Below are 115343 nucleotides of genomic sequence, written 5' to 3' on the forward strand. Positions count from 1 at the left end.
ACCTTTCACCGCGCCGAGCGTCAGCCCGGACACCAGCCAACGCTGAACCAGAGCTGCCAGTACCAGCGGCGGCAATGCGATCAGCGTCGCCGCGGCCATCAGGGCGCCCCATTGCGTCGAGCCTTCGCCGATGAAATTGAATGCAGCCGCGATCAGCGTCTTGGTGTCGCCATTGGAAAGCACCAGCGCAAACAGGAAGTAGTTCCACGAGAATACGAAGGCCAGTATGGCCGAGACGGCGATGCCGGACGCCACCAGCGGCAGCGCGATGCGCCAGAGGATGCGGGTGACGCTGCATCCATCGACCTGCGCCGCCTCGAACACGCTGCGCGGGATGCCGTCAAACGACGGCAGCAAGACCCAGATCACGATCGGAAGCGTGATCACCGCGTGGCTGAGGATCAGCGCCGTGTACGACCCGATCATGCCGACCTGCCGGAACATGACATACCACGGCAGCAGGAACAGCGTTCCCGGTGCCATGCGCGCCGCGAGCGTCAGGATCGCCGGCCACGAAATACGCGTCCAGGAGACGGCGAACGCGGCCGGAATTCCGAACAGGAGCCCAAGCGCGGTCGAGCCGACGGTGACGATCAGGCTGTTGAGGGCATAGCTCAGGAACGGCGTCGTCTTGGTCAGCTCGACATAATTGTCCAGCGTCGGCGTGAAGATCAGTGTCGGCGGATAGGCCGTCACCTCGAAGGACGGCTTGAAGGAGGCCAGCACCATCCAGACCGTTGGCGTCATGATGATAACGCCGGCCAGCACGAGCTGCACCAGGTTGAGCCAGCGTATCCAGCGGTCGGTGTTGACTGCGTCGGTCATGAGATCACCACGCCACCGCGCCGCGCAGGCGGTTGAAGGCGAGCACGGCGCCGAACACGATCGCGGTCAGCGTCAGCATCAACGCGCTGGCGTAGCCGATGTTGAAGAATTCGAAGCCGACCCGGAAGCCGTAGATATTGAGCGTATTCGAGGCGTTGCCGGGCCCGCCCTGGGTCGTGATGTAGATGATGTCGAAGAAGCGCAGGAGATCGACGCTGCGCAGGATGGCTGCAGTGACGATGGTCGGCAGCAGCAGCGGCAGCGTGATGCGCTGGAAGGTCTTGAACGCAGATGCGCCATCGATCTGCGCGGCCTCGTAGACGCTCGGCGGCAGAGATTGCAGGCCGCCGAGCACGATCAGGGCGACGTACGGCGTCCACTGCCAGCTATCGATCAGCGCGACCGTCGGAATGACCCATGTCGGCGAGGCCAGCCAGTCCGACGGCGGCAGGCCGAACGATTGCAGGATGTAGTTGGCCGCGCCCAGCGACGGATCGAGGATCACAAGCCACATCATGCCGGCGACCACCGGCGGCATCATGAACGGCGAGATGAACAGCGATCGCACGATCCCAGGAAGGCGCTTGGCATGAAACAGCACCAACGCAAGCCAGACGCCGAAGACGAGTTGCAGCACCAGCGAGAGCACGAACAGCGCAATGGTGATCCACAACCCATGCCAGAACTCGACGTCGGACATCAGCTTCGTGTAATTGGCAAGGTCGGCAAAGGACTGCTTGCCGGTCGAAGAGAAGGTCTGGAAGCCGAGCCAGATCGTATAGACGACCGGAAATGCGATCATCGCGACCGTGAAGATCACGGCCGGCGCCGAGAGCGCCGCCATTTCCAGCTTCTGCCGGTCCTGCGTGAGTGTCGCAGCCGTGTCAGACATGTATTCCTGTCCTCGATCGAGTTAGGTGCCGGCCGGCGCGAAACCAGCCGGCACCGGGCGGTCAGTTCAGCGCGATCAGCGCGTCCAGCGCCTTGTCGGCGTCCGCGCAAGCCTGATCGACGGTCTTTTGCTTCAGGATCAAATCCTGCACCGCCTGACCAATGAACTCGCGCGATTGGGGATTGGCGACGATGGGATAGCCGACTTCGGACGAGCCCTTGGTGGCGAGCACGTCGAGTGCGGCCTGCCATTCCTTGCGCACTGGCTCCTCGTCGATCCACTTGCGATATTCGGGGTCCTTGGCGACGGACGGACGCGGCGGGGCAATACCCTGTAGGGCCATCTTCTTCTGCACCTCGGGGCTCGTTGCCCACTGCACGAAGTACCAGGCCGCATCAGGCTGCTTGCTGTGTGAGGACACCGCCATGCCCCAGCCGATCGTGGTCGGCACCTGGCCGGCCTCGCCGGCCGGGAACGGCAACAGGCCGGTGTCCTTCAGGCGCGCGCCGCCTTCCATCACCGTGCGCAGTTCATTGGAGGATTCGAACGCCATCGCCGCGCGGCCGCCGCGATACAGCGCCGAAATCTGCTGGAAGCTGTAGTTGACGACGCCGGGCGGTCCGAAGTCACGCAGCAGCCGGCTATAGGTGTCGAGCGCCTCCTTGCCCTTGGTCGAGCACAGGCTCGACTTGCCGCTCGCGATATACGCGCCGCCGATATTGTGCAGCATGTTGCTGAAGGTGTAGGCGATCGCAGGCTTGAGGCCACGCGAGACGAACGGCGTCACCGTGCTGTCGCAAGTCTTGATCTTCTCGGCGGCAGCCTCGACGTCCTTGATGGTCTTCGGCGCCTCGAGGCCGCACTTCTTGAAGATATCGGTGCGGTAATAGAAAATCGGGCCCTCGATGTTCATCGGCATGCTGGTCAGCTTGCCGCCGAACGTCGCGGCCTTCAGCAGGGCCTGGCTCAACCCCGCCGGATCGTAGTCCTTGGCGACCTCGTTCTTGGCCATCGCGGTGAGATCGCCGTACCAGCCGGCAGCGGCGAACTGCTCGCCTTCGCGCGAGGGCAGCGTCATGAACACATCGACCTCGTCGCTGTTCGCATTCATGACGGTGACCAGACGCTGGCGCATCTGCTGTTCCTGATAGCCGTCGACCTTCAGGGTCATGCCGGTCAGCTTCTCGAAATCGGCCTTATAGGTGAGCAGCGCCTGCGAAACCGGATTGTTGTTGGCGAGAAAGGTGACGGTCTTGCCCTTGAACTTCATCCAGTCGAATTCGGCCGCGCGCGCCTGCGCGCTCACGGCGGCAATCGCAAGAACGGGCAACGCGACGCTCGTCGCGAGCATCCTGGCCTTCATCGAACTCTCCTCCCGCTGGCCGCTTTATGCTGTCGGCGCTTTCTGAAAACGGTTACATCCTAAGCGCCATCTCACCTCTGTCAAGCGATAGACAATCTATCTTTTGTGCGGCAATATTGCAGATATTCTTCTTGCCGCGTTCACGATCCGGTATTGTAACGTTACATCATGAATCGACCGCCCGCCAAATTGACGAAGCAAGGCATCCGCGCCGTCGCGGCACGAGCCGGCGTGTCGACGGCATCGGTCTCGCGTGCGCTCAACAATCCCGATGCAGTGAGCCCGTCCCTGCGCGCACGCATTGCGCAGGCAATCGAAGCCGTCGGTTACATCCCGCATGCGCCGGCCCGCATTCTGTCATCGCGGCGATCGCGTACGCTTGGCGCGATCGTGCCGACGATCGACAACACGATGTTCGCGCGCGGCATCGCCTCACTGCAAAGATACCTGTCCTCGGTGGGCTACATGCTGTTTCTCACCACGAGCGGATACGATCTCGACGTCGAGCTGCAACAGGCCCGCAACTTGATCGGCCGCGGCGTCGATGGCCTCGTGCTGCGGGGCGACTGCCATCACGAGGGGTTGCGCAAGCTACTCGCGGACAATGCGGTGCCTTTCATCAATGTCGGGATCTATCAGCCCGACCGGCCCTACCCTTGCGTCGGCACGAACAACGAGGCCGCTGCCCATCGGGCGGCCGGGCATGTCATCGAGCTCGGCCATCGCCGGATCGGAATCGTTTCCGCCCTCCAGCGCAACAACGACCGCGCCGGCGCCCGCGTCGCCGGCTTTCGCCGCGCGCTCGCGGAGAACGGCCTGGAGCTGCCTCCGGAATGGCATGTCGAGGTGCCCTATACCTTGGACGACGCGCGCGAGGCGGCCCGCCATCTCCTCAACCTCAAGAATCGCCCGACGGCAGTGGTCTGCGGCAACGACGTCATTGCCTACGGCGTCCTGTTGGAAGCGGAGCGCAGCGGCTTTTCGGTGCCGCGTGATCTGTCGGTCGTCGGCTTCGACGACCTCGACTGGAGCCGCCATTTGCGACCGAGCCTGACGACGATCCACGTCCCGACCGACGAGACCTGGCAGCGTGCCGGAGAATATCTGGTGCGCAGCCTCGCCGGTGAGCAGACCATCATGCATCGTGAGATCGACTTCTCGCTGGTGGTCCGGGAATCGACGGCTCCGCCTCCCGCAATCCTGAAGTGAGATCCTCCGATGAGTACCAGCTTTTCTCTCACCTCCGGTTTTCATGCCGTCGTGATCGGCGGCGCCGGCGACATCGGCGCCGCGATCAGCAACCAGTTCTGCGACCTCGGGGCGACGGTGACCGCCACAGGCGTCAATGACGCCGATCTCGCACGCTCCCTGCTCAAGCCGCGCGCCGGACTTGCGCTCACGACTGTCGATGTCACGAGCGATCAAGCCGTCGCGTCACTCGCCGGGCGGCACGAACGCGTCGATGCGCTGATCAATTGCGCCGGCATCCTGGCACGGGACAAGGAATACGAAATCGAGACCTTCATGAAAGTGCTCGACGTCAATCTCACGGGCACTTTCCGAACCTGCATGGCGTTCCGCCCGCAGCTGGCGAAGATGAAGGGCTCGATCGTCAACATCGCCTCGATGAATGCAACCCTGGCCCTGCCGCGGATTCCGGCCTATTGCGCCAGCAAGGGCGGCGTCGTGATGCTGACCAAGGCGCTGGCCCTGGCGTGGGCCGAAGACGGCATCCGCGTCAACGCCGTCGCGCCCGGTTATGTCGAAACCGCGATCAATGCCGCCGGCCGTACCGACCGCGCCCATTATGAACGCATCGCCGACCGCACCGCGTTCAAGCGCTGGGGCCAGCCCGAGGACATCGCCGGTGCCGTCGCCTTTCTCTGCATGCCAGCCTCGCAATACGCGACCGGAACGGTGGTCGCGGTGGATGGCGGGTTTCTTGCGGGCTAGCGGCAGCTGTCACACGTTCGCAAGATGGCGCGGCTGCAGGTGCAGCCGCGCCATCTAGCTCAGCGGAAGTTGCCCTTGGTCTCGGGGATCACGACCGCGCCGATCAAATAGATCACGAACACGCCGACTGCAAAGTAAGCCAGCGACATCGGAATCTGTGCGGGGCTGCCGCTCACCAGCGAGACGAAGGTCGGCATCATTCCGCCCAGCGCAAAGCCGATATTCCAGGACAGGCCGGTGCCGCTGGCGCGAAGCGCCGTGGGGAACCGTTCGTTCAGGAAGATCAGCACCGGCGCATAACCGGCATTGCCGATGAAGGCGATGGCAAGCGCATAGAGCGTAATCTGCGTGGTGTCCTTGGTCGTGGCAAGATTCAGATAGCACAGCGGCAACAGCACCGCCGCCAGGACCCCGATCAGCAGGAACGTCTTCTTGCGGCCGATGAGATCGCTCAGCGCGCCGACCAGCACCGCGGCGAAGAACGCCGAGACGCTGGCGCCCATCAGGATCAGCGAGGAGGTCTGGTTCGGAACCGCGTTGATGACTTTCAGGAAGCTCGGCAGGTACCCCGAGGTCAGATAATAACCGGCGCCGCCGCCGAAGGTAATGAGCAGGTTGATCAGCAGGACGCCGCGATACTCGCGGGACAATACGTCCTTGACCGGCGCCTTCGAGACCTTTGCCTGCTTATTGCCCTGCTGGCGCTTGAGCTCCTTGAAGTACGGGGACTCTTCGAGGTTCCGGAAGATGAACCAGCCGAGCAGAGAGCTCAGCAGCCCTGAGAAGAACATGAAGCGCCAGCCCCACACGGCAAAGGCATCTCCGGGGAATACCGAGGACGTGATCAGGAAGATGAAGGACGCCAGCAGCGCGCCAATGCCGGCGCCGCCGCCGCCGACCAGGCCCGACATCGCCCCGCGCCAATGCGGCGGCACCGATTCCGTGCCGATCGTGTGGGTCGAGGCCACGACACCACCGACGAACACGCCTTGCACCAGGCGCAGGATCAGGAACACGATGGGAGCGATCACGCCGACCTGCGCGATGGTCGGCAGCAGGCCGAACGCGGCCGTGCTGATGCCGACGCCGATGATGGCGATCAGCATGGCCTGCTTGCGGCCGTGCACGTCGGCGTAGTGCCCGAACACCGCCGAACCGAGCGGCCGCATCAGCAGCGTAACGGCGAACGAACCGTAGACCGCGGCGAGCGACAGCGCCGCATTGCTCGACGGAAAGAACAGCGCGCCGACCACCGGCGCTACATAGAGCAGAATGAACAAGTCGAACAGGTCGAGTGCCCATCCGAGCACTGACGCGATGATCGCATTGACCATCTGGTTGTTATCCGTCGATGCCCGTGCACCGGCCACCGGCATATCCATCTCAGCCATCTTGTTTTACCCTCCCCGTTTGAATAGGGCCGCGGTCCGCGCCATTGCGAACCGCGGCAGCTTGTTGCGTCGCGTATCAACGGCCGACGAATTTCGGCGGACGCTTGGCGTTGAAGGCCTCGACGCCTTCCTTGAAGTCTTCCGACTGTCGCAGGCGGCTGTAGCAGTGCCCCTCGAGCTCGATGGCGATCGCGAGCGTCGAATCCTCGGTGTCGTTGAGCAGCTTCTTGGCGGTACGCTGCGCCAGCGGCGAGAAGCTGCGGAGCTCGTCGACAAGCTTGTCGGTCGCCTTCTCCAGTTCGGAATCGGGCACGCATTCGGTGGCGATGCCCCACTCCATCGCCTGCTTCGCCGAGATGCGCTTGGAGCGCATCACGATGTCCTTGGTGCGAGTGATGCCGACCATCTTCTGCAGCCGCGCCGACCCGCCGGAACCCGGGATCTGGCCGAGCTTCTGCTCGGGCAGCGCGTACTGCGTGGTCTCCGAGGCGATACGGAAGTCGCAAGCCAGCGACAGCTCGAAGCCAACGCCGAAACAATAGCCGCGATTGGCGACGATAACAGGCTTGGCGCAACGCGCCGGCGCGGCGATGTTCCAGGCGAGCTTGGAGACGTGCTCGGGGCTCGCTTCCATGAAGCCTCCGATGTTCCCGCCGCTCGAGAAATGCTCGCCCTCCCCGCGCAGCACGATGATGCGCACGCGCGGATCCTCGTCCAGAGTCTCGAAGGTCAGCCGGAGCTGGTCGCGCTGCGGCATCGCCACGACGTTGTAGGGCGGGCGTCCCAGGATGATGTCCGCGCGCTCATGCGCCTCATCGATCTCGACCTTGAACCCGTCGAGCTTGGCAAGCCGAGGATCGGCAAACGTATAGGGTGACGGCATTTTCGCTTCCTTCTGTTGATGCGTGACGATCAAGCGGCGTCCGATGGCGACCGACGCTCGGTCTCGTATTCTCCGGCGACGAGCAGGCGCCGCAGCAGCTTGCCGACCGGCGATTTTGGAATCGCGTCGACGAAGACGTAACGGCGCGGCCGCTTGAAGTTGGCGAGGCCCGAGGTGCGGCAAAACTGCTCCAGCTCGCTCTCGGAAACGTTGCGATTGCGCTTGACGAAGGCGGCGACGACCTTGCCCCATTTTTCGTCGGCGACACCGACCACGGCGACCTCGTCGACCCCGGGATGCAGCGACAGGCAGCTCTCGATCTCGACCGGAGAGACGTTCTCGCCGCCGGTGATGATCATGTCGTCGACGCGGCCCGTGACGAACAGGTCGCCATCGGGATCGACGAAGCCGGTATCGCCGGTGAAATACCAGCCTTCGCGCAACGATTTGGCGTCGGCCTCGGGGCGGCGCCAGTAGCCCTCAAAGGCTTCGTCGCCCGCGAGCGTGGCGATGATCTCGCCCTCCTCGCCGACCGCGGCAAGCTCCGCGACCGAACGCGCGCCGATGCGCACGACCTTGACGTGCTGGTTCAGCCCGGCCTTACCGGCGGAGCCGGGTTTTGCCGTAGCGTTCTGATCGATCGTGAAAGTGTAGATCTCGGAGCTGCCGTAATGATTGACGAACAGCTCCGGCCTGAAGGCCTCGTCCAGCTTCTTCAGCAGGCCGTCCGTCATCGAGGCGCCGGCAAAGCCGAGCTTGCGCACGCTGGAGACGTCGGTCCGGTCGAAGGCCTCGTGATGGACGAGATCGTGATAGAGCGTCGGCACCAGATAGAGATTGGTGATCCCTTCCCGCTGGATCAGCTCCAGCGCCTGGCGGCTGTCATAGCGCGGCAGGCAGATGAAGCTGCCGCCGATCAGCGACATCGCGAGCAACGAGCGGACGCCCATGGTGTGGTAGAGCGGCATCACGCCGAGCGTGCGCTCGCCGCGGCCGTAGAGATTTTGCGCGACATGGGCGATCGCCGCGGCACGCTCGGCGCGATGACGCCGCGGCACGCCCTTTGGCCGCGAGGTCGTGCCCGATGTGTAGAGCATGATCGACCAGGCATCAGAGCCGACGCACGGCTCGGCATCGGGCGCGCTGCCCCCGATCAGATCGGCGAAGCCGACCGCCTCGCCTGTGCCCGGATCGACCGACACGCGTAGCAGCCGGCCGGCGAGAGCCGAACCCTGCACCGCCTCAGCAGAAACATCCTGGTAGAAAACTGCGCGGCCCTCCGCGTTCTCGATGCAGAAGTCCAGCTCGTCGGCCTTGGCGCGCCAGTTGATCGGGGTGATTACGAGTCCTGCGAACTGGCAGGCCCAATGCAGCGTCGCGGCCTCCCAGCGGTTTTGCAGCAGCGTGACGACGTGGTCGCCGGGCTTGAGGCCCAGGCGGCCGAAGGATGCGACCAAAGCAGAGATCTTGTCGTACCATTGCAGGTAGGTCAGGCGGAGATCGCCGTCGACCAGCCCGATGGCGCGCGGATCGCGCGCGGCGCTGGCCATGAAGCTGCTGGCGAGATCAAGCATCTGACGTCTCTTTTTTCCATGAAGCGAGCTGGGCGGCGGCTTCGAGGGCCGCCTGGACGATCGGCGTGTAGCCCGTGCAGCGGCACAGATGCCCGCTGAGAAGATCGCGAATCTCCGCCTCGGTCGGCGCCGGGTTCCTGGCGAGATAATGATCGAGCGACATCAGGATGCCGGCCGTGCAGAAGCCGCACTGGAGCGCGTGGTGACGGCGGAAGGCCTGTTGCAGCACGCCGAGGCGATCGGCCGCGGGTGCAAGCCCTTCAACCGTCTTGATCTCGGAGCCGTCGACCTGCGCTGCAAGGGTGAGGCAGGAACGGGTCAGCATGCCGTCGACGACGACCGTGCAGGCGCCGCAGACGCCGTGCTCGCAGCCGACATGGGTGCCGGTGGCGCCCAGCTGGTGCCGCAGGAAATCAGACAGCAGCGTCCGAGGCTCGGCTTCCCCCGCGACGGGTTCGCCATTCAGCGAGACGTGGATGGGATGGCGGGCGTCGGATCTGAGACGGGTCATCGCAGAACCTCGCCGATCAGATCGCGGCCGATCATGCGCACGAGGTCGCGGCGATAGCGCGCGGTGGCATGAATGTCGTCGCGCGCACCGAGCTCGTAGGCTAACGCGTTGAGGGCATCGTCGAGCGCGCTGCCCTCGAGTCGCGGCCAGTCCCGCGCGGTCGGGACGTCCGCAACGCCACCGACCGCGAGGCGGACGCCGGATGGCGTCTTCATCGCGGCGCAGGCCACGATGGCAAAATCGCCGTGCCGGCGCGCGACCTCGCGGAACGCGAAGCGAGATCCATTGATGACCGGGAGCGAGATGCCCTCGATCAGCTCGTCGTCGTTGCGCGCCGTCAGCATCATGCCGGCGAAGAAATCTCTGGCCGTGACGCGGCGACGACGCCTGGCACTGCGCAAAAGCACCTCGCCGCCGAGCGCGACCAGCGCGAGCGGCATCTCGGCGCTGGGATCGGCATGCGCGAGCGAGCCGCAGATGGTGCCGCGGCTGCGGGTCTGCATGTGACCGACGCAGGGCAGCGCCAGCGCCACCAGCGGCAATGCCTCGGCCAGATCCGGCCAGGCCAGCAGATCGGCCTGGCGCACGCCGGCACCGATGACGACGGCATCGGATTTCCGCTCGATCTTGTGGAGCTCCCGGATCCGCATGATGTCGATCAGAAGCTTCGGCTTGGCGAGGCGCATATTGAGCATCGCCATCAGCGACTGTCCGCCGGCGAGCACACGGGCATCGCCGCCTTGTTGCGCCAGCCCGTCGAGGACCTCGCCGACGGCTTCGGCGCGGAGATAGTCGAATGCGGGCGGCTTCATCGGCGCCCCCCAAACCGGCCGGCGAATTTCGCCAGCGGGGCGAACAGCGAGAAGGCGCCCGAGGCGCCACCACCGCCGGCCTTGCGGGCCAGCGCTGCGAAGAACTGGCCGATGATCACCCGCGTCGCGCCGTCGAGCAGACGGCCGCCGATGCTTGCGATCTTGCCACCGATCGCGGCGTCATAGCTGTAGGTCAACTTCGTCCCGCCGCTGCCGTCGGGCGCGAGCGTGACGCGCCCCTCAGCGCTCCCGAAGCCGAGCGCGCCGGTGGCGCCGCCGCGCAAGGTGACCGCGCCCGGCGGATCGAGATCGAACAGCTCCACGTCGGCGCGATAGCGCCCGGTGACGGGGCCAATGCCGAGGGTGACGTCGGCGCGGAAATGCGTGTCGGTGATCTTGTCGACGCGCCGGCAGCCGGGAATGACCGATTGGAGCGTGGCGGGATCGAGCAGCATGGCCCAGACCTGCTCGGGCGTCCCCTTCACCGAGGCCTGCCCTTCGCCGCGAAGCCGCCGATCTGCATCGCGCGCAGGCGCCGCGGCCACGCCCCCCGCGGGAGGTGGCGGTTCGGCGCCGCGCACCAGCTCGGCAAGCCGCGCGGGCACCAGAGGCAGCGCGATGTCGGCAACTCCGAGCGCATCCGCGACCGCATTGGCGAGGCAGACCGGCGTCGACATGCAATTGCCCTCGCCGACGCCCTTTGCTCCGAGTGGAGTAAATGGCGACGGCGTCTCCATGTGGAAGATCTCGGGCTCGGGCACCTCGGTGGTGGTCGGCAGCAGATAGTCGGCCAGCGTTCCCGTCAGGAAACTGCCGTCCTCGGCATAGGCATATTCCTCGTAGAGCGCGGCACCGAGCGCCTGGGCGAAGCCGCCACGGATCTGGCCATTGACCATGCCGGGATGCAGGATGGTGCCGCAATCGTGCATGGTGACGTAGCGGTCGATCCGCGTCTGCAGGGTAATGCGGTCGATCTCGACGCCGCAGAAGTCGAAGATGAAGCCATGGCACAGCGAGGAGTTGATGCGGTCGTCCTCGCCGGGCGGCGTCAGCTCCGGCGGCGTCCAGAACACAGTCTCGCGGATGGACTGGCCGGCATCGTCAGGCAGCGAGCCCGGCGACCAATGGCTGAGCGCGGCGACACGCGAGAACGCGATCCGGTTTTCCGGATTGTGCCTGGAGGCAACGAAGCCCTTAGCAAAAACGATGTCCGCGGCTTCGACGTTCAACTGGCTGGCGGCGATGCGGGCGAGACGGCCGGCAATGCGCTCGGCTGCCAGTTTTGCCGTGCCGGCGACCGCGGCGGCGAAGCGGCTGGCATAATTTCCCGACGCGATCGACCAGGCATCCTTGGCGGTATCGATCTCGGTGTTGACGCGGATGTCCTTCGGCTCCAGGCCGAAGACGTCGGCGACCACCTGCGACAGCACGGTGCGATGGCCCTGCCCCTGCGGCACTGAAGCGACATGAACGGTGACGCTGCCGACTGGATCGAGGCCGACGGTCGCTGTCGCCTGCGCGCCGTTCTTCGGCCCGGCCTTGCGGCGCTCGGCCGCGGTCAGCACCGTTGTGATGTAGCCCATATTGGAGACGCTGGGCTCGACCACCGCCGTGAAGCCGATGCCGTAAAGCCGCCCCTCCGCCCGCGCCGCGTCGCGCCGCGCCTTCAATTCCGCCAGCCTGCCCTGCTCGACCGCGCGCGCGATCGCGTCCTGGTAATTGCCGGAATCGAGCAATGCGCCGGTCGCTGTACGATAGGGAAAAGCACCCGCCTCGATCAGATTGCGCTTGATGACATCGAGCGGATCGAGACCGAGCCCGATCGCGATCCGCTGCACCAGGCGTTCCAGCGCGAAATAGACCTGCGGCCCGCCGAAGCCGCGGTTGAGGCCGGTCGGTGTCTTGTTGGTGACGACGACGCGGTTGCGGATTCTGACGTGGTTGATGTCGTAGGCCCCCGTCATGTTGCCGTGCATGCGGTAGAGCGTGGCCGGCTCGGGTGCGCGCAGATGCGCGCCGCAATCCTCGACCTGGTCCCAGTCGAGCGCGAGAATCTTGCCGTCGGCCGCAACCGCCGCGGCCAATGTCGTCGCGCGGTTGGTCGCTGACACCGACGCGGTGAGATGCTCGAGCCGGTCCTCGATCCACTTCACCGGCCGCCCCGTGACGCGCGCCGCAGCCGCGATCAGAACGATGTACGGAAACACACCCTGCTTGACACCAAAGCTGCCGCCGGAATCCGGCGGCGTGCGCAGCCGCAGCCGATTGCCCGGCACTTTCAGTGCACGCGCAATCACGGTGTGGATGCTGAAGGGCCCCTGAAAATTCGCGAGAACCTCAAAGGCGTCCTCGCCGGCATCATGCGAGGCAACGACACCATAAGTCTCGATCGGTGTGCAGGAGTTGCGGGGATAGCGGATGTCGATGGAGAAGCGGTGCGGCGCATCCGCAAACGCCTTTTCAGGATCGCCGTAGCGAAACGCGCGGTCGCTGGCGAGATTGCCGGGAAAACCGTCGTGCAGGACCGGCGCACCCGGTGCCATCGCTCCGAGCGGATCGACTGTAGCCGCTCGAGGGCGATACTCGACATTGATGAGTTCGGCCGCATCTTCGGCGCGGGCACGATCAGTCGCCACGATCACGGCGACCGGTTCGCCGACATAGCGCACACGCTCGACTGCGATCGGCCAGCACTCGACCGGCGCCTTCACGCCGACGACGAGACTAGTGGTGACCGCCTTGATCTGCTCGCCAGTCAGGAGCGCTGCAACGCCCGGCAGCCGCCTGGCCGCTTCGGCGTCGATCGAAATAATATCGGCGTGGGCGTGCGGCGAGCGCAGGATCGTCGCATGCAGCGTGCCGGGCTGGACGCCGAGGTCGTCGATGAAACGGCCGCGGCCGCTGAGCAGCGCGGCATCCTCGACGCGCTCGATTGAACGCCCGACCCACGGCTTGTCACCGCTCTGATCAACCGAATTTGCGGACTTAACCGCAGCCTGCACCATGTCCCGGCATACCTCCCGACGCGTTCTCTGACGCGACGGCGACGTTTGTCAGGACAGGAGGCGCGAGGGCCATACCGCCCGCTCTCACGACTTACCAAATCGTCTCATTCGAGAGCGTGCAGCGCAATATCAGCCCGCAAGGATCAACCCGCGAGGCGGGAGACGTTGCGAAACTCGCGCGGGCTGACGCCGGCATGATCGCGGAAGAAGCGCGTGAAATGTGCCGGCTCCGGAAAACCAAAGCGCTCGCTGAGCTCGCCGAGCGCTGTGTCCTCGCGCATCACCGCGTCGAGCGCGCGCTCCATGCGGACGACGTTGAGGTAAAGCTTCGGCGAAACGCCGAGCGAGGTCTCGAACAGGCGGAAGAACTGCGCGCGCGACAGGCCCGCGCCCTTCACGAACTGGTCGACGTTGGCATAGGAATCGTTCACGCGCATCGCGTCCATCGCGCGGCGGATCCGCCAGTCGCAGCTCACCGCGCCCATGCCGCGGATCGAGGTCGGAAAGCTGCGCCAGGGCGTGAAACGCTCGATCACCGCAATCATGAGGTCAGAAAGGGTCTGCTCGTGGGTTCGCACCGCGTCGGGATTCGCCATCATTTCGGCCGCAAGATGCAGCGTGAGCTGGCGAATGCGCGGCGAGACTTCGCCCGAGGGACGCTCGAAAAAGCCCGGCGCGCCGCTCGCGGCCCATCCGCGCCGGAACTCCTTCAGCCACTCCGGCTCGATATAGAGCGCCATGATGAGCGTGCGCGGGCGATTGACGTCATGCACATAGGCATGCGGCTTCCAGCCGTCGACCAGAACGGCGGCCGTGTCCGTGAGCGGCGTGACCTGGTCGCCGACCAGGAACTGGGTGTCGGAGCCCTCGACCTTGAGCAGGACGTGGCAGTGATGATGGGCGTGGCGGACCAGCGAACGATCCATGTCGAGCAGAGCGACCCTGCCGAAAGCGCCATGAGCGATGCGCAGGGCCGTCGACATAAGTTTCTTCCTCCCGGCGTTGCGCCGCAAAATGGTTGCCTTGCTGGTGCGGCACTATAGGCCGCCCTTGCTACATATTCCAACGGCGCAAACGGACGCAAGCCGCTTCCGGCGGTAACCCGCTCACATCCGCGCCTCCGCAAGAAGGCGCGCGACCGCAGCGCCCGGATCGGCCTGCAAGGCTGCCGTCAGGTCGACGTCCTCCTCGCCCTTGACGCGGATGCGCTTGAAGGCGAGCTCGGACGCGCTGACCGGCGCTGTCGCATCGAGGCCCATCTTGGCGCCGATACCGTCATCCGTGGTCGGATCGAGTTTCGAGCCGAGCGCGCCGGCGACGACCATGAGATCGCGGTCGGCCTGGAAGCGCGTCGCCACCGCCCATTCGATCTCCTCGGAGGAAGAGATATCGACGTCCTTGTCGACCACAACCACCTGCTTGATGTCGTAATGCGCGCCGAAAGCGCACATCATGACGTTCTTCGGCTCGCCCTCATTGGTCTTGTCCATCTTGATCGCGAGATGATAGCGGCAGGTGCCGCCGCGCGTGAGGCGAACATCCAGCACGGTCGGGAAGCTGCGGCGCAGATGCTGGAGCAGCGTCGCTTCGCGCGGCACGCCGCCGAGTATCAGGTGCTCGAAACCGCCGCCGACGATGGTGTGGAAGATCGGCTTGGCGCGATGCGTGATGGCATCGACTTCGATCACCTCGCGATTGGCGCGCGGGCCGTAATATTGCGGGAATTCACCGAACGGGCCCTCCGGCTCGCGCACGCCTTGCAGGATCCGTCCTTCAATCACGATCTCCGCATGGGCGGGAACGCGAACCGAAATGGTGCGACATTTGACGACGTCCACGGGCGAGCCGAGCAGCGCGCCCGCAATCGCCATCTCGTCCTCGTCCAGCGCGGCAATCGCCTGCGAAGCCAGCAGCAGCGCCGGATGCGCGCCGATGACGATGGCGATCTCCAGTGCCTGGCCCAGTTCTTCCGCGATGCGATAGTAAGAGAACGTGTGCCGCGGCAGCAGCAGAACGCCGATACGATTCTTGCTGCTGACCTGACAACGGTGAATCGAAACGTTCTGAACGCCGGTCTTCGGATTGCGCGCGATCAACAGGCCGGCCGTGATATAGGGACCGCTATCGCGTTCATTGTGCTTCGGCACCGGAAGTTGTCGGAGCAGGTCGACGTCGTCGTGAACGACCTCCTGCACTGGACCGTCCGGAACCTCGCGGGTCGGCAGTGGATTGCTTGCGGCGGCAAGGAATCGCGGCAGCAACTGGTCCTCGGTGACGCCGATGGAATCGGCGACCCAGTCACGACCGGCAAACAGGTTGGCGATGACGGGAATCTCGTGCCCATCGGGACGCGGGAACAGCACCGCGCTGTCGCGCTCCAGCCGCTTCGCGATGGCGGCGAGCTCATCGATCAGCGCAATACCCTCGCGGGCAATCGCGAGCTTGCCGCGCTCGGCGAGGTAAGCGAGCCAGGCACGCAGATCGGCCGGTGCGTTCGTGCTCTTCGCCGAATTTTGCCTCGCCGAATTTTGCATTCGCATATGACGTATCTCTCCTCGGGCGTTCGGGTCAGGGCGCGATCTTGCGCAGCGACGGCGAGCGGCGCTTGAGCGCTTCGTCCTCGCCCCAGCGGCGCACCACGCCGATATCGATATCGAAGAGGTCGAGCACCCGGCCGACGGTGTGCTCGACCATGTCTTCGAGATTCTCGGGTTTTGCGTAGAAGGCGGGCACAGGTGGCGCGATGATCGCGCCCATCTCTGATAGCGCCGTCATCGTCCTGAGATGCCCGGTGTGCAGCGGGGTCTCGCGCACCATCAGCACCAGGCGCCGGCGCTCCTTGAGCACAACATCGGCGGCGCGGGTCAAAAGCGTCGTGGTGACGCCCGAGGCGATCTCGGACATCGAGCGCATCGAGCACGGCGCCACAATCATGCCCGCGGTACGGAACGAGCCGCTCGAGATTGCCGAAGCCATGTCGTCGATCGCATGGCTGACATTGGCGAGCTCCCTCACCTCCGCGATCTTCAGGTCGGTCTCGTAGGCAAAGGTCTGCTCGGCCGTCTTCGACATCACCAGGTGAGTCTCGACGCCGGCATTGCGCAGGAGTTGCAGCAGGCGCACGCCATAGGTGACGCCCGAGGCGCCGGAAATGCCGATGATCATCCGCGTGGGCGCTGCGTGCTGCATATGTCTGATTTCGCTCCCGTGGCCACGTACCCTCGAGGTCTCGTAGCCGGTCGCAAAACTAGGCAATCTCGGCCATCACAACAAATAATGATTGATTATATCATTCATCATCGAAGATGATGGCCCGCGAACGAGTTGGCGAACGAAGGACTGGCCCCGTGGAACTCAGGCAGATGCAGTATTTCCTGTGCCTGGCCGATGAAAAGAACGTCACGCGGGCCGCGCGCCGGCTCAACATCGTGCAGCCGGCGCTCAGCATGCAGATCGCCAAGCTCGAGGCCGAGCTCGGCCAAAGGCTGTTCGACCGCAGCGTCCAGGGCATGACGCTGACCAGCGCCGGCGAGGCGCTGGTGCGGCTGACGGCGCCGATCGTGCGCGATGCGGAGTATGCGCGCCAGGAGATGGCCCAGATCGGCGGGCGGATTTCAGGCCGCGTCGCGGTAGGCCTCATCACCTCCGTTGCGCAGAGCACGATGGCGAGCTCGTCAGCGACTGTCGCGCGCCGCTATCCCGAGATCATCCTCTCCGCGTGCGAAGGCTACACCGAGACGCTGGTCGACTGGGTCAACAGCGGCCAACTCGATTTCGCGCTGATCAACGTGCCGCGCCGAAGGACGCCGCTCGCCGCGCATCACATCATGGACGAGGAGATGGTGTTCGCCTGCCGCAAGGACGGCCCGATCCGGCCGCCGGCCAAGCTGCGCTTCGACCACATCGCGAATTTCGATCTGGTGCTACCCTCGAAGCGCCACGGCCTGCGGCTGATCCTGGACGAGCGCGCCGCAGCCCTCGGCATCGACCTGCGGCCGCGCCTGGAGCTCGACACCCTGCCCGCCCTCTGCGACGTGATCGCGACCACCGATTTCGCGACCGTGCTGCCGACCATCGCGCTCCGGCAGTCGCTGGCAAGCGGGACCATTCGAGCCCACCGTTTCGACGCGCAACGGATCGTTCGCTCCATCGCCTGGGTGCATCACCCGCGGCGAGCGGTCTCGGTTGCGGCCAAGGCCGTGCTGGACGTCATCAGCCACGATCTGGCGCAGGCCGCGGCGGTGGCAAAGCAGTTGGCTGAACCTGGCTCCGGCGGCGCAGCCTCGTCATCCCGCAAACAACGTCGCAAGACCGGGAAGACGATTTCCTGAATCCCGAACGCTCATTTGGACAAGATGTCGCGCCTCTTTGCAAAATGAGACGGGTTGGTAAGTTTCGAGACGAGCCGGCATGACGGTCACGTCAAGCCGCTAACTACGGTCCAGGCGCAGAAAATCGCGGCCTGGCGCTCCTCCGGACAACTCCTGTCACGGACGCTCCCAAGGCTCGCAGAACAAGACGCGGTCGGGAGATTCAGTCCGAGATGGCAAGGTTCGGTCACAGCAGGATCGCGGACGACACAGCGCCGCACGTTGAAGGATTTCACCCTGACCGCAGGTCTTTGCTCTCGCTCGGCCTGGGCGCGGCTCTCTCCGCCACCGGGCTGCGTCCCGCGCAAGCCCAAGACTACCCCGCGCGTCCGATCCAGGTGCTCGTGCCCTTCGCCGGCGGCAGCGCCAGCGACGTCATCACGCGCATCCTGCTCAACCGCATGTCGACGTCACTGGGGCAGGCCTTCGTAGTCGACAACCGCCCTGGCGCCGGCGGCAATATCGGTACCGCGGCCGCTGCACATGCCGCCCCGGACGGCTACACGTTGCTGATGAGCACCTCCGGCCCACTGGCCGCGAACCGATCATTGTACAAGGAGCTGCCCTACGATCCGCTGAAGGATTTCGCCCCGATCGGACTGTTCGCCACGTTGCCGAATGTCATCGTAATCAATTCGAGGCTGCCGCCGAAATCCCTGCACGAGCTGATCGAGTACACCAAGGCCCGCCCCCGGGAGCTGAACTACGGGACGGTCGGAGTCGGCTCGTCGCAGCACCTCGCGGCTGCCTATTTCGAGCAGCTCACGGGCACCGAGATCACCCACGTTCCTTACCGCAACATCGCTGCTTACACGCCGGACTTCATCGCGGGCCAGGTCCCGCTCGGCTTCCAGCTCTTGCCGAATGTCATCGGTCTGATCAGGAGCGGCGATGCGCGTCCGCTCGCGGTCGCCAGCGACAAGCGCATGACGGCGCTGCCGGACGTGCCGACCGCGGCCGAGGCTGGCCTGAAGGATTACGAGAGCGCGGCGTGGCTTGCCCTGCTCGCGCCCGCGGGCACCGGCACCGCCGTTATCGACAAGCTCTATGCCGCCATGATCGAAGCCATGAACGATCCGAAGGTGCGCACCCTCCTGGTGGAGCAGGGCGCCGAGCCCCTGGTGATGGCCCCCCAAGGTCTGAAGGATTTCATGACCGCGGAAACCACAAAATTGGCCGGGATCATCAAGAAGATCGGCATCGAGCCGATGTGACTGCCAGCTTTTGGGTAATCAGCCTCTTCCGCGTGATCCGCCACCCGCGCCCTGCTCACCCAAGCCTCGCTCGCCGACCGGCTCGCGCATGGCTCAACGCAGCGGCGCTGGCGGTATGAGCTCGCGTTACGGCAGATTGTCCCGCAGAAAAATGTCGATGCGGATGCGTTCTTGGTCGGGGCTGATTGGCTCGCCCGAACAGTGCGCGAGCAGAACGCGTGCCGCAGAGCGCGCCTCGTGCCCGGGATCCTGATTGATCACGGCATCGAGCGTGCCGCGAACCAGGAAACGCCGTGTGTATTGGGTCAGCTCATGGGTGATCCAGACCACCTCGCGAGCGCGGCCCGAGGCCTCGAGCGCATCGGCGATGCCGCGGTTTCCGGCGCCGCAGCAGTATATGCCGCGAAGATCGGCATGGCGCGCGAGCAGCGCGGCCGTAAGCTCCCGCGTGCGATCGCTGTCGTCGCGGCCCTCGATGACCGGTAGCTGGGGCAGGTTCGGATACTCGCTGGACAGGATTTGGTGGAAACCGAACTGCCGTTCAGTGTGATCGCGCAGCGACAGCGACCCCGCGATCACCGCGACCGTCCCCTCGCGCCCAGCAAGGAAGCGCCCCATCAGCGTTGCGGCGGTGCGGCCTGCGGCCGGATTGTCGATGCCGACATAATGCAGGCGGCGCGAGCTTGGCGCGTCCGACACGAGGGTCACCACGGCGACCCCGCGTCCGACGAGCTCGTCGATCGCGGCCCGAACCCTGGGATGATCGAGCGCGATGACGGCGACGCCCTGGTAGGCCGGCGACAGGGTTTCCAGCGCGCCGGCGAGCACATCCGGATCGAACACGTCGACACGGAGAATGTCGATGAAGCCGCGCTGGCCGGCGAGCCAGTCCGCGGTGCGCTGGACCTGCTCGCTCAGATTGGTCATGAAGCTGTTGCTGCCGGTCGGCAGCACGAAGGCGAAGCGGAACGTCTGCCCGCGGGCGAGCCGCGCGGCCGCGACGTCGGCGCGATAGCCGAGTTTTGCCACCGCGGCCTCGACACGCGCAACGGTCTTGGCGCGCACGCCCTCGCGCCGGTTGACGACGCGATCGACGGTCGCAAGCGAAACGCCGGCCGCACGTGCGACGTCCTCGAGCGTGGCACGAATCGCCGGCTGCGTCGCCCCTCCCGTCATTCGCGCGCCGCCCACAGCATGCCGCGGGTCATCAGTGTCCGGATCTCCGGCACGTCGAGCTCGTAGGCACGGTGGCCGAGCGAGGAATAGAACACCCTGCCCGCGCCGTAGCGCTTCTTCCAGACCACGGGCACCACCACGCCCTCGATCCACGGCGCGTGCTCGCCGGTGAAGGTCGTCGTCGCCAGCACCTCGTTGGCGGGGTCGACATGCATGTAATATTGCTCGGAACGATGTTCGAAACTGTTCAGGCCCTTCATGATGGGGTCATCCGGCTTCGTCAAGTCGACCTTGTAGTCGATGATGTTGCCGGGATGGGCCACCCACTGCCCGCCGCACATGAATTGGTAGTCGACGGAATCGCGGAACGCATCGCACATGCCGCCATGATGGCCGGCGAGCCCGACGCCGCTCCGCACTGCGGCGCAGAGATTGAGCGCTTCCGCCTTCTCGATCTTCGACATCGTGTAGATCGGGATGATCAGCGACATGTCGTGGATCGCAGGATCGGCGAATGCCGCCGTCGTCGTCTCGATCCGCACCTCGAAGCCTTCCGCTCTCAGCCAGCCGCGAATCATCGAGGCGCAGAGATCCGGATCGTGTCCCGGCCAGCCGCCCCATACAATCATTGCCTTGCGCATGGTCATTCCCTCAATCGATCTGACCCGTTTCACGTCCCGCCGGCAGCATCGCCGGCCGCTCGACGCTGCTCTCGATCTTGACGCGCCGCCCTTCATCGGCGGAGGTCTGGAACGCCTCCATCACCTCTAGCACGTGAAACGCAAGCGCACCGCTGGCGCGGTGCGGACGGTTGTTCAGGATCGCGGATGCCATGTCGGCGACCCCAATGGAGCGGAACTCACCCTCGACATGGCCGTGCGTCAACGGCATCGTTTCCCATTCGCCGCCGGTCCTGGCGAGGTGCACCTCGCCGCCGAAACGGTTCGGGTCCGGCACCTGCATGCTGCCCTTGTCGCCATAGATCTCGATCGGCGCATGCCGGTGCTTCGGTACATCGAAGCTCATCGCGATCGAGATGACTGCTCCGCTCTCGAATTCAAGCGTACCCGCGACATGGGTCGAAACCTCGACCGGGATCAGCGTGCCGTTCATCGGCTGGCTGGTGACCAAGCGCTCCGATTTCGGCCTCGCGGTCGAGCCCATCACGCTAGCGACCGGGCCGAGCAACTGCACGAGATCGGTGATGTAGTACGGCCCCATGTCGAGCATCGGCCCGCCGCCGCGCAAGTAATAGAAGCCCGGCGCCGGGTGCCAGCGCTCATGGCCGGGGCAGCCGAAGAAGGCGCTGCCCGCCACCGGCGTGCCGATCGCGCCGTCGTCGATCAGCTTGCGGGCGGTCTGGTGCCCGCCTCCGAGGAAAGTGTCGGGCGCGCAGCCGACGCGCAGGTTCTTCTGTGCGGCGAGATCGATCACCTTGCGGGCTTCGGCGGCGTTGATGCCGAGCGGCTTCTCGGAATGGACATGCTTTCCGGCATTCAGCACCGCCAGACTGACGTCGGTGTGGGCCAGCGGCACCGTGAGATTGACGACGACCTCGACGTCATCGCGTCTGAGCAATTGATCGACCCGCATCGCCGGCAGCCCGAAAGCGGCACCCTGCCGCTCCGCGACTTCACTGCGCATATCGGCGAGCGCCCTGACCTCCATGACCGGGAAGCGTTGCGCCGCCTTGAGATAGGCGGTGCTGATGACACCGCAGCCGATGATTCCAATTCCGACTTTTCTCATTGTGGTCTCCGTAAGGTCCGTTCATCCCTTGACCGCACCTGCCGTGAGGCCGGCAACGATGTGCTTCTGCGCCAGAAGGAAGAGAATGATCGTCGGCAGGATGGTCAACGTGATGAAGGCCAGGATCAGGTGCCATTCGGACGAATACTCGCCCTGATAGACCATGATGCCGAGCGGCCAGGGGTAGAGCGCATCCGTGTTGAGCATCACCAGCGGCAACAGATAGGCGTTCCAGCTATTGACAAAGGTGATGGTCCCGACGGTCGCCAGGATCGGCCGCGACAGCGGCAACGTCACATAGCGGAAGAACTTGATGTAGCTGCAGCCGTCGACCAGCGCAGCCTCGAGCAGTTCATAGGGAATGTCCTTGAAGAAACGCCGGAGCAGCAGCACGCTCATCGCGAGGCTGAAGGCCACCTGCGGCAACGCAACGCCGAAATAGGTATCGAGCAGCCCGAGATCGCGCACCTTGATGAACAACGGAAGCACCGCGGTCGCCGCCGGAAACAGCAGGCCGAGCGTGAGATAGCTCAGCAGCATCGAGCTGCCGTAGAACCTGACATGGGCAAAGGTGAACGCCGCCATCGAGGCCGTGATCAGGGTCAACACCACCGCGAGCGACGATATGATCAGCGAATTGCGCAGGAGCTGCCAGTAGCGCGCGGAGAACAGGATGTCGGAATAATTCTGCCACTCCCAGTGACGCGGCAAACCGAACGGGTTGACACGCAATTCGCCGAGCGATTTGAAGCCGCCGAGCAACGTCGCGAGCAGCGGCACCAGCACGAAGATGGCCACGATGGCGAGGAACACCGCCTTGAACAGCACGGCGGGATCGACCGGCGTACGAGAGATCTTCGCACTACTCATCGCGCATGAACCAACGCTTGTAGGTAAAGGCAAATGTCACGCAGATCGCGAACAGGATGACGCCGATGGCGCTGCCATAGCCGACCCGCATGCGAGAGATGCCGTTGTTGTAGAGGAAGCTCACCATCGTGTTCGAGGAGTCCGCAGGCCCCCCGCGTGTCAGCGGCATGACGAGGTCGAACAGCTGCAGCGAGCCGACAATGGCGAAAAACACCGAGAGGCGAATCGTCGGATAGAGCAAGGGAATGACGACATGGCGCAGGGCTTGCAGCCGCGTCGCACCGTCGATGCGCGCCGCCTCGATCAGGCTCTTGTCGAGGCTCTGGAGCGCCGCGATGAACAGCATCATGTGGAAGCCAAAATACTTCCACACGATCACGATCAGCACGGCCAGCATCGACGTGTCGGTCGAGGCCAGCAGGTGCGGCGGCTCGGCGCCGAAACTGCGCCAGATCGAGGCGACGAGGCCGTAGTCACCGTCATAGACGAAGCTGAAGATCAGCCCGGTCGCGATCTCGGCCAGGATATAGGGCATGAAGAACAGCATGCGCAGCGCCACCGACCCGCGAAAGCGTTCGGCGAGCATCAAGGCCAGCGTCAGCGCGAGCGGCAGCTGGACCGCGAGCGAGACCGCAATAATCAGCCCATTGTTGCGCAGCGCGAGCCAGAAGGCGCGCGTCTCCAGCACGAAGCGGTAATTGTCGAAGCCGATCCAGTTGGTCGGCCTGCCGAACCCGTTCCAGTTGAAGGCCGAATACCAGGCGGCCTCGCCGATCGGCAGCACCACGAACAGCGTGAACAATAACAGCGCCGGCGGCAGGAACAGGATCAGGACCGTGAAGCGGCCGTCCCAGGCCGGGCCGCGGACCGCGAGCGAAGAGAACGGTGTCTCCGCAACGCCTATCGCGGGCGAATTCGCGATACGCCGCGCCACCGTCAGTTGCCCTGCTTCCACGCCGCCTCGATCGCCTTCGCCGCATTCTGCGGGCTCATGCTGCCACCGGCGATCTCCGCGGTGACGTCGTTGACGACGCGGCCGACCGACGGACCAAGGCTCTGATCATAGAAGTTCTGGTGGTAGTTCGACTTCGCCAGATTGGTCGCGATCAGCTTCATGAAGGCATTGTTGAGACCAGCGTCCGCGCCCTGCACCACCGGGATGATGAAGTTACCCGCCGCAAGTCGCGTCTGCACGTCCTTCGAGACGAAGTACTTCAGGAAATCGACCGCCTCCTTCGGCGAGCCTTTCGTGACCAGCCAGCCGGTGATGCCGCCGAGCGTGTCGGTGGGCGCGCCCTTGCCGCCTGATACCACCGGGAAGTCGAACCAGCAGATCTTGTCTTCGCTCAATCCGACCTTGTCGGCGGCGAGAGCGCGCTGCAAATGATAGACCGTGCTGATCGCGAGCGTCATCGCCGCCTTGCCGTCGCCGAAATAGCCGACGGCCTGCGGATTCTTGAAACCAAGGAAGCCATTCTGAAACGGCTGGAGATCGACGAGTTGCTTGAACAGCTCGCCGGACTTCTGGAAGGTCTCGCCGGCGAAGCCGCTGTCCTCGCCGCGCAATGCAGCGTCGAATGCCGGCTTGCCGCCGATGCGCACCGCAAGATGGGTCCAGTAGAAGTGCAACGGCCATTTGTCGGCGCCGCCGACCACGATCGGGGTCACGCCGGCGGCCTTCAGCGTCTTCACCGCCGCAAGCAGATCGTCCCAGCTCTTGATCCCGGCAGGATCGACTTTCGCCTTGGCCATCAGCTCCTTGTTGCAGAGGAAGCCGACCTGCGACAGCGCGGTCGGCAGACCATAAACGCGGCCGTTAGCGGTGAACGCGGCGAGCGCGGCCGGGGTGAGACTGTCGCTGTATCCCTTCACCTGTTCGGTGATGTCGTCGAGAACGCCTGCCTCGATCTGGGTCTTCAGGACGCCGCCGGCCCAGCTGTAGATGATGTTCGGCCGGTCCTTGGATTGCAGGATGGTCGGCAGCTTGGCCTTGTAGGCTTCGTTCTCGAGAAACTGCATCTCGACCTTGACGCCAGGATGGGAGGCCTCATAGGCGCGCGCGACCTCCTCCCAGATTTTCACCTGGGCCGGATTTGCCTCGATGTGCAGCCACTTTACGATCGTGTCGGCTGCGGCGGCGTCGGCCAAAAGCATGCATGCGGCAGCGGCGAGTCCCAGCTTCCTGAGCAGTCTCATCACATCTCCTCCCGACCGGATCTTATTCTTTGCCGCGATCCTGCTCCCGATTTTTGAGGTACGCAACTAAAATTCTGATCTACGCACCTCACGCGGGACGTGGCTGAAGCCTGCGGATGGGCTGCATGGCAACCGTGCTTCGTTCAGGCTTAGCTGGCGAGCCCCTCGGGGCCTGAGCGTCAACCTTCTGAACTCGTCGTATCGATCGACGGCAAATTCCGAAGCGCTGCCGCCGACGAAAACGGAATGCGCCAGAGATATCCATGCCTGCGGCGAACGAGGCGTGATCGCTGGATCTCAGCCGCTCGCGGCCGGCAAGCCCGGCGTCTGCTGCGGCATGCCGGCGCGGTCGACGAGCACATCCGTGAGTCCCGCCCCCAGCCACATGCCGCCGAGCACGAGCCAGGCGGTGAGTGCGAATACGGAGGCACCGGTCACGCCAGCGCCGACCGCGCAGCCGCCGGCGAGCATCGCACCGAACCCCATCAGCACCGCGCCGAACAGGTAGCGCCGCATGCCGAGCCCGTCCGAGAACCCCTCGAGCTTCAGTTCATGTGCACGCGCCGCGGCCAGAAACGAGCCGAGGAATACGCCGGGAACGATGCCGAGGTCGAAGCCGAGCCGGAGCTGCGCGCTGTTGAGCACCAGCATCAGCAACTCGGCCGAAGGCCCGCTGAAGGTGAGGCTCTTCAGCGTCACCGGCGCGAAGGAAGCCTGCGACAGCTGGTAGGTGAAGAGCCAGCCGGCGACGACGGCCGTTCCGGTTGCGAGCGCGGCAAGGATCAGCCGGCGCGGCAACCGGCTGCGAAAGGCGAAGGCCAGCCCGGCAATCAGCCACAAACCTCCGAATGCTAGCTTCTCGGGCGTGCCGGCACCGAACATGGCCATGATGTCGCGCGACGGACCGCCATCGACCAGCCACAGGTTGGTCACCCATTCACGGGCGGGCGACAGCAGGCCGCGATAGGAGGCTTGCGCGGTCACGGCAAACACCAGCCCCGACAACAAGGCCCGGAGGTTTCCGTTCGCCGAGAGCACCAGCAGCCGGCTGGCGCAACCCCGCGCCAGGATCATCCCGCAACCGAACATCACGCCGCCGAGGAGAGCGCCGGAGATACTGCCCTGCTGCGCGAGCTGGCGCGCCTCGGATATTTCGAGCCAGCCGAGCGCGACAAAACCTTGCGTGCCGACCAGCGCCGCGGCAAAGGTCAGCAGCCAGACCGCAAGGCGCGGGCCGCCCTCGCCGCGGGAGAATTCGACCGCCGCGGCACGCAGGCAGAAGCGGCTGCGCTGCGCGAAGAACCCGAACAGACCTCCGACCACGAGGCCGCCGAACCATGACAGCGAATCTTCACCCAAGAGATCGATGATCAGCGTCAGCACGTCCGCCTCGGTTGGTCCTGCGAGCATGCAATTCTAGCGATCGCGTCGTCGCGTCCCATGAGCCAGATCAAGGCTCGACGTCTCAGGATGCCGGAGCGGAGCGGCCTCATGGCCGTAGATAAGCATATCCCTGCTGTTGCAGCTCGACGAGCCGCACCACGCCGCCCTTCTCGGCCACCACGAAGCCGGGCGTGAGATCGTCCAGCTTGACGCCCTGCGCCTTCATCGTATTGGCGCAGGCATCGAAGCCGACGCCGGCATCGACGAGCTTCGTCATCATCGCAACGGTGTGGTCCTGCGCCGCCAGCGCGTGGAAAGCACGCAGCGCCGGCCCGTGCACGACCAGCCTGATGTCGGCCTTGCCGGATCCGCCAACGCCGTCGACATGGTTCTGCAGATTGCCCAGAACGAAGACGACACGATCGGCATCGGCGAGATGATAGACGACGCGCTGCCGCGCGGGCGTTTCCGTCGCCGCGGACGCCTGGCGCACCGCGAACGCACCAAATAGCCCGGCAAGGCTCGCGCGAAGCATGGATCGACGCTGCATGGTCCCCCTCCTATCGTGCCTGCTTGATGAACTCGGCGATTCGATCGGCGACGTCTTCCGCGAACAGGTCGCGGAAGAAATGATCGGCATCCTCGATCTTGTCGAGTTGCACTCTGCCCCCGCTCGAACCGGCAAGCGAATTGAAGGCCCCTGCTACATCGGGCACAACGCTATCCTTGGTGGCGGCGAGCACCAGCACCGGCAGCTTCACGCGCGCTACGAGCGCGGCCGTGTCCTGGCCGGCATCGGGACCGTAGAATGACGCAAAGGTCCGCGCGGTAACCACGGCATTGCGGCAATAGACGAAGCCCGGCACGTCCATCCACTCCCCGCCGCGGCCGGCCGCAACCGCTTTGGTCGCCAGCTCCAGAAACGGTTCGAGCGGCTTGCCATAGGTCTTGGCGTAGGAGGCGCGCAGATCAGCCTCGGCCTTCGCGGTCACCGGCGCCAGCAACACCCCACCCGCCACCGGCGCGGCTTCGCTTGCAACGAGATACCGTGCGACCTGGTTGCCGCCGCGCGAATGGCCGAACGCGAAGACGAGCCGGGACATGCCCCTCGCCCGCGTGACCCAGGCGCTGATCTCCGCAACTGCATCCTCAACGACATAGTCATGCCGCGCGGTACAGTCGTACATGCCTTTGCGGCGATCGAGCCCCAGCGACAGCGTATGGGCGAGCGAAGCGATGCCGCGCTGCTCAAGCGCCTTGGCAACGCCCTGAATGACCTCCATGTCCTTGTGCGCGAGCGTGCCGTGGGTCATTACGACAAGCGGCGTATCGGGTTTCGTCGAGGCTGGCGTGCGCAGTGTCGCGAGCGTGGTGCGGCCGTCGACCGACAACTCGAGCTCCTGCTCGGCCGCATATGCGGACCCTGCGAACGCGAGCAAGACTGTCAGTCCTATCAACCATCGCATCAGCAGCTTTCTCCTCAGGGCCGGATAATCGTCCAGTTTTTCTCCGCCAAATCCATCAGCGCGGCAACCCCAACCTGCGTGACGCTGACGCCATCGATCAGCGGCGGCCGCTTGTCCTCCTTCGCCGCCAGCGTCTCCAGCGTGTTGCCGCAGGCGATGAAGCTCACATTCGGCATCGATTTCAGGAAATTCCCCAGGCGCTCCTTCACCGGCGAGCGGTCCGCGAGCAGCATGTCGAGGCCGCCGTTGAAAGCGACCACAGCGACTTCGACGTCCTCGCCCTGTCCGGAATAATGCCGCGAGACGTTGGCCGCGACATCGAGCACGGCACGCATCTTGACCGGGTCGTCGTCGCTGATCTGCAGCGCGAGCCTGTGAAATTCGGCCGCCTGGGCCGCGGCCGGACGGATTGCGATGAGCGAGCCAACAGCGAGAGCCGCATGCAGCAGCGCGCGGCGGTTCGCCCGGCCGTGTATCACTCCACGCCCCGCGACTTCTTCTCCTTGCCGTCCTCGGGCGTCACGTCGATAGCGGCAGCGCGCCCGATAATCTTCACCGGGGCGACGCAGTTATTCATGCAGGGGTCTTTCTGCCAGAACGACTTCTCGGTGGTGGCGCGGTCGTCCATCACGAACCCCTGCTCGTTCGGCATCTTGATCGTCGCAAGGGTCTTCTTGTTCAGCTCGAAGTTTTGATCGGTGACGACGTCGTTCAGATAGAGGACGTAAGCGACCAGCGCATAATATTCATCGACGGACAGGGATCCCGTATTGCCGTAAGGCATGGCGTGACGGACGTAGTCGAACACGGTGGATGCGTAGGGCCAGTATGAGCCCACGGTCTTGACCGGATTGTCCGACGTCAGTGAGCCCTTGCCGCCGGCCAGCACCGGCCAGCGGCCGTTCCCCTCGCCGAACTCGCCGTGGCAGCTCGAGCAATTGTCCATGAACAGCTTTTCGCCCTGCATGGCCGTGCCCCTGCCTTCCGGCAGACCCTGGCCGTCCGGGCGCACGTCGATATCCCAGCCGCGGATCTCGTCCGCGGTCGGCGCGCGGCCGATGTGATAGCGGGGACCGCTCTTGGCGTCCGCCTTCTGCTGCGCAAGCGCCGGCGCGCTCAGCACACAGGCGAGCAGCGCGGCTGCAACGAACTTAAGCGACTTCGACATTCTCGACCTCACCATTGGCCTGCACATGCCAGGTCTGGATGCCATTGTTGTGATAGATGGAGTTGACGCCGCGGATCTTGCGCAGCTCCGCCTTGCTCGGCTGCACGTAACCCGTCTCGTCCTGCACGCGCGATTGCAGCAGCAGCGGCTCGCCGTTCCAGTCGAATTCGTAGTAAAAACGCGTCAGCGCCTTGTCGAGAACGGGCCCGTCGAGCCGCGCCGGCCACCAATTTCGGCCGCCGTCGAGCGACACGTCCACGCGCTTGACCTTGCCGTTGCCGCTCCAGGCCAGACCCGAGACGATGGTAAAGCCTTTGCCGTGCTTGATCGGCGCTTGCGGGCTCGGGCTGGTGATCACGGACTTGGCGTCCATCGACCAGGTGAAGCGGCGCGCCTTGCCGCTCGGCATGAGGTCCGTGTATTTCGACGTCTCCTCGCGAGTGTGCCAGGGCTGGTCGCCGACCTTGATGCGGCGCAGCCACTTGACCCAGAGATTGCCCTGCCAGCCCGGCACCACGAGCCGCATCGGATAGCCCTGCTCGGGATAGAGCGCCTCGCCGTTCATCTTGTAGGCGATGATGCAGTCGTCGAGCGCTTTCTCGATCGGCAGACTGCGGTCCATCGCAGCCGCGTCGGCGCCTTCGACCAGCAGCCACTTGCCGCTCGTCTTGACGCCGGCTTCCTCCAGCAGAGTGCGCAGCGAGACGCCGGTGTACTGCACGCAGTGGATCATCCCGTGGGTGAACTGGCAGCCATTGAGCTGGGCGCCGCGCCATTCCATGCCCGAATTCGCCGCGCATTCCATGAAGTGGATGCGGTTGACGCGCGGATAGCGCTTCAGCTCCTCCAGCGTGAGGATCAGCGGACGCTCCACGAGCCCGTGGATCATTAAGCGATGATCGGCCGGGTCGACCTCGGCGATGCCGCCATGATGCCGCTCGAAACAGAGGCCGTTCGGGGTGATGATGCCTTCGAGCTCATGCAGCGGGGTGAAGCTCACCGAGGATTCGCGCGAGGCGGTCAGCCATTCGACGTCGCGCCGGACGACGTCCTTCTCGAATTTCGACGGCTTGCCATACGGGCGCACCGCGACGCCCTCGCCGAGCGACTTGGTCCATTCCGGCACATTGGGCGGCTGGTTGGCGGGATTTCCGCCTGCGGCCGCCGGCCTTGCCAGCATCGTGGCCGCGACGCCGGCCCCGGCGGCCAGGAAGCTGCGACGGGATTGACTGTCCATCTTCGACATCGCTTCTTACGCTCCGGTAACTTTGACGGCCCGGTTGGGCTCGAGCCGAACGGTTTTCTGTCGCGTCAGGTAGTTCGCGACGACGTCCCAGATCGGCGGCCCTTCGGTTCCTTCGTTGACGCTGGCCCAGCCGGCGACCTGATATTCCCTGGCGGGCTCGATCGGCGTGCCGGTCTTGAGGACCTGCATGCCGGAGATGCGCTGCCCCTGCGGCTTGGCGACGTCGATCGCGTAGGAGAGCCCGCCGATCCGCACCATATCGCCGCCCTGTTGATAATAGGGATCGACGTTGAAGAGATTGTCGGCAACGTCCTCGATGATCTCCTTCAACCGCGAACCGGTCATGCCCATGCGGTAGACCGCGGGATAGGTGATCGCGGTGGCGTTGGTGACATCCTCGAAGGTGACGTCCTGCCCCGGCAGCACGCTGGTGCCCCAACGGAAGCCGGGTGAGAGCGCGATCTCGGCGTCGCGTTCCTGCAGCAGCGCCTGGCAGATCAGATCGTCGAACGTACCGTTGAAATTGCCGCGCCGGTAGAGCAGCGAGTCGGTCTTGCCGAGCACCTTGGCCAGATCGGAGGCGAAGGGTTTGCGGACCTCGGCGATCTTCGCGGCCATCTCGGCGTCCGCCGTGATCACATCGGAGAACAGCGGAATGAGCTTGTACCTGAAAGCCTTGACCTCACCGTCGCGAACATCGAGATCGAGCCGCGAGACGAACTTGCCGGACGAGCCCGAGGCGATCAGCAGAGTCTTGCCGACTTTGACAGCCTCGGGCAGCGCGTCATGGGTATGCCCGGTCAGGATGACGTCGATGCCCTTGACGCGGCTCGCGAGCTTGCGGTCGACATCGAAACCGTTATGCGACAGCAGCACGACCAGTTGCGCGCCGCCCTTGCGGGCCTTGTCGACTTGCGCCTGAACGTCCTCCTCGCGCACGCCGAACGACCAGTTCGGAATCATCCAACGCGGATTGGCGACCGGTGTATAGGGGAAGGCTTGGCCGAGCACCGCGATCTTGACGCCGCCACGCTCGATCATGGTCGAGGCGTCGAACGCCGCCTCGTTCCATTCGGTGTCCCGGATGTTGAGGCCGAGGAACGGGAAGCCGAGGCCTTCGATGGCCTGCTTGACGCGCTCGGTGCCGTAGGTGAACTCCCAATGCCCGGTCATGGCGTCGGGCTTGAGCAGCGCCATGCAGTCGATCATGTCCTGACCGCGCGTCTTCAGCGACGACCACGATCCCTGCCAGGTGTCGCCGCCATCGAGCAGCGCGACCTTGTCGCCGCGCTCGGCGCGGATTGCCTTGATCACGGTCGCGGCACGATCGAGGCCGCCGATCCGGCCGTAGCTCTTCGCAAGGGCCTCGAAATCCTCCGAGGTCAGGGCATAAGCCGCCGACGAGCCGGGCGCGATGCCGAACCGGGCGAGAAACTCCTTGCCGGTGACGTGCGGCGGGAGGCCCTTGGCCTCGCCCACGCCGAGATTGGTCGAGGGCTCGCGGAAATAGAGCGGCATCAGCTGACCGTGGATATCGGTCACGTGCACGAGCGTGACGTTGCCGAGCGGCTCGAAGGCCAACAATTCCTCTTCAGTCAAGCGCTGCTGGGCGAACGCGCGGGTCAGGCTGGAGCCCGCACCGGTCGAGAGCCCCGCCGTTGCCGCGGCAACCTGAATGAACTCACGGCGAGAGATCATGCGCAATACTCCTGCAAGCTCAGCGTTTCAGTTGCGCACCGACGGCGTCTCGACCGGCAAGCCGATGCCGCGCCAGGCGACATAGAGCTCGAGCGCGAGGAATTCGTCCGAGAGCGGCTTGAACGGCTCAGCGCGCACGTCGAACATGCAGCCCTCGAAGCGCTCATGCAGCGGCACCAGGCGCTGGTCGCGCAGCCGGTAGGTCGGAAAGCCGTTGGTCTGGCCCTGGCTCAGGAAATCGGCGCGCATGAACTTGCCGTTGTTGCGCTCATGGCAGGATTCGCAGGCGAGATCGAGCTGGCCGTAGCGCGTGTAATAGATCTGCTTGCCGCGATCGAACCAGGGCGACATCGGGCCGTCTGTCTTCACCGCGACCTTCATGCCGTGCGACTGGTAGCGCACGAACGCTGTCATGTCAGTCAGCTCACGGGATTTGAACTTCCAGGGCTCCGCCTTCATGTGCTCGCTGCGGCAGATGTTGATGCGCTGCTCGAGGTTGACCGGCTTCTTCAGCTTGTCGTCCCATTTCGGCATGGCGGAGCCGACGCCCTTCATGCTGGTCTCGGCTTCGCCGTGGCAGCTCATGCAGGACTTGCCCTCACCGCCCTCGACCTTCTTCCAGACATCCGCCGCGCGCTCCACGGCGAGGAAGCCCGGATTTTCGAGATCATCGTCCTGCAGCGCGCGGGTCTCCTTGCTGCGAAACTCGTAGCCGGAGATGATGGTCTTGAAGACGTGGCCGGGCGGCGCCGCGATGCCTTTGCGCTCGGCGTCCTCTGCGACCGCGAGCGTCGCAACCGACGCGGCGGCCACGACCAGAGCGGCCAACCCAACAAATCGTCGCGCCATTGCGTGCCTCCCTCAATGCGCGATGCGCATCATGCCTTGAGCGCAATCTTCTCTTCGGCCGTGATCACCGTGCCGTCGTCATCCGTCCAGGAGAACTTGAACGTGCCGGCTTCGTCGACCCGCGCGTCGAACTGGACGTAGGGATTGGCCGAGATCGCCGGTTCGAGCGCGCAGGAGAACACCGGCTTGCCGTTGAACTCGCAGGCGAACTTGTTGATGATCTTGCGCGGAATGGCCTTGCCCTGTGCGTCCTTGCGCTGGCCGGATTCCATGACATGCGAGACCAGGGTCTTGATCTGGATGACCTCGCCCTTGGCCGCTTCCTTGGGAAGCTTGATGCGCGGTTTGTCTGCCATTGTTCCTCTCCTGACGCCCTTAGCCGCCGCAGCCGCCGATAGTGACCTTGACGGTCTTCTGCTCCATGAACAGCGAACCGTCACTCATCTTCGCGACCGCAATCACGTTCTGCGTGGTCGCGAGCCGGATCCGGATCGAGGCTTCCGCCTTGCCCGACAGCGCTGTGAACGACAGCGTCGCCACGCCCGCATTGGGGTTGCCGTCCGCGATGATCAGAACGTCTTTCACATAGGCGTCCGCCGTCATCGGGCTCTCGATGTTGATCGACAGCGGCACGGTGTTGCCGTTCTCCGCGATCTCCGGCAGGTCGAGCGCGATCTTTCCCTTGGCAGGCTGCTTGCCGCCGGTGAACGTCTCGATCCATTTAGCCGCATCGCCCGTCACTTCGGCATCGGCTGCCAGGGGCATCAGCGTCAGCATGACGAAGCCGCCTCCGAGCGCAAATGCCTGCCGTCGATTGATGGCTTTCATTCCTGATCCTCCTCGCCGTCAGTTCAGCGTCTTGAGAAAAGCGATGACGTCCTCGACCTGCGCGGCCGTCAAAATGGATTTGCCTACGAATTCCGGGCGCACCCGGCTGAGGCCGTCGTTCCTGAAGAACGCCGGCATGACGGTGTTGGTGAAGATGCGCTTGGGGTCGGCGACAATGAGGCGCAATTGCGCCTCGGTGTAGCGGCCGGCGACATCGTCGAGCGACGGACCGAACTCGCCGTGGAATTCCTCGGACTTCAGACTGGTGACCTGATGGCAGGCCAGGCAATTGCCGAGCGTGCGGGTCAGAAACACCTTCTTGCCGGCGGCGGCATTTCCTGGCGCGCCGGTCAGGGATTTCGGCACGGAGTCGTTGACGATTTCGAGCCTGATCGGCTCCTTGTTCGGCTCTTGCGCCAGAGCGCTTCCGGCCGACAGACAAAGTGCAAACGCAGCAGCAAGCGAGCGCCGCATGTTCCCTACCCTCGGATCGCGGGGTGCCCCCCGCTCTTGGTTACGACGGACTCACAGTCCATCAAATTCAGTTATTATGATATGTTCATATAAACGCTGACGTCAAGCGGAATTCGAAAGGCGCTCATGGTCAGCCGTTCGCGGCCAGAAACTCCCGGAACGAGCCGCGCTCGTAAGCGCGCTCCCGCACGAAACGAAACATCGCCAGGAAGTGCGGCGGCTTGAGATAGCCAGGTGCCCGCGCCACCTCGCGCGCCATCGCGTCCTTTGCTTCGAGGCCATGGGCGGATGGCGGAAAGAACTGAAAGGTCGGCGTGAACCGGATCCCGTATTTCTGGGCGAGCTCTTTCTCTGTTAATTCCCGGCGATCGAAGTCCGTCACCTTGCGCGAGCCGATCAGATTGAGCTGCAACACCTCGAAATTGTCGCGGATGTAGCTCGCGATGCCCGCATCGGCGAAGTTCACCAGATGCGTCTCGCGGCAATAGGGGCAGCCGCGCAGCTCCCACATGATGGCAAGGCGCTTGCCGCCGGCCGCAGCGCTATCCAGGTCCTCGCGCAGATCGAGGAAGCTCTGCAGGAACCAGGGCTCGTGATAGAGCCCGTCTTCTCCGACGGCGGGCTCGGCCGCCGCCGCGCCGCGGCCGGCCAAGGCCACGCCTGCTGCGAATGCGAGGACGCCGCGTCGCGTCGGCGTGCGAAGCGACGTCGGGGTTTCGTGTATCGGAAGATCTTGCGCGCTGCTCATTTTCATTATGATATTCGAATACACGAATGTGACAAGGAGATCCGATCTTGCGCTGCACCATCGTGCTGCTGGCATGGCTGGCCTCGAGCGCGCTCGCGCTCGGTGCGGAAGCCGATAGACTTGCGGATGTCATCTCGGCGATGGCGCCGATCATGGCCAATCTGCGCACCGCTGCGAGCTATGCGCGCACCGGAAATATCGCGCTGGCACAGATCGAGACCGACGAAGCCGTCGTCGGGTGGAAGCGGCTCGCTTCCCTGCCCGCTGACGGACCGTCCGAGTTGTCGAGATTTTTCGACGGAGGTCGCGAACGGCTGACGACGGCGGCGGCTGCACTGGACCGCGGAGACAATGTCACCGCCGGCCGCGAGCTGCTTGCGCTTCGGCAGGCCTTTCACGCGCTAAGGCGTCGCGCAGGCCTCTACGATCTCGGCGATTGCATCTTCGAGATCGCGCCCGCCATGGAAGCCTTGCGTGTCGCAGCCATCGGGTATGGCGAACGGCCGGCACCCGCAAACGCCAAGGAGACCGTTGCCACTGCAAGCGCGTTCCGCGATCGGCTTCAACGCTGTAACGAATGGGCAAACAGCGAGATCGCGGCCCAAGGTGAATTCCGCCGCCTGATCGACGGCGCAATCGTCAGCAGCGGCGAGATCGCTCATGCCGCGATGGCGGGCGACGGCCCCCTCGTGCATCGTTACCTCATCGAGTTGCAGTCCTTTGCCCAGTTGCTCGACTTCCGTTACGGCTAGCCTCAGCCGATGCTGGTCAATGCAGGGAAATACTCGAGCAGCCATTGCGAGACCGCGGGCATCAAGCCGGTCAGGAACATCAGACCCGTCGCCACCAGGAATACGCCCATCGTCTTCTCGATCAGGCCGAGATGCCGGCGCACACGGCCAAGCGCGGCAATGAAGCGGCCGGTGAAGGCCGCCGCGATCAGGAAGGGAATGCCGGTCCCGACCGAATAGGCGAGCAGCAGCAGTGCGCCTCGCCCGGTCGTGTCCTCCGATCCAGCCATCAGCAGCACGGCGGCGAGGATGGGGCCGGCACAGGGCGTCCAGCCAAACGCAAAGGCCAGGCCCATGACGAAGGCCCCCGCCACGCCGGCCGGGCGGTTGTCGACCTGCACGGTCGCGCTGCGATAGAGCAGCGGAATCCTGAGCAGCCCCAGAAAATGCAAGCCCATGACGATGATCAGCCCGCCGGCGACGATGCCGAGCGTCGACAGATGCACGGAAATGAAGCGTCCCGCGATCGAGGCGGTCGAGCCGAGCGCGACGAACACCAGCGAAAAGCCCGCCACGAAGGCCAGCGCGGAGATCAGGATCCGCGGCCGCAGATCCGGCCTGTCGCCGGATAGATCCGTGACCGAGACGCCGGCCATGTAGCACAGGAAAGGCGGCACCAGGGGCAGGATGCAGGGCGACAGGAACGACAACAGGCCCGCGACGAAGGCCGCACCAAGCGTGATGTCCAAGGTCATTTCCGCCCCATCCCTAGCACATATACGAATTTAATGATATAAGCCCCAGGGACGTTTGCAAGCAAGTCCGCCAAGCAAGTCCGCAAAGGGCCGGTTACGCAGCATGAACAGAATCGTCGTTTTGCTCGCCCTCGCCGTCGGGCTCGCGCTGCCCGCGATGGCCTCGCGCGCCGCCGAGCTCGTCATGCTCGAGCGCGCTGGCTGCGTCTGGTGCGCGCGCTTCAACGCCGAGATCGCCCCGATCTACGGCAAGACCGACGAAGGCCGGGCCGCGCCGCTGCGACGGGTCGACCTGAACAGGCCCCTTCCCGCCGATCTCGCCGGAATCGATCCGGGTCCCTTCACGCCGACCTTCGTCGTGGTACAAGAGGGCCGTGAGATCGGGCGCATTCGCGGCTATCCCGGCGATGCCTTCTTCTTCGGCCTGTTGGACCGAATCCTGTCAAACACGGGATCGGAACCCGGGAGGTCGTGACCACCTTGCGGATTTTCTGAGAGGAACTTGACGCGATGCCGTTGCCAAAGCTGAAGGATATCGAGGGCTCCGCCGAACTCGAGCAGATGATCGAGAAGGCGCGCGAGGCCAGCGACATGCTCAAGGCGCTGTCGCACGAGTCCCGATTGCTGCTGCTCTGCATCCTCGCCGAGGGCGAGAAGTCCGTGACCGAGCTCGAGCAGTTCCTGGGCGAACGCCAATCGACCGTCTCCCAGCAGCTCGCGCGGTTGCGGCTCGATCGGCTGGTGACGACCCGCCGCGACGGCAAGACGATCTACTACAGTCTCGCCAGCGAGGACGTTCGCAAGATTCTCACCGCCGTTTACGACGTGTTCTGCGAGCCGGTACGCCGGCGCCGCCGGTAGTTCTCCGCGCTGGATTTTCGCGCCCCACCGGCGCAGACTACCCGCAAGGCAGAACCAAAAACGAAGCGGGAGGAATGCTGAGCCCTTCGACCATAGCGTTTGCATGCGGGCTTGCCGCCGGCGCCGTGCTCGGCGTTGCCGGCCGAGCGGGTCGTTTCTGTACGCTGGCGATGCTCGAGGACGCATTCTTCGGATCGGATTTTCGTCGGCTGAAATCCTTCGCGCTGGCCGCGGCGGTCGCCCTGCTCGCGACCCAGGCGCTCGCCGCGTTCGGCATTGTCGATCTGTCGCGGTCAATCTACCTCACGGCGTCGATCGGTCTTGGCGGTGCGATCATCGGCGGTCTGATGTTCGGCGTCGGCATGGCGCTGGTCGGCACCTGTGGCTTCGGCACGCTGGTGCGCGTCGGCGGCGGCGATCTAAGGGCCATCGTGGTCTTTCTCGTGCTCGGCCTGTCGGCGCTCGCGACCATGCGCGGCATCACCGGCATGCTGCGGCTGATGCTGATCGAGCCGTTGTCGTTGCGGCTGCCCGAGGGAAGCACCCAGACCTTGACGTCGCTGCTCGGCGCAGGCAGCGCGATGCGCGCGATCCTCGTCGTGGCGATTTCCGCCGCGCTGGCCTTCTGGGCCCTTGCGGATGGCAGGCTGATCCGGTCGCCGCGGCTGCTCGCCTCCGGTCTTGCCGTCGGCGCAGCAATCGCGTTCGGCTGGTTTGCCACCGGATGGCTTGCCGACGACGAGTTCGATCCCGCGCGGGTCTCCTCGCTCAGCTTCGTGGCGCCGCTTGGTGATGCCATCCTTTACGTCGCCACCTTCTCCGGCGCGCGGCTCAATTTCGGCATCGGCTCGGTTGCCGGCGTCGTCGCAGGTTCGTTTGCCGCCGCGATGCTCGCGCGCGGCTTCCGCTGGGAAGCGTGCGACGACGCACGCGAGTTGAAACGTCACATGATCGGCGCGCTGCTGATGGGCATCGGCGGCATCATGTCGATGGGCTGCACCATCGGTCAGGGCCTGAGCGCGCTGTCGACGCTCGCGGTTTCGGCCCCCGTCACGATGTTGGCCATCGCCTGCGGCGCGCGCCTTGGGCTCGAGTTCACGATGACCGGCGAGTGGCTGCCGGCGGTGCGCAGACTGTTCGGGGTCTCGACCTAAATCGAAAAACGCGGATCGGCGTCAAATCGCCGTCGAACTGCCGGCCTCGTATCCTCCTGCAGCCCGGTTGCCCCTTCAAGCATGACGGCAGACACACCTTCGCATTCTCGCGGCGCAATTCGCCCGAGCTTTGCTTCGTCTCGCGACCCTCCAATCCAAGAGGGCGCAGGGAAGGCCGGGTGCTGGCTCGCACCCGCGGTCCGCTGCGCGAAAAGCGCACGCAGAAAGAACCGCACAGCAGCATACAGGTGGTGCCGATCACTCGGCCTTCCCTGCGCGATGGTCGGACGGCTTATGCCGTGATCTCCCGGGAGCCGACCATTCCTTCTGGCCTCCCTCGCCCCACGAATTGGATGATGCAGTCTGCCCGGTTGGGCTCGCTCGCACCTTCGCAGGACTTGACCGTAGCAACGACGGCCAGGACCACACGGTTTTGCCGTACGCACGGCCCGCCATTTCGCCGCAGTTTTTCCAGCCCTGTCGACGAAGCCGGAAACTTACAGACGAGACGAAGCCTAGCAGCGCCGCTCGTCGCACGAAGCCTCGGGCTCACAGGGACTACCCGCCCTGCCCGCGCCTCTCGTGCCGACGCTGCCGCGTCCACCGCAAGCCCGGCTCGCGATGCGTGACGACACATGATCGCCCCTCTTGGGTGAGCCGGGATGGGCAACACATACGCCGAAACCGAATTTCGGTAAAGTGGAATATTTCTGCGCGCGGGGATTGACAGAGGGCGACACAGGCACGGTTCCGTCGGATCGGCTCATCCACGTCTCCCAGTCGACCTCGACTCAACCCGCTTATCGACGAAGCGCAAGAGCCTCGTTTGCGCCCTCAGTCGTGAGCGCCCGACATTTCGTCGTGCTTCAAGTGCCGCCTGCGGATATTGCGGGTGACGATCCAGACCACGGCCACGGCAACCGGCACGAAGATCGCGGTTGCCAGCGAAGGCTCGACATGCAGGCCACCGTCGTGGGCCCCCTTGGCGAGGTAGCCGAACAGGCTGACGACGTAATAGCCAATGGCCGCCACCGACAAGCCTTCGACCGTGCTCTGCAGCCTCAATTGCAACCGGGTGCGCTCATCCATCGAGCGCAGCAGATCGCGATTCTGCTCCTCGAGCTCGACATCGACGCGTGTGCGCAACAGATCAGCCGCGCGCGCGAGCTTGATCGACAGATCCGCCTGCCGGTCCTCCATCGTCGCGCAGGTGCGCATCGCAGGTGCCATGCGGCGGGCGAGGAAGGAGGACCAGGTCGGATAGCCCGCGATCTCGCCGCCTTCGATCACGGCGAGGCGGGCCTGCACGATGTCGTTGTAGGCGCGGCTGGCGCCGAACCGGAACGAGCTGCCGGCAGCTCCCCTTTCGAGCGAAGCCGCCAATGCCGTCAGTTCCGTCAGGAGATGATTGTTGAGCTTGAGATCCTCGGCACCCTGCATCTCCTCGAGCACTTCGACGAGCCGTCGGCCGATATGGTCGACAGAGGGCGCAAGCTCGAGCGCGGCGGGCAGACCGAGCAGCGCCAGCGTGCGATAGGTCTCGATCTCCAGCACACGCTGCACGAGGGCGCCGAGCCGGCCGGGCGAGAGGCCGTCGTTGCAAACGAGGATGCGGACGAAGCCCTGATCATCGGTGCGAAAGTCGGATGCAACGACGGCGGGACCGCTGCGGACCGCGGCGATGGCGAGACTGCCTCTCTCGAACAGCTGCTGCGCACGCTCCAGCGCCGCCGAAATCTGCTCGACCTCGAGCTTGACGGCGAACCAGCAATTGGCCCGATTGCCGCAGAGACCGGATCAACGCGGCCGGCTCTTCACCGATCTCGCCGAACCGGCGCGCGGGCGTCTGCGGGCTGCTCAGGATCCAGGTGAAGGTGCTGAACTCCGAGTGTTGCTCCCAGCGCAGCTGGGTGTCACCGATCGTCACCTGGTGATGCTTGGTTCCGGCGTCCGGCGGCGCCTGCCCGTGCGACATACAAAATGCCACGAAGCTCTGCCGGTCCGCTGTAGCGACCTCGCCCTGGCCGAGAAAGGCAAAGCGCAGCACCGTGACCGGCGCCGTCAACCGGGTGAATGGGCGCGCATGCACCTCGGCCAGCACCGCACCGCGCTGCGGATGCAGTTCGAAGTCGGCGAGATCGAGGTCACGGTTCATCGACGGTCCCCTGGTGCGCTGTCAGGCCGCGATGTGCCGCCAACCTGGCCGTTCACTACCACAACACACCTCGCCTGCAACGCATCGCGCGTTGCGAGGCCATTTTTTCGCCGCGGAGACTTTCGCCGCCCACGACCTGACCAGACCTAGAACGTCCCGGCGATGGTAAGACGGAACGTCAACGGCTCCACGGGGTGCAGCACGTAGTCCATCACGCCGTTCTGACAGACTGAAGTTGGCGCAGTGCCCGATGCGCAGAGGTTGTAGAGCGTATCGGTCTTGAGCAGCGAGCCATAGGCATAACTGATCTGGTTCGCCCTCGTGTTGAGGAGGTTCAACACGTCGAGCTGAAGGCGCCAGCCATTGTCGATACGATAGCCGAGGCGGCCGTTGAAAATGCTGGTCGCAGAGGAACGGAACGCGTTGTCCTCCGTCAGTGGGCTCGACGCCAGATACCGCCAGCGCAAGGTCCCGAACCAGCCGGTCCTCTCGCCCAGCGTGACGCCGGCTGAAGCCACCATCGCGGGCGAGTTCGGAATGTAGTTGCCGGGCGCATTGCCGATCTGCGCCTTGGGATAGCCGGCGAGCGAGGCATAGACGTCCGCCTGCTCGCTGTCATAACCGCGGAAGCGTGCATGGGTCATTGCGAGATCGGCGTCGATGTCGATCCAGGATCTGGGCCGGTAGTGGTTGGTCCATTCAAAGCCGTAGCGGCGGCTGGCGCGGGTCGCCGACGTATCCCCGGCATCGCCGGAGAACAGGATCTCGGAATCCTGATCCAGGATGAAGAGGCTGAGCGAAGTGTCGAGGCCGGGAACGATCCTGCTGCGCACGCCGACCTCTGCACCCTTGGTGCGCACCAGGAGCGGCGATGGCGTCAGCCTCGTCGCGGGGTCGCTAGGATCCTCCGTCGTGGTCGCGCCGCGGGCGTCGTTGGAGTGCATGCCGTAGCCGGCGCCGAAGAAGAATTCGGTCTGGTTGAACGGACCGAGCACCATCCTGAATTTCGGGCTGCCGAGCGCGGCGTCGGTACGGCCGGAATTGTTGGCATTGAACCGCGACGTGACGTCGGCGGCATAATAGTCGCCGCGCCAGCCCACCGTCGTCCTGAGCCAGTCAGTCCAGCGCACCGTGTTTTCGGCATAGACGCCGACGCTGCCCTCGCCGACCTTGTCGCTGCGAACGCTGGCAAGGAAGCCTCGCTGGAAGGTGTTGGTGAGCGCGAGATCAATCGCATCATAGCGCGACTGCAGGCCAAAGGTGGTCTGCATCGGCAAGCCCGCCAACGCGCCGTTCAGCGTGCGCGAGATGTTGGCGCCCGCCATCAGGCGATCGTCGTGCTGGTGGAACTGGTCGCCGAGCACGGGATCGCTGAGGTAGTAGGTGAAATTGTTGAAGAGGTCGAGCTGGCTCTTCACGACGTAAGCGTTGGCTTTCCAGGAGCCGAGATCGTCGCTCTGCGCGATGCGGCCCGAGAGCGCGAAGCGGTTGGTGTTGCCGCCGTCGCTTGGATCTTCCGCGCCGAAGCGATCGAGAAAGCCGGATGCGATCGCGCGCTGCGGGACCTGGTCCGTCGAATTCCATTTGTTGGCGTAAGCCATGCCGGTGACGGAGACGCCGTCGGTCGCGGTGCCCTGGCTGTAGCGCACGAGGCCGTTGAGCTTTCGCACATTGTCCGGATTGGCCCATGGGCCGTTGTAGGTCCCGATCTCCCCGGCCACGAGCAAGGAGCCGTCACCGACCTTCGCGGAGTCCATGCCGAGCAAACGGCGATAGCCGAAGCTGCCGGCGGTCACCTGCGCTATCCCTCTGGTGCGGTCGATCAGATCGATATGGACGCTGCCGACTGATGCGAAATCGCCTTCGTCGGCGAAGTACGGACCCTTGCGCACGTCCACTGCTGCGATAGCCTCCGGAATCAGCCAGTTGAGATCGGCATAGCCCTGGCCGTGCGCGTGGGTGCGCATGTTCACGGGGACGCCGTCAACGGTGATGGCAAGGTCGGTACCGTGGTCGAGATTATAGCCGCGCAGGAAATACTGGTTGGCTTTGCCCTCGCCGGAATGCTGCGTCACGATGAGACCCGGCACGGCTTCGAGCGCTTCGCCCGGCCGCGCGAAAGGGCGTGCATTGATCTCCTCGCCCGAGACGGAGATGTCGCTGGCCATGCCAAGCTGACCCTTTGCACCCGAGGCGACGCTGCGCATATCCGACGCTTGCGCCGCTGCCGGATACACGGGGATGCGGTGATCCGCTGGGGAGGGCTTGCCGGCCCGGCGCGATGCGACCGGCTTCTTGCGCTCCGCCGCCTCGCCGCCGCCGATCTGGATTGGCGGCAGCTCGCGTGAGGTGCTCTCGCTCTGCGCGAAAGCGCGGCCGTCATCCGCGAGCAGAACCAGGGCCGAGAGTGCCGTCAGCGCGCCGCCGCCACGACAGGGCTCACGCCACTTCGGTCGCATCGGCGCATGCCAGAGCTTTCGTCGCGGCCCGGTTCCGGCCGTCCGCAAGGACGCGGCGATAGAGCACGACCGAGACGAGCCAGGCGACCGCGAACAGCGCGATCACGGCAAAGCCGACATCGGCGAGCGACTCGTTGAGGCCGTCGACCAGCGTCCACATCCCTCCGGACAGATCGAGCCGGTCGGCGATCAGCCCGAGCGCCTCGATACCGCCGATGAACAGCGCGACCGCCACCGAGGCACCGGTGATCGTGAGGTTGTACCAGAGCTTTCGCAAGGGATCGACGAAGGCCCATCGATAGGCGCTCACCATCAGAGCGGAATCGGCGGTGTCGACCAGCGCCATGCCCGACGCGAACAGTGCAGGGAAAACCAGCACGTCGGCAACCGACGCGCCGCGCGCGGCTTCGGTTGCGGAGATGCTGAGCAGGCCGATCTCGGTCGCCGTGTCGAAGCCGAGCCCGAACAGGAAGCCGAGTGGGTACATGTGCCAGGGTTTTGTGACCAGGCGGAACAGCGGTCCGAGCAGTCGCGCGAGGAAGCCGCGATTGGCGAGCAGCCTCTCGAGCCCTTCGGCGTCGTGGACGCCCTGCTCCCGGGCAGCGCGAAACGTCCGCCACAGGCCGACGAAGATGACGAGATTGATGGCCGCGATCACCAGCAGGAACAGGGCCGACACCGACGTGCCGATGAGGCCGCCGATCTCCTTGAGCAGGCTGTCGCCGCCCAGGCTCACCACGCCGAGCGCAAGCAATATGGTAGCCACCACGACGACGGTGGAATGGCCGAGCGCAAAATAGAGGCCGACGCTGCGTGGCGCACCACCCGTCTGCATCAGCTTGCGCACGACGTTGTCGATGGCGGCGATGTGGTCGGCATCGACAGCGTGGCGCAGGCCGAACACCCAGGCCAGCAGCGCGGTCGCCAGCACCGTCGGCCGGTCGCCGAACAGCGCGAAGGCCCAGGCCCATGCGGCGATGTTGGCGGCGATCAGCCCTCCGAACAGCACCACCGTTCCGGGCTCGACCGCCCGCAAAGTCCGCCTCACCGCTCGCTCCATCCACCTGATCCCGCAGTATGACGTTTATCAAGAACCCTCATACTGGCAAGAGCAAGAGCCGCGCCACTTTTCGGCCCGGCGGCCGAAAGGGCCCCCGAGATGGAAGTCACCTCGTTGATTCAATGGAGACTTTTTTAGTCCGGCGCATCACGGCGCCGGAGCGGAATGCTGGGCTGCGTTTCACGCAAGCGCGTGCGCGGTCACATATCCACGGTCATCGACAGGAGATATGTGCGCGGTGCTCCCAGGAAGAACGTTCCGAACGAAGCCACGCTGGACCAGTAACTCTCACCGGTCACGTTCTGGATGTTTGCGCGGAAAACCGTCTTCTTGCCGTTGATCGCTGTGGTGTAGCGGGCGCCGAGGTCGAGCCGCGTCCACTCGGGAATCGGCTGCTTGTTCGCGGCGTCGACGAACTGCCTGCCCGTGTAGATCACGGCTCCATTCACGGTGAGCCCCCTCATCCACGGGAGGTCCCACTCCGCGCCGATATTGGCCTGTATGTTCGGAACGCCGATCGGCGTGTTGCCCACATTGGCCGCGACGGCGGTCTTCGTCAGGGTGCCGTCCAGCAGCGAGACACCTCCGAGGACACGAACATCCGGCAAGAGTTCGCCGTAGACGTTGAATTCGAGCCCGCGGACACGTTGTTCGCCTGTCGCCGCGAAGCGCCCAGCAGACGACTCGCCGCTCGCCTTCGATATCTCGAACGCGCTGAAGGTGGTCGCGATCCGGCCGAACTCCACCTTGATACCGGCCTCGTACTGCTTGGCGATGTAGGGCGGCAGCACTTCACCGAAATTGGACGTACCCTGAGGGGCAATGTCGCCCCGCGCGAGACCTTCGACATAGTTCGCGTAGAGGGAGACGTTGTCCTGGGGACGGACGACCAGGCCGACCACGGGGGTGACCGCGCTCTTGTCATAGGACGACGTCGGTGTCCCGACATTGGAGGAATAGTTGTTCGCCTCGATGCCCTGGCGGCGGACGCCCAAAGTCAACAGGACGCGCTCATCGAGCACGGACAAGGTGTCGGCAATCGAAAGCCCGGTAAGCTCGCTGTCCGAGAGCCGAGGGCGGTCGCTGATCTCGTTCGCGACCTGCGTCGGCGCGACGGTCGGACTGTAGATGTTCGAGGTGACCAGACTGCCATTGGTGAGCCGCCGGTGCAGCGCGTCGTGATAGACCGAGGCCTGGAAGGCGACGGCATGGTGGACGAAGCCGGTATCGAAGCGGGCGCGAACACCGCCATCATATGTAGTTCGATCGATGCTGAGGCCGAAGTACTGGGGCGTCGAGGTCGTATTGCCGTTCGTGTTGACAATGGTCGGAAGACCGAAGAACCGCTCGACGTTGGTCTTGGAGCCGCCGACATCCGCGAACAGCGTGACCTGCTCGGTGAGATCGTACTCCGTCCGCAGCAAGGCAGACTGGTCGTTGATGCGCGACCATTCCCAGGGCTGGGTCACGTTCAGCTTGCCGTCCGGCGCCTTCGGCACCTGCAGGCCGGGAGCCATCAGAAAGGGACGTGACGGCGCGTCGAACCGATCGGTCTGGGCGATGAGATAGAGCCAGGACCTGAACCGTTCGCCTTGATAGTCGAGCGCCAGCGATCCGACACCTGTCGTCTCGGACTGGCGGTCGATGGGCGTGTCGCCGCCGCGGACGCTTCCGCTGGCGCGTACGCCCCATTCCTTGCCATCGCCGTAGCGCCTCGCAACATCCCAGTGACCGCCGAAACGTGCGGTCGAGCCGTAGCTCGCGGTCAAGCGGGTCAAATCCTCTTCCGCGCGCTTGGGCACGACATTGATGACGCCGCCAACACCGCCATTGGGCGCCATGCCCGAGAGCGCGGTCGAGGGACCCCTGAGCACTTCGATGCGCTCGACGTAGTCCGTGAAGATCCGATATGTCGGCGCGATTCCGTAAAGGCCCTCGAAGGCGAACTCACCGTTATTGCCTTCGTTGATCGGGAAGCCGCGTATGTTGAAGGAGTCGACGATACCGCCCGTCGGGTGGGAACTTCGCACGGAGGGATCGAGGATCAGGGCATCCGCACCCGTTGCCGCCTGTTGATCCCGAATGAACTTGTCCGTGTAGCTCGTCACGCTGAAGGGTGACTTCATGGTGTTGGTATTTCCGAGCATCCCCAGTCGCGCGCCTTGAGCGACCTGCCCGCCGGCAAATGGCGGGACGACAGCCGGTTGCGATTGCACTGCGACCGTCGGGGCTTGCGGGGCGCGCCGTGAGGTCGATCGGACCCGCGCGTCGTTTCGCCTGGTTGGCGCACGGCGAACCGACTGTTGCGTCGGGGCTTCGACGGTCACGGGCGGAAGGGAGCTGCCGCCCTGAGGCGTTTGGGATTGAGCAGGCGATTCGAACCACGTCAGCCACGCCACACCACCCAGCAGCGCCGCACCAAAGCGAGCTACCGTCTTATCCCCACCCGCACGTCGCATTCCAGAAAGTCCTTCATCAATAGCGCGCAGCCCGCCGTGAAGCGGCGTCCGCGTTTGGCCAGCAACGACCATGGATCGAAGAGCAGCTCTTCGTATCCGAGCTCGGCCGGCAAGCATGGCCCGTCAATCAGTTGCTCTGCAGACGCGCACGCGCGTTTGCTGCCTTCGTCTTGGCGGCAACATCCGAATGTCAGCGATCTGCATCGCTTCTTTAAGAAGACGCCATCGTGACGGCAACGCAAATGCGTGCGCTGCGGCTTAGAATGCCTCGATCATCGCCAACTGGGAGGAGAATGTCTGGAACGATTCAAATACGCTTTGGATGATTCCAGATCGGTGCGGTCAAGATGCCGCGGGAAGGCTTGCTCGGAGTGCGCTCGTCAGAAACGCCTCGGCATCATCACTTCGTTGCCGTGGCCTTTATCGCGACGACATCTGCCGCTGACACGCTCTATCTCAGCGAAATCATGATCTGGCTGATGTTGGCCGCAAGCTCCAGGCCCGCTTTCGGCCCCTGCATCACGATCGTCACCCCCTTCTCGTTGCGCAGGTGGACGCCGCTGATGCCTCCAACCAAAGCGAAGCCGCCGCCGACGGAGCTGTAGGTGCCGGCGAAGTCGCCGACCTCGCGGATACCCGAGGCCCAGCCGTCGAGCCGGCCGATCGTCGCGCCGGCGGTGATGCCGAAGCTCATGCCCGTAATTTTGAAGGGATACTTATTGCCCCGATAGGTCAGCACACCGCTTCCAGCGCCACCGCCGACAAGGAGACCCGCCTTGACGATCTTGGCACGCACGTGACCGGCGGCTTGCGCGAATGACGGCGTAGCCGGCACTGCGAAGCCCATCACCAGCACCAGCATCGCAATCAGGTGACATAGGCGCAGCGGCGATGCCATGATCCGTTCAAGGCTTTGCGGCATCGACTTTCTTCCAAGTCTGGTCGGGATCGAACAAGGTCGTGCGCGGCGCGATGAATTCGGTTCTCGCCCCCAAATCCTTCTCGTAAACGGTGCCGGCATGGTTCACCACGAACGTCATCACACCGGAATTGCCGTACTCGGCGGGCCAGGCGATCAGCCCGAAGCCGCCGATCATCTTGCCCTTGACGACATAATTGAGCGCGCCGCCAGGCGCGTCAGAACCCTGCCCCTTCAGGATGCGGAAGTAATAGCCGTGATACGGCGCGAGCCTTTCGCCCGGCTTGTAGCCCTCGGCTGAAGCCTCCGCGACGAGGGGACCGAGCGGACTCGGGTCACTGTCGTCGCGCCAGAACAGACCGTCCTTCTTGCCTGACGTCGAGAGGAAGCGCTGTGCGTAGATGCCGGCGCCCTCGCCGCGATCCTTGTCGGCATATTCATTCTGCGCGTCGACATAGGCGAGCGCGGTCTGGATCGCGTCGAGCTCGTTACGGCCGATGCGGCGGCGCAGCACTTCGATCCGCCCCTCGTCAGTGTCGAACTCCCAGCCTGCCTTGGTGTTGACGAGGGGAATCGGGAACGGGAAATCGTCAGGCCCGAGCACCAGCGTCGCCCTCTTGTTGCCCTCCGCCCTGACCGAGTGCTTGGCGTCGTACATCGAAACAAAGCGGGCGCGGATATCGGCGTCGGCGACGTCGTCGCCCGACGAGACGATGTCATCACCCGCCCTTCCGAGCACTTTCAGAACGTCACGTGGACCGCTCTTGGCCGCCGCCGCGAGTGCCGAGGCGGCATCCTCCGGCGTCGGATAAGACTGCTGGGCTCGGGCCGTGGTGACGAGAGCCAGTGCCACGATGCCCGGCAGAGCGGCGCGACGAAGCAACTTCAAGCCGGTCATGGCAAGTCCTCCGCAGGGATCTTTGCGCCATTGGCGAGCCAGTCACCGTAGGATCGGAATCTCAACCCGAGCTTGTCGTAGTTGACCCGCAGATAGCCGTCGCCGCCGCGCGTGACAGCATCGGGCGCCACCCGTTCGACCTCCTGCGCCATCACGCCGACATAGCTCTTGTCGCTGCCGATATAGCTGAAGCGGTAGTAGCCGAGGCCGCTTGCGAGATAGCCGAGCAGGACGACATCGTGCTTCAGTGCGATGTCGGAACGCCGGCCACCACCGCCCCCTCCGCGGCCGCCACCACCAAAGCCACCTCCGCCGCCGCGCATCGCCATTCCGCCACCTCCGCCGCGGCCAGCCATGCTTGGTCCGCCACCACCGCGCGGCATGCTCGCCATGCTGGATCGTCCGCGCGCAGATGCTGCGGCTGCCGACCGGCCGGAGGAGACGTTCATCGCGCCGCCGCGATTGCCGCCACCGCCGCGGTTGGCCGCACCGCCGCTGGGGCGGCTGGCGGCCTTCGCACGATCGCCGCCACCCTTGGCCCGGTCGCCTCCGCCCTTGGCACGATCCCCGGCACCAGCGCGATCACCACCGCCCGGCCGATCGCCGCGATTGCCGGCACGGTCACCCGCTCGATCGCCGGCTCGATCACCAGCACGATCGCCCGCACGATCGCCCGCACGATCACCCGCGCGATCACCTGCACGATCACCTGCACGATCGCCTGTCCGATCTCCTGCGCCCTGATTGGGTCGCAGCACCTGATTGCCGTCACGACCTCGGAAATCCATCCGATCCGACACGCCCGCCTTCAGGTTGTTGTTGCCAAAGCGCTGCTGAACATTGCTGTTGTTGTAGCGCACGCCCTGGCGATGCGCCGGATTGTGCTGCCAGCCGTTACCGATGTTGGTGGTGCGATGATTGACGTAGACGTTGCGGTTGCCCCAATTGCAGCCGCCGCCCCAGTAATTGCCCCAGCGCCCGATCGCCCAGGCGGTGCCGAAGGCGAGGCCGGCCGCGACCACGCCGGCACCGATATAGGACGGGTAGCCCCAATAATACGGCGGATACTCCGCATAGGGCCAGCTGCCATAGACCGTCGCCGGATCGTAATATGGCACGTACATCGCCGAGGGGTCGGCCTGCTGGATCACGACGACCTGCTTGCCTTCCTGCGACTGGACACTGACCTTCTGCTGCTTGGTCGTGACCAGCTTCTTGTTGTCATAGGCCTTGTTGCGCAGGCGCTGGATCGCATCCATCACGTCGGGCTGCTGGGCGAGAAAGGCATCACCGAGCTTCTTGGTCCATTCGAGCTGGTCGCTCATCATGGTCAAAACATCGGCGGTGCTGGCCAGCGCCTTGACGCTGTCGTCCCAGGCCTGCTTCTCGACCTCCGTCTTCAGCGCATCGCCCTTCAGGGTCTTGCGCTCCTTCAGCCAGCGGTCGGCCTGCACCACCTCCAACGGATAGGTTGAGGCGGCGAGCACATTGGCAAGAAGCTCGTCCGGATAGAGCGCGATCGGCGCTACCAGGGCCTCGAGCTGCTCCGGCTTCAGAAGCTCGGCCGTCGGCGCAGGCGGAGGAGCCGGCTGCGCTTGCGGAGACGGGGCCGCAGGCGTCGTGTTGGTTTGCGCCGTTGCGGCGAACGATGTCGCCATGACGAGCGCAAGCGCCATCAGGGTCTTGCCGCAGCGAAACATTGCACCCTCCCTTGCACTTCCAGGGTGGGACGATCGGGCCGGGGCGCAGACGTTTGTTGATCGAGATCAACGAAACGAGGCCCTCGTGGCTGCTGCAGCGCGAGAGCAAACTGTCATTCAATCAGCCCGGCATCCGTCCGGAGCCGGCGCGGCGCCCTCAGTCCAGGGGCATTGGCGGCTCGCCACATCGTCTGTCAGCGGATGATCGGAAGCTGGATCGTGAACAGCGCCCCGCCCGCAGGCTGGTTCGCCGCGGCGATCGTACCGTGATGGGCCTCGATGATGGTTTTGGCGATCGCGAGCCCCATGCCCATGCCCTGAGGCTTGGTCGTGAAGAACGGATCGAACACGTCGGCGAGGTCGGAGGCGGCAATCCCGGGACCAGTATCGGAGACCCGGATCTCCGCTGCGTTGCCGACGCGCTGGGTCGAGACGTTGACCTGGCGTTTTCCGGGATCGGCGTCGAAGATCGCATCCATCGCGTTGATGACCAGGTTGAGAACGACCTGCTGAAGCTGGATCGGATCACCTCTGACATGCAGGTCTGCCAAAGCGGGCGTGTAGATCAATGTGATCCGGCGTCCGCCGGCGACAGCCCGCACAAGGCCGATCGCTTCGCGGACCATATCGTTGAGCTCGATGTCCTTGACCTCGAACGGCGTCTTTTTCAGAATACTGCGTAGCCTGCGGATGACTTCGCTCGCCCGCTGATCGTCACGCCTGATGTCCGCGAGGATCTGCCGGATCTCGTCGATGTCGGGCGAAGCGGCCTTCAGCATGAGCTCCGCGGTCTCGGCGTTGGTCAGGATGGAGCCGAGCGGCTGGTTCAGCTCATGGGCGATCGACGTGGTCAACTCGCCAACGGCCGAATAGCGGTTGGCGTGAGCGAGCTCGGCCAGACGCTGGCGTGACTCGACTTCGGCGACCTGGCGCCGACGCCGCTCATGCAGCATCCCGCTGATCAGGCCGGCCTGCACCAGAATCACGGACGCGATCAGCAGCATCTGCCAACGATAGCGCTCCCAGATGCTCTGTTCGCGAAACACGATTTCGCTGCCGGGAGGCAAACGGCTCTCGCTGATGCCCCAATGCTGCAATTGGCGCCAATCATATCTCGGCGCGGCGAATCCGATCGGATCGTAACTGATGCTCGCTGGTTTCGCGCCGCCGAGAATGCCAATCGCGGCACTGACGGTCCGGGAGCTCGTTTCCGCGATCATATGCATCGGTCCCCCGACGGTGCCGTCACCGAAGAACGGCTCCTGGTAGGAGAAGATCGGGGCATTCGCGGCCGCGTACAGGCTGCGCAAGGCGATGTCGCTCTCGTGGACGACCCCGGCCGCATCGACCGACATCAGTCCCCAGAACAGCGCGGTGTGCGGCGGCAGCCTCGATGCGCGTTTCAGGATCTCCTCGAATGACAAGTCCGAGTACCAGACCAGCTCAATCCCTTCCCCCAAAGGTTGCAGTTCCCGCTTCACCTCCTCTACCCAGAACTTCTCGAGCGGCGATGCGCCGATCACGACCGCAATCGACTTGGTGTCCGGCAGAACCTGAAGGATGTTGCCGAACGCGGCCATGAAATCGTTGCGGATCGCCACGACGACGTCGTTGTCGCTGAGATCGGCGCGATTGATCAGCCGATGCTCGACCGCGGAGAAAATCAATGGCACATCAGGGAACAGTCTTCCGCGGTATTTCTGCGCAAACCGGGCCGCCGGCGCGCCGATGCTCAATACGATGTCGGGCATCGCTCCGTGGTACAGCGACTGCAGATAGTCGACGAAAGGCGCCTCGGGACCAGGATTATTGAAGCGCGCGGTGAGCAGCGCGTGCTCCTGGATGTCGAGCGGCCAGGGCGATTGCCGTTCGAGCTTGGCCTTGATATCGCGCGCATACTCGCTCCACGGCCGAAAATCACGGCCGAAAGAATGCAATATCAGGACGCGCTTCAGTTCGCCGCGGAGGCTCCGCTCGACTGCACCAACTCGCCCGGCTGATAGGCACACGGTGAAAAGCAGCGCGAGACAGAGTAGCGCCGCCACGGCCCTCGGCCTGACCTTGGAGATGGACGTGGGCCCGCTCATGCTCCATCCTTGCAGCTCCAGCAACTGCTGTCGCGGCAATTCTAGCGGGAATTGCACCGCTGCGACAGGCCCGGGGCGGCTTCACAGCTCAATGCCCGCTCAGCACCAGCGTCTGGATCGGCAGCAGCAGCGCCTGGATGCGCAGGAGCAGGGCATGCACCAGGCCGACGCCGTCGACGACATGCAGCGCGATCTTCCGGCTGGTCGAAGTCCCCTTGGCCGAGATTTCCTCGTGGTTGCTGGTGTAGGCATTGACGACGCAGCTACTGCCCGGCGTCACGCCATCGATGCCACCCTTGTAGAGCGGCTCCAGGAACACCAGGATGGTGCCGGGGCGGACGGCGTTCTGCGGATCGACCAATTGCTCCCCGGATCGGAATTGTCCGGCAGCGATGTAGTCCTGGACTGACGTGATCACCATGGGGATGATCACCCATGGCCTGGAGATGCAGGTCGCTTCCGCCACCATGCCCTCTTTCATCACCTGTGCCTCGATCTGGCCGAACCCGGCCTGGAGCACCTTGCGGCCGGCCCCCTCCGGGATGAGAACGCCTGCGGGCCGCATGAGTTGATTGACGACGTCGCCGGGACGGATCAGGAATTGCTCGACCCGCCCATCGACACCGGCGCGGACGAAGGTCTTGTCGATATCTACCTGGGCCTGGTCGAGCGCGGCCTCCGCGCTGGCCTTCTGCGCCGGCAGCAGGATGGAGATCTGCATCGATACGGATTGCTTCGCGGCAGTCGCGGCATCGATCCCGGACTGACGTTGATCGACCAAAACCTGGAGCTTGTCGATATCACGCTGCGGGACGATGCCCGGATTGCGGCGCTGCAGCTCGGTCTTGACCTCGAGCTCGTCCTTGGCCTGCTGGTAGTTCGCCTTCGCTTCCCCGATCTGTGCCTCGGCCTTGACCACGTCGGCCTGCGCCGTCTGCATGGCGGCATCGACCTCCGCGACCTTCCGCTTGGCGGTTTCGAGCGCGGCCTGCTGCTTCGATGCGTCGAGCGTGAACAGCACGTCGCCCTTCTTCACCGGCGCGCTGAAGCCGACCTTGACCTCGGCAACGCGGCCGGAGCCTTCCGGCAGGATCGGCACGGTGCGGAAATAGAGCGTCGCCGATGACGTCGTCGGATGGAAATAGAAGATCATGGTGATCAGCGACACCGTCAGCATCAGGCAGCCGGTGATGCCCCAGCGCAACTCGTACCAGATCGAGAAGAAGGTGATCTCCTTGCCGAAACGCTTGCCCTGGGCGTAGCGGCGGTAGAGATAGTCCGGCAGGATCGTCAGCAGCGAGCAGAACATCAGCTCAAACATGGCTGTGCTCCTTCTTTGCGGCTTCCGGCTTCTGTTCGGGAGGCGTCGCGGCCTCTGTCCGGATCTCTTCGCCACCGGCGGCAGGCGCCGCCTCTGCAATCTTCTCGACCGACCCGGCGATGCTGCGCAGCGGCGTGCCGAAATCGGGAAGATCGATCAACGCGAGCAGGAGGCCCGCGACCCAGAAGATGTGCATATGCGTGAACAACGAGATCAGGCCGAGCACCGCGACGAACTCGAACTGCAGTTTTTGCGATTTGTGCGCCATCCGCTCGGGCAGGCTGTGCAGCTTCCAATAGAGCGTACCGACCCAGAGCACGGTGCCGATCAGGAACAGCCCCATCACGACCATCAGCGTATCAGTCCCGCTCCCCGGCGCCAGATAAAACGGCAGATGGTGCGGAGCCATCGGATGAAGCTGGTCGCTCAAGGCGTCTCTCCCGATCAAATGCGCATGTGCGATATTGTGTTCGGGCTGGCCGCGGTTTGCTTGATTTGAATCAAGGGAACATCCTCCGCCGGACCTAGCGTTTCCTGGATGCTGATTGGATAACCACCAGGAGCCGCCAGCCATGCCCGGCCTCGACGATCTCATCCCCAATGCCGCTCAGATTCGGAAGGAAGCCGCTCTCAAGGAGGCCGAGAAGGCCGAGGAGTATGTCCGCCTCGCCGCCGCGGTCGAAGCCGAGAAGCGCGCGCTGATCGAGCGGCTCAGCAAACCCTCCGGCAAGAGCGAGGAGGAGAAGATCAAACTCGCCTCGACCATCATCCAGCGTGCGGTGCGAAACGGCCTGACGGAGGTGCTGGTCTATCGCTTCCCCAACTCGCTGTGCACCGACAAGGGGCGCGCCATCAACCAGATGGAAAAGGGCTGGGAGACCACGCTGACCGGCATCCCCAAGGAGATCTTCCAGCTCTGGACCGATTATCTGAAGCCGCGCGGCTATCGCATCGCCTACCAGATCATCGATTTCCCCGGCGGTGTGCCGGGCGATATCGGCGTGACCATTTCCTGGGACGATTGATCCTCCGGACGACGACGAGCGCAGCAGCGAGAGGACCGGCATGGCCAAGGACGCGACCGCGGAGAAGATGAAGCGGAAGGACTATGAGAAGGAGCTGGGGAAGCTCCAGGTCGAGCTGTGTCACCTTCAGGACTACGTGCGGGAGAATAAGCTCCGGGTCATCGTGCTGTTCGAAGGCCGGGACGCAGCCGGCAAGGGCGGCACGATCAAGGCGATTACCGAGAAGGTCAGCCCGCGCGTGTTTCGTGTGGTCGCCCTGCCCGCGCCGTCAGATCGCGAGAAGACGCAAATGTTCTTCCAGCGCTACATGGAGAAATTTCCGGCCGGCGGCGAGATCGTGATCTTCGACCGGAGCTGGTACAACCGCGCGGGCGTCGAATATGTCATGGGCTTCTGCACTCCCGCCGAGCACGAGCGCTTCCTCTCGCTGTGTCCGCAGATGGAGAAATACGTCATCGACGGCGGCATCATCCTGATCAAGATCTGGCTCGAGGTCGGGATGGACGAGCAGGAGCGCCGCTTCAATGCCCGCATTGACGATCCCGTCCGGCAATGGAAGCTCAGTCCGATGGATCTGGAATCCTATCGGCGGTGGTACGACTATTCGCGGGCGCGCGACCTGATGCTGAAGAAGACGAGCACGAAGGACGCACCCTGGTATATCATCCGCTCCGACGACAAGCGGAAGGCGCGGCTGAACTGCATCGCTCACCTTCTGGGCGGCATCCCCTACAAGCGCATCAAGAAGGACAAGATCAAGCTGCCGAAGCGTTCCGACAAGGGACGCTACAACGACCAGACCAGCCTGAAGGGGATGAATTTCGTCGCCGAGCGATATTGAGACGCGAGCGGGCTGCGCTGCCGCAGCCCGTCGTCTCGTCTGGATCACTTGAGGCGGATCGTGACGCCGCCGACCGCCGCCGATACTTCCGCGCCGACCCTCGGACCGCTGAGCTGGAGGATCACGCCGTTGGCGTTCTGCAGCTGAACGGCACCGGCGCCCGCGGCCACGGCTCCGCCCGCTCCGCCCACGGCGTAAGAGCCTTCGATGGATGCTGGTCCCTTCAGATTGAGCGCCCGGCCGACGAACTTGGTCGTCGATGCCCCGACCGTGAGGCCAACGCTCATGCCGGAGACGGTGAAGGGATATTTCTTGCCCCGGAGGAGCAGAACGCCCTCGCCGCCCCCGACGCCGACGATGAAGCCGCCCTTGGTGAAGACGACGGCGACCTCGCCGGTCTCGGCACGCGACGGCGTGCTGAGACCGGTCAGGGCCGCAATCGAGGCAACCAGGGCGACGCCAACGGCAAGTGTCTTCATGACTTTCTTCCCCCTTTTGATCATTGCGCAAGGATCATTGCGAAGTAGCCGAACACGGTGAGCAAGATGCCCGAGACGGCATAGCCGACCGGGAATCCGATCCACGGCACGGAACTCTGGATCTCGACCGCGGCCTCACGGCACGGACCGGAGTGCGACCGCGCGCCGGCAACGCCGCCCATCAGCACGGCCGGGTTGATCTTGAAGACGTGGAAGCCGATCGCCCAGACGATGAACGGCGGGATCGTGCAGGCAATGAAGCCGACGAGGAATATCTTCAAGGCGACTGCACCCGTGAGCTGCGACAGCAGTCCCGCGCCGGCATTGACGCCAACGATGGCGACGAAGACCACGAGGCCGAGATCCTCCAGCACGTTGCGCGCCGCGTTCGGCGTGTTGCCGAAGAAGCGCAGACGCGACACGACCGACGACACGATCACACCCGACAGCAACAGACCGCCTGCGTTGCCGAGGCCGATCTTGGCACCGAACGCCGGGAATTCGATCTTGCCGATCAGGAAGCCGATGATCATCCCGACCGCCAACGTCAGCAGATCGGTCGAGGTGTTGGACCGGGCGATCCGGCCCCACATCTCGCCGAGCTCGTTGACGGCAGACTTCAAGCCGACCACGGAGACGATGTCCATCCGCTCCAGCTTGGTCTTGAGACCGGCCGGAATCTGCACACCGCCGCGCTCGACCTTGGTGACCTGCAGCTGGCCGGCGATCGCGGTGTCACGGAAGGACTCGAAGGTGCGCCCCACCATCTCCTTGTTGGTGATGAGGATGTCCGCCTGGTCCATGGGAATGCCGAGCGTCTTGGCATCCGAGACCTCCGGACCGATCAGGCCCATCTTCTCGGTGAGGTGCTCGGTCGAGCCGCCGAGGGCGACGATGTCGCCCTTCTGCAGCACGAGGTCGGCATCCGCGCCTTGCGGCTCGCCGTTCCGCCCGACGTTGACGATCCGGTATTCCGGATTTATCGAGCGGAACTTCGCGATGCTCATACCGACCGTCGCCGGGTTCTCCAGCCGGTAGGCCCGCAAACCGAACTGGCGATAGCCGGTCAGGCCGCCGCCTTCGAGATCCTTGACGCCGAATTCCCGCTCGTACTGCTTCGCGGCGGCCTTGGCATCGACGCCCCACCAGCGCGGCAGGTATTTGCAGATCAGGATGATGCCGACGGTGCCCCAGATGTAGGTGATGCCGTAGGACAGCGCGATCATGCCTGAGGCATCCTCAGGCTTCATTCCCTCGGGCAGCTTGACGACGCCCGACGTGATGGCCTGCTCGGCCGAGCCGATCGCCGCCGACATGGTCTGCGATCCCGCCAACATGCCGCCGGCTGCGCCTGGCGGGAGAGAGAACATCTTGGCGCCGATCACCACTAGCGCGAGCCCGATAACGCTCGATACCACCGCGAGGATGCAGAACTTCAGGCCGTCGCCCTTCAGGCTGTTGATGAAGGACGGCCCGACACGCAACCCGACGCCATACATAAAGAGATAGTAGAACAGACTCTTGGCGAAATTGTTCAGCTCGAGCTTCACGCCGTAGGTCGACGCCCACACCGAGACGCCGGCGCCGACCACGATGGCGCCGGCAACCATGCCGAGGCCATACCCCTTGATGCTGGCCCGGCCGATATAGACGGCGAGGCCGACGACAAAGAACAGCAGCAGGTACGGATTCTGCTGCAGGAAGGTGAAAAACGCCTGCATGTTGGTCCCCTCCAAGACTTATGACGCAGCCTTGAGCTTGGGCTGTGCACTGGGCTTTGGACGTCCGATCTTCGCCAGGGCTTCGGACCGCACGAGCTTCAGCCCTTCCTTGGCGTCGTAGCCGTGGATCTCCTTCACATCGAGCTTGCGCATGAAGTCGATGGTCTCCTGCGTGATGACCTGACCGGGCACCATGATCGGGAAGCCCGGCGGATACGGGATCACGAAATTGGCCGAGACGAGCTCTGGTCCCGACTTGAGCCGGCGATCGATCTCGGGATCATTGAGGCGGATGTGCTCGCAACCCGCCACGTCGTAGGCCGCGTAAAAGCCGCTGCGAATGTCGCCTTCATTGGTCTTGCTGCCGGCATCGCCGCGGAAGCTCGGGTGGAAATGCGAGAAGTTGGGCAGATCAGGCACGTCGGTCATCAGGCTCTTGACCCGTGCCTCGAAGGTCTTCCTCGCATTGGCACCGCCCTGCGCCAACCCGCGATCGACCTCGCCCGCGATCTCGGCGAGGACGCGGATGAGATGCGCGACGTCGCTGCGGGTGTTGTTGATGTTGGACTGGACCAGGACCGAGTTGCGCGAGGTCTTGTTGACCTGGATGTTGTACTCATTGGCGAGGATACCCTTGAACTGGGTGCCGTCATAACCGGCCATGCCGCACACCAACGTCATGCGGGTCGGATCGAGGCAGAACTCGTCCTCGTCCAGGCTCTTGAGGGTGTTGACCCAATTCACGCCCGCGGCGAGATAATCGGTAAAGCCGCTCTGGCGATACTGGGCAGGCACCATGGCGTCGGCGCCGAGGATGCGGAAATATTTCGAGATCAGCGGGTTGTTGTTGACCGCCTGGCGAATGGCAAGCGCGATCTCCATCGCATTGGCCACGAGGCCGTAACCTTCCAGCTCCATCTGCCGCCGCGATATATCGAGGCTGGCGATGAGTTGCTGGTTCGGGCTGGTGGAAGCGTGGGTGAACACGGCCTCCTTGAACTGCTGTTCGACCGTGTGGAATTCGACGTCCTTGACCGAGAGCATGGAGCCCTGGCGGATCGCCGACATCGACTTGTGGGTCGAGTTGGTCTGGTAGACCCGCAGCCGGATCTGCCTGGGATCGGGAATCAGCCGGGTCTTGAGCAGGATCTCGTCCGACGGGTTCTTGCCGAGTTCGGCCTGCTGCTTCTCATAGGTCGCGACCGACTTCGGGTCGTGCATCCACGCCTCGATCTCGTTCGCCGCCCCCATGGCGGTGCGGCGGCGCAGGAACGGCGAGAAGCGCGCGAAGCCGAACCAGGCCTCGTCCCAGAGGAAGATCAGGTCCGGCTTGATAGCGAGACATTCCTCCATCACCCGGCGGGTGTTGTAGATGTGGCCGTCGAAGGTGCAGTTGGTGAGGTCGATCATCTTGACGCGGTCGAGCCGGCCGTCGGCCCTGGCGCCGAGCAGCGCCTGCTTGATCGTCTTCAGCGGCACCGCGCCGTACATCGAGTATTCCGTCATCGGGAAGGCTTCGACGTAAAGCGGCTGCGCACCGGCCAGAACCATTCCATAGTGGTGCGACTTGTGGCAGTTGCGATCGACGATCGCGATGTCGCCCGGCGCGAGCAGCGCCTGCACCGCCATCTTGTTCGATGTCGAGGTGCCGTTGGTGACGAAGAAGACGCGGTCAGCGCCGAGCGCCCTCGCCGCTTTCTCCTGCGCCTTCTTGATGTTGCCGGTCGGCTCCAGCATGCTGTCGAGGCCGCCCGTGGTGGCGCTGCTCTCGGCCAGGAACAGGTTCGGCCCGTAGAATTCGCCCATGTCGCGGATCCAGTCGGACTTGAAGATCGACTTTCCGCGGGCGATCGGCAACGCATGGAACGTGCCGATCGGACGCTGCGCATATTTCTTCAGATTGTCGAAGAACGGGGTGTCGTAGCGATCCTGAATGCCTTCGAGGATGGACAGATGCAGCTCGAGGAGCTCCTCGACGGAGTAGAAGATGCGGCGAACGACGTTGGCTTCAGGGTTTCCAGCCAACTCCTCGACGTCGCGGTTCGAGATCATGTAGAGGTCGAGCTCGGGTCGGACGCGCTTGATGATTTGGGCGAGCCGGAGCGCGGAGGCGTCGGACTCGTCGTTGAGGCCGGCCGAAGCCGTGATCGAGCGCAGCACGGGTGCATTGTGGCGCGAGCGCAGCCCGAAGCCTTCGTTGATGATGACGGCCGCGATATTGGGATTGAGCATGGTCGCGCAGAATGCGTCTTCCAGGCTGCCGACGACGACGGGCTCATAGATGAAGCCATCGATTGGACGCCGCAACTTGCGCCATTCGGCGGCGAGCGCCGGCCACTGACTTGACGACACGCCGGTCACGATCAGGGTTTCGAAATAGGGCCGGCGTGCCGTATGCGCACCGAACGTCGGTGGCACCAGCTCGGGCGCGTCGCCATTACCATCATCCTTCGCGCTCCAGTCGCCGGCATGCTGCCGGAAAGACCGCGTCGCAAGTGCCTGGGTAATCCGCGTCGCAAGGGCCAGCGACGTTGCCCCATCGCCTGCGGAGGCCGCTTCCCGCAGTGCCGCCATCAGGTGCAGGCCAGGATAGCCGTAAAACTCCTCCGTCACCGCAAGATCGGCCAGTGCCGTATCGTAGACCGCGCGATTGCCGACCCGAGCCCACGCCTTCGCGGCCTCCACGAGGTCGCGCCAGTCATCCGCCCGCGCGCCGGGCCCGGAGAAGAACTGATCGATGCGCTTTTGCGCCGGCTTGGTGTCCTTGGACATGTGTCTCTCCCGATCCTCGGCGGTGCCTTGATGGTCACTCGATGGTCATTTGATGCCAATTGGGCGAAGATGAGCGTGATCGTGAGTTCGGCGCCGGTGGCCCCATTGATCCAAGTCAACGGTCGGGCGCATTCTGGCGAGACCGTCGGCCGCAGCGGTCATTCGCATTGCAACACGCCCGCTCAGGCCGTCCGCTGCGCCGTCACGGCCTGCTCGTCGCCGAGGACGCTGTCGAGCGATCGCAGCCACTGGCTGCTATCCGTCCTCTCCGCCAGCCCTTCAGCCCGCAAGAGGTCGCGGAGCTGCGCGTGTGCGCCGACGATGGAGAAAATGACCTTTCGCGCGGCGAGCTCGTCGTAGAGGTCGTGCAGCATGCCCGCGCCGGCGAGATCGATATAGGGCGAAGCCGAGAGGTCGCAGACCACCAGCCGGATCCCGGGCGCGCGCCGAAGCGCGATCAGGACGGTTTCGAGGATCGTCTCGGCGTTGATGTAGAGCAGCGAGGCTTCGGGCCGGAACGCGATGACGCCGATCAGCGGCTCGACGTCTGCGTGCCTTGAACTGTCCGAATAACGGCCGCTGCCGGGCAAGCGGCCGAGGAACGCGACGTTTGGCCGCGAGGCCCGGGCCAGCAGCAAAAAGATCGAAGCGATCGACGCCAGCAGCACGCCTTGCAGGATTCCGAGCAATAGCACGGAGACCAGCGCAATCGTTGCGGCGTAGAAATCGATCCGGCTGACCTGCCACATCCGCACCAGCGCGCGGACGTCGACGAGCTTGTAGACGGCGGCAAAGACGATGGCTGCAAGCACGGCCTTGGGCAGGTTGGTCAAGAGTCCCGTGAAGAACAGAAGGCACAGCCCGAGCGTCACCGAGCAGATCACCAAAGCGAGCGGCGTCCGTGCGCCGGCGCTGTCATTGACGGCCGATTGCGACAGCCCGCCGGCAACCGGATAGCCATGGCCGAAGGCGACGACGAGGTTCGCTGCCCCCAGCCCCAGGAACTCCTGCCGGACATCGAGGGGATAGCCGTGCTTGGCGGCGAAGCTGCGGGCGGCCGAAACGCCCTCGATATAGGCCAGCAGGATACACCCTGCGGCGAGCGGGAAGAGATCGTCGAAGTCCAGCAGGCCGAGCGTCGGAATGCCGAGGGCCGGCAGACCTTCCGGTATCTTCCCGGTGACGGGCACGCCGTACGCCGGCAGGCCGAGCAGCGTCGCCGTCCCGATCGCGAGCGCGACGATGGTGATGCCGACCGGTTTGCCCGGCAGCAGCCGTTCGCCGAACAGGAGGAGCAGCAGCGCGACCGCGCCGACGGCGAGCACGAGCAGGTTGACGGTCCCGAGCTGGCCGGCCAGCTTGATGGCGCGGTCGAAGAAATTGTGGCCGCCGCCGGCAACGCCGAGCAGGCTCGGCAGCTGGCTCATGATGATGGTGAGCCCGGCGCCCGCCTTGAAGCCGACCAGGATGCTGTCGCTGACGAGGCGGACCAGCACGCTCAGCTTGAACAACCACGCGATGAAGCACAGCACCGCCACTGCAAAGGCCGCAAGGCTTGCGATCTGCGCATAGCGGATCGCATCGCCTCCGGCCAGCGCGCCGACGGTGCCCGCGATCATCAGGGAGATCGCCGAGGTCGGCCCGATCGCAAGTTGCCGGGACGAGCCGAGCAACGCATAGCCGATGCCGCCGAGCATATAGCCGTAAACGCCGATCTGAGGCGGCAGGCCGGCCAGCGCGGCATAGGCGAGCGAAACCGGGATGGCGTAAGCAGCCAGCGTGACGCCGGCGACGGCGTCGGAGGAAAACCACTCTCGCCGGTAGGCGCCAAGCCAGCCGGCCGGCGGGAACGACCGTATCCATCCAGGTTCGGACGGCGCGCTCATTGGACGGCCCTCTGATGCGAGGCTTCGCAGCGCAGCAAGACGACCAACAGCGCGACCACGGGAATGCCGAGCGCGAGATCCGGAATAGCCTTGGTGGCGAAGGCGCCCACCGCGGCGCCCAAGCCGAACACCGCACACAAGGCGAAGAAGATGCCCGAGCGGCGCAGCGTGCCGAGCGGCGCGCCTCCGGCGGCGGCCTCGAAGACCGTCTCGATCGCCTGGCGCATGTTGCCCGTGACCATCACCGTGCTGCAAACAACGCCTTCGACCCTGGTGAAGATCGCGGTCTGCATCGCGGCGACGAACGAGATGCCAAGCGTTCCAGCCAGATCCGGCAGCCTGTTGTGCAGGATGCTGATCGCGATCAGCAGCAATATCTCGAGCAGGGTGCTGATTGCGCTGGCCCGCTCGCCCGCTACGCGGCGCAGCCATGCGGCAATCACGATACCGGCCGCAAAGGCGAGAAGCGGCGGCACGAAGTGAAGCGCCTTCGTCCAGTCGCCAGCCGTCGCATAAACCCAGAGGAAGATCAGGTTGGCCGTCTGGGCATTCGCCATCACGCCGTGGATGATCCAGGTATAGGCGTCGATATAGCCGCCCGCGAACGCGAGCAGCAGAACGATCTCCACCGTTTCGTCGCGGCGGATCGCGCCGGCTGCGAGGTCGAGAGCGCTCATGTTGACGATGCCGACTGTCGCGAATTCCGCATCGTCCGATAGGCGGTGCCTTGCCGCTCGCAGGGCTTGATCTGGATCAAGCAATGCCCGCGATTTCCCGACTGAGATCACGGCAAAGCGCCGGGGGAAATGCGACATGGATACCGTCAGGTGGATCATCTCCACCGCTCCCGAGATCTTTCTGCTGCTGGCCGTCGCCATCGGCACGATCCTGGGCCGAGTCCGGATCCGCGGCTTCGCCGTCGGGACCACGGCCTGCATCCTGATCGTTTCCGTGCTGCTCGGACAGCTCGGCAGTTTTGCGTTTCCGCCGCTGCTCCGCGTGATCCTGTTCAGCCTGTTCGTGTTCACGATCGGCTACCGGTCCGGGCCCGAGTTCTTCGCCTCCTTGAGCGTCCGCACGCTCGCGCAGGTCGCCATGGCGCTGGTGCTGGGCGGCACCGGTCTGGTCGTCGTCCTGTTGTTTGCCCACGGCTTCCGGCTCGATCCCGGCACCGCTTCGGGGATTGCGGCCGGAGCCTTGACGCAATCGTCGGTCATCGGCACCGCCTCGGGCGCACTGGCCCAGCTCGGCCTGTCCAAGGATGTGCTGAGCCAGCAGGAGGCGAACATCGCGGCGGGCTACGCCGTGACCTATGTGCTCGGCTATATCCTGACGCTGCTGTTCGTCCCCTTCGTCGCGCCGAAATTGATGCGGATCGACCTGAAGGCCGAGGCAAAGAAGCTCGAGGCGGAGCTTGCCGGCGGCGAACCGCCCAAAACCGAAAACCTCTCGTATCGCAAGTTCCAGGCCCGCGCCTATCGCGTGACCGCGGGCGCCGGGCGCACGGTCAAGTCGATCGAGGAGGAAATCGGAAGCCGCACGGTGGTCGAGCGCATCGTCCGCCAAGGCTCGGACATCGAGCCACATTTGGAGACCGAGCTCGAGGCCGGCGACGACATCGTCATCGCCGGCCGCACTGCGGTCATCGTCGCCGCCAAGCCGATCATCGGCACCGAGATCGACGCCGACGAAATCTTGAAGGCCGTCCCGGGCAACGTGCTGGAGGTGCTCGTGGACAATCGCCATCTCCACGGCCGCTCGATCCAGGAGATCGCAACGCGTGTCGGCACCGACGCCCGGGGCGTCTTTCTACGCGCACTCACCCGCATGGGCCGCGAGGTTCCCTTGAGCGCGGACACACGGATCTATGTCGGCGATGTCATGACGCTGGTCGGCAGCACGCGCAATATCGAACGTGCGGCAAAGGCCATCGGCCAGATCCTGCGGTCGGGTGATCGCGCCGACATTGCCTTTCTTGCCGCCGGCATTGCGGCCGGCCTGCTCGCGGGGCTCGTCAGCTTCAGGATCGGCGGCGTCGCGCTCACGCTCGGCGGTGGCGGCGGCGCGCTGATCGCGGGCCTCGTCTGCGGCTGGCTACGGTCGCGCAAGCCGACCATGGGCGCATTGCCGCCGGCGGCGCAACAGACCCTGAGCGATCTCGGACTCGGCGGCTTCATCGCGGCGATCGGGCTCGGCAACGGCGCCGCGGCCTGGGCCGCGATCCAGGCCCACGGGCTGCTTCTGGTCGGCATGGGTCTTGTCATCACGCTCGTGCCGCTGATCGTCGCGACGCTGTTTGCCTTCTATGTGCTGCGCATGAACCCGGTCGTGACCTGCGGCGCACTGGCCGGCGCCATGACCGTGGATGCCGCGGTGACCGGCGCGTGCGAGGTGGCCGAGAGCCAGACGCCGGTCCTTGGCGTCGCCGTGCCATATGCGGTCGGAAACGTGGTGCTCACGGTGCTCGGGCCGATCATCGTCGCGGCAACCTACAGCGGATGACGGAGACCCATGATGCGGCGACCGGCCAGATCAGTGCTGGGATGTTTCGCGGCCATCTTGTTCGCGTGGGCCGCCTTCGCCGCGGCCGCGCGCGCGGAGGATGACCTCCGCATCCAGGAAGAGATCTGGGCGCTGCCACTAGCGCTTCCGATGTTCGCCTATCTGGTGCGTCCCGTCGGCGACGGCCCCTTCCCGCTCGTGATCATGAACCACGGCGTCTCGCTCAACCCGACCGACCGCAGCTTCTTTCCGTTGGTCGAATTCCGCGACGCCGCCCAATGGTTCGCAAGGCGCGGCTACCTCGTGGTGGCGCCGGTCGGCTCCGGCTATGGCGCAGCCGCCATCGACATTCCCGAGCGCGCGGTCTACGGACCGTTCTTCTCCAAGATCGGCAAGTGCAGCAATCCCAATTTCCACGACGCCGGGCTCGCGGTCGCCAAGGTCGACCTCGATATCATCGACTATCTGGCCGCCGAGAAGCGCATCATCCCCAAGGACGTGATCGTGATCGGGCAGTCCGCCGGTGGCTGGGCCTCGATCGCCTTGTCGAGCATGAACCCGCCGCAGGTGAAGGCCATCATCACCTTCGCTGCGGGCCGTGGTGGACGCGTCGGCGGCAAGCCGAACAACAACTGCGCCCCCGACAGACTGGTTGAGGCCACCGCGGATTTCGGCCGCACATCGCGTGTGCCGATGCTGTGGATCTATATCGAGAACGACACCTTCTTCGGGCCGGACTTGTCGAAGCGCATGCATACGGCCTTCACCGCCGCCGGCGGCCGGGCCGAGTATCACCTGATGCCGCCGTTCGGCAATGAGGGCCATTTCTTCATCGGCTCGAGGGATGCCATCCCGCTCTGGTCGCCACTGGTAACGACGTTCCTCGACGCGCTGAAATAGATGCCAGATCCGGAGGCCCAATCATGCCCAATGCCCGTGACGGCCTTGCCAGTCTCCTGCTTATCGCCATCGCCGCCGCCACGGCGGCGCCCGGCCATGCCGCACCGAAGGGTGCCCAGGCCGAGAGGCCGGCCGAAGTCGCCACACGTGGTCAGCGTGAAGCAAAGGACATCAGCTACGGCGGTTGGCAGAAGCTCTGCTTCAAGGCAGGCGGCGCGCCCACACTGTGCCGGACCTCGATCACCGGCCAGTTCGCGACCGGACAGACGGCGGTGCGCGTCGATCTGATCGAACGCGAAGACGCCGCCGCGGCCCGGCTGCAACTGTTCGTGCCTGTCGGCATGTACCTGCAACAGTCGCCCAGGTTGAGCGTCGACCAGGGCGCGCCCTTCCGCCTGCCCTATACCTGGTGTCTCACCAATCTGTGCATCGCTGCCGATGTGGCGGCGCCGAAGATCATCAGGGAGATGGAGTCCGGCAAGACGCTGACGCTTGAACTGGTCGATTCGAACCTTCTCGCCATGACGACTACAATTCCCCTGGCGCAGTTCGCCACCGTCCGCAAAGGGACGCCAGCCAGGACGCTGGAGCAGGATATCGACGAATGACGGGGCGAGTTGATCTCAGGAGATGCCGGCGCGTTCAATGGATCCGATCAGCGACTCCGCCGTGAAGGGCTTGGTCAGATAGGCGAGGCAGCCGGACCCAAGCGCCGCAGCGCGGTTCGCCGGGCTGTCGTTGCCGGTGATGTAGATCACCGGCGCGGTGACGCCCTGCTCGGTCAAGCTTCGCCGCACGTCGATGCCGGATTTTCCACCAAGATCGATGTCGAGGACGATGCAGATCGCGGTGTGGAATTTGTCGTGTTGGAGCAAGGCCCCCGCGGACTCGAATAGCGTGGCGTCGAAACCGTGGCCGCGCAGCAACCTGTTCAGGCTGGCCCGCATGGACGGATCGTCATCGACGACAAAAACGGACCGGCATAGCGGCAAGGCGATCTGCCTTTCCAGGAGATGAACGAACTGAGAGCGCTGTAACGGCGGTGGGATACTGCATCCGCTTGCACTGCGTTGCCGACCCGGCGCCCGTGCATCATTGCGCACGCCTCGCCGTGCACTGTCAACACGCCTTGATACTGTCCTTTGGGGCAATCACACCGTGGGAACCGGGCTTGCGGTGAAGAAGCAGCTAATCCTCGTTCGTACCGAGCATTCCGAGCCGTTCCGCGATCGAAACGAGTTCCGCAAGCGAATGTACCTGCATCTTCTCCATGACCTGATGGCGGTGTGCTTTCACGGTGCGTTCGGTGGTCCCGAGTTCATGCGCAATCTGCTTGTTGATCCGGCCGCGCACGATGAGATTGAACACCTGTCGCTCGCGATGCGTCAGCGTGGCCAGATGGGTACGAAACGTCTCCAGCTTGCTGCGCTGGACGCGCGCCGTCCGCTGACCCGCCAGAGCGCGCTCGATCGCATCGATCAACTGCTCGGAGGATATCGGCTTGGTCAGGAAGTCTTCCGCACCCGCCTTGATCGCCCGCACGGTGGTCGGCGTGTCTGCATGCCCGGTCAGGAAGATGATCGGCAGCGTCGAGCCGGACGCGATCAATCGCGCCTGCAAATCGGGGCCGCTCAATCCTGGTATGCGCACGTCGAGCAGAATGCATCCGGCCTGCTCGGGATCCAGCGCGGACTCCTCCAACTCCAGTGCCGACGCATAGGTCGCGACCTCATAGCCGGCGAGCTTCAGACGCCGTGCGATCGCGGTCCGAAAGGACTCGTCGTCATCAACCACGTGAACGAGACCCGACACCTTCAACCTCTCGGCCAGTTCCAGCGAGGACCATTGACGTCCTCTCGCTCGACAAAGTCGTCTTCAACAGTTTGAGAACCGAAATATCTGCGTGCAATGGGCCAAATCCCCGCAGCGACAGCGCTTTCTCATTCCGCGCACCAAGCGCCGGGGGGTTGTCCCTTGGTACAATGAACCTAGGGACAATGGATTGAAATACCGCCTTGGGCGTAAATCAACCCGGCGGGAGCGGAACAGCGCGGCGCATTCCCAGTAGCGAAAATACTTCGTCGGACGGACCAAATTCGGCGATGAGCTGAGGACCTGGCCCATGTTTGTTCGCATCACAACCGATTCCGCACTGCGTCCCAATTCCCTCCGTGACCTCGGCATGACCAGCGATTCAAATGCGCTCGTCAGTTTAAGCGAATTTTCGTACAGAAAAGGCACCGAGATTTACGGCGAGAAAGAGCCCGCCAAATATGTCTATCAGGTCAAGGCGGGCGCGGTGCGAAGCTACAAGCTGTTGTCGGATGGTCGCCGGCAGATCGGCGCATTCCACCTCATCGGCGACATCTTTGGGCTCGAGAACGGCGGGGAGCATCGATTTACGACGGAAGCGGTCGTCGACACCACGGTGCGCCTGATCAAGCGACAAAGTCTTGAAACAGTGGCCGAGAGCGATGCCATGGTGGCCAGAAACCTGCTCAGCATGACCACGAACAATCTCCAGCATGCGGAAGACCACATGCTGTTGCTCGGCCGCAAGACCTCGCTGGAGCGGGTCGCGGCGTTCCTGCTCGAGATGGACAAGCGGCTGACGGCGGCGGGCGTCATCGCGCTCCCGATGTCGCGACGCGATATTGCCGACTATCTCGGCCTGACGCTGGAGACCGTCTCGCGCGCTCTGTCGCGCCTGCACGAGCTCGGCATCCTCGGGTTCATCGGCAACACCCAACGGCAGATCGTGTTGCTCGACCGGAATCAGCTCGCCAGCCTCGATCTGCATCCTTGAACTGGCGGAACATCGGTCGCGGTTGCCGGAGATCCGGGGCGCCGTTCGCCGCGCCCTTCATGGCTGGCGTGAAACTGGGCCAGGCGCTTCAGTCAGTCCAAGATGCTCGAGCGTCTTGCGCAATACCTCGAAAAGAATGGCGGCGGACCAGCCGAACAACAGCACGCCATTCATGGCGGTGAACGGGCCGATCAGCCGCCATTCGCGCACCGGCGTGATGTCGCCATAACCGAGCGTGGTGTAGTTGACGAAAGCGAAGTAGAGCAGGTCAGTGTCGGCGGCGGCAGCCTGGACGATGCCGTAGGTCGCAGCCCACATCAGGATTTCCAGCATGTGCGCGACCTTCAACACCACGGCGGTCGCGATCATGACGCCCATCAGGTGCAATTTCGGTCGCTCGGAGTGACGCAAACCCGCGCTGCGCGCGATCCCGACGGCCACGACCGTTACGAGCGCGTGGAGTCCGATATTGATCATGCTGACCAGCGTGCCGGCGAGGAACTGTAGCATCATGGCAACCCACCCGCCCTCAATTTACCCCGGGACGTCTTACGTCCCCGCCAAACGATGCCAAAGGTCCGCCCGTCGACGCGCCGTCGCGTTTTCCCCTCGTCGGCCACGGCGAAGGCCTGGAAATTGACGTTAGCGAGCATGCCACACTCGCGCCAATCGGCCATGGCAGCGGTTGACTTAAGTCAATGCTGCTCCTACGGCCGGGAGATCGCCAGTGCCGATCCGGCCGGCGAGAGTTGCGACAGGACGGACGCGTTGCTTAAATCGGCGAAATTCCCGGAGGCCGAGCGCTACGACCCTTTGGCTGCGAGGCGCCCCGGCGTGATCTCAGTCGCGCTTGAGCCCGATCAACTTAATGATGGGAGCCAGTCGGGCCAGCTCGTCCTCGACCAGGCGCTGAAACTTGTCGGGACCTGAATCGACGTCAGGCTCCAGACCTTGCGAACGATAGTTTTCCTGCAACCGTGGATCTGCCATCGCAGTACGGGTCGCAGCAGCGATCCGCTCCACGATCACATCCGGGGTCGCTCTTGGAGCGAACAAGCCGAACCAGCCGGCATATCTGAGGCCCGGCATGCCGGATTCGATCACCGTCGGAATGTCCGGCGCGCCGCTCAGCCGCCGATCGCTCGTCACGGCGATCAGCCGCAGCTTGCCCGCATGGTGCAATTGCAGTATCTGGCTCGAGACCACGGCAATGACCGACGAGATCTGGCCACTGACGAGGTCGTTGGTGGCGGGGCCCATGCCTCGATAAGGAACGTGGACAAGGTCCGCTGCAACACCGGATTGCTGCCTGAACATCTCGCCGATGAGATGATTGCCGGTGCCCACCCCCGGAGTGCCATAGGACAGCCTGCCCGGATTGGCTTTCGCAAAAGCTGCCAGCTCTCGCAGGTCCTTCACAGGCAAGGAAGGATGAACCGCGAATGCCAGCGTGCTGGTGATCAGGCGATAGACGGCGCGGAAATCGCGAACCGTGTCGTAGGCAGGCTGCGCGGAGGACAACGGAATCATCACCTGGGTGCTGCCATTGCCGAGCAGAAGCGAATAGCCGTCGGGTGCGCTCTGCGCCACCGCGGCGGAGCCGATCGCACCGCCGGCGCCGCCGATATTCTCGACATAGATCGGCCCCAGCAGCGAGGTGATCCTGTCGGCCCAGGGACGGCCGATCTGATCACCAGCGGCGCCAGCCGTATAGGGAATGACCAGCCGGATGGGACGGGAGGGATAGTCGTCGGCTGCAGCACAGCCGGGCCATGCGGCGAGCGCCGTGATACGCGTCGCCGTATCGAGCAGTTCTCGGCGTGAAAGGAGGGACATCTTCTGCGTATTCAGGACCGTCGCGGTCATCTTACACGAATGAAGGTCCTTGAAAATCCGCTCGGGGAGATCGCTGCCCTGCACTGTGCAGGCGACAAAGCGCCGCACCATCGCTATTCGCGTCCTCAGCAGCCGCGGCAGATCGATCCTTCGAGCATCTTCTCGAGTTGGGCGTCGTGCTTGTCGATTGTCGGGTCCGAGCCGAGCAACGGCCCCTTCGTCGCGCGATGACCGCTCTCGGACGATGGCAGCGCCGTGCCGAGCGAGTTCGTCCCCGGCACGGCGGCACTCGAGCCGAGCGCCCCGCCGCTCGTCATGGACATGTGCGAACCAATGCCGCCACGCGCGGACGCCGCGCCTGAGAGCGCAAGGCAAGCGACGATGCAGAGAAACGAAAGCTGTCTCATGGTCCACGCTCCACATGTTGCATGACTTGTCATCTAGAACTGGACGCCGCGCGCAAACTGACCATGCACGATCGCGCGATCAATTATGACATCGGTGACAGACCTCCGTTTCGACGGCGCACTAGCAATCATCGACGGCGCGGCCATCGCTGGCATTCGATCATCGTCTCGCAAGAGTGATGCATGTCCAGCGAGCTTTGCTGACCGCGCTGCTTATATGGCTTGGTATAGAACACACTTCCGGAAACGCCACCAGCCGAGCAGCGATCATCGCCAAGCGACTCTCCGCGCACACCAAGAAATGGAGAAGCGCTATGAGTGCATTCAAGATCCTGATTGCCGCGACACTGATTTCAACAGCGACGGCATCGTCAGCGTCCGCGGCCTGGTCCTTCGCCGACCAGGAGCCCGCTGCCTTTGCCTCGATGTATCCCGATCGCGACGTGCTGAATGGCGGCGCGTTGACTCCGGCGGGACGCATGGGGCTCGAACGTCCCGGCGGCGCCGCCCCCGTATTTGGCGCGGTTCACGTTCATGACCACCACTGGCGCCAATGAGACAAGAACGATGTCTCGGGCGCGACCGATCGGAAGCGACAGTCCTTTGCTGAAATCCCCGGCATCCATGCGTGACCATGACTTCATGCAAAGACGAAAATGATCGTTCGATTGATACTGCCCATCCGACGTTCGCATCCACATGTCTGGCCGGCGAGCCGAGGCGTTCCCGGCGTCGCTTTGTCAAGGAGACCTGCAAGACTACGCTGAAACTCTTTTCCGCCGGCTTGATCGCCGCAGCCATGGTTGCCTCCCCCGCGATGGCTCGCGAAGGCAATACGAACGCGCGGCGGACGAATGTCGACGCCTACGCCTCGACGCAACGTATTCCGGTCACTGCCAAGCGCGGCTGCGTGAGGGCTCCGGACGTCGGCGCCTACGCATCCGCGCCATGGCGCCGTCCGCCCTGCGAGCCGACATCCGGCTACTGATTGCGCGCGCTGGACGACGCCCCCTCGGCACAAGGCAACTGCCGGCGCTGAAATGAAAGGATCGTCACGCGGTCAGGAGGCTTGCCTGCCTCACGGATGGAAGGAAGAATGGCAACTTTCCCTGATGCTGCCATTCTTCCTTCCGGGATCGACACATATTGAATCGTTCGCCACGTCGCTGCCGCCGCCCAGCCAAGTGCCGGCCTCAAGGAAGAAGACTGCCGCGACCCAGCAGTTCGACGCGGCACGGCTTCCGTCAGCATCCCGGCGGCGGGATCGGCGACACTCCCGGCGTTGGCGCAGCACCCGACGCATTGGCCGGTAACACTGTCGCAGGCGACGCCAGGTTCATCGAAACCCCTTCCATGCAGGCGGAGCTGTTCGGACTAGGCACGACGGCATTTGGATCAATGCCAGTGCCGCCGGCCCCGCTGGTGTCCTCCAGGATCGTCCCAGGCACCGGATTGGCCGGCACTTGCGGGATCGAGAGCGGCAGAGACGCAGCACTCGTCGTCTGCCCTCCAGGCGTTGAACTGCAGGTGACTGTCGTTCCCGCTCCCGCGGGCGCAGCCGCAGGAATTGTCCCCGTGGAGCTGCTGATCTGCCCCATGACCGGAAGTACTGGAGCCACACTGCCCGGCATCGGCAGGCCCGTGCTCGACACGACCGGTATCGCCGGCGCCAATGCCGGAGAATTCGACGGCGGCGCGCAGACAACAACCGTACCCGGCGTCGTCGGATTAGAGGCGAGCGGAACCGGCGCCAGCGTCGTATCGGGTGCGCCGGGCTCGGTCGTTGCGGAAAACGGGCCAGGGCTGTTGAGCGGCGAGATGACGACAGCCCCCGGCACGGTTGGAAGACTCATTGCCGTGCTCCCGGTCGTTGCCACCTGGGCGTCGCTGGGACAACAGCCCAGCTGCAGGACAATCAGCGCGGCGGGTACGATCCGGATCATGCCCGTGCCCCTAGCTTGCGTCCTGCTTGCGAATGGCGACCTTGCTGCCCTCCGCCAGATTGATCGCCGGATTGAGCACGACCTGCTCGCCAGGCTGCACGCCGTCGCGGACTTCGACCGACGTACCGAAATCCCGCGCGATCGACACCTTCTGCAGATGAACGGTGCCATTCCGCACCACCACGACGTGAAGTCCGTTTTGATCGAAGACCAGCGCATCGGACGAAACCGTCATCGATGGGGTCTTGCGCGGGATCGACAGCTCGACCGTGCAATAGATGCCGGGACTTAAGGCTCCATCCGGATTCGGGACGTCGATCTCGGTCAGCAGCGTTCGGCTTCCCGGCTGCAACGCGGTTGCGATGCGCGTAACTTTGCCCGGAAACGTCCGGTCCGGAATCTCGGGGACGCGGATCTCGGCATCAACGCCCGGCGCGACTCCGAAGGCCTCGTCCTGTGGAACGAACACCTGCGTTCGGATCACGTTGGCATGCATCAGCGTGAACATGAAGGTCGATCCGGCCTGTACCAGGCTGCCATTGTCCACATTACGCTGCGTGATCACGCCATCGAACGGCGCCACCACGCGCTGGTACGCCTTCTCCTGCTGAAGAACGCGAATCTGCGCTTCCTGCGCCGTGATATTCGATTGGGCCACATTCACGGCCGCCTGCTGGGCACGCAGTGTGAGACGGTCGTTGTCACCCTGCTGTGCCGTCAGCCAGCCCTGCTTGACCAGATTGCCATCCCGCGCATTGGTGACGTCGGCAAGCTCCCGGCTCGCCTGCGCCTGCTGCAGCGAGGCCTGGTTCTGCGCCAGCGTCGCCTGGGCCTGCGCGATCTGCTGGTCGAGCTCCGGCGCGGTGATCTCCACCAGAAGGTCGCCCTTCTTCACCCGATCGCCGATATCCACGTAACGCTTCTCGATATAGCCGCTGGCCCGCGCGAAAATATTTGCCGCCTCGAATGCCGTCGTCGTCGCAGGCAAGGTGACCTTCATGATGTCGCTGCTGGGTCGAACCGTGGCCACCCGAACCTCCGGAACGGCGGTCCTGCTCTTCTCTGTCACTGCAGCGACGTCGCGCGCGGCCTGATAGTGCCGCCAGCCGCCGATACCAAGACCGCCTGCGAGCAGCAGGAGCACACCACCTCCGAGCAACACGCCGCCGTAGCGGCGCTGCGGCCGCCCGCCCCTTCCGGGCAATTCCACGATCCGGCAGCTCTCCGCATCAGATCGGTCCCTTGCGTCGTCATCATTGGTCCGCGCGCCAACATCGCTCATTTCGGTATCTCCTCGAATACGCCGTGATGAGGCCTGCCATCGTTGCGCTTGCGCAGCATGGCGAAGAGATAGGGCACGATCAGCAATGTCGTCGGCGTTGCAAACAGCAGCCCACCAATAACGGCACGCGCGAGCGCCGCGTTTTGCTCCTCGCCCGGGCCTCCGATCGCCATCGGGATCATGCCCACGATCATCGCGGCGGCCGTCATCAGGACCGGACGGATTCGCGTGCGACCCGCGCTCAACGCAGCCTGGAGGGCCAACTGCCCCTTCAGCTGCTCGTCACGCGCGAAGGTCACGAGCAGGATCGAATTGGCGGACGCAACCCCGACCGCCATGATCGCGCCCATCAGCGAAGGCACGTTCAATGTTGTTCCCGTGATGAACAACATCGTCACGATACCGCAGAAGGTTGCCGGCAGCGCCAGGATGACGACGAAGGGATCGCCGAAGTTCTGGTAGTTCACGACCATCAACAAATAGACCAGGATGGCAGCAAACAGCAGCCCGATCCCGAGATCGCGAAACGACTGATGCATGCTCTGGATCTGGCCCAGGACCTGGATCGAATTGCCGGGCTGGAGCTGCTTCTGCAGCGTCGCGGTCACCCTGTCGATATCGGCTGCGACGCTGCCGAGATCGCGGCCCTGGACGCTCGCATAGACGTCGAACACCGGCTGGACATTGGCCTGGTTCAAATTGGTGGGCACGGTGCCCCGCTTGAACGTTGCGACGTTGCTGAGCAGGCCCGGGACTGTCTGCCCGCTTGCAGCAAGCGAGGCCGAAACCGGTGTGTTACCCAAAGCGTTGAGCGAATTGGCCCTGTATTCGGGGGTCTGCACAGCCAGATAGTACGGGATGCCTGACGTCGGATCGGTCCAGAAATTGGGCGAGACCTGGGCGGACGAGCTGAGGCTGACATTGATGTTTGTCGCAACCGTGCTGGCATTGAGCCCGAGCTGCGCAGCGCGGGTGCGGTCTATGTCAGCGTAGAATGCGGGAGCGTCGATCTCCTGCTGAAGATGCGCATCGACGATCCCGGGAACTGCCGCCAGGCTCTTCTGCACCTGCTTTGCGACCGCCAGATTGTTGGCGCCGTAGCCGGCCGTCCGGACGTCGATCTGCGCCGGCAGGCCGAAGTTCAGGATCTGCGTGACGATGTCGGCCGCCTGAAAATAGAACAGATCCTCGGGAAATGCGGATGGCAGCACCTGGCGCAACTTCTTGACATAATCCGCGGTCGGCCTGTGTCCGTCCTTGAGCGACACGAGGATGGTGCCGTCGTTCACCCCTATCGTCGAACCGTCGGTGAATGCCAGATTATAGGGGCGCGCCGGCAGTCCGATATTGTCGACGATCAGTGCCCGGTCCTTGTCCGGAATGACTTCGCGGATCTTGTCCTCGACCGCCTGGAAGATCGCCTCCGTGTGCTCAATGCGGGTGCCGGCGGGTGCGCGAACATGGAGCTGGATCTGACCACCGTCGATCAAGGGGTAGAAGTCCCTGCCGACGTAGATGAACATGACGCCCCCGAGAGCCAGCATCAGCGCGGCCACCACCGGGACGATGCTCCGGCGCCGAAGTAAAACCATCAGGAGATCGGAATAGCCGTCGCGCAGCCGCTCAAATCCACGCTCGAACATGGTGGAGGCCCTCGCGAAAATCCCGGACGGACTCTCGTCCTTGGAATGGCGCCGCTCGCCCTTCAGCAGCAGACCGATCGCGATCGGTGTAAGCGTCCGCGACAGCCCGTATGACGCCAGCATCGCGAACACCACCGCCAGACCGAGCGGAGTGAAGAGGTACTTGGCCGGTCCCTGCAGGAACACCACCGAAGTGAACACGCAACTGATCGCGAGCGTAGAGACGAGCGTCGGCACCGCGATTTCGGCTGCGCCATGCAGCGTTGCGTCCGACAGCGGCATCCCCTCCTCCGTCCAGAGCCGATGCGTGTTCTCGATCGTCACCGTCGAATCGTCGACCAGTATGCCGACCGCAAGCGCGAGTCCCCCCAGCGTCATCGTGTTGAGGGTCTCTCCCAGAAAATGCAGAACGACGAGCGAGGACAGCATCGCGAGCGGGATCGAGATCAGGACGACGAGCGTCGACCGCCACGATCCGAGAAACACCAGGATCATCAGCGCCGTGAGGCCCGCCGCGATCGCGCCTTCCCGCAGCACGCCGTCGACCGAATGGGTGACGAAGACAGATTGATCGAACAGCTCATTGATCTTCAGCCCGGCAGGTGCCGAGGCCCGAATCGACTTCAAGGCTTGCTTGACACCGTTGACGACCGCAAGTGTCGAAGCGTTGCCGTTCTTGATCACGCTGAGCAGGACCGAACGATGGCCGTCCTCGCGCACGATGTTCTGCTGCACCTGTGATCCATCGCGGACCTGGGCAACATCTTTCAGCAGGATCGTGGCGCCATTCGCGAACTTGACCGGGATCATATTGAGATCCTTGATCGAGGCCGGTGTCGCATTGGTCCGGACGGTGTACTGGGTGTCGCCGATCTTCGCCGTGCCTGTCGGCAGCGTCAGGTTCTGGGTATTCACTGCATTGACGATGTCGAGCGGCGTCAGTCCGCGCGACAGCAGCTTGTTCGGATCGATGTCGACCATGATCTGACGATACTTGCCGCCCGCAGGCGTTGGCAGCGTCACCCCGGGGACAGGAGCCAGCTGCTGCCGGATCCGGTAGATGCCGAAATCGTATAATTGCTGTTCGTTCAGCTTGTCGGACTCGAGGCTGAGCTGCAGCACCGGCACGCTCGAGGCATTGAACTGCACGATGACCGGCGGCTGTATACCCGGCGGCATCAAGGCGCGGATGGCGTTCGTCGCCGAGACGATCTGCGAGATCGCGAGATCGAGATTGACGTCCGGCTGGAAGTAAATCTTCTGAACCGACAAGCCGTTGAGCGTCTGCGCCTCGATGTTCTTGATGCCGCTGACATTGGCGCTGATCGAATACTGGCTGTACGTGCTGACACGCTGCTCCATCTCCGGAGTGGAGAGGCCGGTGTAACTCCAGATGACGGTGACGACGGGAATGCGGATCTCGGGAAAGACGTCCGTCGGCATCGACCAAATCGCGATGCCGCCGAGAAACAGGATCAGCGCCGCAAGCACGTAGAACGTATGCGGAAACCGCAGCGCGAATCGAACAATTCCCATGATGACTTCCGCCTGAAGACGATTGCGCCTAACTTCGAACAGATGATGACGAGCCGTCATCCGTTCAAATGAAAACTAATTCAGGACGTCTTGCCGGAACGACTGCGCTCGGCCGCGTCCATCACCGGTTCTCGATCGCTCAGAGAGACGTGAGTTCTTCCGGAGTGGATTCCGTAACGCCACGAGAATAATCACGCGGCGCGGGAGATACGCGTTCGCGCGATTCGAAAGCGCACGCCGCATTCTGCGCCGCCAGTACCGCGGCCCGTCTGACCCTTGCGAATGCGCAGATCTCGATCTGCCGGACCCGCTCGCTCGAGATGGAGAGTTCACGACCAAGCTGTTCGAGTGTGCGGGGGTGCTCAGCCAGCCGCCTCGCCTCCAATACGCGCCGCTCGCGCTCCGTAAGGGCATCGAGTGCCAGGCGCAACGCGTTGGTGCGACGCTCTGTCTGTTCCTGCTCGGCGATGACCGTCTCGGCGTCGATTGCATCGTCAACCAGCAAGCTCTGCCACTCGGCTCCCTCCTCGTCGCCTCCAACGCGCGCATTCAGCGAGAGGTCGCCGTTCAAGCGGGAGTCCATCTCGATCACGTCGCGCGTCGCAACGTCGAGCCTCCCGGCAATCATCCTGGCAGCCTCCGGCGTGAGGCCCGCCATCTCACCGCCTGTCGCTCTCCTCATCTCGCTGCGGAGCCTGAAGAACAGCTTCCTCTGGGCCGTCGTCGTACCGATGCGGACCAGTGACCAGGACCGCAGGATGTACTCGTGAATGGTTGCTTTGACCCACCACACTGCATAGCTGGAAAACCGCGCGCCGCGGTCGGCCTCGAAACGGGATGCCGCGATCACGAGCCCGAGATTTGCTTCAGCAATGAGATCAGCCAGCGGAAGGCCATATCCCCCGTAACCTCGCGCCAACCTTGCTGCGAGGCGGAGGTGACTGGTGACGAGCACGTTGGCGGCGTCAGGATCCCGCGTTTCCTGCCAACGACGTGCCAGCCGTTGCTCCTGATCAGGCTGCAGCAGATCATATCGCCTGATGGCTGCTGCGTAGGCATTGACCGCGCTCGCCGACGGAGTTCGGCCGAAGGTCGAGGTCTTGGTTCTCACGATCACGTGACGAGTTTGCATCCACTGCTCCCGCGCTCGAACTTGGCGAGTCAGCGTAGGAGGCCTTCGCGCGGAGCTGCCACTAAATTGGACTTGAGAATCCTGAATTCGTTTTCAGGCCGTCCGAGAGTCGGGCATCGCCGCCAACGTCACGTCCAGTCAAGCCTCGCGTGACGCGCGATTCGGGGAGGTGCTGGGGCGCGGTCCCTTTGCTCCTGTCGAGACAAGGATCTCGACCCTCCCTCCGGGGGGCGGGTAAATGATCAGCCTGAAACCGTGAAGCTTGACGATGGCAGCCACCAGGCTCAGTCCCAGTCCTACCCCGGGCGTGTGGCGCATCTTGTCGGAACGATAGAAGCGCCGCAGCACGGCCTCACGTTCCTGCTCGTTGATGCCTGGCCCGGTATCGCTCACGCGCACGAACGCGGTCTTGTCGGTCGACACCAGCTCGAGCCTGACCATTCCGCCCGCGGGCGTGAACTTGACGGCATTGTCCACGAGATTGGCGACCGTCTCGAATAGCAGGTCGCGATCGCCCCATACCTGCACCTTGCGATCGATGGCGACGCCAAGCGCGACGTTCTTGTCTTCGGCAATGGGCTCGTAGACGTCGCAGACCTCGCGCAGGATCTCGTCGAGCGCGACATCGCCGAAACCGGCCATCCGGCGGTTGTTCTCGATCTCAGCCAGACGCAGCAACGCGGTGACGATTGCGAGCGACTGATCGATCCCGGCGACCGCCTTGTCGACGACCTCATGGAGTTGCTCCAGCGTGGCCGCGTGCGTGCGGCCTCTCTCCAGCGCCAGCCGGGCACGGGTGAGCGGTGTCCTGAGATCATGAGCAATGTCGTTACCGACGCCAGTCAGGGCGTTGATCATCGTCTCCATTTCGTCGAGCATCCCATTGACGATGCCGGCCAGCCGCGCGAACGGATCATCCACATTGTCCTGTGGTAAACGCTCGCGCAGATCACCGGCCACGATCCGCCGGACCCGCTGGTTCACTTCCTCCACGCGCCTCTGGGCACGGATGCTCAAGCACGCTCCGGCCAGCAGGCAGAGGCAAAATGCCGGCAGCAGGCCGAGCGCGAGAGCCTGCCCCACGACACTCGATATCTCGCGCGTCTCATCGACATTTCTCCCCATGACCAGGATGGCTCCGCCCTCCAGGCGCCTGGCCGCCGCCCTGACAACCGGATCGTGGTCAATCGATTGCGTGATGCGATCGAGCCGCACCCCCTGCACCACCCCGTCGAGCTCGAGCTCCTGCGGCACGCGCTGGATGTTGCCGGCGAGCCGGGCTCCGGCGGCGTCGAACAGTCCCGCGTACTGCACGCCCCTGGAGTCCTGTTCGAGGTGATCGGTGATCGCGTTGACACGGCGGGCCGAAGGCAGCCTGGCCAGGAAGTCGATCTGCGTCGTGATCATCCGATCCGACCGGACGATCAGATAGTCATCGATCTTCCAATAGATGAACGCGAACAGCCCGACCACGAACAGCGCAAAGGCCGCCGCCACCGCCAAGGCCCAGAGAAACGTGTTCGAACGAATAAAGTGGAACTGGCGCATCGGTTCGACGCTCGATAGTCGTGCATGCTGCGCGATTTCGGGAGTGACCGCCGCAGCTATTGGCGCACGCGCAGCAGGAATCCCGATCCTCGAACGTTATGGATGAGTTGCATCTCCCCGGGGCCGTCGACCTTGTGACGGAGCCGGCCCATATGCACGTCGATCAGGTTCGTGGTTGCAGGAACGAATTTATAGTTCCAAACCTCCTCGAGCAGCATCGCACGCGTCAACAGCTGGTCGCTGCGACGCATCATGTATTCGAGCAGGCGGAACTCGCGCGGCAGCAGATCGATCTCACGCTCGCCGCGCCGCGCGGTCCGGTCGATCAGGTCGAGCTCCAGCGGCCCGGCGCGCAGTGTGGTTTCTCGACTGTCGGTCGGACGGCGCAGCAATGCCTCTACGCGAGCGACGAGCTCGATGAGCGCGAACGGCTTGGTGAGATAGTCGTCTCCTCCCATGCGCAAGCCGCGCACCCGGTCATCGACCGCGCCGAGAGCGCTCAGCACCAGGACGGGCGTTCCGACCTCGTCCTTGCGCAACGCCTCGATGACGGTCAGCCCATCCATTCCGGGCAGCATGCGATCGACGATCAAGGCATCTGGACATGACGAGCGCGCCCGATCGAGACCATCGATGCCATCGGGCGACCACTGAACCTCAAAGCCACGATCCGCAAGCTCGGCGATGACCGACTCGGCGGTCTCGGCGTCGTCCTCGATCAGAAGAATCCGCGTCATTGTCCCGGTCCCACCTCCTGCGAGGCGCTTCGGCCTGCGGCGCCGAAGCATGGGTTCGGCGGCTCTTGTCGTCATATTCCACGCCCATTGCGCCCGAAGGCGCCGTGCTGAGCCTGCATGCGATGAACCGCTCGCCCTGCGGGGACATAGTCCGGCTCAGGATGGAACACCACTAAATTGCAATTCAGGAAGCCTGGGAGGCCGGCCAGCGACGGTGCGCGAGCAGAAAGGTGTGCTGTGGTCGTGGTCATCTCCCATCTCCGTCCGGGACTCGCGATGCACCATAGATATGTTCTCGATGGGTCCGTCGTTACGCGCAAGGATGGGATTCTGCGGCGAACATTTCGGATTCGCACGATCGTCGCCGCCATGCGAATAGCGATCACGGGCCGTTGAACTCCGGTGAGCAATTCGTGCATTTTGTTGGGTCGCGATCGTCCGCACCTCCTTGGGGAGCCGGCTTGGTCTGCCTGCTGTCATCAAAGGAGAAGCCACAATGTCTACCCTCAAGCTCTTGTCGACCGGATTGATCGCAGTCGCCATGCTGGGAGGACCTGTCATGGCACGCGAACGGCATGCCGTCGTGCGGCCGTCCTCCATGGAAGCCAATCCGGCCGCATCGAACGCATCCCTCGATCGGGATGGTCGCGCCTGCGTTCCGGCGCCGCGTGTTGGCGCATTTGCGACGGCGCCGTGGACCGGCGACAACGTCCCGTGTGAGCCGGGCACCGGAAGCTTCTGATCGCTACGGCTTTTGCGGCCGACCGGGCACCTCGGTCGGCCGACCGCATCACCTTGCCGATCGGCCCTCGCCTTCCTGAAACCGAATTTAGTGGGATTGACGAGCGCGGTTCCTATCTTCCTTTCATCACGAAGCTTGGCGACACCACGACGCTGAAGCGAACTGCAGGGATCGCCGGGCACCTTGATAGAAAAGGAGTGCTCCCATGAAACGAGTATTGATGATTTTGGCCACAGCGGCACTTGCCTCGACGTTGACCGTCGGGGCGGCCGAGGCACGCGGCGGCGGTGGTGGAGGCGGCCACGGTGGTTTTGGCGCCGGCGGCTTTGGTGGCGGACATATGGGCTTTGGCGGGGGAGCGCATTTCGGCGGCATGGCCCATGCCGGCGGGTTCGGCGGAGGATTCCACCCCGGCGGGACCGCGGCATTCGGTGGCGGACAGCGCTTTGACGGAGGCCATCTCGGTCTCGGCGATCACATCGCCTCCCGCGGCACAGGCCTCAGTCACCAAGCACTGCATCAGTATGGTCGCTATCGGTCCGCGTATGGATTCTACGGCGCCTATCCCGACTGCTACGACTGGTACGACCTGCATCCCAACGCGCCGTTGCCGCTGAGCTGCGGCTGATTTGCAAGCACAGGCCCCTGCCTTCGGTCCGGATCTGGCCTGAGCCGATCCGGGCCGAGGGCCTCCTGACATTCTTGCGACGACCGCCGCGATCAACGCGGCAGAGACACTTCAGAACTGCACACCGCGCGTCAGGGCACCGTCGACGACGAGGTTCGTTCCCGTGATGAAGCTCGCGGCATGACTTGCGAGGAATACGACCGCGTTGGCCATCTCCTGCGGGGTCCCCATCCGGCCCATGGGATTGAGCGCAAGCGCCGTCTTGTAGAGCTCGGGATTGTTGTCCTTGATCGTGTTCCAGACCCCGCCTTCGAAATAGGTGTTGCCCGGCGAGACCGTGTTGGCGCGAATGCCCTTGTGTGCAAGCTGATTGGCGAGACCTTGCGTGTAGTGGATGATGGCGGCCTTGAAGGTGCCGTAGGGGCCGGCCGCGAAATCGACCTCGCGCCCGGAAACGCTCGATATGGCGACGATCGCACCGGCGTCGCTCTTCTCCAGATAGGGCATGGCCGCATTGACCAGCCGGACCGTGCCCATCATGTCGGTCGAGAATTCCCTCGCCCAGCTTTCATCGTCCTGCCCGATAGCCAGCGCACTCACATTCGCCACGACGACGTCGATCCCGCCCAGTTTGGTCGCCATGTCGACCACCCAGGCCCTGAGCGCCGCACCATCGGCAACGTCGACCGAGGCACCAAAGGCGGCCACGCCTTTGCTCTTGAGCGCTGCAACAGTGCTGTCGACATCCGCCTGATTGCGCGCACAAATGCCGACATTCGCGCCCTCCGCCGCAAAGGTCTCGGCGATCGCGCGACCGATCCCCTTGGTGCTGCCGGTGACGAGAACCTTGGCGCCCGAAAGTCCTAGATCCATGATCGGTTCCTTTTCTTTTCCTGCAGTCTCGCACGTTCAATGGTTATTCGCCACCGCCCTGACCAATCCCCGATAGCTGTGCGGCATCCGCATCGAAACGAGATCCTTTCGGCGCACGACGTTGGTCGGATAAACGCTGTCGAGATTGGTGGTGTCGACCAGAGCCGTGGCAAGGCCCGTATCGTCAGCTGCAATCGCCTCGCGGCGCGGAAACTCGAAGGTATCGGGGCCGAAGACGCCGCTGAGGCCGGGATAGCCATGTTCGGGATCGAACACATTGGCAAACGCCAGAAACACATTGTTCTCGCCGGCGCGGACGCGGAAGTGATGCCAATGATGCGGATCGGCGCCGGTCGGAATCGGCGCCGACTGCTGGACCGCCGTCCCCGCATGTGGCGATCCAAAGGGGCCCTTGACTGCTGCGCAGCACGCGATGACGTCGCAACCGCGAAGCGCGAGCACCCTCCCCGCTTCCGGAAATGCCGCATCGTGGCCGATCAGCAGGCCGATGCGCCCGACAGGCGTGTCGACGACAGCCCAGTCATCGCCAGCCGTGGCCCAGCTCCGCTCCTCTTCCGTCAAATGCGTCTTGCGATAACGCGTGATCCTTCCATCCGGCGTGAACAGGCAGGCGCTGTTGTAAACGGCATCGCCCGCGCGTTCGGCCATTCCACAAACGATGTAGATCTCGAGCTGCGCAGCGAGCGCGTGCAGACTGTCCGTGGCAGGTCCCGGTATCGGCTGGGCCGATTTCGCCGAACCTGCCAGGCCGGTGACCGCGAGTTCCGGGAATACCACGAGATTGGCACCGTCGGCCTTGGCCCGGCGGGCAAGATTCGCGATCGCCTCGAGATTTCCTGAAACGCTGTCACCAGGTGCGAATTGGGCCACGCTGACGCGCGAGCGCATTCCGTCAGGCCAGGGCTCGTGACCATAGAGACCGAAGAATTCGCGCGAATTCCAGCTGAAGGTATCGGTCAGCAACTCCGGATACAGCTCGGGCCGGCGCTGAACGAACACCGGCTCACCGAGCACGCGGCGCGCACGAGCCATGTCGAGATCGATCTCGGCCAGAGCGAACCCGTCGCCCTTGTCGAGGACCGTGACCACTTCGCCATCCGGCGCGATCACACAGCTCCCGCCGCTGAACTGGACGGTGCGCTCACGCCCCCAGCGATTACTCTCGATCACGTAACAACCGTTCTCGAAGGCTCGGCTGATCCAGTAAGGCGCCGGCGTTCGCTCCGCGAGCCAGTTGGAGATATGGCAGATGACATCCGCGCCCCCCAGCGCCATCAGCCGCGCGGTTTCCACAAAATGGATGTCCATGCAAATGAGGAGTGCAATCCGTCCGATCGGCGTATCGAAGACCTGGTTGTGCAGGTCGCCCGCCGCCGCCCATTTCGGCTCCGAGATATAGGGATGGGTCTTGCGATGGCGGCCGACGATGCCATCAGGCCCGATCAAGACGGCCGAGTTGAAGTAGATGTAGTCCTCGTCGACTTCGGGCATGCCGACCACGAGGTAGCAGTCGTACTTGCGTGCCAGCGCCGCGAAGCGGTCGGTGGTCGGCCCCGGAACCTTCTCGACAAAGGGCCGAACCTCGGCCCGGTTGAACCAGCAATAGCCCGTGGTTCCCATTTCCGGCGTGACGATGAGCTTCGCGCCGGCCGCCGCTGCCTGTTCGCAGAGTTCGAGCAGGCGCGCGATGTTGCGCTCCTTCTCGAACATTGTCGGCTCGAACTGGACAGTGGCGACCTTGTGCACGGACGGCATGATCGACATCCCCCCGTTAGCGCAAATAGGATTTCTTGATGGAGGCGCCGAGCGTGTATTTCGGATCGACCATGTTGCCGAGACGCACCCGGCCGGCCTGGGTCAACAGCATGTAGGCGTCGATCTCCTCGAAACCGTAGTCCGCCGCCATCCAGCGGCACAGCTCGCGATAGGCAATGCGCGCGGCATCCTCCATCGGCCGGGCCGAGCCGATGGTCATGATGAAATCCTTGGTCTCGAGCCGTGGCCAGGCGATCGTCCAGCCTTTGATGAGATCGACCTGGACCGTGGTCACGGTCGGATGCTCGATCGCGACGCCGCAGAGTTCGCCGTCCCCCTGCGCGGCGTGGCAGTCTCCGAGATAGAGCAGCGCGCCCTTGGTGTTGACCGGCAGATAGACGATGGCGCCGACGCCGACGTCCGGCAGGTCCATGTTGCCTCCGTAATAATCGGGGACGAGCGAGGAGATCGCCTCGATCTCCGGCGACGTTCCGATCGTGCCGATGAAAGGCTCATAGGGCAACGTGATCTTGTCGTTCCATTTGGTGCCGGTCTTGGCGTCGATCTCCAGCTTCTTGACCCGTTCTGGCAGCGCCGGGTTGAGCAGCGCGGTCTGCCCCGTGCTGACGAGGCCGCCGAAGTCCGGCATGACCACGGTGGTGCCGCACGGCTGCGGCCCGCGCGGCACGATGCTCTCGATATAGACCGCGAGCGTGTCGCCCTTCTCGGCGCCGTTGACGTGGATCGGTCCATTCTGCGGATTGAGGAACGGAAAATTGAGAATCTTCGACGGGCTGTCGGTTTCGTGCTTGATGGCGCCCTCGAAGGCGTCGTGGGTCTCGGCGGAGACGAGCGCTCCAGGATCCACGGTCAGCACCGGATTCACGTAGGGGCCGTAGACATAGTGATACTTGCCCTGCTCGCTTTCGGTGATCGTATACGAGGTGCCGCGCTCTCCCTTGGCCACGCCCTTGCGAGCCATGATCGAATCTTTGTGCCAGGACATTTTCTTTTCTCCTTCTGTCGTAGGGCAGCGTTCAAACGGCGAGATGGCGCCGCATCTCCGCTTCGTCGTCGAGCGCTGCGCGATCGAGATTTGCGACGATGCGGCCCTTGTCCATGACGTAGCAGCGCTGCGCCATGGCGCGGATCATGTCGAGGTTCTGCTCGACCAAAATGATGGTCACGCCCGTGCTGCGGTTGAGCTCGACCATGTTGCGCGCGATATCCTGGACGATGTTGGGCTGGATACCTTCCGACGGTTCATCGAGCAGGATGAGATTGGGGTTCGCGATCAAGACTCGTCCTATCGCGAGTTGCTGCTGCTGGCCGCCGGACATGGTGCCGGCGCGCTGGTGCCAGCGTTCGGCGAGGATCGGAAACGCCGCGACGATCCTGCGTCGGCCCGATTCGGGAATGCCGCCGCCCTTGATCGCGGCGCCGACCGCGACGTTCTCGCCGACGGTCAGTCGTGGAAATACGTCGCGTCCCTGCGGCACATAGCCCATGCCGAGGCGCGCCCGCTTGTGCGCCGGCAGCGATTCCACCGCTTCGCCGCGATAGACGACCGAGCCGCTCATCGCCGGCACGAGGCCGATCAGGCTCTTCATCAGCGTGGATTTGCCGACGCCATTGCGCCCGATGACGGCGACGATCTCGCCTTCGCGTACCTCGATCTCGAGGCCCTGGAGCACGGGCTTGCCGCCATAGCCGGCGCGCAAGGCCAGCGTCGAGAGGATGACCTCCTTGCGCGGCACATCAAGCATGAGCCTGCCCCAGATAAATCGCCGCCACGCGCTCATCCGCCACGATCTCGTCGATCGAGCCCTGCGCGAAGACCTGGCCGAGATGCAGCACCGTGACACGCTGGGCGACCTGGCGGACAAAGGCCATGTCGTGCTCGATCGCGAGCACCGTCATGCCGTCCGCATTGAGCCGCTGCACCATCTCTCCGGTCAGATGGGTTTCCTCCGGCGACATGCCGGCCGTCGGCTCGTCCAGCAGCAACAGGCGCGGCTTCAGGCTGATCGCCATGCCGATCTCGAGCCATTGCTTCTGGCCATGGCTGAGATTGCCGGCCGTCTGGGCCTGCTCGGACCCGAGCCCGAGGAAGGCGAGCAGCCGGTCGATCTCGGCTTCGAGCTCGGCGCCGCGATGACGGATCTGAAGTGCGATCTCCAGGTTCTGGCGGACCGACAGACCCTTGAACACGCCGGGCACCTGGAATTTGACCGAGAGGCCGCGATGGATTCGCGCAAAGGATTTCAGAGAGGTGATGTTCTCCCCGGCGAAGACAATTTCGCCGCTGCCGGGATGATGCTCACCCAGAATCAGGCGGAACAGCGTGCTCTTGCCGGCGCCGTTCGGGCCGATCAGGCAATGGATTTCGCCGGTCTGAAGCGTGAGGTCGACGGCGTTGGTGACGTGCAACCCGCCGAAATGCTTGTTCAGCTTGCGCAGTTCGAGCAGCGACATCAGCCGGCCCTCTGCGTCAGGCGGGCGACGAGCCTGCCGAGCCAGTTCATCGCCCCGAGCACGAGGCCGTTCGGGGCGATCAGCACCGTGAGCACCAGCAGCACGCCCATGAACACCAGCGCATACTGGCTGCCATAGATCGTGAGCGCCTGGAACGCGGCCAGCACCATCAGCGTGCCGATCACGGTCGACGTCAGGTCGCTGCGGCCCCCGACAGCGACCCAGATCAGCGGCAGCGCCGCCGCCGTCATGCCCATGCTCGAGGGCGTGATGTACTGTCCCCACACCGTGTAGAGCACGCCGGAGAGCCCTGCGAGCGCCGCGCCGATGACGAAGGTGATGAGCTGGTATTTGCGCACGTCGTAGCCGAGCATCTCGGCCCGTTCCGGATTCTCCCGGATCGCGACAATGACGTTGCCGAACGACGAGTTCATCAGAATGCGCAGGCCCAGATAGACGAAGATGAGAAGTCCGAGCACGAAGTAATAGAGGCCGACATCCGCGAACAGCACGATCGGCTCGCCCGGCCAGGGGATGGTCAGCGGCGGCATCGCGCTCATGCCGTTGAAGCCGTTCAGTCGCGCACTGCCGATACGCCACTCCGGCCCTGCGGTCTGGGCCATGAATCGCTCCAGCATCAACGTCACGGCGAGCGTAACGATGCCGAGGAAGACACCGGCGATGCGGCCGAAGAACATGAAATAGCCGAGCAGGATCGCGAACAGCGCAGCGATCGCGACGGCTACCACCAGCGCCACCAGCGTGAAGCCGTAGGCCGAGCCGAAATTGATGGTGAGGATGCCATAGCCGTAGCCCGCAATCCCGAAAAAGGCGGTCTGGCCGAAGGACAGCGAGCCGCCATACCCCCAGATCAGGCAGAGGCTGAGAGCGATGAAGACCCAGACGAAGAAGTAGACCGTGTTGCCGACGGTGTAGCCGTCGCTCACCAGCGGATACGCCAGTGCGGCAGCGAGCACGACGGCGAACAGGCCCCAGAAAGCCGGACCGCGACCGACGGTCTGCGGTCCTTCGAGACGGCGAAACAACGAGAGAAAACCGGTCACGACGCCATCCCCCGTCAGGTGCGCTCGCGCAGCACGAAGCCGGAAATGCCCTTCGGCAGCACCCGGACGACGATGATCACCGCGACCAGGAGGCCGATCTGGCCGAACAGCTGCCCCTGCCAGGACGTCATCCCCGACTTAACGATCGCAAGCAGGCCGCCGGCAGGCGCCGTGCCGAGGAACACGTCGGCGCCGCCGATCACCACGGTGACGAACGCTTCCATGATGAAGGTTGCTCCCATGGTCGGCACCAGCGTCATGGTCGGCGCGTAAAGGCCGCCGGCAAGTCCGGCGAGCCCCGCGCCGCAGGCGAAGGTGAGGCTATAGATCAAACGCGTATCGACACCGAGCGCCGCGGCCATGTGCGGCACCTGGATGGTGGCACGCGCCAGCACGCCGAAGCGCGTCCAGTTGAACAGGGCATAAAGCCCCGCCAGCACACCGAGCGCGGCGCAAAACAGTACGATGCGATAGATCGAATAGGAGTAGTCGCCGACCTGAAAGCTGCCGAACGGCGTGCCCACGCCCGCCATGGTCGAACCGACCATGATCAGCGTGCCCTGCGTCGCGATCAGGCTGAGGCCCCAGGTGGCGACGATGGTGTCGAGCGGCCGGTCGTAGAGATGGCGGATGACCACCAGCTCCACCACGACGCCGACCAGCGCCGACACGATGGTGCCGGCGAGTATTCCGAGCGGCAACGGCAGGCCGGCATGCACGGTGGCGGCCGTCACATAGGCACCGCACATGATGAACTCGCCATGGGCGAGGTTGATCACGCCCATCATACCGAAGATCACCGCGAGCCCACAGGCCGAGAGCACCAGGAACGCAAAAGCGTCGCCGAATTGATAAAGCGCAGAGAAGACGAGGGTCGCAAGATCCATGAAACAACCAGAATGTGGGAAGGCGCGAGACTGCCGTCGCAGATGTTTGGGGTTGCCCCGGCGTTCCGGGAACGCCGGGGCAACCAGCCGCCGTCAGGGTTTCGGCGGGGGATTCGACGGCGTGTACTGGGCCATCGGATCCTTCTTGGTCAGATCGCAGCCGGCCTCACCCAGCCAGTACGGCTTGATGTCTTCCCAGACTTTTGGGAAAGAGATCGCGTGATCCGCACCGACCTTGGCGAGATAGATCGTGTGCGACATGTGCTGGCTCTTCGGGTCGATGCAGACCTTGCCCTCCGGCGCGTCCATGCAGACGTCGCCGAGCGCGATCACCTTGCGGATGTCCTCGCGCTTGGTCGACTTCGCGCGCTCCACCATCTGCTTGTAGAGATAGACGGCGAGATAGGAGTTCTCCGCCTCCTGGTTGACATAGGGCTCGCTCGGGAACTTCGCCTTGAACTTGGCGTAGAACTCCTTGCTCTTCGGCGAAGAGATCTCCTCGATGTAGTTGGTGGTGACGTACATGTCCTTCAGGCTCGGCGGCTTGAAACGCTTGTGCTCGTAGCCCTGGCCGACGTTGACCGAGGAAGCCATCGGCAGGTTGACGTTGGCGGAGGCCGCCTGCTCGTAATAGGAGGCCTGCGCGGTGCCGACCAGCAGGGTGACCACGAAGTCGGGCTTGGCCTTCTGGATGTTCTGGATGCTCTGGGAGAACTGCGACACGCCGAGCGGGATGAACTCCTCGCCGGCCATCTTGCCCCCATTCTCCTTGACGATCTTGCGAACCCATTCCGCCGAGATCTGGCCGAAATTGTAGTCGGCCGCGAGCGTGTAGACGTTCTTGCCGTACTTCTCCATCATGTAGGGGATGAGCGTGGAGAACTGCTGCTCGGGCACCGCGCCTGTCACGATCATGTGGCCGTCACAGACACCGCCTTCGTACTGGTTGTTGTAGAAGGCAAAGCCATTGAACTGGTCGACGATCGGACGGTACGCCTCTCGCGAGGCCGACGAAAAGCCCGCGAACACGACGTCGACCTTGTCGCGCTGGAGGACGCGCCGCATGAACTCCTGGTAGCGGGTGTTGTCGGATTGCGTGTCGTAAGCGACGAGCTCGAGCGGCCGGCCCATGATGCCGCCGGCCTTGTTGATTTCGTCGGCGGCGAGCTGGATGGCGTGGACCTTGCCGATCGTCGCTGCGGCAAAATCGCCGGACTGATCTTCAAGCACGCCGAGCTTGATCGGATTTTCCGCCGCGAGTGCCATTTGTGGTCCAAGGGGTGATCCGAGGACAAGCGTCCCCGTGAGGGCTGCGGCACGCAGCCCCCGCAATACAGACTTGCTCATTTTTGCTTCTCCTAGATGGCCTGCTTATTGCCGCCTTGCAGCGTGATGCCGGTTGTGCGGCCGGACGTATCGGGCGGCTTCGCCCGCTTGCTCATAAACTCCTCGCAATAGAGTTCCATGTTCTGCCGCGCGCGCATGCTGTCGCGGCGGAGCTGGGAATAGGCTCCCTCCTCGTCGAGGCCGTCTTGCTGCATCAGCAGGACGACCGCCCGGATCACCGCGCGCCGGCCGCGGCGGCGCTCCTCGAGGCCTTGAAGGCGCTCATACATCTCGGCGCGCAGCAGGAACTGGTTGATGCCCATGAACAGGGACGTGTAGACCGCGCCGCCATGCACGGGCTTACGCAGGAACGAGGTTGCACCGAGATTGACGAGCGCCTTGAGCCGGCTCGGCGCTTCGACGCCGACGAGGCCGATCACCGGCACCGGCGGCAAACGCGAGCCGGGATTGACCTCGATCGCTACCGCGCCTTCGAGATCGCCGTCGATGAACAGGATGTCCCGCTCGGCCTGAAGGCTTGCGACGTCAATCTGCGCACGACCGTCGATGATCTCCGGATATTCGGTGGAGACGCCAAGCTTGGCCAGCGTCGTTTCGAGCGCGCTCTCCCATCCGCCTCGCCGGGTGACGACGATGGCACGGCCGCCCTTGAAGTTCTGTAGCAGTCGGGAGCTCATGATTGCACCACCTTCAAAAGCGGAGAGCGCATTGCGCTGGCAAAGCGCGGCGACGACTGAACGAGATAGGGATCCGGTGCGATTGGCTCGCGCGATTCCAGCAGCACTTCGAACTGCCCGCTGACCGTCGACCGGCCGATCCGGGGCGTCAGCCAGGCATGGAAGGTCTGGCGGTCGATGCGGACCTCGCCTTGCGGAGCGCGCAGCCGCTGGTCTGCCACAGCGGCGCGTACCGTGCGGGCGTCGTCGGTGCCGGCTTGTGACAGGGCCGCTCCGAGCAGCTTGACGGCGATGTAGGACGCTTCGGCATCAGCCGACGAGACCGGTCCATCCGGAAAGGACGTGGAGTAGGCACGAATGAAGGCGCCGTTTTCCGCCGAGTTCAGCGAGGAGAAATAGACACTCGAGGACAGATGTCCATCGACGGCGTCCGGGCCGATCTCCGGCAATTCCGGCTCCGACAGCGTGCAGCTCGCGACCGGGATTTCAGCCGCCTGATCGATGCCACGCGCACGGCAGGCGGCCCGGAACGCCCGGAAGAAGGCGTAAGCGCTGGTGCCGATCAAATTGTTGAAGACGAAGTCCGGACGCTGATCGATGATCGCTGCGATCACCTGGTCGACCTCGGTGTCGCCAACCGAGAGATACCGCTCGGCAAGCACGGTGCCACCGCGCGCGGCCAGCGCCTCCCGGAAGATGCGATTGTTTTCCCAGGCCCAGATGTAATTGGAGCCGACGCAGAAGGCGCGCGAGCCGACGCGGGATGCCAAATAATCGACGAGCGGCAGCACGTGCTGGTTCGGCGCGGCGCCGGTATAGATGACGTTGTCGGAGCTCTCGAAGCCCTCGTAGTGAGACGGATACCACAGCAGTCCGTCGAACTTTTCGAAGCAGGGGATCACTTCCTTGCGGCTCGACGAGGTGTAGCAGCCGACCACATGCCGGACGCCGGAACCGAGCAGCTCGAGGCTGAGCGAACGATAGCTCGCAAGGTCGCCGGCCGGGTTGACCACGACCGGCTCCAGCGCAATGTCGTCACGGCCCGCATTGATTTCGCGAAACGCGAGCAGCGCCCCGTTCAGCATCGAGCGCGCAACGACGCTGTAGGATCCCGTCGTCGACAGCATCACGCCGATCCGATAGTTCGTCCGCGCCATCACTCGTTCCAAAATAAAAAGGCGCCCACCGGCTGTTAAGCCGAGGGCGCCCTCGCCGCCAACTGAGCACGCCAATCGGCGTGATGTTGGAAATGGTTGAAGCTCGTTGCGTTGACGGGCTGAACTGCCCAACGCTTGCATGATACGGTCGTTGAGATCAGTTACGAAGTCAAGCGCGTTATTGCAGCGAAAGCTGCCGCGATTCATATCGTGGTGCAGCAAAACTATGCAGCCGAGCCAAGGGCGCCGCATCGCTGCGGCGGAGATGCCAGGGCACGCCTGACGTCCGGTTTCCGGCGGGCTATTGAAAGCTGCGTGCCGAGCTGCCAGGAGGCCCACGCCCAGCCGAGAGCATCGTCGCTTGCCGCACGAACGACGGATGTCTCTGCCAGCTGTCGGTTTCGTTGGGGCGAGTGAACTTCAGCTGCCTTGGGGCCCCGTCTGGTATCGAGCCGCCTCTGCACGATCTCATCCCGAGACCAAGCCCAAACGGCCCTGGGATTTAAGAATTTGGTAACGATACGAACGTGGTTGAGCGCGTTAATGCAAATCGCACACCGCCGGTGTCTAGCCCGTAACGACCCTGCTATAAAGCGTAGCCACGGCTCGATCGACTTCGCGAATTATCCGGTTTCCCTGATTGCGCATGAACAAGCTTAGCAACACGTTCGACATCGTCATCGAGCAGGCGTTCGACTTTCTGTCTCCGGAATATGCCGAGCTGTTTGATCGCTCGGCCGCCACTGCGTTCCAGCATCCGATCTGGCTGCACAGCCTCTACACCAGGCTCGCTTCGGATGCGGGTGCGACACCTCTGGTCGTCGTGGTCCGCCACCGCGCGACAGGCGCCCTTGCGATGGTGCTGCCCTTGCTCCGGATCCGGCGCGGCCCGATCCGAACCGTCGAGTTCGCCGACCTCCGCGTCTCCGACTATCTGGCGCCGGTTTGCAGCCCGAAAGTGTTCTCGCAACTGCTCGATGACGCGGACGCATGCGCGGAGATTCGGCGCCTCGTTCGCCCTTTCGATCTGCTCCGGATCACCAAACTGCCCGACGGGCGGCTTCCGATCGAGAACCTCCTGGCCGCATCGCGCCGCGTATCGATGGACACCAACGCCTACGCGACGGTCCTGGTCGCGCCGTTCGAGCAATGGCGGGCCGGTGCGATCGATCGCTCCTATCAGAAGGAGCTCGCAAAGAAATATCGTCAGCTCCAGAAGAAGGGCGCGCTGAGCTTCTCATGCTGCAACGACAGCGCCTCCGTGCTCGAGGCGATGGACGTGATGAGGAAGTTTCGCGGTCCGCGCTTTCAGGCGCAAGGCGACGGAGATCTGCTCCAGCGTCCCGAATATTTCGGCTTCTATTCCGACGTGGCCCTTCGTGGGCTCGGCTCCTTTGTGCGTCTCTATGCCATGAAGATGGACGGCGAAGTGATCGCCGCCGTGCTCGGCCTCTGCCATCAGGGCAGCTTCCTCATCATCATGAGCGCCTTCGACATTGCCGGGTACAAGAGCCAGTCCCTGGGCGCGCTGATGTTCGAGCAGGTAGCGCGGGATTGCATCGAGCGCGGCGATCAGATGCTCGATTTCACCATCGGTGACGAGCCATACAAGAAACTGTTCGGCGGACAGCCCTCGCCGATGTGGGCGATCACGAAAGCCGGCAGCACCGCAGGTGCCATCGCCCTGTTCGCGCTAAAGCAGGCTCCCTGGCTCAAACTGGCGGCCAAGCGGCTCTCGGATTTGCGGCTCCTGCCCGCCCGCACCTCGACGCCCACGCGCTGAAAAACGGCAGGCGAAGGGCCGCGGAACTCAGGCGCGCAACGCCCCGCGAACACGCCCGAGCCAGCCGGGATGCATTTGATCGACGCGGTGTGTCAGGCTGCGCCGCAGGAAGTGCAGCCGGCGCCGGACATCCCAGCCGATATCGTTGCGGGATGTCAGGGCCTGGCGGAAGCGCGCCATCTTGAGGGACTGCTGATCCGCCGCGATCTTGTCGCGATCGGAATAGAACTGCGTAATCTTCTCCTGGTCCATGCCTGGGGTCGCGAGCCACTTCGGCGCATATTCGGTGCACAGACGATCGACGTCCACCAGCAGGCGCGCGACGCCCGTGCCGGCGGCGGGACAATTGGTCTGGAACGCATCGCCGATGAGCACGATGCCGGGCTGGAGATGTCCCTCGACGACGGTCAGATCCATCACCCAGTTCTGGACACGGTCGGTGACGCGGAAATCGCCGAGATAGGGCCGCAATCCCGGCAGCAGACGCAGAACGGTCGCTTCCGGTTCGCGACGCAGCTCGCGCATGATCGGATCGGTCGGGTCGCGGAACATGAAGAGATTGGCACGCATGCCGGCGCGAACGGGAAACAGGCTGAGATAGTCGATGCCGTCGGCCGTGCGCTCGCCATAGCAGGTCAGTGCCTCGAAATCGAACGGCGCGCCATCGCCGCGGGCGATCGTGAAACCGAACGAAACCGAATGGCGCTCGGCGAGAATCTGCCGCTTGATACCGAGTTTATAACCGAGAGCCGCCGCCATTCCCGTGGCGAGAACGACGAGACGCGCAGTCACGCGCCGTCCGGACGCCAGCTCGAGATGCTGGACGTCGTCGCTGCAGCTGATCGCGGTGACCTCGTCGACGATCAGATCGGATGGCTCGGGGATCCGGCTGCGCGCCATGGCAACGAGATCGGCATAGGGAAATCCGTAGGCTTGGCCGACGCTGACATCGACCACCTTGCCTTCCCGGATATTGAGCACCTGATCATATCGACAAGCGACATTTTCGAGCGCGTCGAGGAAGCCCAGCTTGCGGAGCATCGCCAACTGATGGCCGCCGATCTTTTCGACCCGGAACTCGTCCGGATAGACCGCCCGCTTGTCGATCAGGACGATGCGATGCCCTGCCCGCGCCAGCACGGCCGCCGCAAGCGATCCTGCAAGGCCACCACCGACGATCGCGATGTCCGCAACGATCGTCGAAGTGCCAGCTGCGCCGATCGGCTCGGTCACAGTTCTATCCGCCGTCATGATCCAGGCTCCCACGGTCAACCAAAGCCGTACGTGCAATTCTCCGGCCTGATGTCGCATCGCAGGACCAAACGCGATCATTTCTCGGTATCGAGGTTAATGAAGCGGGGGACCCGGCCGCCCGGACGAAAGCCGGCACGCCTCTTGCTCGGGATTCTCCGTAAATTCCGGCTTCTGGCAGTTCTGCGGTCGATCCCGGCGAGGCATTCGGCATTCAAGCGGCTGATCTCGCCTTTCTCGGCCGTCGATGCGGCGCTATGCCGTCAGTCGGCCTGAGCTCGGCCCTGGTCTATCTGGGACAATGGGGACGGTGATGTTCCACAGTGAAGCAACCGGCATGAGCGCGACATCGACGCCGCAGGCGAGATCCTGGATGCCCTGCATTAACACTCGCATTTCTTCGGCATGCTAGGTTGTCACCGGTATCGGAAGATGTCTCTTCAGGAGAGAGCAGCTCCTTAAATTTCATGATCAAATCCATCCTCCAGCTCATGCGGCGCGACGTCACGCGCGGTGTCGTCGGGACCATCCTGCTCAAGGTTGGTAGCGGCGCGCTCGCGTTTGCGCTGTTTTCGCTGGCGGCACGAACGATGTCGCCCGACGGCTTCGGTATCTTTGCGACCTGGCTTTCGGTTGCCCAGATCGCCGCCGTCGTGGGACTGGTCGGCCAGGAATCGTTGCTGGTGCGGTTCCTGAACGAATATCAGGTCGGCGACAGGCCGGATCTCACCAAAGGTGTCCTCTTATCGAGCTTCAAGATTACCTCGATCGCAATGCTGATCGTGATCGCGGGGATCGCCATCGCGGCGAACATGAGAGGCGATGGGTGGCTGCTCATACTTGCGGTATCGGCCTACACGGCCGCGAATGCCGGCGTGATGCTCGGCAGCCAGATCGCACGCTCACTGGTCAGCATTCTCACGGGCGAGGGAAATCGCGAGTTCTTCTGGCGAGTCATCGTCGTCCTGTTTCTGCTCGCCATGCTGCTCGGTCATCGGCAACTCGATCCCGCCGAGTTGATGGCGGTGATGACAATTGCCATATCGGTGGGCCTGGTTGCGCAAATCGTTTCGATCGCGCGCGTGCTGCCGGATTTGCGCGGTACGCCGGCGCGCTCCGAAACGTCCCGCTGGCGCTCGAGCGCCCTGCACTTCTGGCTTGCATCCATTCTTGAAGCCGCAAACCAGTATTTCGACGTCATTCTGGTGTACTGGATGCTGGATCCAGTAACTGCCGGTATCTACTTTGCCGCATCGCGCCTTGCCAATATCTTCGCCATGCTATCTGCGGCGCTATATACGTTCGGAGCCCGCCGGCTTCCCTCGCTGTATTTCAGCAAGAACCACCAGGAGTTCGAGCGAACCTTGCAGCTGATGGCGGAGGTGACCGCGCTATGCGTGGTCGCCGGGCTCGCCATGATCTGGATCGGCGGCCCCTATCTCCTCAACCTGTTCGGACCTCATTTCACCGCGCAGCACTCGGTCTTGATCGTGCTCGCAATCGGGACGGCCATCCAGGCCGCAGGCGGCCCATCTGCTGCGATCCTGCAGCTGACCGGCCACGAACGGATCTACGTTCCCGTCGTTGCCGCCAATGTCGCGCTGCGGCTCGTGGGGTTTCTCATCCTCATTCCCTGGCTCGGCGTGCTTGGCGCGGCGATTTCGGCGACCGTGTCGCTGGCGCTCGCGACCATCGCCCTGAACGTCCTCTGCCGCCGGCGAACAGGGGTGGATCCTTCGATCCTCGTGCTGCTGCGCTTCTCCGCCTTGAAGCGCCGCAATTATGCAGTGCGCGGCGCCGACTCCAGCGACTAGGCCTCAATCACGCCGTCGCCCGGTGGTCCGCGATCACGCGCTGGCCGCGCGCAAGGTCGATTGGTTAACGCGCGCTCGCCGCGCAGCAGCCGGGAACCGGCGAAATGCCTGCGGGAACGATGTCGACTGCCAAGCCTGGCATTAACTCCGTTTGTTGCTAGTCGGTGTCCGCGCGATGCCCGCATGATAGGTACGGAGTTAAGAAGGTGAAGATTTCGTTTCTTTAGCGGGTCGGGATCGGTGCTCCACTATCAGCCGAATAAGGAATTGGGCGAGACGACCGCGACGGCACCCGCGCGGTCGAACGGCAGCGGACGAAAGCTGCACGTGCTTCTCGCGCAAACCCAGGCCGAGAACGCCGGAGCGCAGGAGATCTCCAGGCTTCTTGGCGCCGGGCTGACCGCGCGCGGCTACCGCGTCACCAATCTCTTCTTCTTCCGTAAATCGCATTCCTTCGATGAGCCGCCCGATACGCTCTACTGCGCGCCGAGCCGGCCGGGCAATCCGATGGCGTTGCTGCGGATGCTGTGGACACTCGGCCGCCATATCAGCACCATCAAACCCGACGCCGTCCTGACCTTCCAGCATTTCGGCAACGTGATCGGCGGCGGCGTGACGCGCCTCGTCAGCCGCGCACCCGTCATCGCAAATCAGGTTTCATCCGCGCTGGCGATGAGCTGGCCGGTCCGCACGGCTGACATCTTCATGGGTAGCCTTGGCTTCTTCGACCGCATCACGCTCAATTCGCAGGACATGCAGCGCGAGTATTCGCGCTACCCCGCGGCCTACCGGTCGCGCATGGTGCATGTCCCGCACGGCTTCGACGACAAGGCCCTTACCCTGTCGAAGGAGACCGCGCGACAGAAGTTCAACCTGCCGCCGGATCGCATATTGCTCGGCTGCGCAGCGAGACTGCATCCGCACAAGCGTCTCGACCTGGCGATACGTCTGCTGCCGGATCAGCCGTCCTGGCACCTTGCGCTTGCCGGCCAGGGAGCCGACGAGGCCCGGCTGAAGCTGCTGGCGAGTGAATTGAAGGTGTCGGACAGGCTGCATTTGCTGGGGGAAATCCCGCCCAGCCGGATGGCGGACTTTCTCGCCTGCCTGGACGTGTTCGTATTCCCGACACAGGCCGAGACCTTCGGTCTGGCCGCGGTCGAGGCTGCGAACGCCGGTGTTCCCTCCGTCGTCACCGATCTTCCCGTCCTGCGCGAAGTGTTGTCCTACGAAGGAAGACCGACCGCGCTCTTCATCGACGCTTCCGATCATGCGAAGCTCTCCGCGGCCGTCTCCAGGCTGCTGACGGACCAACATCTAAGCGACGAACTGCGACAAAACGCCAAAGGCCTGCGGTTGCGCTATTCGGTAGATGCCATGGTGGAGGAATACGTTCGAATTCTCGGCCAGGTCATCTGACCGGACGATTGGAATAGATGGGCTCGACATGATCATCGAGTTTCGCTGTGAACGTGAGTACGCGCGGCGGTGGATGGGCCGCGAGACGCTGCTGATCGACGGCCGGGAAGTTCCGGTTCAAATCGCGTGGACGGCGACGGCCAAGCCGCGGCCCGCAGGTCTCGACGCCCTGTTCGAGCTCGAACGCATGGTGCTGCACAAGGGCAAACACAGCAGCGTCCACAGGCTGAACGTCATTCCGGGACCGACGCGGGCTCGCACCGAGACAGCCGACGTAATCGTCGACTTCACCGGCGCCGCGCGCGATCCGAACGACTCCGTCCGGCTGTATCTCCGTCCGCTGTTCAATGGCGTTGCAGGCGAGAACGCCGCGCTCGCCGCCATTCTGGCTGGCGACCTGCCGGTGATCGACATCGTCAACGAGGTCGACGGTTCGGTCCTCGATCGCGGCCATCCATCCGGAGAAATTGCCGCCGGCCTGAGCGGCGCACTCGAAACCGTCATGGCGCGAACCCTGACCATGGTGGCGGCGATCCTATCGGGACGACCGCGGCTTGTGCCGCAACTGGCGCGTCCGGCAGCGGATGGCCCGCGTCGTGGCCCCGTTGGCTATGTCGCGCGCGGCCTTGCCGTGTCGATCGCCAAGGAGATTTATCGCCTGTGCTGCTATGCCCCTCACTGGCATGTCGGGTGGCGCTTCAATGACGGCGCGGGCGTCTGGCAGACCGGAGATCTATCAGGTCCAAGCTGGAACGTTCTGGGAGATCCTGGAAACCACTTCTACGCCGATCCCTTTCCCATGACCTGGCAGGGACGAACATTCGTCTTCTTCGAAGATCTGGATCATCGGGTTGGAAAGGGCATCATTTCGGCGATCGAGTTCGGCGACAGCGGGCCGACCGGCGAGGTCGTGCCCGTGCTGGAGGAGCCCTGGCACCTCTCCTATCCCTTCCTGATCGAAGACGGCGGCGATTTGTGGATGATCCCGGAGAGCTCGATCCGCGGCGACGTCGCCCTCTACAAATGCGTTCGGTTCCCGGACAAATGGGAGCGACACGCGACGCTCCTGTCAGGCCTTGAGCTGGCCGACGTCACGATCACGCGGCACAACGGCCTGCACTATCTATTCGGGGCCTGGCGCGACGGAACCGGCGGTTATTCGGACTCGCTGGCGATCTACTACGCCGAGCACCTCCTGGGCCCCTGGTTGCCCCATGCCAGCAATCCGGTCCTGATCGACCGCGCGAGCACGCGGCCGGCGGGGAATTTCGTGACCATCAATGATCAATTGTGGCGCCCGGTCCAGAACTGTGCCGACGGATACGGTGCGGCGCTCGCGCTGGCGGAAGTGATCGAGTTGTCGCCAACGGCCTTCAAGCAGGTCGTCCGCCATTCCTTGAAGCCCGGACCGGTGTGGCCTGGCAGAAAGCTGCACACCCTGAACCGCTGCGGCCGGCTCGAGGTGATCGACGGATCGCGTGTCCAACCCAAGACCCGCGGCTTCGCGGGCAGATTTCCGTCCGCCGTTCAGTCTCCGCGCACCAGTTCATACACCGCCGGCTGAAGCCGCCGGCGCGCTGTCGCTTGCGCTGCGTCCGAGCGCGCGGGCAAGGACGTGCCCGAGCGTTCCGGCCTGTGACGCGCTGCCGCGCCAGGCCACGATCTGGTCGGGACGTATCAGAGCGAGGTCCGCCTCATAGAGGTCGCGCAAGGATGCCGGCAGCGTGACGGGCTTCACGTCGACGCCGAGGTTGCGGACGGCATCGGTGACCGCCGCGTGAGACGACGCGATCTCGCCGAACTGAAGCAGCGTCCATTCGAACCCGAACAGGTCGTACAGGGACACGCCATCGTCCAACCACGCATGCGGTGCGCGGCCACCGGGGCAGGCGCTGGGAACGTAGACGTTTGCGGCATCGGGCGGCGGCTGGCTGCCATCGGAGACGATGATCGGCGAGCCGTCGTACCGTCCGCCGAAGGTGACACCGGGGATGTTGAATTCGGCACGGGCGTGCTGTTCGAGATAAATGCCCGCCGTCCGCCGCGCCTCGCTGCCCTCGTCGGTGGCGTCCTCGATGTCAGGCGCCGGCGCGAACAGACCAAGGGAGTCCGCGAAGCGCCGCGCATAGTCGGTATTGCGGAGCGCCACCGGACGCCGCTCGACCTCGTAGCTGTCGAGCAGCGTCGCCGGGCTCAGACTCTTGACGACGCTTGCGAGCTTCCAGCCGAGATTGACCGCATCCTCGATCGCGGTGTTGTATCCGAGCCCGCCGGTCGGCGTGAACAGATGCGCGGCGTCGCCGCCGAGGAACACCCTGCCCCGCTGCATGCCGTCCGCCACCAGCGCGTGACCGGCGGTCCAGGTCAGGAAGGACAGCACCTCGCAATCGATCGGCGCGCCGCACGCGCGCTGGAACGCGGCCTTGGCCTCGTTGATCGTGATCGCACTTTCGTCCTCGCCCGGCCGAAGCTGCGTGTGAAACGCGAATTCGTCACGCCCGTTCACCGAGGCCATGAAGGCGCGGCGGTCGCCGTTGAAGCAATTGTACATCCACGCCTTGGCGTGCGGGATGCTCGCGTAAAACTCCGGTGAACGGAGATAGACCGCCAGCATGCGGCCGCCCATGAAGTCACGCTGCGTTCCGGTCTCGCCGCCATAGACAATGCCGAGCGATTGCCGGACCGTCGAGCGTGGTCCGTCGGCGCCAACGAGGAAGTCGGCCTCCACCTGAAAGCGGCGGCCGTCAGCGAGACATTCGATCTCGCCGACGATGCCTTCATCGCTTTCGACGTAGCCGATCAGCCGGTGGCCATAGTTCAGCTTGATGCCGGCAAGCCGTTCGGCATGGCGGCGCAGCACCGCCTCGACATATTTCTGCGAGACCCGGTGCGGCAGCTCCGCCGCGCTCCAGGAGCCCGACATGCCCTTGATCAGCTCGCCCGCGCGCGACGATGACGGCAGGGCAAACCGCGCCAGCTCGTAGCCGGCATAACGGGTGAAGTACGCAACGTCGGTCGGGTAGTCCGCAGGCAGGCCTTCGCGCCTGATCTCGTCGGCAAAACCAAGCCGCCGATAGTGCTCCATCGAGCGCGCCTGCGTTGCATTGGCCTGCGGATTGAACGCGGTCCCCGGCTTCTCGTCGACCAGGATCGCGGACACACCGCGACGGCCGAGCTCGTTGGCCAGCATCAGCCCGCAGGGCCCCCCGCCCACGATGAGCACTGCGGCCGTCAGACGTGTTTCCAAGACGCTTCTCCCTACCAGCATTATCTTGCATGGTAAGGAGGCCTGACGATATCGTCAAGTCGCCTGACTAATCGACATTCTCGAGCGTGTCGAACCTCTCGCCATAGACCGCCAGTCCCTTCAGGATCGCGTCCATCGTGGCCTTGCCGAGCTCGGCGCGCATCTCCTGCTCGGCGATGTCCACGGCATCGCGGAACGCATCCAGCCATTTGCGCCCGGCGGGCGTGAACATGACGATGCGCGCGCGCCGGTCGGTCGGATCGGCGATACGATTGACGAGGCCGAGCTCGGCGCATTGATCGACCAGCTCGCCCATCGCCTGCTTGCTCATGGAGGCGCGGCGGGCGAGCTCGGTGAGCCTCGTTCCCTCGACGTCGAGATTGCGGGTCAGGCTGACATGCGCGATGCGCGTCTCGTCGTGCCCCTTCTCGCTCATCAATTCGAGCACGCGGCCTTCGAAGCGCCGCACGGCGTTGTTGAGCAGGCGACCGATATTGGCATGCCGCCACGCGGTGCCGGATGTGGCGCCGGATATCCTGGATTTCACGAGATCTGCTTCCGATTCGGACTGATCGAGATTGCGCGAGGCTAACACAAGAGGCAGCCCGCGCGCTCGGACAGCCGATCAGCGCGCATTGCGGCTGTGACGCCACGGGCGGCATGAATCAAAACGCCGCCCGTCATCCCGTGCTTCGAGCGCTCCCGGCAAGGGGCGCTTACTGGGAACGATCCGAGGTCCAGCCCTTATACTCGGCGACATTGTCCCTGGTCACCAGCTTGGACGGCAGCAGCTCGACGGTCGAGGCCGGCTTCTGGCCATTGAGAATGCCGACGCCCACCTGCACGGCCCGCCGCGCCATGAAGAACGGGTCCTGCGAAGCCGAGGCCTGGATCTGCGGCGACTGCGGATCCTTCAGCGCGGCCTCGATATCGGGCGCGCCGTCGACCGCGGTGATGACGATTCCGCTGCGGTTCTGCTGGCGCGCCGCAAGGTCGGTGCCGATCGCCTGCGGGTCGTTGATGGCGAAGATGGCGTCGATCTTGGGGAAGCGCGTCAGATAACCCTGCGCGACGGTGAGGCCGCCTTCGCGCGAGCCTTTGCCGTCCTGGTCGTTGGACAACACCTTGATGCCGGCATTCTTCGAGAAGACGTTCTTGCAGCCGACGACGCGGTCGATCACGGCGGAGACCTGCGGCCCATTCTCGATGATGACGTCGCCCTTGCCGCCCAGCTTGTCGACGATGTACTGGCAGGAGATCTCACCGGCCTGCACGTTGTTCGTGGTCACGGTGGCGTCGGCGCCTTCGGCCGCGGTGTCGACCGCGACGACGACGATGCCTGCCGCCTGCGCCTTCTTGATCGCCGGCCCGATTGCCTTGGGATCGCCGGGGTTGAGCAGGATCAGGTCGACGCCAGCGGCAATGAAATTGTCGATCTGGGTGACCTGCTTGCCGAGGTCGTATTCGAAGCCGACTGCCGTGATCTTCACATTGGGATTGGTCTTCTTCGCCTCGAACTCGGCGCCCTTCGACAGCGCGACGAAGAACGGATTGCCCATCGATCCCAGCGAGACGCCGATCGACTTGAGCTCCTTGGCGAAGGATGGCGCGGCGCTGAGGGCAAGCGCCGTCGCGGCGCCGGCGAGCATGATCGTCTTCAACATGGACTTCCTCCCTGGTCTGTCTTCGTCCCCGGCGCGGCAGACCAGTTGCCGCAACGGAACCTCGCATTCAAGTTCTGGCAGAGCCCTTCAAGTTCTGGCGGAGCCCTGCAGCCGGTAGCGATCGAGCGCCACGGCGCCGATGATCACCAGGCCCTTGATGACATATTGCCAGATGTCGGAGACGCCGACGAGGATCAGGCCGTTCGACAGCACCGCGATGATCAACGCACCGACCAGCGTGCCCCAGATCGAGCCGATGCCGCCGACGAAGGAGGTGCCGCCGAGGATCACGGCGGTGATCGCGTCGAGTTCGTAGGACTGGCCGAGCTGCAGGCCGTTGGCCGCATAGAGCCGCGCCGCCTGCATGGCGCCGCCGAGCCCGGCGAAAAGCCCGGAGACGCCGTAGACGAAGATCAGCACGCCCCAGACCTTGATGCCGGCAAGCCGCGCCGCGCTTTCATTGCCGCCCACCGCATAGATGTGCACGCCGAGTACGGTCCGGCGCAGCACCAGCCACGAAACGAGGATGACGAGCAAGGCGATCACCGAGAGCCACGGGATCGACGCGACGCCGGGGATGAGGGTCAGCGAGCCGTTGCCGATGAAGGCATAGGGAATGGACGGATTGAACACGGTGGTATCGGCCCCGAGCAGTCGCGCCAGGCCGCGTACCGCAGTGAGCGAGCCGAGCGTGACGATGAAGGGCGGCAATCGGAGCAGCGCGATCAGCGCGCCGTTGACGACACCGAAGCCAAGGCCGGTGAGCAGCGCGGCCGGCAGCCAAAGCATCCCGAGCTCCGGCATCTTGGAGAGCGTCAACCCGGCCATGGCGGAAGCCGCCAGGATCGAGCCGACCGAAAGGTCGATGCCGCCGGTGAGGATGACAAAGGTCATGCCTGCGGCAAGCACGGTGTTCACCGCGGCCTGCTGCAGCACGATGCCGAGATTTTGTCCGGTGAAGAAGCGGCCCTCGGACAGGAAGTGGAAGCCGCCGCAGAGGATCAGCAGCACCGGCAACATACCGAGCGCGCTGATCAGCACCCTCACCCGCTGGCGCTTTGACTCTGCGGCGGCACCGTTGGTCGTCGCCGGTGCGGGCTTGGCCTGCGAGGCACCATTGTCAGGCATCGAGATGCTCCATCCCCGTGGCAAGCGCCATGATGTCTTCCTGGTTCAACGGCGCCGTCTCGGTTCGCCGGACCTCGCCTGCAACCAGTCCCGACCGCATCACGACGACGCGGTCACAGATGCCGATGATCTCGGGCAGGTCGGACGAGATGACGAGGATCGCGGTGCCGGCTTTGGCAAGATTGTCGATGATCGAATAGATCTCGGATTTGGCGCCGACGTCGACGCCGCGCGTCGGCTCGTCGAGGATCAGCACCTTAGGCGCAATGGCAAGAAGCCGCGACAACAGCAGCTTCTGCTGATTGCCGCCGGACAGGCCGCCGGCGGGAACGCCGACATTGGCGGCGCGGATGCTGAGCCCTGCGAAGGCCCGATCGGCGCGCTCGCGTGCCTTATCGCGATCCAGGAACCAGCCGAGCTTCGCATCGCGGCTGAGGACCGCGAGGTTGATGTTGTCCAGACATGACATGTCGAGAAACAGGCCGAGCGCCTTGCGGTCCTCCGTCAGATAGGCGATGCCGGCCTCAAGCGCCTCACCCGGCGTGCGGATCTCGACCGGCCGTCCCTCCAGCTCGAGCCGGCCGGAGGTTTTTGGCAACGCGCCGATGATGAGATGCGCAAGCTCGGTACGCCCGGCGCCGATCAGGCCGGCGAGACCGACCACCTCACCCGCGTGCACGGTCAGCGAGCAGCCCTTGACGCGCAGGCCATCGGCCATGTCGATCGCGGCGAGCACGGGATGGCCGCGTCCCGCCTCCGGATCATGGTCCTTCTTGTAGAACGATGAGACGTCGCGCCCGACCATCAGCCGCACGATGGTGTCCGCACGGATCTCGGGCTTGTCGAGCGAGCCGACCAGCCGGCCGTCGCGCAGCACGGTGACGCGGTCGCCGAGCGCGTAGACCTCGTCCATGCGATGCGAGATGTAGATGATGGCGAGGCCCTCGGCGCGAAGCTGGCGGATCAGCGCGAACAGCCGTGCGCTCTCGCCGGCCGACAGCGCCGTGGTCGGCTCGTCCATGATCAGGATCCTTGATCTCGCGTGCAGCGCACGCGCGATCTCGACCAGTTGCCGTTGCCCCATGGACAGATGCGCCACCAGCGTCGACGGCAGGAAGTCCGCACCGAGCCGCTTCAGGATGGGACCGACGCCCTCGCGCATGGCGCCGCGCGCCAGCAAGCCTGTCCGCGATATCTCTCGCCCCAGATAGATATTCTCGGCAACGCTGAGATTGGGCGCGAGCGACAGCTCCTGATAGATGATGGAGATGCCTGCCGCGCGGCCGCCGAGCGGACCTTCGATCCGTACCGGCTGTCCTTCGATGCGGATCTCGCCGCCGGGATCCGGCCGATAGGCGCCGGACAGGATCTTCATCAGCGTCGACTTGCCGGCGCCGTTCTCACCCATCAGGGCATGAATTTCACCGGCATAGACAGTGAGATCGACGGCGCGCAGCGCCTTGATGCCGAAGAAGGACTTTGAGACCCCGCGCATCTCGAGGATCGGATCGTTCATCGTGCCTCCCGGCGCACAATGCGTTTCCCACCCGCGTCTCAATCATTCTGTCAGCGCGGCTTGCGCATTAAACAAAAGGCCGCGGCACAGGGCAATACCGAACAGACGGGAATGTAGCATCGAGGCGATGCTAGTGGCGCGGCCGATACAGTTCGCGCCAGGCGGGAAGCCGCTCGGCATAAGCATCAGTCAGCCCGGTGTCAGGTTTGTACGTCTCGATGCGCTGCGGCCGGGTGCAAACGGTGGCGATCGCCTCACCGGTGACAGCAAGTCGCCCCAATCTCGCCGCACCGAACGCTGCGCCGGTCTCACCTCCGGCGAAGCGGTGGATCGGAATATTCAGCACGTTCGCCAGCACCGAGAGCCAGAAGCCGGACCGTGAACCACCGCCAATGGCATCGGCTTCCGTAATCACAATGCCAGCATCGGCGAGCGCGTCGCGGCAATCGGCCAGCGCGAAGGCAACGCCCTCGAGCACCGCCTGCACGATCGCCGCGCGATCGGTGCCATGGCTCAAACCATCGAGCATGCCGCGCACGACGGGATCGTCGTGCGGGGTCCGCTCACCCGCGAGATAAGGCAGGAAGCTCACCGGCGACGGCGCCTGTGGATGCGATCCAAGCGGCGCCAGCAACTCGGCCTCGCTGACGCCGAACAGGCGCGCGGCCCAGGCGAGGCAGGAGGCGGCCGACAGCATCGCGCCAGCCTGAATCCACATGCCGGGAATGGCGTGGCAGAAGGTATGCACCGCACAGTCCGGGTTCGCAGCGATTGTGCTGGTCGGCGCCAGCAGGGCACCCGAGGTTCCCAAAGATACGAACGCGGTTCCCGGCTGGATCGCACCGATGCCGACGGCGCCCGCCGGATTGTCGCCAGCGCCGCCCGCGATCACCGGCTGCCTCACCATGCCCCAGCGCTGCGCGAGGTCGCTGCGCAATGTTGCTGCTGCCGCGCATCCCTCGACCAGGCGCGGCATGTGATCGCGCGACAGGCCGGTCGCGGCCAAGGCCTCGTCCGACCAGTCCCGGCGCGCGACGTCGAGCCAAAGGGATCCCGACGCATCCGACACGTCCTCGACGGCCTCGCCTGACATCACCAGGCGCAGATAGGCCTTTGGCAGCAGCACCAATTTCGTCGCTGCAAAGACTTCAGGTTCGTGCGTCGCGACCCAGAGCAGTTTCGGCGCGGTAAAGCCTGGCATCGCCTTATTGCCCGTCACGGCACGCAAGGCGGGCCAGCGCTGCTCCAGGACGCGACACTCGGCGGCAGCGCGTCCGTCGTTCCACAGGATGCAAGGCCGCAGCGGCCTCGAGCTCGCATCGAGCAGCGTGGCGCCATGCATCTGGCCGGACAGCCCAATGCCCTCGACCGCCGCCAGCTCTTTTCCATGCGACGTCTTCAGGGCATCGAGCGTGGCGAAGGTCGCCTCGATCCATTGCGCGGGGTCCTGCTCGTAATAACCCGATTGCGGCGAGGTGATCATCAGCGGCCGGCTCTCGCTTGCAATCACGCGCTGGGCGCCGTCGACGAGAACGGTCTTGACTGCGGAGGTGCCGAGATCGATGCCGAGATACATGACTGCTTCCGCTCACTTCGCCGCGTCGATCCAGATCCCCGGCTCGGAATGCTCGCGGATGTGGCTGACCAGGAAGTCGGAAAACACCCTGATCTTGGCAGGCAGCCGGACGCGGTTTTGATAGGCGATGTTCATGGTGAGCAGCGGCAGCTCCCAGCCCATCAGGACAGGCACCAGCCGGCCGGCCGCGATATCGCTCTGCACGATGTAAAGCGGCTGGATCAGGATGCCGAGCCCCGCGCGTGCCGCACCGCAGATGATCTGGCCATCATTGCTGTCGAGCGTCGGCGCGATCCGCACCGTCTGCGTCGTGCTGCCCTGGCTGAGCCGCAGCGAATAGGGATCGTTGGCGAGATTGTAGATCAGCATGTTGTGGCGGGCGAGATCCGCAGGGTGCTCCGGCCGGCCGTGCTTCTCCAGATATGACGGCGCCGCCGCGAGCACGCGGTGCATCTGGCCGATGCGGCGGACGATGATGTTGGAATCCGGCTCGTGCTCGCGCGTGCGGATCGCCACGTCGATGCCGGCCTCGATGAAGTCCAGGTAGCGGTTTGCGCTGATGATCTGCACGCTGAGATCAGGATACAGCGCGCGGAAGGCGGGCAGCATCGGCGCGAGATAGATCATCGCAAAGGACAGCGAACTCGTCACGCGCAGCATGCCCTTCGGCGACAGCGCGCGGTCGGAGACGGCATCCTCGGCTTCGGCGAGCTCGTTCAACAACGTGCTGCAGCGCTGCAGAAGCTCCTGCCCTGCCTCCGTCAGCCATAGCCGGCGCGTGTTGCGTTCGATCAGCCGGACTGCGAGCCGTTCCTCCAGCGCGCTGAGGTGGCGGCTGGCGGCCGCGTTCGACATCCGCAGGATTTCGGCGGCCTTGGACAGGCTGCCGAGTTCGGCGGTTTTGGAGAAGACTTCGAGTTGGAGCAGCCGGTCCATTTTTGCTAAAAGAGGAAAAGAGACTTACAAATTTTGGCCTTTATTTCCGTTTTCTGCAAGGCAAAATAGCCACAACGAGACATAATCGCAGGCGAGGAAAATCAGGAAATGTCGGGCCCGATCAGGCACATCGTGATGTGGCGGTTGCGCGGGGAAAGCCCCGAGGAGCGCTCCGCCGCCCGGGTCAAGGTCAAGACCCTGTTCGAGGGCCTCAAGGGTAGGATCGACGGCCTCACCCATATCGAAGTCGGCATGGACGTCAGTGCGGTGGACTACGCCTGCGACGTGGTGCTGTTCTCGGAATTTACCGACCAGGCCGCGCTCTCGGCCTATGCCAACCATCCCGAACATCTACGCGTGCGCGAGGCGCTTGGCGACTTGCGGATCGGGCGCTTCCAGGTCGATTATCCCATCAAAGAGACCGGCGCATGATCGGTTCGTTCACCTTTGAAAACCTGCCCTGCCGCGTCGTCTTCGGTAGCGGAACGCTTGGCTCCGCCAAGGCCGAGGTGGAACGGCTCGGCGGCAAGCGCGCGCTTGTGCTGACGACGCCGCAGCAGGAGGCGCAGGGCAAGAGCCTTGGGGCGGCGCTCGGCCCGCTCTATGCCGGCATCTTTCCCGGGGCCACCATGCACACGCCGGTCGAGGTCACGGAGCGTGCGCTAGCGGCAATGAAGGCGTGCGAGGCCGACTGCGTCGTCTCGCTCGGCGGCGGCTCGACCACCGGCCTCGGCAAGGCGCTGGCGCTGCGAACCGGCGTCAACCAGCTCTGCATTCCCACCACCTATGCAGGCTCGGAGATGACGCCGATCGTCGGCCAGACCGAGAACGGCCTGAAGACCACGGTGCGCGATGCGGCTATCCTGCCGGAGACCGTGATCTACGATGTCGACCTCACTTTGACGCTGCCGGCGGGTCTCGCCGCGACATCAGGCATCAACGCGATCGCCCACGCGGTGGAAGCGCTTTACGCGCGCGACACCAATCCCGTGACGTCGCTGATGGCGGAAGAAGGCATCCGCGCACTGGCCCGCGCCCTGCCCGCCATCGCCGCCAAGAGCGACAACCGTGAGGCCCGCACAGAAGCGCTTTACGGCGCCTGGCTGTGCGGTGTTTGTCTGGGCACCGTCGGCATGGCGCTGCATCACAAGCTCTGCCACACGCTCGGCGGAACCTTCGACCTGCCGCATGCCGAGACCCACACCATCGTGCTGCCGCATGCGCTGGCCTACAATGCGCCGGCGGTGCCCGACGCCATGATGCGCATCTCGCGCGCGATTGGCGCTGCCGATGCATCGCAGGGACTTTTCGAACTTGCGAAGCGGCTGGGTGCGAAGACGGGGCTGCGCGATATCGGCATGCCCGAGGGCGGCATCGACAAGGCCGCCGATCTCGCCGTCACCAACGCCTACTGGAATCCGCGGCCGCTCGAGCGCGGCGCCATTCGCGATCTGATCGCACGCGCCTGGACCGGCGAGCCGCCGGGCGCTGTCAAAACGGCGGCGTGAGATCATGCGACGCACGCTGATCAGATCCGCGACCGTCATCAGCATGGATGACGCGATCGGCGACCTCGGCACCGGCGACGTGCTGGTCGAGGGCAACCGGATCGTCGAGGTGCGACCATCGATCGATGTCGCGACCGATACGGAGATCATCGACGGAAAGGGTCGCATCGTCATCCCCGGCCTGATCAACGCGCATATGCACACCTGGCAGACGGGCCTGCGCGGCTATGCCGCGAACTGGACACTGCTGGAATATTTCCGCCGCATGCATGCCGGGCTGGCCACCGTGTTCCGGCCCGACGACATCCATATCGCGACGCTGGTCGGCGCGCTGAACCAAATCAACTGCGGCACGACAACACTCGTCGACTGGTGTCACAACAATCCGACACCTGATCATACCGACGCTGCCGTGCGCGGCCTGATCGAGAGCGGCATTCGTGCCGCGTTCTTCCATGGCTCGCCAAAGCCGGAGCCAAAGCCCGGCGAGCCGCATTTCTCGGAAGTGCCGCATCCGCGCCGCGAGGTCGAGCGGCTGCTCGCAGGCCCCCTTGCCGACCGCGACGGCCTTGTCACGCTGGGCCTTGCGATCCTCGGCCCGCATTATTCGACGCTCGAGGTCGCCATGCATGACTTCCGCTTGGCGCGCGAGCTCAAGCTGATCGCATCGATGCATCAGGGCGGCGGTCCGGCCAAGACGCCCGGCGGCTGGGAGAAGCTGATCGAAGCCGGCCTCGTCGGCACCGACATCAACATCGTCCATGGCAACGATTTGCCCGACAATCTCCTCGACATGATGGTCGATCTCGGCGTCTCCTTCTCGGTGACGCCCGAGAACGAGATGATCCAGGGCCATGGCTTTCCGATCACCGGACGGTTGCTCAGGCGTGGCGTGCGGCCGACCATCGGCATTGACCTCGAATCCATCCTGGCCGGCGACCTGTTCTCCGCCGCGCGCATTGCGCTCTCGATGCAGCGGTCGCTCGACAATGCGGAGTCCCGCAAGACCCTCGGCACCATCCCCGCGACGACCACGATCCCCGTGCGCGAGGCGCTGCGCTGGATCACGACGGAAGGCGCCCGCATGCTCGGCCGCGAGCGCCAGATCGGCTCGCTGACGCCAGGCAAGCTCGCCGATCTCGTCATCATCAACGTCTCCGATCTCAACCTCGTCCCGGTGCATGATCCCGTCGCCACCGTCGTGATGCAGACGAGCCTCGCCAATATCGAGGCCGTCATGATCGGCGGCGCCTGGAAGAAGCGGAACGGCCGACTGCTGGCTGAGGGGTTGGAGACCAAGAAAGAGCTGCTGGCGCAATCCGGCCGGCGGCTGGTGCAGGACATCGAACGACAGGGACGCGCCGCCTGAGGCGCCAACGGACAACAACAATGACAGATACCTCGAAAAACATCGCTTTCATCGGGATCGGCAAGATGGGGCTGCCGATGTCGGCGCTCGTCGCCAAGGCCGGTTTTGCCGTCACCGCGTTCGACCAGAGCGCGGCGCGGATCAACGAGGCACGCGCGCAAGGTATTGCGATTGCCGCATCGCCGGCCGAGGCCGTGAGCGACAAGGCGGCTGTCGTCACCTCCCTGCCCGACGACGTCGCGTTGCGCGGCGCCCTGCTCGGCCCCACCGGCGTCATCGCCGCGATGGCGCCGGGCGCCATTTTGATCGAAACCAGCACTGTCAGTGTCGAGGCTTCTACTGAAGTCGCGGCCGCGGCACAGGCCCGCGGGATTGCCTATCTGCGCGCACCGGTCTCCGGCAATGCCAGCATCGTTCATACCGGCGCCTTGACCTGCTTCGTCTCGGGGCCGAATGACGCCTTCGAAAACGCAAAGCCGCTGTTCGCCGCCTTCACCCGCGCACAGACCTATCTTGGACCAGCTGAGGAAGCCCGCTACGCAAAGCTCTCGGTCAATCTGATGATCGCGGTGTCGGCCGCGATGATGGCCGAGAGCCTGGCGCTGGCGCGCAAGGGCGGCATCGCCTGGCAGGATATCTTGAAGGTGCTCGACGACAGCGCGGTGGCCTCGCCGATGGTGAAATACAAGACCGCGCCGCTACGAACCCGCGATTTCGAGTCGACCTTCTCCTGCAAGCAGATGGCCAAGGATCTCGACCTGATCCTGGGTGCCGGCCATGCCGTCGGCGTGCCGTTGCAGCTGGCGGCCCAAGTGCGCGAGACCTACGGCTCGCTGGTCGCGCAAGGCGACGGCGACACCGACTTCATCGCGACGGTCAAGCACCTGGAACGGCTGTCCGGGCTCGGCGAGCCCAAACTCTGATCGGCGGAAGGCACATATGCGCAATTTCAACGAGAACACGATCACCGATGCGGTGCTGGAGCGGATCAAGGACGCAAGCGATCCGCGCATCAAGCAGGTCAGCGAAGCGCTGGTGCGCCACCTTCATGCCTTCGTCCGCGAGGTGCGGCCGACCCAGAAGGAATGGGAATTCGGCATCGATTTCCTGACCCGCACCGGCCACATGTGCGACGACAAGCGCCAGGAGTTCATCCTGTTGTCGGACACGCTCGGCGTCTCCATGCTGGTCGACGCGATCAACCATCCGATGCCGGAGGGCGCGACCGAAACCACTGTGCTCGGCCCGTTCTTCGTCCAGGCCGCACCGGAAAAGGACAGCGGCGCGGATATCTCCGGTCCGATGGAGGGCGATCCGATGCTGGTCACCGGCTCGGTGGCGACCGTCGACGGCAAGCCGCTCGTGGGCGCCGTCGTCGACGTCTGGCACTCCGACGATGATGGTTATTACGACGTGCAGCAGCTCGATGCCATTGGCGATCTCGCGATGCGCGCGCGCTTCCACACCGACGCCAACGGCAGATTCCATTTCTGGTCGATCAAGCCGGCCGCCTATCCCGTTCCGCATGACGGCCCGGTCGGCGAGATGCTCGAGGCGCAGGGCCGCCATCCCTGGCGCCCCGCGCATGTGCATTTCATGATTTCCGCGCCCGGCTTCGAGCAGCTCGTCACACACGTGTTCGTTGCCGGCGACCAGTATCTCGACTCGGACGTGGTGTTCGGCGTCAAAGACAGCCTGATCCGCGAATTCACCCGGCATCCGGCCGGCCGTGCGCCGGATGGTCGCATGGTGGACAGCGAGTATTTCCATCTCAACTATGATTTCGGCCTAAAGCAGGTCGCGAGCAACGCAAGAGCCGCTTAAGCTAGAGCGGCGACGGACCAGCAAGAGTCCGGCAACAGGGGGCAGACGGGAGCTGAGGATGGGACCGCGGGTCAGCACGAGCATCTTGGCCGAGCGCCTCACGGGCATGATCGGCCCGCGCGCGAGCGTTGCGCGCGGCGTGCTCGATCAGCACGGGCAGAGCGAGTCGCATTATCGCAATTTGCCGCCGGACATCGTCGTCTTCCCTGAGACCACGCAGGAGGTCGCGGAGATCGTCAAGCTGTGCGCGAGCGCGGGCATGCCGATCGTCCCGTACGGCGCCGGCACCTCGCTCGAAGGCAATGCGGCCTCGGTCGCGGGCGGCGTGTGCTTCGACTTCGCCCGCATGAACAGGGTACTCAGCGTGCACGACAGCGACATGGATGTCGTGGTGCAGCCCGGCATTACCCGCAAGCAGCTCAATGCAGAGCTGCGCAACACCGGCCTGTTCTTCCCGATCGACCCCGGCGCCGACGCCTCGATTGGCGGCATGACCTCGACGCGCGCCTCCGGCACCATGGCGGTGCGCTACGGCACGATGAAGGACAATGTCATGGCGCTGGAGGTGGTGCTGGCCGACGGCCGCGTGATCCGGACCGCGAAGCGTGCGCGGAAGTCGGCAGCCGGCTACGACCTGACGCGCCTGTTCGTCGGCGCGGAGGGCACGCTCGGAATCATCACCGAGATCACGCTGAAGGTGCATCCCGTCCCACAGGCGATCTCGGCCGCGGTCTGCAGCTTCGGCACCCTGCACGACGCCGTCGATACCGCGATCTCCGTGATCCAGTCCGCGATCCCCGTGGCGCGCATCGAGCTGCTCGACGACGTCATGATGCGCGGCATCAATGCCTATGCCAAGCTCGGTTACCGCGAAGCGCCCACCCTGTTCTTCGAATTTCACGGATCCGAGACCTCGGTCGCGGAGCAGGCCGAGGCCGCGCAGGCGATCGCCGCCGACCATGGCGGCCATGGCTTTGCCTGGGCCAAGGCACAGGAAGACCGCAGCCGGCTCTGGCACGCCCGCGACAACACGCTCTATGCCGGCCTCGGCCTCCGGCCCGGCGCGCGCGCCGTGATCACCGATGTCTGCGTGCCGATCTCGCGGCTGGCGGAATGCCTGACCGAGACGCGGCGCGACGCTGACGAGCACGGCTTTACCGCGCCGATCGTTGGCCATGTCGGCGACGGCAATTTCCACATGCTGATCCTGATCGACCCGGCTCAGCCCGAGGAGGCCGAAGGCGCCAAGGCGCTTCAGGCCCGCATGGTCGCCCGCGCCATCGCCATGGACGGCACCTGTACCGGCGAGCATGGCATCGGGCTCGGCAAGATCGACTATCTCACCGACGAGCTTGGCGAAGCCGTCGATGTGATGCGATCCATCAAGGCCGCGCTCGATCCGAATGATCTGATGAACCCCGGAAAGATCTTTGCGAGCGGAGCCAAGGCATGAGTGACAAGGCATGAGCGACGCGCTTCCGATCGAGGTCACCTCGCCCACCCCGCTGCTGGAGCTGCGCGGCATCAGCAAGGAGTTTCCCGGCGTCAAGGCGCTGGATGACGTGTCCTTTGCCGTCTACCCCGGCGAAGTCCACATGCTGCTCGGGGAGAATGGCGCCGGCAAATCGAGCCTGATGAAGGTGCTGTGCGGTGCCTACCGCGCCGACGCTGGCGAGTTCTATTTTGAGGGCAAGAAGGTCGCGATCTCCTCGACCGCGGATGCGCAGAAGCTCGGCATTGCCGTAATCTTCCAGGAATTCTCGCTGGTCCCCTATCTCGATATCGCACAGAACATCTTCCTCGGCCGCGAGCCGAAAGGCCACATCCCCGGCACCATCGACCGCCGCAAGATCCTGGCTGACGCAAAGCGCGTGCTCGACACCATCGGCTTCGACATCGATCCCTCCACCATCGTCGACAAGCTCGGCGTCGCGCAGCAGCAGATGGTCGAGATCGCCAAGGCGATCAGCCAGGACGCCCGCATCCTCGTGATGGACGAGCCGACCGCGGCGCTGTCCGACCGCGAGACCGAGCTGCTGTTTGCCCTGATCGCACGGCTGAAGGCCGACGGCGTGTCGATCGTCTACATCTCGCACCGCATGGCCGAAGTGTTCGCACTCGGTGATCGTATCACGGTACTGCGCGACGGCCGACGCATCGACGGCGTCCGGCCCGCCGACGTCACGCCGGACCAGCTCGTCCGCATGATGGTCGGCCGCAACGTCGACATGACCTATCCGCGCAATTTTGCCGACAAGCCTGGCGAGCTGCTGCTCGAGGTCAAGGGCCTGACCGCCTCGACCGGCATCTCCGACATCAACATCGAGGTGCGCCGCGGCGAGATCGTCGGCCTGTGCGGCCTGGTCGGCTCGGGCCGCAGCGAAGTCGCGCGCGCCATCTTCGGCGCCGATCCCGTGACGTCGGGCGAGATCATCTTCGATGGCAAGGCCATCTCGGGCGAACCGGACCTCGCCGCCCGCCGCGGC

Annotated in this window: 103 protein-coding genes and 1 pseudogene (2 of these 104 only partly in view); 29 read left to right on the forward strand and 75 right to left on the reverse strand. The window is 64.3% G+C overall.

The window, feature by feature from the left end; translation table 11 throughout:
- The 3 genes from XI03_RS39310 to XI03_RS39320 all read right to left on the reverse strand — a co-directional run.
- Positions 1-825, reverse strand: the 5' portion of a protein-coding gene (locus XI03_RS39310; protein ID WP_028143591.1) for a carbohydrate ABC transporter permease. Its footprint begins 3 nt before the window's first position; only the first 825 of its 828 coding nucleotides appear in the window; the start codon lies at positions 823-825; its stop codon lies beyond the left edge, outside the window.
- A gap of 4 nt (positions 826-829) precedes the next feature.
- The gene (locus XI03_RS39315; protein WP_271595124.1) at positions 830-1717 is read right to left on the reverse strand and encodes a carbohydrate ABC transporter permease; all 888 of its coding nucleotides are present in this window, start codon (positions 1715-1717) and stop codon (positions 830-832) included.
- Between the two features lie 61 nt (positions 1718-1778).
- Complete coding sequence (locus tag XI03_RS39320; RefSeq protein WP_271595125.1) at positions 1779-3080, reverse strand: ABC transporter substrate-binding protein; 1302 nt, start codon at positions 3078-3080, stop codon at positions 1779-1781.
- Positions 3081-3248: 168 nt separating this feature from the next.
- Between XI03_RS39320 and XI03_RS39325 the strand changes: the two genes are divergently transcribed.
- Entirely contained in the window at positions 3249-4289 is a 1041-nt protein-coding gene (locus XI03_RS39325) for a LacI family DNA-binding transcriptional regulator (protein ID WP_271595126.1), read from the forward strand.
- A gap of 9 nt (positions 4290-4298) precedes the next feature.
- Entirely contained in the window at positions 4299-5033 is a 735-nt protein-coding gene (locus tag XI03_RS39330; protein ID WP_271595127.1) for an SDR family NAD(P)-dependent oxidoreductase, read from the forward strand.
- Between the two features lie 59 nt (positions 5034-5092).
- Here XI03_RS39330 and XI03_RS39335 read toward each other — a convergent pair whose 3' ends face one another.
- The 9 genes from XI03_RS39335 to XI03_RS39375 form a co-directional block, all read right to left on the reverse strand.
- Entirely contained in the window at positions 5093-6424 is a 1332-nt protein-coding gene (locus tag XI03_RS39335; protein ID WP_271595128.1) for an MFS transporter, read from the reverse strand.
- A 76-nt stretch (positions 6425-6500) separates the two neighbouring features.
- The gene (locus XI03_RS39340; RefSeq protein ID WP_271595129.1) at positions 6501-7307 is read right to left on the reverse strand and encodes an enoyl-CoA hydratase/isomerase family protein; all 807 of its coding nucleotides are present in this window, start codon (positions 7305-7307) and stop codon (positions 6501-6503) included.
- A 29-nt stretch (positions 7308-7336) separates the two neighbouring features.
- Positions 7337-8881: an AMP-binding protein gene (locus XI03_RS39345; RefSeq protein WP_271595130.1), complete on the reverse strand. Its 1545-nt coding sequence runs from the start codon at positions 8879-8881 to the stop codon at positions 7337-7339.
- On the reverse strand, positions 8874-9392 hold the full coding sequence (locus XI03_RS39350; RefSeq protein ID WP_271595131.1) for a (2Fe-2S)-binding protein: 519 nt from the start codon (positions 9390-9392) through the stop codon (positions 8874-8876). Before XI03_RS39350 ends, XI03_RS39345 begins: the two co-directional genes overlap by 8 nt.
- The gene (locus XI03_RS39355; RefSeq protein ID WP_271595132.1) at positions 9389-10204 is read right to left on the reverse strand and encodes an FAD binding domain-containing protein; all 816 of its coding nucleotides are present in this window, start codon (positions 10202-10204) and stop codon (positions 9389-9391) included. The genes XI03_RS39350 and XI03_RS39355 overlap by 4 nt, the downstream gene beginning before the upstream one ends.
- On the reverse strand, positions 10201-13209 hold the full coding sequence (locus tag XI03_RS39360; protein ID WP_271595133.1) for a xanthine dehydrogenase family protein molybdopterin-binding subunit: 3009 nt from the start codon (positions 13207-13209) through the stop codon (positions 10201-10203). The genes XI03_RS39355 and XI03_RS39360 overlap by 4 nt, the downstream gene beginning before the upstream one ends.
- Before the next feature lie 143 nt (positions 13210-13352).
- Positions 13353-14192, reverse strand: a complete 840-nt coding sequence (locus tag XI03_RS39365; protein ID WP_028143581.1) for a helix-turn-helix transcriptional regulator — start codon at positions 14190-14192, stop codon at positions 13353-13355.
- 123 nt (positions 14193-14315) lie between these two features.
- The gene (locus XI03_RS39370) at positions 14316-15749 is read right to left on the reverse strand and encodes a UbiD family decarboxylase (protein WP_095426557.1); all 1434 of its coding nucleotides are present in this window, start codon (positions 15747-15749) and stop codon (positions 14316-14318) included.
- A gap of 28 nt (positions 15750-15777) precedes the next feature.
- Complete coding sequence (locus XI03_RS39375) at positions 15778-16398, reverse strand: UbiX family flavin prenyltransferase (RefSeq protein ID WP_038970453.1); 621 nt, start codon at positions 16396-16398, stop codon at positions 15778-15780.
- Positions 16399-16571: 173 nt separating this feature from the next.
- On the opposite strand from XI03_RS39375, the gene XI03_RS39380 reads away from it, so the two are divergent.
- Positions 16572-17540, forward strand: a complete 969-nt coding sequence (locus XI03_RS39380) for a LysR family transcriptional regulator (protein ID WP_038948971.1) — start codon at positions 16572-16574, stop codon at positions 17538-17540.
- 212 nt (positions 17541-17752) lie between these two features.
- Positions 17753-18793 (forward strand): Bug family tripartite tricarboxylate transporter substrate binding protein, encoded by a 1041-nt coding sequence (locus tag XI03_RS39385; RefSeq protein ID WP_271595134.1) that lies wholly within the window; start codon positions 17753-17755, stop codon positions 18791-18793.
- 126 nt (positions 18794-18919) lie between these two features.
- On the opposite strand, the gene XI03_RS39390 is transcribed toward XI03_RS39385, so the two are convergent.
- The 18 genes from XI03_RS39390 to XI03_RS39475 form a co-directional block, all read right to left on the reverse strand.
- Complete coding sequence (locus tag XI03_RS39390; RefSeq protein WP_271595135.1) at positions 18920-19969, reverse strand: LacI family DNA-binding transcriptional regulator; 1050 nt, start codon at positions 19967-19969, stop codon at positions 18920-18922.
- Positions 19966-20610 carry a ThuA domain-containing protein gene (locus tag XI03_RS39395; RefSeq protein WP_271595136.1) on the reverse strand — a complete coding sequence of 215 codons (645 nt, stop codon included), beginning with the start codon at positions 20608-20610 and terminating at the stop codon, positions 19966-19968. The genes XI03_RS39390 and XI03_RS39395 overlap by 4 nt, the downstream gene beginning before the upstream one ends.
- A 10-nt stretch (positions 20611-20620) precedes the next feature.
- Positions 20621-21718, reverse strand: coding sequence for a Gfo/Idh/MocA family protein (locus XI03_RS39400; protein WP_038970456.1), 1098 nt, complete (start codon positions 21716-21718; stop codon positions 20621-20623).
- A gap of 21 nt (positions 21719-21739) precedes the next feature.
- Positions 21740-22588 carry a carbohydrate ABC transporter permease gene (locus tag XI03_RS39405; RefSeq protein ID WP_038970457.1) on the reverse strand — a complete coding sequence of 283 codons (849 nt, stop codon included), beginning with the start codon at positions 22586-22588 and terminating at the stop codon, positions 21740-21742.
- The gene (locus XI03_RS39410; RefSeq protein ID WP_028143572.1) at positions 22581-23522 is read right to left on the reverse strand and encodes a carbohydrate ABC transporter permease; all 942 of its coding nucleotides are present in this window, start codon (positions 23520-23522) and stop codon (positions 22581-22583) included. Before XI03_RS39410 ends, XI03_RS39405 begins: the two co-directional genes overlap by 8 nt.
- A 2-nt stretch (positions 23523-23524) precedes the next feature.
- Positions 23525-24784 carry an extracellular solute-binding protein gene (locus XI03_RS39415; protein WP_271595137.1) on the reverse strand — a complete coding sequence of 420 codons (1260 nt, stop codon included), beginning with the start codon at positions 24782-24784 and terminating at the stop codon, positions 23525-23527.
- Between the two features lie 297 nt (positions 24785-25081).
- Positions 25082-26167, reverse strand: a complete 1086-nt coding sequence (locus XI03_RS39420) for a YeeE/YedE family protein (RefSeq protein ID WP_271595236.1) — start codon at positions 26165-26167, stop codon at positions 25082-25084.
- 106 nt (positions 26168-26273) lie between these two features.
- Entirely contained in the window at positions 26274-26717 is a 444-nt protein-coding gene (locus XI03_RS39425; RefSeq protein WP_271595138.1) for a DsrE family protein, read from the reverse strand.
- Between the two features lie 10 nt (positions 26718-26727).
- Positions 26728-27633: an alpha/beta hydrolase gene (locus XI03_RS39430; RefSeq protein WP_271595139.1), complete on the reverse strand. Its 906-nt coding sequence runs from the start codon at positions 27631-27633 to the stop codon at positions 26728-26730.
- 14 nt (positions 27634-27647) lie between these two features.
- Positions 27648-28082, reverse strand: coding sequence for a DsrE family protein (locus tag XI03_RS39435; RefSeq protein ID WP_442869815.1), 435 nt, complete (start codon positions 28080-28082; stop codon positions 27648-27650).
- A gap of 26 nt (positions 28083-28108) precedes the next feature.
- Entirely contained in the window at positions 28109-28801 is a 693-nt protein-coding gene (locus tag XI03_RS39440; protein ID WP_271595141.1) for a c-type cytochrome, read from the reverse strand.
- On the reverse strand, positions 28785-30047 hold the full coding sequence (soxC, locus tag XI03_RS39445; RefSeq protein ID WP_028143566.1) for a sulfite dehydrogenase: 1263 nt from the start codon (positions 30045-30047) through the stop codon (positions 28785-28787). The genes XI03_RS39440 and soxC overlap by 17 nt, the downstream gene beginning before the upstream one ends.
- A 6-nt stretch (positions 30048-30053) precedes the next feature.
- Positions 30054-31745: a thiosulfohydrolase SoxB gene (gene soxB / locus XI03_RS39450; protein WP_271595142.1), complete on the reverse strand. Its 1692-nt coding sequence runs from the start codon at positions 31743-31745 to the stop codon at positions 30054-30056.
- A gap of 27 nt (positions 31746-31772) precedes the next feature.
- Positions 31773-32594 carry a sulfur oxidation c-type cytochrome SoxA gene (soxA, locus tag XI03_RS39455; protein ID WP_271595143.1) on the reverse strand — a complete coding sequence of 274 codons (822 nt, stop codon included), beginning with the start codon at positions 32592-32594 and terminating at the stop codon, positions 31773-31775.
- A gap of 29 nt (positions 32595-32623) precedes the next feature.
- Entirely contained in the window at positions 32624-32950 is a 327-nt protein-coding gene (gene soxZ / locus XI03_RS39460) for a thiosulfate oxidation carrier complex protein SoxZ (protein WP_018316049.1), read from the reverse strand.
- A 19-nt stretch (positions 32951-32969) separates the two neighbouring features.
- Positions 32970-33422: a thiosulfate oxidation carrier protein SoxY gene (gene soxY / locus XI03_RS39465; RefSeq protein ID WP_271595144.1), complete on the reverse strand. Its 453-nt coding sequence runs from the start codon at positions 33420-33422 to the stop codon at positions 32970-32972.
- Positions 33423-33440: 18 nt separating this feature from the next.
- Positions 33441-33896, reverse strand: a complete 456-nt coding sequence (gene soxX, locus XI03_RS39470; RefSeq protein WP_038948994.1) for a sulfur oxidation c-type cytochrome SoxX — start codon at positions 33894-33896, stop codon at positions 33441-33443.
- A 130-nt stretch (positions 33897-34026) separates the two neighbouring features.
- Positions 34027-34644 (reverse strand): SoxW family protein, encoded by a 618-nt coding sequence (locus XI03_RS39475; protein WP_442869801.1) that lies wholly within the window; start codon positions 34642-34644, stop codon positions 34027-34029.
- 47 nt (positions 34645-34691) lie between these two features.
- Between XI03_RS39475 and XI03_RS39480 the strand changes: the two genes are divergently transcribed.
- Positions 34692-35396: a hypothetical protein gene (locus XI03_RS39480; protein WP_271595146.1), complete on the forward strand. Its 705-nt coding sequence runs from the start codon at positions 34692-34694 to the stop codon at positions 35394-35396.
- Positions 35397-35398: 2 nt separating this feature from the next.
- Here the strand turns inward: XI03_RS39480 and XI03_RS39485 are convergent, their stop codons facing one another.
- Positions 35399-36130 carry a cytochrome c biogenesis CcdA family protein gene (locus tag XI03_RS39485; RefSeq protein ID WP_271595147.1) on the reverse strand — a complete coding sequence of 244 codons (732 nt, stop codon included), beginning with the start codon at positions 36128-36130 and terminating at the stop codon, positions 35399-35401.
- A gap of 103 nt (positions 36131-36233) precedes the next feature.
- Here XI03_RS39485 and XI03_RS39490 point away from each other — a divergent pair, with 103 nt between their 5' ends.
- The 3 genes from XI03_RS39490 (at position 36234) to XI03_RS39500 (ending at position 38145) form a co-directional block, all read left to right on the forward strand.
- Positions 36234-36605, forward strand: a complete 372-nt coding sequence (locus XI03_RS39490) for a thioredoxin (protein WP_038970466.1) — start codon at positions 36234-36236, stop codon at positions 36603-36605.
- 35 nt (positions 36606-36640) lie between these two features.
- Positions 36641-36991: an ArsR/SmtB family transcription factor gene (locus XI03_RS39495; protein WP_018316042.1), complete on the forward strand. Its 351-nt coding sequence runs from the start codon at positions 36641-36643 to the stop codon at positions 36989-36991.
- A 74-nt stretch (positions 36992-37065) separates the two neighbouring features.
- Complete coding sequence (locus XI03_RS39500; RefSeq protein WP_271595148.1) at positions 37066-38145, forward strand: YeeE/YedE family protein; 1080 nt, start codon at positions 37066-37068, stop codon at positions 38143-38145.
- An 834-nt stretch (positions 38146-38979) separates the two neighbouring features.
- On the opposite strand, the pseudogene XI03_RS39505 reads toward XI03_RS39500, so the two are convergent.
- The 10 genes and pseudogenes from XI03_RS39505 to XI03_RS39550 form a co-directional block, all read right to left on the reverse strand.
- Positions 38980-40300 (reverse strand): annotated as a pseudogene (locus XI03_RS39505) (DUF3422 domain-containing protein).
- A 146-nt stretch (positions 40301-40446) separates the two neighbouring features.
- Entirely contained in the window at positions 40447-42759 is a 2313-nt protein-coding gene (locus tag XI03_RS39510; RefSeq protein ID WP_271595149.1) for a TonB-dependent receptor, read from the reverse strand.
- Positions 42740-43819, reverse strand: a complete 1080-nt coding sequence (locus XI03_RS39515) for a HoxN/HupN/NixA family nickel/cobalt transporter (RefSeq protein WP_271595150.1) — start codon at positions 43817-43819, stop codon at positions 42740-42742. The genes XI03_RS39510 and XI03_RS39515 overlap by 20 nt, the downstream gene beginning before the upstream one ends.
- Positions 43820-44019: 200 nt before the next feature.
- Positions 44020-45945, reverse strand: a complete 1926-nt coding sequence (locus XI03_RS39520; protein WP_271595151.1) for a TonB-dependent receptor — start codon at positions 45943-45945, stop codon at positions 44020-44022.
- A gap of 784 nt (positions 45946-46729) precedes the next feature.
- A complete protein-coding gene (locus XI03_RS39525) occupies positions 46730-47200 on the reverse strand; it encodes a hypothetical protein (protein WP_271595152.1) in 471 nt (156 codons plus the stop codon).
- Complete coding sequence (locus XI03_RS39530; protein ID WP_271595153.1) at positions 47184-48095, reverse strand: DUF2950 domain-containing protein; 912 nt, start codon at positions 48093-48095, stop codon at positions 47184-47186. The genes XI03_RS39525 and XI03_RS39530 overlap by 17 nt, the downstream gene beginning before the upstream one ends.
- Entirely contained in the window at positions 48092-49795 is a 1704-nt protein-coding gene (locus XI03_RS39535; RefSeq protein ID WP_271595154.1) for a DUF3300 domain-containing protein, read from the reverse strand. The genes XI03_RS39530 and XI03_RS39535 overlap by 4 nt, the downstream gene beginning before the upstream one ends.
- A gap of 194 nt (positions 49796-49989) precedes the next feature.
- Positions 49990-51882, reverse strand: coding sequence for a sensor histidine kinase (locus tag XI03_RS39540; RefSeq protein WP_038970471.1), 1893 nt, complete (start codon positions 51880-51882; stop codon positions 49990-49992).
- Between the two features lie 88 nt (positions 51883-51970).
- Complete coding sequence (locus tag XI03_RS39545; RefSeq protein ID WP_271595155.1) at positions 51971-53203, reverse strand: HlyD family secretion protein; 1233 nt, start codon at positions 53201-53203, stop codon at positions 51971-51973.
- Positions 53196-53612: a hypothetical protein gene (locus tag XI03_RS39550; RefSeq protein WP_038970507.1), complete on the reverse strand. Its 417-nt coding sequence runs from the start codon at positions 53610-53612 to the stop codon at positions 53196-53198. Before XI03_RS39550 ends, XI03_RS39545 begins: the two co-directional genes overlap by 8 nt.
- Positions 53613-53775: 163 nt before the next feature.
- On the opposite strand from XI03_RS39550, the gene XI03_RS39555 reads away from it, so the two are divergent.
- A complete protein-coding gene (locus XI03_RS39555; protein ID WP_028142533.1) occupies positions 53776-54228 on the forward strand; it encodes a hypothetical protein in 453 nt (150 codons plus the stop codon).
- A 40-nt stretch (positions 54229-54268) separates the two neighbouring features.
- Positions 54269-55069, forward strand: a complete 801-nt coding sequence (ppk2, locus tag XI03_RS39560; protein ID WP_212429385.1) for a polyphosphate kinase 2 — start codon at positions 54269-54271, stop codon at positions 55067-55069.
- 44 nt (positions 55070-55113) lie between these two features.
- On the opposite strand, the gene XI03_RS39565 is transcribed toward ppk2, so the two are convergent.
- The 5 genes from XI03_RS39565 to XI03_RS39585 form a co-directional block, all read right to left on the reverse strand.
- On the reverse strand, positions 55114-55548 hold the full coding sequence (locus XI03_RS39565) for a hypothetical protein (RefSeq protein WP_028142531.1): 435 nt from the start codon (positions 55546-55548) through the stop codon (positions 55114-55116).
- A 20-nt stretch (positions 55549-55568) separates the two neighbouring features.
- Positions 55569-57269 (reverse strand): aspartate:alanine exchanger family transporter, encoded by a 1701-nt coding sequence (locus XI03_RS39570; protein ID WP_028142530.1) that lies wholly within the window; start codon positions 57267-57269, stop codon positions 55569-55571.
- Positions 57270-57287: 18 nt separating this feature from the next.
- Positions 57288-60041 (reverse strand): decarboxylase, encoded by a 2754-nt coding sequence (locus XI03_RS39575; protein ID WP_212475871.1) that lies wholly within the window; start codon positions 60039-60041, stop codon positions 57288-57290.
- A 182-nt stretch (positions 60042-60223) separates the two neighbouring features.
- Entirely contained in the window at positions 60224-61927 is a 1704-nt protein-coding gene (locus XI03_RS39580) for a SulP family inorganic anion transporter (protein ID WP_271595156.1), read from the reverse strand.
- Complete coding sequence (locus tag XI03_RS39585; protein ID WP_271595237.1) at positions 61924-62604, reverse strand: YoaK family protein; 681 nt, start codon at positions 62602-62604, stop codon at positions 61924-61926. Before XI03_RS39585 ends, XI03_RS39580 begins: the two co-directional genes overlap by 4 nt.
- Before the next feature lie 136 nt (positions 62605-62740).
- On the opposite strand from XI03_RS39585, the gene XI03_RS39590 reads away from it, so the two are divergent.
- From XI03_RS39590 to XI03_RS39600, 3 genes are read left to right on the forward strand one after another with little or no spacing between them, the layout of a single operon-like run.
- Complete coding sequence (locus XI03_RS39590) at positions 62741-64429, forward strand: aspartate:alanine exchanger family transporter (RefSeq protein WP_038947990.1); 1689 nt, start codon at positions 62741-62743, stop codon at positions 64427-64429.
- Between the two features lie 9 nt (positions 64430-64438).
- Complete coding sequence (locus XI03_RS39595) at positions 64439-65329, forward strand: alpha/beta hydrolase family protein (RefSeq protein ID WP_442869803.1); 891 nt, start codon at positions 64439-64441, stop codon at positions 65327-65329.
- A 23-nt stretch (positions 65330-65352) separates the two neighbouring features.
- A complete protein-coding gene (locus XI03_RS39600; RefSeq protein WP_271595158.1) occupies positions 65353-65937 on the forward strand; it encodes an invasion associated locus B family protein in 585 nt (194 codons plus the stop codon).
- 15 nt (positions 65938-65952) lie between these two features.
- On the opposite strand, the gene XI03_RS39605 is transcribed toward XI03_RS39600, so the two are convergent.
- Both XI03_RS39605 and XI03_RS39610 read right to left on the reverse strand, forming a co-directional pair.
- Positions 65953-66321 (reverse strand): response regulator transcription factor, encoded by a 369-nt coding sequence (locus tag XI03_RS39605; RefSeq protein WP_271595238.1) that lies wholly within the window; start codon positions 66319-66321, stop codon positions 65953-65955.
- A 196-nt stretch (positions 66322-66517) separates the two neighbouring features.
- A complete protein-coding gene (locus XI03_RS39610; protein ID WP_028142522.1) occupies positions 66518-67141 on the reverse strand; it encodes a response regulator transcription factor in 624 nt (207 codons plus the stop codon).
- Positions 67142-67451: 310 nt separating this feature from the next.
- Here XI03_RS39610 and XI03_RS39615 point away from each other — a divergent pair, with 310 nt between their 5' ends.
- Positions 67452-68135, forward strand: a complete 684-nt coding sequence (locus XI03_RS39615) for a helix-turn-helix domain-containing protein (protein ID WP_038947987.1) — start codon at positions 67452-67454, stop codon at positions 68133-68135.
- 57 nt (positions 68136-68192) lie between these two features.
- Here XI03_RS39615 and XI03_RS39620 read toward each other — a convergent pair whose 3' ends face one another.
- The 3 genes from XI03_RS39620 to XI03_RS39630 all read right to left on the reverse strand — a co-directional run bounded on the left by XI03_RS39620 (position 68193) and on the right by XI03_RS39630 (position 70378).
- Positions 68193-68648, reverse strand: a complete 456-nt coding sequence (locus XI03_RS39620; protein ID WP_028142520.1) for a potassium channel family protein — start codon at positions 68646-68648, stop codon at positions 68193-68195.
- A 327-nt stretch (positions 68649-68975) separates the two neighbouring features.
- Positions 68976-69971, reverse strand: a complete 996-nt coding sequence (locus XI03_RS39625) for a Bug family tripartite tricarboxylate transporter substrate binding protein (protein ID WP_271595239.1) — start codon at positions 69969-69971, stop codon at positions 68976-68978.
- A gap of 125 nt (positions 69972-70096) precedes the next feature.
- Entirely contained in the window at positions 70097-70378 is a 282-nt protein-coding gene (locus XI03_RS39630) for a hypothetical protein (RefSeq protein WP_271595159.1), read from the reverse strand.
- Between the two features lie 314 nt (positions 70379-70692).
- Between XI03_RS39630 and XI03_RS39635 the strand changes: the two genes are divergently transcribed.
- Both XI03_RS39635 and XI03_RS40375 read left to right on the forward strand, forming a co-directional pair.
- A complete protein-coding gene (locus tag XI03_RS39635) occupies positions 70693-70935 on the forward strand; it encodes a hypothetical protein (protein ID WP_028142517.1) in 243 nt (80 codons plus the stop codon).
- Between the two features lie 71 nt (positions 70936-71006).
- On the forward strand, positions 71007-71366 hold the full coding sequence (locus XI03_RS40375; RefSeq protein WP_333936900.1) for a hypothetical protein: 360 nt from the start codon (positions 71007-71009) through the stop codon (positions 71364-71366).
- A 256-nt stretch (positions 71367-71622) separates the two neighbouring features.
- Here the strand turns inward: XI03_RS40375 and XI03_RS39645 are convergent, their stop codons facing one another.
- The 6 genes from XI03_RS39645 to XI03_RS39670 form a co-directional block, all read right to left on the reverse strand.
- A complete protein-coding gene (locus XI03_RS39645; RefSeq protein ID WP_271595160.1) occupies positions 71623-72231 on the reverse strand; it encodes a hypothetical protein in 609 nt (202 codons plus the stop codon).
- A gap of 100 nt (positions 72232-72331) precedes the next feature.
- Positions 72332-73603, reverse strand: coding sequence for an efflux RND transporter periplasmic adaptor subunit (locus tag XI03_RS39650; RefSeq protein WP_038970478.1), 1272 nt, complete (start codon positions 73601-73603; stop codon positions 72332-72334).
- Positions 73600-76782 (reverse strand): efflux RND transporter permease subunit, encoded by a 3183-nt coding sequence (locus tag XI03_RS39655; protein WP_271595161.1) that lies wholly within the window; start codon positions 76780-76782, stop codon positions 73600-73602. The genes XI03_RS39650 and XI03_RS39655 overlap by 4 nt, the downstream gene beginning before the upstream one ends.
- A 139-nt stretch (positions 76783-76921) precedes the next feature.
- Positions 76922-77914: an RNA polymerase sigma factor RpoH gene (rpoH, locus tag XI03_RS39660; protein ID WP_271595162.1), complete on the reverse strand. Its 993-nt coding sequence runs from the start codon at positions 77912-77914 to the stop codon at positions 76922-76924.
- A 138-nt stretch (positions 77915-78052) separates the two neighbouring features.
- Positions 78053-79462, reverse strand: a complete 1410-nt coding sequence (locus tag XI03_RS39665) for a sensor histidine kinase (RefSeq protein ID WP_271595163.1) — start codon at positions 79460-79462, stop codon at positions 78053-78055.
- Between the two features lie 56 nt (positions 79463-79518).
- A complete protein-coding gene (locus XI03_RS39670) occupies positions 79519-80199 on the reverse strand; it encodes a response regulator transcription factor (protein WP_028142513.1) in 681 nt (226 codons plus the stop codon).
- A 496-nt stretch (positions 80200-80695) separates the two neighbouring features.
- On the opposite strand from XI03_RS39670, the gene XI03_RS39675 reads away from it, so the two are divergent.
- Positions 80696-80941, forward strand: a complete 246-nt coding sequence (locus XI03_RS39675; RefSeq protein ID WP_271595164.1) for a hypothetical protein — start codon at positions 80696-80698, stop codon at positions 80939-80941.
- A gap of 205 nt (positions 80942-81146) precedes the next feature.
- Positions 81147-81569 carry a hypothetical protein gene (locus tag XI03_RS39680; protein WP_271595165.1) on the forward strand — a complete coding sequence of 141 codons (423 nt, stop codon included), beginning with the start codon at positions 81147-81149 and terminating at the stop codon, positions 81567-81569.
- Positions 81570-81680: 111 nt separating this feature from the next.
- Here XI03_RS39680 and XI03_RS39685 read toward each other — a convergent pair whose 3' ends face one another.
- The 10 genes from XI03_RS39685 to XI03_RS39730 all read right to left on the reverse strand — a co-directional run bounded on the left by XI03_RS39685 (position 81681) and on the right by XI03_RS39730 (position 91825).
- On the reverse strand, positions 81681-82442 hold the full coding sequence (locus tag XI03_RS39685) for an SDR family NAD(P)-dependent oxidoreductase (RefSeq protein WP_271595166.1): 762 nt from the start codon (positions 82440-82442) through the stop codon (positions 81681-81683).
- Between the two features lie 36 nt (positions 82443-82478).
- Positions 82479-84218 carry a nitrilase-related carbon-nitrogen hydrolase gene (locus XI03_RS39690; RefSeq protein ID WP_271595167.1) on the reverse strand — a complete coding sequence of 580 codons (1740 nt, stop codon included), beginning with the start codon at positions 84216-84218 and terminating at the stop codon, positions 82479-82481.
- A gap of 16 nt (positions 84219-84234) precedes the next feature.
- Entirely contained in the window at positions 84235-85224 is a 990-nt protein-coding gene (locus XI03_RS39695) for an acetamidase/formamidase family protein (protein ID WP_271595168.1), read from the reverse strand.
- A 31-nt stretch (positions 85225-85255) separates the two neighbouring features.
- A complete protein-coding gene (locus tag XI03_RS39700; protein WP_271595169.1) occupies positions 85256-85984 on the reverse strand; it encodes an ABC transporter ATP-binding protein in 729 nt (242 codons plus the stop codon).
- A complete protein-coding gene (locus XI03_RS39705; protein WP_038947971.1) occupies positions 85977-86693 on the reverse strand; it encodes an ABC transporter ATP-binding protein in 717 nt (238 codons plus the stop codon). The genes XI03_RS39700 and XI03_RS39705 overlap by 8 nt, the downstream gene beginning before the upstream one ends.
- Entirely contained in the window at positions 86693-87757 is a 1065-nt protein-coding gene (locus XI03_RS39710; protein WP_038947970.1) for a branched-chain amino acid ABC transporter permease, read from the reverse strand. The genes XI03_RS39705 and XI03_RS39710 overlap by 1 nt, the downstream gene beginning before the upstream one ends.
- Before the next feature lie 14 nt (positions 87758-87771).
- Positions 87772-88644, reverse strand: a complete 873-nt coding sequence (locus tag XI03_RS39715; protein ID WP_028142504.1) for an ABC transporter permease subunit — start codon at positions 88642-88644, stop codon at positions 87772-87774.
- A 93-nt stretch (positions 88645-88737) separates the two neighbouring features.
- Positions 88738-89991, reverse strand: a complete 1254-nt coding sequence (locus tag XI03_RS39720; RefSeq protein ID WP_028142503.1) for an urea ABC transporter substrate-binding protein — start codon at positions 89989-89991, stop codon at positions 88738-88740.
- An 11-nt stretch (positions 89992-90002) separates the two neighbouring features.
- A complete protein-coding gene (locus tag XI03_RS39725) occupies positions 90003-90668 on the reverse strand; it encodes an ANTAR domain-containing response regulator (RefSeq protein WP_028142502.1) in 666 nt (221 codons plus the stop codon).
- Positions 90665-91825, reverse strand: coding sequence for a transporter substrate-binding domain-containing protein (locus XI03_RS39730; RefSeq protein WP_271595170.1), 1161 nt, complete (start codon positions 91823-91825; stop codon positions 90665-90667). The genes XI03_RS39725 and XI03_RS39730 overlap by 4 nt, the downstream gene beginning before the upstream one ends.
- A 646-nt stretch (positions 91826-92471) precedes the next feature.
- Between XI03_RS39730 and XI03_RS39735 the strand changes: the two genes are divergently transcribed.
- A complete protein-coding gene (locus XI03_RS39735; RefSeq protein WP_028142500.1) occupies positions 92472-93608 on the forward strand; it encodes a GNAT family N-acetyltransferase in 1137 nt (378 codons plus the stop codon).
- A 27-nt stretch (positions 93609-93635) separates the two neighbouring features.
- On the opposite strand, the gene XI03_RS39740 is transcribed toward XI03_RS39735, so the two are convergent.
- Positions 93636-94859 carry an FAD-dependent oxidoreductase gene (locus XI03_RS39740; RefSeq protein WP_271595171.1) on the reverse strand — a complete coding sequence of 408 codons (1224 nt, stop codon included), beginning with the start codon at positions 94857-94859 and terminating at the stop codon, positions 93636-93638.
- A 467-nt stretch (positions 94860-95326) separates the two neighbouring features.
- Between XI03_RS39740 and XI03_RS39745 the strand changes: the two genes are divergently transcribed.
- From XI03_RS39745 to XI03_RS39755, 3 genes are all read left to right on the forward strand, one after another.
- Entirely contained in the window at positions 95327-96673 is a 1347-nt protein-coding gene (locus tag XI03_RS39745) for a lipopolysaccharide biosynthesis protein (RefSeq protein WP_028142498.1), read from the forward strand.
- A 240-nt stretch (positions 96674-96913) separates the two neighbouring features.
- Positions 96914-98089: a glycosyltransferase family 4 protein gene (locus XI03_RS39750; RefSeq protein ID WP_271595172.1), complete on the forward strand. Its 1176-nt coding sequence runs from the start codon at positions 96914-96916 to the stop codon at positions 98087-98089.
- 28 nt (positions 98090-98117) lie between these two features.
- Positions 98118-99653, forward strand: a complete 1536-nt coding sequence (locus XI03_RS39755; RefSeq protein WP_271595173.1) for a glucosamine inositolphosphorylceramide transferase family protein — start codon at positions 98118-98120, stop codon at positions 99651-99653.
- On the opposite strand, the gene XI03_RS39760 is transcribed toward XI03_RS39755, so the two are convergent.
- From XI03_RS39760 to XI03_RS39790, 7 genes are all read right to left on the reverse strand, one after another.
- Positions 99636-101357: an FAD-dependent oxidoreductase gene (locus XI03_RS39760; protein ID WP_271595174.1), complete on the reverse strand. Its 1722-nt coding sequence runs from the start codon at positions 101355-101357 to the stop codon at positions 99636-99638. The two genes, XI03_RS39755 and XI03_RS39760, sit on opposite strands and share 18 nt — an antisense overlap.
- 46 nt (positions 101358-101403) lie before the next feature.
- Positions 101404-101871: a MarR family winged helix-turn-helix transcriptional regulator gene (locus XI03_RS39765; RefSeq protein ID WP_440588185.1), complete on the reverse strand. Its 468-nt coding sequence runs from the start codon at positions 101869-101871 to the stop codon at positions 101404-101406.
- Positions 101872-102052: 181 nt separating this feature from the next.
- The gene (locus XI03_RS39770) at positions 102053-103000 is read right to left on the reverse strand and encodes an ABC transporter substrate-binding protein (protein ID WP_028142493.1); all 948 of its coding nucleotides are present in this window, start codon (positions 102998-103000) and stop codon (positions 102053-102055) included.
- A gap of 87 nt (positions 103001-103087) precedes the next feature.
- On the reverse strand, positions 103088-104128 hold the full coding sequence (locus XI03_RS39775; protein ID WP_271595175.1) for an ABC transporter permease subunit: 1041 nt from the start codon (positions 104126-104128) through the stop codon (positions 103088-103090).
- On the reverse strand, positions 104121-105644 hold the full coding sequence (locus XI03_RS39780; protein WP_028142491.1) for a sugar ABC transporter ATP-binding protein: 1524 nt from the start codon (positions 105642-105644) through the stop codon (positions 104121-104123). Before XI03_RS39780 ends, XI03_RS39775 begins: the two co-directional genes overlap by 8 nt.
- A 130-nt stretch (positions 105645-105774) precedes the next feature.
- Positions 105775-107220, reverse strand: a complete 1446-nt coding sequence (xylB, locus tag XI03_RS39785) for a xylulokinase (protein WP_271595176.1) — start codon at positions 107218-107220, stop codon at positions 105775-105777.
- 12 nt (positions 107221-107232) lie between these two features.
- On the reverse strand, positions 107233-108156 hold the full coding sequence (locus tag XI03_RS39790; RefSeq protein WP_091952713.1) for a LysR family transcriptional regulator: 924 nt from the start codon (positions 108154-108156) through the stop codon (positions 107233-107235).
- 108 nt (positions 108157-108264) lie between these two features.
- Here XI03_RS39790 and XI03_RS39795 point away from each other — a divergent pair, with 108 nt between their 5' ends.
- The 7 genes in view from XI03_RS39795 to XI03_RS39825 are tightly spaced (at most 58 nt apart) and all read left to right on the forward strand, a layout consistent with a single transcriptional unit that may run on beyond the window.
- On the forward strand, positions 108265-108588 hold the full coding sequence (locus XI03_RS39795; RefSeq protein ID WP_038947956.1) for a Dabb family protein: 324 nt from the start codon (positions 108265-108267) through the stop codon (positions 108586-108588).
- The gene (locus XI03_RS39800; protein ID WP_271595177.1) at positions 108585-109664 is read left to right on the forward strand and encodes a maleylacetate reductase; all 1080 of its coding nucleotides are present in this window, start codon (positions 108585-108587) and stop codon (positions 109662-109664) included. The genes XI03_RS39795 and XI03_RS39800 overlap by 4 nt, the downstream gene beginning before the upstream one ends.
- A gap of 4 nt (positions 109665-109668) precedes the next feature.
- Positions 109669-111033, forward strand: coding sequence for an amidohydrolase family protein (locus XI03_RS39805; protein ID WP_271595178.1), 1365 nt, complete (start codon positions 109669-109671; stop codon positions 111031-111033).
- Positions 111034-111053: 20 nt separating this feature from the next.
- Positions 111054-111956 (forward strand): NAD(P)-dependent oxidoreductase, encoded by a 903-nt coding sequence (locus tag XI03_RS39810; protein WP_271595179.1) that lies wholly within the window; start codon positions 111054-111056, stop codon positions 111954-111956.
- A 16-nt stretch (positions 111957-111972) separates the two neighbouring features.
- Positions 111973-112857, forward strand: a complete 885-nt coding sequence (locus tag XI03_RS39815; RefSeq protein WP_271595180.1) for an intradiol ring-cleavage dioxygenase — start codon at positions 111973-111975, stop codon at positions 112855-112857.
- A gap of 58 nt (positions 112858-112915) precedes the next feature.
- Positions 112916-114310: an FAD-linked oxidase C-terminal domain-containing protein gene (locus XI03_RS39820; protein WP_038970495.1), complete on the forward strand. Its 1395-nt coding sequence runs from the start codon at positions 112916-112918 to the stop codon at positions 114308-114310.
- Between the two features lie 10 nt (positions 114311-114320).
- Positions 114321-115343 carry the 5' portion of a sugar ABC transporter ATP-binding protein gene (locus tag XI03_RS39825; RefSeq protein ID WP_271595181.1) on the forward strand. Its footprint extends 501 nt past the window's final position, so 1023 of the gene's 1524 nt are visible here — the first part of the coding sequence; its start codon is at positions 114321-114323; its stop codon lies beyond the right edge, outside the window.

The organism is Bradyrhizobium sp. CCBAU 65884 (assembly GCF_028128835.1).
Taxonomy (GTDB): Bacteria; Pseudomonadota; Alphaproteobacteria; order Rhizobiales; family Xanthobacteraceae; genus Bradyrhizobium; species Bradyrhizobium ottawaense.

What these genes read in the sequence shown, in the direction of transcription:
- XI03_RS39315 (WP_271595124.1), bottom strand. Translation starts at nt 1,717, where the DNA reads ATGTCTGACACGGCTGCGACACTCACGCAGGACCGGCAGAAGCTGGAA.
- XI03_RS39320 (WP_271595125.1), bottom strand. Translation starts at nt 3,080, where the DNA reads ATGAAGGCCAGGATGCTCGCGACGAGCGTCGCGTTGCCCGTTCTTGCG.
- XI03_RS39325 (WP_271595126.1), top strand. Translation starts at nt 3,249, where the DNA reads ATGAATCGACCGCCCGCCAAATTGACGAAGCAAGGCATCCGCGCCGTC.
- XI03_RS39330 (WP_271595127.1), top strand. Translation starts at nt 4,299, where the DNA reads ATGAGTACCAGCTTTTCTCTCACCTCCGGTTTTCATGCCGTCGTGATC.
- XI03_RS39335 (WP_271595128.1), bottom strand. Translation starts at nt 6,424, where the DNA reads ATGGCTGAGATGGATATGCCGGTGGCCGGTGCACGGGCATCGACGGAT.
- XI03_RS39340 (WP_271595129.1), bottom strand. Translation starts at nt 7,307, where the DNA reads ATGCCGTCACCCTATACGTTTGCCGATCCTCGGCTTGCCAAGCTCGAC.
- XI03_RS39345 (WP_271595130.1), bottom strand. Translation starts at nt 8,881, where the DNA reads ATGCTTGATCTCGCCAGCAGCTTCATGGCCAGCGCCGCGCGCGATCCG.
- XI03_RS39350 (WP_271595131.1), bottom strand. Translation starts at nt 9,392, where the DNA reads ATGACCCGTCTCAGATCCGACGCCCGCCATCCCATCCACGTCTCGCTG.
- XI03_RS39355 (WP_271595132.1), bottom strand. Translation starts at nt 10,204, where the DNA reads ATGAAGCCGCCCGCATTCGACTATCTCCGCGCCGAAGCCGTCGGCGAG.
- XI03_RS39360 (WP_271595133.1), bottom strand. Translation starts at nt 13,209, where the DNA reads ATGGTGCAGGCTGCGGTTAAGTCCGCAAATTCGGTTGATCAGAGCGGT.
- XI03_RS39365 (WP_028143581.1), bottom strand. Translation starts at nt 14,192, where the DNA reads ATGTCGACGGCCCTGCGCATCGCTCATGGCGCTTTCGGCAGGGTCGCT.
- XI03_RS39370 (WP_095426557.1), bottom strand. Translation starts at nt 15,749, where the DNA reads ATGCGAATGCAAAATTCGGCGAGGCAAAATTCGGCGAAGAGCACGAAC.
- XI03_RS39375 (WP_038970453.1), bottom strand. Translation starts at nt 16,398, where the DNA reads ATGCAGCACGCAGCGCCCACGCGGATGATCATCGGCATTTCCGGCGCC.
- XI03_RS39380 (WP_038948971.1), top strand. Translation starts at nt 16,572, where the DNA reads ATGCAGTATTTCCTGTGCCTGGCCGATGAAAAGAACGTCACGCGGGCC.
- XI03_RS39385 (WP_271595134.1), top strand. Translation starts at nt 17,753, where the DNA reads ATGGCAAGGTTCGGTCACAGCAGGATCGCGGACGACACAGCGCCGCAC.
- XI03_RS39390 (WP_271595135.1), bottom strand. Translation starts at nt 19,969, where the DNA reads ATGACGGGAGGGGCGACGCAGCCGGCGATTCGTGCCACGCTCGAGGAC.
- XI03_RS39395 (WP_271595136.1), bottom strand. Translation starts at nt 20,610, where the DNA reads ATGCGCAAGGCAATGATTGTATGGGGCGGCTGGCCGGGACACGATCCG.
- XI03_RS39400 (WP_038970456.1), bottom strand. Translation starts at nt 21,718, where the DNA reads ATGAGAAAAGTCGGAATTGGAATCATCGGCTGCGGTGTCATCAGCACC.
- XI03_RS39405 (WP_038970457.1), bottom strand. Translation starts at nt 22,588, where the DNA reads ATGAGTAGTGCGAAGATCTCTCGTACGCCGGTCGATCCCGCCGTGCTG.
- XI03_RS39415 (WP_271595137.1), bottom strand. Translation starts at nt 24,784, where the DNA reads ATGAGACTGCTCAGGAAGCTGGGACTCGCCGCTGCCGCATGCATGCTT.
- XI03_RS39425 (WP_271595138.1), bottom strand. Translation starts at nt 26,717, where the DNA reads ATGCAGCGTCGATCCATGCTTCGCGCGAGCCTTGCCGGGCTATTTGGT.
- XI03_RS39430 (WP_271595139.1), bottom strand. Translation starts at nt 27,633, where the DNA reads ATGCGATGGTTGATAGGACTGACAGTCTTGCTCGCGTTCGCAGGGTCC.
- XI03_RS39440 (WP_271595141.1), bottom strand. Translation starts at nt 28,801, where the DNA reads ATGTCGAAGTCGCTTAAGTTCGTTGCAGCCGCGCTGCTCGCCTGTGTG.
- soxC (WP_028143566.1), bottom strand. Translation starts at nt 30,047, where the DNA reads ATGTCGAAGATGGACAGTCAATCCCGTCGCAGCTTCCTGGCCGCCGGG.
- soxB (WP_271595142.1), bottom strand. Translation starts at nt 31,745, where the DNA reads ATGATCTCTCGCCGTGAGTTCATTCAGGTTGCCGCGGCAACGGCGGGG.
- soxA (WP_271595143.1), bottom strand. Translation starts at nt 32,594, where the DNA reads ATGGCGCGACGATTTGTTGGGTTGGCCGCTCTGGTCGTGGCCGCCGCG.
- soxZ (WP_018316049.1), bottom strand. Translation starts at nt 32,950, where the DNA reads ATGGCAGACAAACCGCGCATCAAGCTTCCCAAGGAAGCGGCCAAGGGC.
- soxY (WP_271595144.1), bottom strand. Translation starts at nt 33,422, where the DNA reads ATGAAAGCCATCAATCGACGGCAGGCATTTGCGCTCGGAGGCGGCTTC.
- soxX (WP_038948994.1), bottom strand. Translation starts at nt 33,896, where the DNA reads ATGCGGCGCTCGCTTGCTGCTGCGTTTGCACTTTGTCTGTCGGCCGGA.
- XI03_RS39475 (WP_442869801.1), bottom strand. Translation starts at nt 34,644, where the DNA reads ATGAGCAGCGCGCAAGATCTTCCGATACACGAAACCCCGACGTCGCTT.
- XI03_RS39485 (WP_271595147.1), bottom strand. Translation starts at nt 36,130, where the DNA reads ATGACCTTGGACATCACGCTTGGTGCGGCCTTCGTCGCGGGCCTGTTG.
- XI03_RS39490 (WP_038970466.1), top strand. Translation starts at nt 36,234, where the DNA reads ATGAACAGAATCGTCGTTTTGCTCGCCCTCGCCGTCGGGCTCGCGCTG.
- XI03_RS39495 (WP_018316042.1), top strand. Translation starts at nt 36,641, where the DNA reads ATGCCGTTGCCAAAGCTGAAGGATATCGAGGGCTCCGCCGAACTCGAG.
- XI03_RS39500 (WP_271595148.1), top strand. Translation starts at nt 37,066, where the DNA reads ATGCTGAGCCCTTCGACCATAGCGTTTGCATGCGGGCTTGCCGCCGGC.
- XI03_RS39510 (WP_271595149.1), bottom strand. Translation starts at nt 42,759, where the DNA reads ATGCGACCGAAGTGGCGTGAGCCCTGTCGTGGCGGCGGCGCGCTGACG.
- XI03_RS39515 (WP_271595150.1), bottom strand. Translation starts at nt 43,819, where the DNA reads ATGGAGCGAGCGGTGAGGCGGACTTTGCGGGCGGTCGAGCCCGGAACG.
- XI03_RS39520 (WP_271595151.1), bottom strand. Translation starts at nt 45,945, where the DNA reads ATGAAGTCACCCTTCAGCGTGACGAGCTACACGGACAAGTTCATTCGG.
- XI03_RS39525 (WP_271595152.1), bottom strand. Translation starts at nt 47,200, where the DNA reads ATGCCGCAAAGCCTTGAACGGATCATGGCATCGCCGCTGCGCCTATGT.
- XI03_RS39530 (WP_271595153.1), bottom strand. Translation starts at nt 48,095, where the DNA reads ATGACCGGCTTGAAGTTGCTTCGTCGCGCCGCTCTGCCGGGCATCGTG.
- XI03_RS39535 (WP_271595154.1), bottom strand. Translation starts at nt 49,795, where the DNA reads ATGTTTCGCTGCGGCAAGACCCTGATGGCGCTTGCGCTCGTCATGGCG.
- XI03_RS39540 (WP_038970471.1), bottom strand. Translation starts at nt 51,882, where the DNA reads ATGAGCGGGCCCACGTCCATCTCCAAGGTCAGGCCGAGGGCCGTGGCG.
- XI03_RS39545 (WP_271595155.1), bottom strand. Translation starts at nt 53,203, where the DNA reads ATGTTTGAGCTGATGTTCTGCTCGCTGCTGACGATCCTGCCGGACTAT.
- XI03_RS39550 (WP_038970507.1), bottom strand. Translation starts at nt 53,612, where the DNA reads ATGGCTCCGCACCATCTGCCGTTTTATCTGGCGCCGGGGAGCGGGACT.
- XI03_RS39555 (WP_028142533.1), top strand. Translation starts at nt 53,776, where the DNA reads ATGCCCGGCCTCGACGATCTCATCCCCAATGCCGCTCAGATTCGGAAG.
- ppk2 (WP_212429385.1), top strand. Translation starts at nt 54,269, where the DNA reads ATGGCCAAGGACGCGACCGCGGAGAAGATGAAGCGGAAGGACTATGAG.
- XI03_RS39565 (WP_028142531.1), bottom strand. Translation starts at nt 55,548, where the DNA reads ATGAAGACACTTGCCGTTGGCGTCGCCCTGGTTGCCTCGATTGCGGCC.
- XI03_RS39570 (WP_028142530.1), bottom strand. Translation starts at nt 57,269, where the DNA reads ATGCAGGCGTTTTTCACCTTCCTGCAGCAGAATCCGTACCTGCTGCTG.
- XI03_RS39575 (WP_212475871.1), bottom strand. Translation starts at nt 60,041, where the DNA reads ATGTCCAAGGACACCAAGCCGGCGCAAAAGCGCATCGATCAGTTCTTC.
- XI03_RS39580 (WP_271595156.1), bottom strand. Translation starts at nt 61,927, where the DNA reads ATGAGCGCGCCGTCCGAACCTGGATGGATACGGTCGTTCCCGCCGGCC.
- XI03_RS39585 (WP_271595237.1), bottom strand. Translation starts at nt 62,604, where the DNA reads ATGAGCGCTCTCGACCTCGCAGCCGGCGCGATCCGCCGCGACGAAACG.
- XI03_RS39590 (WP_038947990.1), top strand. Translation starts at nt 62,741, where the DNA reads ATGGATACCGTCAGGTGGATCATCTCCACCGCTCCCGAGATCTTTCTG.
- XI03_RS39595 (WP_442869803.1), top strand. Translation starts at nt 64,439, where the DNA reads ATGATGCGGCGACCGGCCAGATCAGTGCTGGGATGTTTCGCGGCCATC.
- XI03_RS39600 (WP_271595158.1), top strand. Translation starts at nt 65,353, where the DNA reads ATGCCCAATGCCCGTGACGGCCTTGCCAGTCTCCTGCTTATCGCCATC.
- XI03_RS39615 (WP_038947987.1), top strand. Translation starts at nt 67,452, where the DNA reads ATGTTTGTTCGCATCACAACCGATTCCGCACTGCGTCCCAATTCCCTC.
- XI03_RS39620 (WP_028142520.1), bottom strand. Translation starts at nt 68,648, where the DNA reads ATGATGCTACAGTTCCTCGCCGGCACGCTGGTCAGCATGATCAATATC.
- XI03_RS39625 (WP_271595239.1), bottom strand. Translation starts at nt 69,971, where the DNA reads ATGTCCCTCCTTTCACGCCGAGAACTGCTCGATACGGCGACGCGTATC.
- XI03_RS39630 (WP_271595159.1), bottom strand. Translation starts at nt 70,378, where the DNA reads ATGAGACAGCTTTCGTTTCTCTGCATCGTCGCTTGCCTTGCGCTCTCA.
- XI03_RS39635 (WP_028142517.1), top strand. Translation starts at nt 70,693, where the DNA reads ATGAGTGCATTCAAGATCCTGATTGCCGCGACACTGATTTCAACAGCG.
- XI03_RS39645 (WP_271595160.1), bottom strand. Translation starts at nt 72,231, where the DNA reads ATGAGTCTTCCAACCGTGCCGGGGGCTGTCGTCATCTCGCCGCTCAAC.
- XI03_RS39650 (WP_038970478.1), bottom strand. Translation starts at nt 73,603, where the DNA reads ATGAGCGATGTTGGCGCGCGGACCAATGATGACGACGCAAGGGACCGA.
- XI03_RS39655 (WP_271595161.1), bottom strand. Translation starts at nt 76,782, where the DNA reads ATGGGAATTGTTCGATTCGCGCTGCGGTTTCCGCATACGTTCTACGTG.
- rpoH (WP_271595162.1), bottom strand. Translation starts at nt 77,914, where the DNA reads ATGCAAACTCGTCACGTGATCGTGAGAACCAAGACCTCGACCTTCGGC.
- XI03_RS39665 (WP_271595163.1), bottom strand. Translation starts at nt 79,462, where the DNA reads ATGCGCCAGTTCCACTTTATTCGTTCGAACACGTTTCTCTGGGCCTTG.
- XI03_RS39670 (WP_028142513.1), bottom strand. Translation starts at nt 80,199, where the DNA reads ATGACGCGGATTCTTCTGATCGAGGACGACGCCGAGACCGCCGAGTCG.
- XI03_RS39675 (WP_271595164.1), top strand. Translation starts at nt 80,696, where the DNA reads ATGTCTACCCTCAAGCTCTTGTCGACCGGATTGATCGCAGTCGCCATG.
- XI03_RS39680 (WP_271595165.1), top strand. Translation starts at nt 81,147, where the DNA reads ATGAAACGAGTATTGATGATTTTGGCCACAGCGGCACTTGCCTCGACG.
- XI03_RS39685 (WP_271595166.1), bottom strand. Translation starts at nt 82,442, where the DNA reads ATGGATCTAGGACTTTCGGGCGCCAAGGTTCTCGTCACCGGCAGCACC.
- XI03_RS39690 (WP_271595167.1), bottom strand. Translation starts at nt 84,218, where the DNA reads ATGCCGTCCGTGCACAAGGTCGCCACTGTCCAGTTCGAGCCGACAATG.
- XI03_RS39695 (WP_271595168.1), bottom strand. Translation starts at nt 85,224, where the DNA reads ATGTCCTGGCACAAAGATTCGATCATGGCTCGCAAGGGCGTGGCCAAG.
- XI03_RS39700 (WP_271595169.1), bottom strand. Translation starts at nt 85,984, where the DNA reads ATGCTTGATGTGCCGCGCAAGGAGGTCATCCTCTCGACGCTGGCCTTG.
- XI03_RS39705 (WP_038947971.1), bottom strand. Translation starts at nt 86,693, where the DNA reads ATGTCGCTGCTCGAACTGCGCAAGCTGAACAAGCATTTCGGCGGGTTG.
- XI03_RS39715 (WP_028142504.1), bottom strand. Translation starts at nt 88,644, where the DNA reads ATGGATCTTGCGACCCTCGTCTTCTCTGCGCTTTATCAATTCGGCGAC.
- XI03_RS39720 (WP_028142503.1), bottom strand. Translation starts at nt 89,991, where the DNA reads ATGAGCAAGTCTGTATTGCGGGGGCTGCGTGCCGCAGCCCTCACGGGG.
- XI03_RS39725 (WP_028142502.1), bottom strand. Translation starts at nt 90,668, where the DNA reads ATGAGCTCCCGACTGCTACAGAACTTCAAGGGCGGCCGTGCCATCGTC.
- XI03_RS39730 (WP_271595170.1), bottom strand. Translation starts at nt 91,825, where the DNA reads ATGGCGCGGACGAACTATCGGATCGGCGTGATGCTGTCGACGACGGGA.
- XI03_RS39735 (WP_028142500.1), top strand. Translation starts at nt 92,472, where the DNA reads ATGAACAAGCTTAGCAACACGTTCGACATCGTCATCGAGCAGGCGTTC.
- XI03_RS39740 (WP_271595171.1), bottom strand. Translation starts at nt 94,859, where the DNA reads ATGACGGCGGATAGAACTGTGACCGAGCCGATCGGCGCAGCTGGCACT.
- XI03_RS39745 (WP_028142498.1), top strand. Translation starts at nt 95,327, where the DNA reads ATGATCAAATCCATCCTCCAGCTCATGCGGCGCGACGTCACGCGCGGT.
- XI03_RS39755 (WP_271595173.1), top strand. Translation starts at nt 98,118, where the DNA reads ATGATCATCGAGTTTCGCTGTGAACGTGAGTACGCGCGGCGGTGGATG.
- XI03_RS39760 (WP_271595174.1), bottom strand. Translation starts at nt 101,357, where the DNA reads ATGCTGGTAGGGAGAAGCGTCTTGGAAACACGTCTGACGGCCGCAGTG.
- XI03_RS39770 (WP_028142493.1), bottom strand. Translation starts at nt 103,000, where the DNA reads ATGTTGAAGACGATCATGCTCGCCGGCGCCGCGACGGCGCTTGCCCTC.
- XI03_RS39775 (WP_271595175.1), bottom strand. Translation starts at nt 104,128, where the DNA reads ATGCCTGACAATGGTGCCTCGCAGGCCAAGCCCGCACCGGCGACGACC.
- XI03_RS39780 (WP_028142491.1), bottom strand. Translation starts at nt 105,644, where the DNA reads ATGAACGATCCGATCCTCGAGATGCGCGGGGTCTCAAAGTCCTTCTTC.
- xylB (WP_271595176.1), bottom strand. Translation starts at nt 107,220, where the DNA reads ATGTATCTCGGCATCGATCTCGGCACCTCCGCAGTCAAGACCGTTCTC.
- XI03_RS39790 (WP_091952713.1), bottom strand. Translation starts at nt 108,156, where the DNA reads ATGGACCGGCTGCTCCAACTCGAAGTCTTCTCCAAAACCGCCGAACTC.
- XI03_RS39795 (WP_038947956.1), top strand. Translation starts at nt 108,265, where the DNA reads ATGTCGGGCCCGATCAGGCACATCGTGATGTGGCGGTTGCGCGGGGAA.
- XI03_RS39800 (WP_271595177.1), top strand. Translation starts at nt 108,585, where the DNA reads ATGATCGGTTCGTTCACCTTTGAAAACCTGCCCTGCCGCGTCGTCTTC.
- XI03_RS39805 (WP_271595178.1), top strand. Translation starts at nt 109,669, where the DNA reads ATGCGACGCACGCTGATCAGATCCGCGACCGTCATCAGCATGGATGAC.
- XI03_RS39810 (WP_271595179.1), top strand. Translation starts at nt 111,054, where the DNA reads ATGACAGATACCTCGAAAAACATCGCTTTCATCGGGATCGGCAAGATG.
- XI03_RS39815 (WP_271595180.1), top strand. Translation starts at nt 111,973, where the DNA reads ATGCGCAATTTCAACGAGAACACGATCACCGATGCGGTGCTGGAGCGG.
- XI03_RS39820 (WP_038970495.1), top strand. Translation starts at nt 112,916, where the DNA reads ATGGGACCGCGGGTCAGCACGAGCATCTTGGCCGAGCGCCTCACGGGC.